Raw genomic sequence first — 115,343 nt, 5'->3', positions numbered from 1 at the left:
ACGGTGGACCTCGTTTTAGACGCGCTTGAAAACGCCGTACAAGTACAACAGCCCGCACCAGGCTTGATTTTGCATACCGATTTAGGGACGCAATATACGAGCGAGGATTTTCGTGAAAAGCTCGAGCAATATGAGATCACGCCTTCTTACAGTCGCAAAGGATGCCCGTATGATAATGCGTGCATCGAATCGTTCCATGCGACGTTGAAAAAAGAAGAGGTGTATCGTACGCGCTATGCCAATTTTGAAGCAGCTCGTATCGCGCTGTTCCGCTATATGGAAGGCTGGTACAATCGCAAGCGAATTCATGGCAGCATCGGTTATTTATCGCCAGAGGCCTTTGAAAAAGTCTGCCGTGCCGCAGCGTAAACATGGGTGATGGAAATCCCCACCCCAACATTTTTGTTTGGCAACATCCGTATCTTTTTCGCTCTACATCCCAAGTAGGCGGTCAAAGGCTCTTTTCACTTTGACGGGCTACTTGGGATGTGGAACAATCCATTCGGGATGTTGCCCCAAGAAAAAACTTAAGCAGAATGTGTCCAAAAACTTGACGTAGATCCAGTAGTTTTATAAAAAAGATTGAACATTTAAAACAAAGATTGATAATTTATAATATAGTTTGATTAAAAACAACCTCCTCGGTATCATATCTGTAAGAGGTTGTTTTTTTATTACTCAGATAAAATAGAAGTGTTTTCAGATAGAGAAGGATTTTAGTAAAAAAGTTGTGAAGCTTTACCCTTTTGGATATGCTTTCTCCAAAGGAGCTTTTTATGGAAAAATAAAATACTCTAGGAGATTCCAAATTATAGAATAAAAATTGGACATCAAAACTTTAGGAGAGTGTAAAGATGAAGGTCAAACGAATTGTTGCAAATGTTGGGACGCAGGACATCTCTAAAGCAAAGTACTTTTACGGGGAAGTGCTTGGACTTGACCAACTGATGGATATGGGATTTATTGCAACTTATGGATCACATGAGAAAATGGACACTCAGATTAGCTTTCTTTCAGAGGGAGGTTCAGGGACACCAGTGCCCGACTTGTCAATTGAAGTTGATGATCTTGACAATGCATTAACTCGCGTAACAGAAGCGGAGATTCCAATTGAGTATGGGCCAATTGAGGAACCATGGGGAGTTCGGCGCTTTTATGTAAGGGATCCATTCGGGAAACTAGTCAATATTCTTACCCATCTATAGATGAATGAGATAACGTTTGCGTTGAATATCTTCGTTAAATGAACCCTTTAATTGATTGAACACAGCACAAAAATGATCAAACTTTTTTAAAAAAATTGTAGAGTACTTCACAAATAATGAACCCATTTTGATCAAACTTTTTTTCAAAGCGGGTTCTTTTTATTTCACGTAAAATTTGGGTTTATGAAGTATTTTTGAGCAAACTTTATTTTAAAGCTACATGTATTGTTGAGTTGCAATAAAGATGTATACTAGACAAAAAAGTTGTATACTGAATACTTAAAAAGTATCTATGAGTGTTTATAGCTAATCTTGTTACAACTTCTAACTATATAATCGTATGTAAATAAGATGATGTAACTAGAGTTTTATAAAAAAGATTGTTTAAAGATCCTGTGTTGATATGCAGGGTCTTTTCTTATTTTACAATTGGGCCATATTGTTGAAGAACACTCTTTAATGAAAAAGATGAAAATTTCCTAGAGCAGATCATTGACAATAAAGAAGGATGGGTTTTTATACTGAAAAGGCTATCTGGAATACAGAGTCGAAGGAATACGAGGAGGACTTGTAAAATGAAAAACAAACCCAGGATTGGATTCCCGGGTTTGTTTTTACTTATTGGCAACTATGACTAATTTACCTGTATCCAGTTCCTTTTCGAATTGAGCAGCTTCCGATTCACTTAATCCGACAGAAGCTAACTCGTTGCGGAGTTCATCTCCACGGGAATTCACCAGGTTCTTCAAAGAAGTCAGGAACCCTTGCTCGCTAATACCAGCTTCTTCTGTCCCGAGTGCTTCGTTAATATCATCTTCACGTTCTTCATAGTGCGCAAAGATGTAAATGTTATCTCGAAGATGCCCTTGCGCTTCTAATTTCTCCACTTCTTGTTTCGCCTGTACTACGTTTTCTACTGTCAATTTGACTGTCATTATTGATCCCTCCTATATATGTTCACATTCAATCTATTCCACTATATTGAATGAATAAAACATCTTTTTAGTTTTTAATTATGTTAGAGTGGCATTAACAACTAATGGAATACTAATGAACAACTCGAAAACATTGTATGTTGTTATTCTATAATTAGGCGTGATTCTGTAACAAGGATCAGCGCTTGTTTTTATTAAAGGGCCAGATTGTGGAATAACATTTTTTTGACAAGTACCAAACGATGCTTTGGGAAAATTTCTTCACCTAACGTTGTAGGTTTGTTTAATAGTGAAACTTAATTCTTTCCGATTCGTACTTAAGATATAAGTGAAAATTAAACCACTTATGTAAAATACAGCTAACTACATATAGGGAGAGAAAATAATGAAGCCAAAAGACTTATCCGATATTTTACTTGGTGGAAACTTTGAGAAAGTGTACAAACAAATGAGCGAATATTTTCAAAATGAAGTATCCTTTAAGCAGTTTCAGGAATTAGGTGAAGAATTTAATAAAGATATTACTAAATTTATATTACAGTCTGAACTCCCTTACGATAACGGAGCAAAACAATATGTATGGACTGATGATAGTGGTACTAAAGGAATGATTGCAGTTTTTGACGAAGATTACGTTATACAGGCATTACAATTGATCCCATTAGCTATTCATCACGAAACAGATGAAATTTTTACTAAAACAAAATTTCATTTACCTTTTCGAGACGAGTGGTTCGTATTTTGGGGAGGTACAAACAAGCTGGTAAATTACCATTATGAATTTGAAAATCAACGCTATGCTTATGATTTTGTAATAATGAAGGAGAATAGGTCCTACGAAAGTGATCCAACCTTAAATGAAAGCTATTTTGCATTTGGCAAGGAATACCTAGCACCTGCTGATGGAGTGGTTGTTAGTATGGAGAACAATGTAGAAGACAATGAACCAGTTGGTATATTTAATGAGGAACAACCTTTAGGTAATTATATTATTCTTGATCATGGAAATGGGGAATTCAGCTATCTTATTCACTTTAAACACCAGTCAATTGTAGTGAAGCAAGGGGATAAAGTAAAGCAGGGTGATTTGCTTGGACTCGTCGGAAATTCAGGGAATTCCAGTGAACCTCATATCCATTTTCATGTAGCTAACTCTCCAGACCCAATGAATTCAAAAAGCATCCGTATCAACTTTAACGGAAAGAGGGGTCTCATTCAGGGGAATTTTGTGAAATAAATCCTTATTGAATTAGAGGGTAATTTTATATCAATAAGGATAAAATATCCAAAGATAGGTGATCCAAGAAATGTTGTTAAACCAATATTTCTTGGATTATCCTTTAAATATTGTCTATACAGCTTTTTATGCAAATATATAAACATGTCTACTATAGTACTTTTCAAAATTATTCAGAGTGTGTTATTTAAATAAAAACCAGTAAATTTGAAGCTGTAAACCTGTATTATTTAATCGTTCCTCTACTTCAATTACAGGGACCTTAGTTGAAAACGATCTTCAACAATCGGGCGCAATTGTGGAATAACACTTCTTTATAAAAAGATCCGCTGATCACTTTACAAATTCTTTAAAAACAATATTTATAGCCATTTCAGCCTAATTACCGATAGCATATTAAATAATTATCCTTTATGGTTAATAGGTCGTAAAAGACACTATCAGGAATATCCTGCAAATATTGAAATGATAGGTGGAAAACAATGAGTTATCAAGTTTTATTATATTACCATTACACGAAGATTGAAGACCCAGCGGCGTTTTCAGCAATGCACTTAGCTATGTGTAAAGAAATCGGTTTAAAAGGTCGTATTTTAGTAGCCAATGAGGGCATTAACGGTACTGTTTCAGGTACGATTGAGCAAACAGAGCAATACATGGCAAACATGCAAGCAGATTCATTATTTGAGGGCATTGTCTTCAAAATTGATGCAGTAGATGGACATGCATTCAAAAAAATGCACGTACGTCCACGTCCTGAGCTAGTAAACTTAGGCTTAGAAGAAGACGTAAACCCACATGAATTAACAGGTCGTTACCTGTCACCAGAACAATTCCTTGCTGAAATGCAAGATGACAATACAGTAGTATTAGATGTGCGTAACACGTATGAATACGATGTCGGCCATTTTCGTGGCGCGATTCGACCAGACGTAAAAAACTTCCGTGATACACCTGAATGGGTACGTGCAAACCGCGAGCTATTCGAAGGGAAAAATGTTTTAACCTATTGCACGGGTGGGATTCGTTGTGAGAAGTTTTCAGGCTGGATGAAACGCGAAGGCTTTGGCGATGTCGGTCAATTACATGGCGGTGTAGCAACATACGGAAAAGACCCTGTTGCGAAAGGTCAATTATGGGACGGTCAAATGTACGTATTTGATGAGCGTTTAACGGTGCCAATCAATCAAGTAGAGCATGTGATAATTGGTCGTGATCACTATGATGGTGAACCTTGTGAACGTTACATTAACTGTGCAAACCCAGAATGTAACAAGCAGATCATCACATCTGAAGAAAATGAAGCAAAGCATTTAGGTGGCTGTACAATCGAATGTACAAAGCATGCGCGCAACCGCTACATCGTGCGTCACAATTTAACAGAAGAGCAAGTAGCTCAAGCAATTGAGGCGTTACAAGCATAAGCATGAAAAGCTGTCTAAACGTACAAAACGTTATTAAATATCTTTCATAACCCACTTTATAGAGGTTCTTAAAACACTCAATGTAAGTGTTCAAACTATCCATTTCAACATTGGACTAGTTTGCTCGCTTCCATAGGGTGTTTTTTCTTTTATAAGGAAAAAGTAAATGTCTAAAAGAGGGTAATAGATCTGAAGCTGTTTAAAGCAAATGATCACAGGGTATTCAAAAAAATGTAACAGGATTTAAATAGTGCAAGCTCGCAAAGTGTTTTTCAATAATTAAACAAATTAGGAGATGATTTTTGATGGGAAACCCATATCTAACCGATCCACGTAAGAAATTTCATACGGAAAAATTCCCGAATCAAGAACAGGACACGCCAGCGCTACAGCATGAAATGATCCCCAAACCTGACTGTGGAGAGGAATCATATAAAGGATACAATCGCCTGAAGGGGCGCAATGCCTTGATTACCGGAGGCGATTCTGGGATTGGCCGTGCCGCTGCTATTGCCTATGCACGTGAAGGCGCCAATGTAGCCATCCAATTCTTCCCTGGTGAAGAGGAAGATGCCAACATAGTCAAAGAATTAATTGAAAAAGCAGGCAGCAAAGCATTACTGCTACCGTATGACCTGAGGGAAGATGGCACAGCAACAGAAATTGTTACAAAAACAGTGGAAGCTTTTGGCGGATTGGACATACTGGTATTAAATGCTGCGCAACAAATCGCACAGCCATCCCTAAGTGACTTAACAATTAAACAAGTGCAGGACACTTTCAAAGTAAACATCATCAGCATGTTTGAGACGGTAAAAGCTGCCGAAGAACATCTGGAACCAGGAAGTGCAATTATTACCACCACATCTGTTCAATCTTTCGATCCATCCTCATCTTTAATGGATTATGCCGCTACAAAAGGTGCAATAAGCAACTTTATGGTATCCCTGTCCTCGTACTTTGCTTCGAAGGGTGTGCGTGTCAATGGTGTTGCACCTGGACCTATTTGGACACCGTTGCAGTTGGATAATGGAAAATTGGCAGGAGAGATTCCTGAGTTTGGTCAAAATACGCCTCTTGGCCGTGCGGGACAGCCAGTAGAGCTTGCACCTGTGTATGTTCTGCTGGCCTCCGATGAAGCAAGTTATATCACCGGTCAGATTTATGGGGTGACAGGTGGCAAGCCGATAGACTTGTAATCTTAAGTTTGTGACAAATATGAAGAGCGATAATGAAAAGGTAATAAATGATAGGCCCCCTACAGTTAGTAGTTTGTCTCTAATTTTAGGGGGCATCTGCTTTTTAATCGTTTTGTGGTGTGCAAGAATCAAGCCATTTTAATCATCGTTTATAAGTATGAGCGCTTAGCTGGTCATGAACCTTGTAGTTTACGAAGCTGGACAATTTGCCCTGTATGATAAGCGTCGTGCAGAAGGATATTTAGATATTGTTGCCAAACTGGAAGAGCTGGACTAGGTTGATCTAATGCCTCTTCTTGAAGGGATGCTAATGAAGATTGTAAGGCATCATGTACGTGAAGTGTTCGTTTCACAGTTTCTTGCCAAGCATCTTCATCATGCGCTCCACCTTGGACAAACGTTTCATCATTATTTTGTGGAGCAACAAATGTCTCATCTTTATGTAAGCGAGAAACTAAGCGCTCTTTAAAGAGGAGTAAATGGTTTACATTTTCCCAAATCGTATTCGCAGCATTTCCTTCTGGTTGCCAACATGCTTGTGCAGCAGTGAGATTTTTTAACGCTTCTGATAATGGTGGGTACCATTCTTCTTCGTAAAAAACTTGATTGACTCCATTTTGCAAAAGTTCTTTTTTACTCATTTGAATAGCCTCCTTTTTTGTAACGCTCAAAACATCACTTACTATTAATTTATCGGACTTTCCGGAAATAGTATATAAAAGTGAAAATATACATGGTCTTTCTATTTTGATAAAAAGATTTTGTTGTCCTTTTCTCGACATTGTTTAGCTTTTAATGAATTTTTGATTCCTTTTGTTATGCCTCCCAGACGACTCTTAATAAGAATTCTTTTTGTTTTAACTAAAAACCAAATTGTAAAGCTTGCTTGACATATATAATAATGTAGAGTAAACTTTACTTATCAATAAATGTACAGTTTACTTTACATTTATAAAGGAGGCTTTATGAAAAACAGAATTCGAGAATTACGAAAATTGAAGAAGATTACGCAGGAAGAGTTGTCGAAACAAGTTGGCGTCTCAAGGCAATCAATCATTGCTATTGAATCAGGGAAATTCAATCCCTCCTTAGAACTTGCCTACAACATTTCCAAAGCGTTCAATAGCACGATTGAAGAAGTGTTTATATTTGAAGAGGGGAGTATATAATTATGGAGCTTAATATTGGGGGTATGATTGGATTATATGGGGGAGTGATATGTGGACTCCTTGGATGGTGGTTCGGGCGAAAGAAGGCTAGAAAAAACAGAGGCTTAGACGAGCTGTACTATCATATTTGGCAAAAGGCGAGATCCTATTCATGGTATGTGTCATTAGGAGCGCTGTATGTTTTATTTACGTTGATCAATTTTGGGATTGAATTAAGCACTGCTATGGTTTTAGGTATCCTTTTTTTAACACACGTAGCGAGTTGGGGAATCATTGGAATTGTTTTGACCATCAATATGTCCAGTACAGCCCCGTTGCAGCCTTCTCGTGTGAAGGTTGGCATAATTGTCTTTGTTACGTCCATTATTGTTTTCACGATAATCTCAATCCTGACGACCAACTGGCTGTTTTTATTATGTAGTATTCCACCTAGTTTAATTGCACTTTTTACTGCACTTACTCCAAAGAGAAAAGATTCCGAGGTCACCTACTAGACTTAATATAATATCGGACCGTTTTTTCCCCTTTAGATATAGTGGTCTATAGGGGTTTTATAATGTAAATAAAAAGAATATCTAAATGGAAAAATTGGTTTGGAACTGTTCAGTGACAATAGGGTTATTCCATTAAAGGGCGCGTTTATTTAGGAACGCGTTTTTTTTAGGATCAAATTGGGAGGAACGCAGTCTAAAGGCATTAAACTATTCGTATAGATTACTTCTATTACCTATAAGAACGAGCTTTTTCAAAAACTTACTTTACAAAGTATATTAATAGTGTAAAATTACACTTAATATAACTTATTTATATATTTACAAAAGTAAACATAAGATAAATGGAGTGGGATTATGAAGAAGACGATTGTTTTAGGTATATTGGTTGTTAGTTTATCGGTAAATTTTTATATGTTCGGGAAATGGCTTTTTTGGGATCTATGGTACGTACCAACTGAGGAAGAACAAATTTTTTTAAATCAAATGGCTCAGTTAACTGTTGAGAGCGAGGATTACCAACATATAGCGAAATATTCGGACGTCATTGCCCTTGCACCTTCTATAAACAAAAGTATGGGAGGTCATTTTCCATTCAATATGCAGATTGAGGTGAAAACAACTAAAAAAACGTTTACTTTTACATGTGAGGATGCTACTTGTTCGAAGATGAGCATTGGTGGGGAATATCTCACTACTTATACAGATGAAGATTTACTGCTGCCTTTTAAAATATCCAATTAAAGGATTCGAGGCAAATTGTATTTATTAAGCTTAAATCCTACAAAAAGAAAATTATTCTATCCAGTCTTCGACATCATTATGAAATGATCAACTTTTTTAAATGAAACTAATATCTGCTGATAAAGCATCCATTTTGATCAACCTTTATTTCAAAGCAACAGTTGTTGTAGATTTGAAATAAAGTCGTACTGTTTTAACCCTCTGGTTTTTTTGTCTTTGATAGTTTTGGGAAAATGCGGATTTACAATGTTAAGGAATTATCAATATTAAAAAGACTAAATTCTCAGTATCAAATTGAGAATTTAGTCTTTTTTCATTTCTGTATGTTTTATTTCCTGTTTGATCGACATATTCAAATTTTAATAACTAATTGTTCACAATTGCTTGTCTGATAAATAAATTTTCTTCATTGATTTGGCTAAATCTTTTATTTCTGTGCAATGTGCCAGCCAATTAGGATTAGAATCACGCATTTATATACTCCTTTGGTTTGTTGTGATAAAAGTATACTACGGAATATCACGGCAAATAGTATAAAAATAGAAATTTCAAAATGAATAAGTGAACTCCACCTTATATATGGAGATGTTTCTTTTGAAAAGGAAGGTACGGGGTTTCTTTTTAGATGAACAGGTGTAAAAATTAAATATACTAAATGTACGAAAGGCGTTGAGTATGCGGATGACTGCAACGTCTTTTATTTTTGCTTATCGTCAAAATAAAGAGAATCAAGGCGTTTTTAGCAAAATCTGCGCCTAATATATAGAATTTTAGCAATTTTTAGAAGAATATGTTGATATAAATTGTAAAATGAAAGTATAATATAAGTGTAGTTACATTTATGGTTATTAATCCCGTATAAATAAGAAAATGTTTATGGTTGATAGAATATAAAACTCAAGTGGTTACTCCAAATAGTGTAACTATAAAAACTAATGAAATGAGGAGATTTTATGATTAACATGATTCAATATTTGGAAAAAGATCCATCGTTACTTACATTGTTAAAAGAAAATAAGGCTTCTCTAATTGGTGTTACAGAGCTTGAGCAAAAGGCAATTATCGCATCGTTTGATGACAATGAGACATGCTTAGAAACGGGACTTTGGCACTAAACTTTTTGAAAAATAATTGGCTTTGGCTTGCTATAAGTACATATCTTATATTGGGAAGCTATTTGATATATGTTACTTATAGCACGCCTTATTTGGGCATTAAACTGAAAGAAGAGAATGGACAATGGTTAATAAGTGAGCCTTATTATAAGGAATGGGCGAATAAGCAAAATCTCTCGGTAGGAGATATTATTTTAGAAGTTGATGGTAATAATATTGATGAATTAAATATTTTTAAATATGATCCTGTAATTAGAGCAGCTAAAGAGTTAACGTTTGTGAACCAAGAAGATGGACAGCTAATTCATTTACAAATAGCACCATTTGATGTTCCTGAACAATTTTTGTATGCGTTTTTTTTACCAGCATGTTATTTTTTATTAAGCTTAATTGTTTCTCTCTATTTATATAAAAAACAAAAGAATTCAAGCTTAATAAAGTTACTTATTTTATTTATTCTGACAGTATCGTTAGCTTATGTTAGTATGGGTGCATCAGGAAGGCTAGATAATATTGGAACAGTTGTAAATCGAAGTAGTATGATACTTTGTCTTGTTCTTTTGATCCACTTTTTAAGAAATTACTTTTTATTTTTGCATTTAAAATGGTTATTTATTTACAACATTAAAATAATATATATACTACCTTTAATTATAGTTTCTTCTTTTAGTATTTTTAGCATCATCTATCCATTTACAAATACTTTATTCTCTATTCTTATCTTGTGGTTATTTTTTATTTTATTAATAATAATTTTTGGTATTTTAGGAATAGGCTATTTAAAATATAAAACACCTCAATTAAAAATTTTTTTATTAAGTATTATTAGCCCTTTCTTTCCATTCCTTTTTTTGTTTGCTATACCGCAAATTATTTTTCATAAATATATACTTTCTGCTGATATAAGCTCCTTATTCTTGATACTTATACCGTATAGCTTTATATTTACACAGCTTACGGAACGTATATTTGATATGGAGTATTATATTACTCGCTTCCGACATTATTTTAATATTTCCTTTGCGTTTACAGCTTGGCTTTTAATTGGTCTCTACTGGATCACGGATCTCTCTATTTCGAGAATAACGGGAATTTTCTTTTTTTTCTTTCTCTCTTTAATAGCCCTGTTCTATATTAAAGAAAAAGTAGATTATCACAAGCGAAAAATCCTATTTTCAACAAAAGGGGATTATATCCATCGAATGTATACAACCATTGATAGTATTGGCAGGGTCGTCAAAATTGAAGACTTATTGAAGAAATTTGTTTTAGAGGCTACTTTACATCTTGAGATTAAACAGATTGATGTATTAACCTATGATCTTCAAATGCAGCAGGTTACTTCATTAAACAAATCAAAAGGCTATTCACAAAATCAAATTGATGAAATATTACTAGAAGAACTACGCTTGGGGGATATAAAGAAAACAGAGCATTTTTATATTGCTTTTATTCACCAAGATATAAATTATAAAAGAATACTAGTCATAGATCATAATAAATCTATTTATCTAAAGGAAGAGGAATTATTATGGCTGGAATTGCTGCTTTTATATTTAAATAATTTTATAGAAAATACGAAAATGGTTGAAGAAATGTTAGAGCAATTAAAGCAGGTGAAGGAAGCAGATAATCACCAGTTCCCATGGCTTCATAAGCTACTTTGGCTCCGATTTGAACAAGAAAAGTATCAATTAGCGCAAGAGCTGCATGATACGATTTTACAGGAGCAACTCCATATTGCTAGGGAATTGCATGGCGCTATTCATGCCAAGAAAATAGCAGATATACAGATGGATCTCTCTAAAGTTCATGACAATATGATCGCATCCTTGACGGATTTAAGAGGGTATTGTGAAAATTTAAAGCCGCCACTATTAGATACATTAGGATTAAATGCAGCCCTTGAGAAACTTATTCAAAAAGTTTGTAAACGTGCTGAATTTGTCTTAAGTTATACCATGGATCGTCTATATTTAGAGGATGAGCGTTTAAACTTGATGATTTATCGGATTTTCCAAGAGTTAATGAACAATGCCTTGAAGCATTCATATGCCAATATTGTTGAAATTCATCTCTTGGAAACAGATGATGGCTTTGAAATCAATTATTCTGACGATGGTGTAGGCTGTAAAATGGATGAAATCATCATTGCTGATTCTATGGGGATTAGAGGTATGCAGGAGAGGGTTCATTCCTTTAATGGCAAATTTTCTATGGATACTGATATAGGAAAGGGTATGTCTATAAGAATTAAGGTAAATGAAGGAGAACAAACACATTCCCAGTCCTACTATACTTATAATGGAAGACCAGCTCATGGTCTATATGAGTTTTGAAAAATCATAAACCCTTACTTTTGAACAGCTCCCTGTCTACTTGATAGGGAGCTGTTCATTTTTTAGAAGGGGAAGTGTATTTAAATTAACGGTCCGTTTAATGGAATGTAAGCGACAAATAATGCCCACCTATTTATTAGATGGGCATTTGGCATATACTTTATTTAGATTTAATAGGAACGCGACATTCTATTGGAATTGTCTTTGACCATGGCAAGATTTGATCAATCGCTGTAACATCGCTTACATCTAGTTGCGGTAATTGTTCGAATAGATATGTTAAGTAGTTCAGTGGGTTTAACTGATTCTCTTTAGCTGATTCGACGATGCTATAGATAATAGCACTTGCTCTTGCACCTTTCATGGATTTGGCAAACAACCACGCCTTCCTTCCCATTACGAAAGGTTTTATTGAGCGTTCCGCTCTATTATTATCTATTTCAAGACGCCCGTCTTTTAGGAATACAATAAGTTTGGGCCATTGATTTAGAGTATATGTAATGGCTTCTCCCAGCTTACTTTTTGGGGGAACTTGTGGACGTTTCGCTTTAAGCCATGTCAAAAAGGCCTCTAACACAGGCTTGCTGTGTTCAAGACGTTTTGTTTTACGTTGTTCAGGGCTACAATTTTCAAATTCTTTAGTAATCTTTTTTTCAATTTGAAATAATTGATTACAGAATTGAAGTCCTTCTGCAGCTATGGTTGATTTTTTATCAATATTAGCTGGTAGTGATCGGAGCGCCTCATCGAATTTTCTTCGAACATGAGCCATACATCCTACCAACTCAACTTTTTCTAACTTATGATAACCTGGATAACCATCGACATGCAGATATCCCTTAAACCCTTCAAGAAATGCTTGAGGATGTTTGCTGTGTCGCGATGTTTGGTAATCATATAAGATATTTGCAGGAACATCTCGACTTGTTCGATACATCCACATATAGGAATTGGAGTCTGCTTTGCGTCCAGGTTCATCTAGGACCTGAAGAGTCGTTTCATCCGCATGAAGAGTATCATGCAAGATTAATAATTCATGCATTCGATTATAAAGTATAGAGAGCCAATTCGAAGCACCATAAATCATCCAGTTAGCTAAAGTTTGACGTGATAAATACACACCTAAACGCTCCAATTGTTTTTCTTGACGATAAAGGGGCATGCCTTCTACATATTTTTGATTCATAATATAAGCCATCGCCGATGGCGATGCGAGACTTTTTGGATAAATAGGTGCTGGCATTTTAGCTGTGACGATGGGCGTTTCAATGCCTTCTCGTTCACACTGACGGCAACTATATACATGTTGAACATGCTCAATGACTTTTACTTGAGCAGGAATGACTTTTAATTCTCGTCTTATGTCTGTGCTCATTTCATGAACCATTTCACCGCAACACAAACACACCTGCTCTTCTTCAGGCAAACGATAATGGATCGTTTCCGTAGGCAAGTTTTCAAGTTTCGCAGCTCGCTGTCCCACATATTTTTTTCTTCGATATGTAATCGTTTCAAGTGTGGGTTCCTCTACTATTGGATTTGCTGTTCGTTCAGCTTCATTAAATAGAAGAAGTTCAAGTTGATCCGGATTTGTTTTTTCACTAGAAGTCCCAAATTTTTTATGTTGGCTTAGTCGGAATTGTTCTTCCAACCATTTGAGTTTTGCCTGTAAGACTTCATTTTGTTTTTCCAGCTCCGCATTTTTTGCTGTAAGTTCTTCAATTGTAGGTGAGTTGACTACTTCGTTTTTATCCATAGAAAAGAATTTCGACAGAAAGTGTCGAATTCCTTTTCTTAAATACTACTTGTTGCGGAAACTTGTTGATGAGCATGTTTTTGCTCGAATGGTAGACCATCTAGTAACCAATTTAATTGGCGATGATGGATAGGTAGTGGACTAGCTGTTCGTTCATCTGGCCATTGGAAAACTCCCTTTTCAAGTCTACGATAATATAACCAGAAACCATTATAATCCCAATGGAGAATTTTCAATTTATCTCGTTTGCGATTACAAAAAACATATAAATTAGAAGAGAAGGGATCCAATTGAAAGCTTAGTTGAACAATTGCAGCTAGTCCATCAACGGACTTACGAAGATCTGTTGAACCACAAGCTAAGTATACTTGCTGAATTGGTGTTTTATTGAACATGAACTTGAAGAATCTGAAGCACTTCTGTAAACAGTACTCGATCGAATCCTTCTGAAATTTCAATTGAAACATCTCCTATTTTTACAATCAACGGAGTTGTAGTTTTATCCAAACCGTTGGATGATGTAAAGGTAACCCATTGTGTAGATGTTGAAGTTGGAGCGACGTGAGTTGCTTCTAGTTGTAATCTTCTCATCCATTGGTACATGCTTTGCAGACCCACTTGATTTAATTGACACCAGGCTTTAACACTTGGCTCACCACTTGATCTATAATCTTCAATTCGTTGTTGCCACATTTGTTTTCGTTCGTCCAGTGACATAAAAAACCCCCTAACAATTGATGTTATTGTGATTATCACAAAACACGACAATTATTAGAAGGTGTGTAGTATTTGACGCTTACAATGGAATAATGATAATCAATAAGCCTGTATCGATGATTCCTTGGTCATCTAAGATACAGGCTTTGTATTTTAGCAATAAATAATTTTTAAAATTGAACCTATTATGATTTGGTAATCGTCTAATAGCAGAATTTGAAGTAGGTTAAAAGGGAGGGTAGTCGATTGGACAGAGAAGAAAAAGATTTTCTATTAGAAAAAATAATGATTGAATATGGTAATGAGTTGGTACGATTAGCATTTTCATATGTGAAAGATACAGAGATTGCAAAGGATATGGTTCAAAATACATTCATTAAATGCTATAAAAACCTTGATTCGTTTCGATTTGATGCACAAATCAAAACATGGCTTTACCGTATAACCATTAACGAATGTAAAGATTACTTAAAAAGCTGGCATCACAAAATGGTACAGGTAAAAAGCTTTATACATGACACAGCAAAATCCATATTACCATCAACAGAAAAGGCCGTTATCGATAAATACAATCATGAAGAAATAAAAGATACAGTTTTTGCTCTTCCAAAGGTGTATCGGGAAGTGGTTTATCTCTACTACTATGATTCATTAAAGACAGAGGAAATTGCCGAGGTTTTGGAGGTTTCGGTGAATACAGTGAAAACTAGATTAAGAAGAGCAAAACAAAGATTAGCGCCAATGATAAAGGAGGAAGAGCTGAATGAAAGATAAACGATTAAGAGACAAATTTGATCGCACATCTACCCAAGAACTAAAATTTTCGAAAGAAGACCGTGATGAAGTATTTGAACAAATTCATAAATTAGGAAAAAATAATAATACGCCCAAAGAATCTTTTATTTCTTCCTCCAAAAAATTCGTGCCACTGACAGTTTCTTTATTCGTGCTAGGCTTGTGTATATTTTTGTTTATGCCATCCATTCTTTCGGGAAACTTTAATGGAGAAAGTGTTGTAAATGAACCAGAAGCTGAATATTTCACTACTTTAATTACGGTGAAGTCGAAAGACATGGATAATCGAATATATCTTAATCTTTTACTTACTTATAGTAAAGATAAGAAAATGATGAAGGTAGTATCGCTTCCTTATGATGCCTATGTACAAGTAGGGGATAAAGATGATGGAACTGCTTTGTACGATAAATTGTTATTTGCTTATCGTTTTGGCGGTGCTGAAAATGTAAGAACCGCTGTTTCCACGCTATTTAATTTACCAATTGATGATTATGCCGTTATTGATTTAGAAACCATTTCAATGTTAATTAATTCTATAAATGGGATAGATTACAACTTGTCAGAGGATATTCGAGCAAGAGCGATATCGCAAGTGGCATTTGAATTCAAAAAGGGCATAAATCATTTGAACGGAGAACAGATTGTGTCATTAATGATAGCTGCTACAGAGGGAAATAGCTTAGATGAAGAAGACCTAATAAATCTAATGAACGCTATTTGGAAGAAAGCAGAAAACAATATTCCACAACCACAATTAAACAAACTATTTACTCAAATAGAAGCCAATGTATCGCTGGATGCATTGTTAAAGAATCAAATAAAAATGAATTCTATAAAATCGATTGCTTTAAGGGATGGAATGATATCAGACTCAATCACATTAAATAGCACTGAAGGTAAACATATATATAGGTTTGAGCAAGACTTTTTACATGCTATTTCGGAGGAGTTAACTACATTTAACTAAATGAAATGCTCCCCTTCAAGTAGACAGTGGAAAGAATAAAACTATTTTATGCGGCTTGATCCCTGAATTCTAAAGGGCTCAAGCTGTTTAACTTTTCTTGGCAACATTTATTGCTGTAAAACAAAACATATGTCTCAATGGCTGTTTCGAGTGCGGTGTACGTATCATATTATTTAAGTAATATTTTACCATTTTAAGTGAACCTCACAAAGCCTCAATTGGTCCGTTATCCATAAATCGACCAACTCGAGACATACTGTGAACCATCTTCGCATCTTCTATCATTCGCTTGAAATAGATGGAGGTATGTTGATAACCTAGGTCACTCTGAATGAAAATTTGATGATCTTCCTTATCTTTTTCGATGAATGACGGACAATACTTTATAATTAAATCCCTTAGAGGCAAGATAAGCTGCTACTAGCTAATTTAATAGAATCCTAAAAATAAGCTTTATCTAACATGTTGACTCAAGAATCAAATAATTAGGATTTTAACTAACAATTAATTATTCTTTATAATATTCAATAGGAGCGGCCATTGAGAGTATAAAACACTTGTGACTTTTTTATTAATCATGATATTCATATTTCTTTCAATTTCAGTAAGATGGAAATAGAGTTATCTTTTAACATTATGCTTAATATTTGGTTGTTTATCAAAGGAATGATATACTTATATGTATGTAAGAAATGATTAATTTCGAGGTGATATTATGAAAAAGTTAATGATGGTTATTGGATATAACTTATTTTTAATAATGTTTTTATACTTATCTTTAAAAGCATTGATTTATAGCGCCATGAGCGACTCATTTATAAATGCACAATTTATTATAACAATATTATTAATTATTATCGTACTGTGGACACTTGGGCTATTATTAAGAAAATCAAGCATCGTCAAAGATTCAAAAGTTTTATTTACGGGTTCTTCTGCTGTTTCATTCTTGATAGTATTGGCTATTTTTTGGAACTTCTAAATAAAAAGCAGTGGAATTTCTTCCACTGCTTTTTATTTATTGAACTACACGAGAATAGTAAAGACGTGAGTCACTATAAGCGTCAAACATTGCTTTACACTCAGCATAAGCAATTGCTGCGCCCACTATAGTTATCAAAGTAGCTACAATTTTAGTCCAAACTGGTTCTGGAACAAGATATAAAGTGGCGATAGTAGTAAGAATTCCAGTCCCAACTTTAGCTACAAGTTGATTCTTTGAAGCCATAAAATTGTCTACTGATCTTTTGAAATCATTAAAGTGTGTTTTGTTATCCCCTTTGTAGAACGTACTTTTCATTTCACCAGTACGTAATTTAATCATCCAAATTTCACCTTGATTAGTGCTATAGATCCAATAACCATAAGCTTCTTGTAAGTTTACAGTTTGTAAAAGTTTATAGTTGGATTGTGCAGCAAGTGGCATGACATTCTCAAAAAGAATATCTTCCTCACTAATTTGAATTTCTTCAAATGGAAGATTGTCTAAGTTATAATCATTTTCTTCTGTAGGGATTTGATTACCATCTAAAACTTCTGTTGATAATAGGTTTCTTTCTAAGTCATAAGTTTCGATTGTAATGTTATTAGTCTGCTTATCGTTTGTAGCAATATAGATATTACTATCATCTTTTGCTTCAACTACTCGTGTACTTGCATTATCAACTAAGATATTAGCTGTAGTGCCATCTTCAAAGGTAATTGTCTGAGTTGATACTTCTTCTGCTGCTTGAACTGTTCCCATAGGTAAAACTACCGTAAAGAAGCAAAGCGCAAAAAATGCTACTAATTTTGTTATGAATTTCATGTAATATATACCATCTTTTCAATTTTTTCTTTCATAGGTAATAATAACACTGAATAATAAAATAATATTTATTTTATTATTCAGAAAAATATGAAAATTATGAAATTAATTATACACTTTACGTATACGACGATTACTATGACATACATGTACTTAAACGATAATCAACACTGTCTATTGCTATATCTTGTGCATTTAACAATGTTAGTCAAATATCGTTCTTATACTAAACTGATCTTTTATGACCATATAACGGAAATAGGCGGGTTTATTTATTCAACAATATGCCCCGTTTGTTGAACAAAAAATCCTACATATCAACATAGGATTTTTAATCAAACTTTATTATGAATGATCAATCTTTTTTATAAAACTACACCTGTCTACTTGATGGGGAGCAGTTTAAAATTGGTTATGCCCCTGCTACAATCAAAAAAATAGAAAGGGAGCGTATAGAAATGCTTAAAAATAGAACAGTAATAATAACGGGTGCGGCTTCTGGAATTGGCAAAGAAATTGTTAAACAATGTTTACATGAAGGCGCTTCAGTAATTGCCTGTGATATTAATGAAAACGCCTTACAGGAATTGAAGCGGTCAATGGATGACCATTATGTACTGCATACATATCAGTTGGATGTAAGTAAATATGAAGAAGTGACCAATTTTTTTGTATATGTTGAAACAGAACATGCTGATGTAGATAGCTTAGTTAATAATGCAGGGATTTATTTGGCGAAGAATATACTGGATTATCAAGCAGATCAAATTGATAAGGTCCTAGATATAAACATTAAGGGCTTTATTTATTTCTCACAAATGTTTGGGAAAAAACTACTCAAGAGCCAAAGAAAAGGAGTAATTGTAAATATGTCTTCAGTGTCAGGGATTGAAGGAAGTTCAGCTGCAATTTATGAGTTATCAAAAGCTGCGATACTAGGTTTAACTAAAAGCAATGCAATGAATTTCTCCCTTACATCCGAGTTAATGCTGTTACGCCTACGATGGTAAACACTCCGATGATGGATACAATACCTGATTGGAGAAAAGAAGAGTATTTCAATCATCAACTCATCGAAACCCCTGTAATGCCTGAGGATGTTGCACATACCGTTATCTTCTTATTATCAGATAGAGCCAAGCATTACACAGGGGCGACATTTGATATAAATAATGGAGGGTATCTAAGATAATTTGAGTTTGATTTTCAAGTGCTAACAGTATCTAAGGTCAATATGGGCTCTTCTTATTTATTGTAAAACGTAGAGTTGGAAGGGGAAGTTTATCAGATATTAAGGATATTGGATTGGGCAAAACAACTTGATTCTTCCATATAGAACGCCATTCAATTATAGGGCGCTATCCTAGAACAAGGATAAGCGTCATTTTCATTTTATGTGCAGGATAATCGAATATCATAACGAATAGTAAAAGCTTATCAAAGTTCTGTTGAGGAGGGGTCTTACTGAAGATGAATGAGCAAAGCATAAAAAATAAAAAGGCTTGGGAATACCGAGCATATGAATTTTGGAACAAAAGTAACGGTACGCCAAAGGATTTGGCTATTCAGATATTAGAAAACCCGAGAGCATGTCTTAAAAAGCACAAACAATACTTTGAACATATTGAAGGAAAGAGGATTGCAAATATTTGTGGTTCAAATGGCAGAAAAGCAGTACCATTAGCATTATTATGTGCTGAGGTAACAGTATTTGATATTTCAGCAGAAAACCAAAAATATGCCTTAGAATTAGCAGAATATGCAAATACCTCGATTCATTATATTGTCACTGATATTTATGAGATTGACTTAACAAAGTATAGAAATCATTTTGACATGATTTATTTAGAGGGTGGTATATTGCACTATTTTCATGATATTGATCAATTCATGTTTATTCTGTTTTCATTACTAAAAGATGGTGGTGAAATGCTTCTAAGCGATTTTCATCCCTTAAGAAGATGTATAGTTAAAGGGCCTAACGCTGAAATCCAATATCAAATCCAACAAGGTTATTTTGATAAGAAATTACAAAATGGAGACTTAGCATATAAGCATTTCTTTGATGAGCATGAACAAGAGGATTTTCCTGATGTGTCTGTAAGATTTTATACACTTAGTGAGATCATCAATTCTGTCATCACATCTGGTTTCAAATTAATGAAATTTGATGAGCATCGTGGTTGGAAAAATGAAAATATACCATGGGAATTTACTATTCTAGCAGTTAAATAGCTAAATCTGTTTTTAATTAAAGGGAGTTAAGGTATGGCACTACCAATTTAAACAAAGAGAGGAATCCATATGGAAGTAGTATATCTGGCAGGTGGATGTTTATGGGGTGTACAGGCTTTTGTAAAAACTTTACCTGGCGTTCAGTTTACAGAAGCAGGAAGAGCGAATGGAACAAGTCATACACTTGAGGGAGATTATGATGGATACGCCGAATGTGTAAAAACAGGATTTGATCCGACAGTTGTAACAATTAGGGAATTAATGGGGTATTTATTTGAAATTATTGATCCTTATAGCTTGAATAAACAAGGGCAGGATGTTGGGGAGAAATACAGAACAGGCGTCTATAGTGAAAAATCTGAACACTTACAAGAGGCAAAAGCGTTTCTTCGTGAGCGAAATGATTATGACTTTATCGCTGTTGAAGTATTACCGCTTACCAACTACATAAGAAGTGCAGAAGAACATCAAGATAGATTAGCTAAATGTCCAAATGATTATTGTCATATTCCAGAAGAACTATTAAATAAGTACAGGTAAGAAGGATTATTCATGCAACGCTTGGGCGTGTTAATTCAATTCTGTCTGCTTTAAAAGCCTTATTACATGTTTAATGTAGTAAGGCTCTTATTTATTATCGATCTACCAAAGCAGTATCTGAAATCGTGTTCAGTATGTGGAGCGAACGAAGTATGGGTCACGACTATCCCGTTTTTTACCAACTAAAAAATAGTATCTTTCAGGCTTTGGGTGAATAAGGACAAATTTATGTATCACGCACTGGGGGGAACTTTTATTATAGTCGGTGATGTTGGTACACGCGTTTGTTACTATCCTCTAATATTACTATTGCTTTTTAGCGTTTTTATAGCGTAAAGCTCACTAAAATGATCAAGCTTATTCCAAACATGTATATAAGCTACTATAAAGAATTTCTCTTTCACTATTTTTATTGTATAACTTTACCTTTTAAGATGATATAATAAAAAGCATTTGTTTTTTGTTTGATAGTGTTTTTTAAATCAGATAAACAATAAAACAGATGGAGTAGAAAATAGACAACATGAGGGAGAATTTATTTTTAAATAGAATTATTTGAATATTTTTATTATTATATTTTCCAGACAATTGTTATTTATTAAGAGTGGAAACTCGTAGGGGGAGAATTCTTAGATAGAAGGGATTTTCCTCATATTCAGACGATAAAATATGTGTTTCTTGTTATACAAAAGTGGAGGTAGTATAAATGTTGTCTTTTTTAGGGTTTTGTATGATTGCAACTTTTCTGCTGTTAGTGCTAACGAAGCGGCTATCAGTGGTAGTAGCTTTCGTTTTGGTTGCCGTAGCTTTTGCCGTAATTGGTGGGTTTAGCGTTGACATGGGGCAGATGATGATGGATGGTATTTTAAAAGTAACACCTACGGCAGTGATGATTGTTTTTGCTATTTTATATTTCGGTCTGATGATTGATGTTGGTTTATTTGATCCTCTAATTGCTAAAATCCTTAATTTTGTAAAAGGAGATCCATTAAAACTGGTTTTAGCTACTGCGGTTATGACAATATTAGTAGGTTTGGATGGAGATGGTTCTTCAACGTTTATGATTACAATTTCAGCATTGCTTCCGATTTACAAAAGACTAGGTTTAAACCTACTTGTCTTAGCATGTGTTGTTTCGTTAGCGGCTGGGGTTATGAATATCATTCCTTGGGGAGGCCCGTTAGTAAGGGCGGCAGCTAGCCTTCAGGTAGAAGTCTATGATTTATTTATTCCGCTTATCCCAGTGATGATTGCGGGTCTCTTATGGACACTTTTTGTTGCCTATATACTAGGGAAGAAGGAACGGGAAAGATTAGGGGTTATGCAACCAGAATCTTTTAGGGCTGTAGCAGAACAAGCCGCTACAGTGGTGGATAGTAAACCAGCTTCGAAATTATTCTGGTTTAACTTGATTTTGACAATTATGCTTATGGTATTGTTAGTTATGGAAGTGTTACCAATTCAGATTTTGTTTGCTGCGGCATTTGCGATTGCCTTGCTTGTCAACTTCCCTAATCCAGTAGAACAACAAAAAATGATTTTAAGCCATGCTAATAGCTTTGTGCTGATTAGTACACTAGTTTTTGCTGCAGGCATATTCACTGGTGTATTTAGTGGCACTGGTATGATGGATGCAATGGCTTCTACAATCGTTTTGGTGATTCCCGAATGGCTTGGTGCACATTTACCTGTAGTGGTGGCATTAACCACTATCCCTCTTAGTTTCGTCTTTTCACCTGATGCCTATTACTTTGGAATTCTTCCGATTATCAGTGAAACAGCCACTAGTTTTGGCATTGATCCTGTTGAAATAGGACGTGCAGCTTTGTTAGGTCATTCAACAGTTGGCTATCCATTGTCTCCTTTGGTTCCTGCGACCTTTATTCTTATCGGGTTAGTTGGGGTAGGTTTTGGAGAGCATCAAAAATTCCTTTTAAAATGGGCATTTGGAGCGAACATCGTCATGACCATTGCAGCAGTCCTACTAGGTGTTATTTCGTTTTAAGTTAGTAGAGAATATCTTTGGTTTGAAATATCTGAATATATGGAAAAGTAACAGTGTACTGTACTTTGTCGATACATAGATTATATTAATTGTATTAGATAATATGCTTTTTGAATTTTTTCCTGAAGACAAAAGGGAAAGTGCTATTTCAGGCACAGTATGTGAAGATTTTTAAACAAACTTTATTCTAAGGTTCCAATGCTTGTTAATAAACTATAAATAGCTAATTAAATTGTATCCTTGTACTTAGAATGCATAAATGAAAAATAAAAAGAGTGCAACAACTAGGTCTATTAGGTATAGTTAAAGCTAATATAAAAGAGGGAAGGAAGATGGAAAATGGATGTCAAATACCCAATTGGTCAATTGCAAGTTCCTGAACATGTTACGCTGGAAGATGTGCAGCAGTGGTTACAGCAAATCGCAACATATACAGAGCGTTTACGTGAAACAGTGGATGGTGTAAGTGATGCTGATCTGAACAAAACGTATCGTGATGGTAGCTGGAATGTGCGTCAGCTTGTCCATCATATTGCCGATTCACAGCTCAATATGTATCAACGCTTGAAGCTTGCGTTAACGGATAATAATCCGACTGTGCCTGCTTTTGATGAGGAAAAATGGGCGATTCAACCAGACACAAAGCTTCCTGTAGAAAGCTCAATTAAAATGCTAGAAGGCATAAATGAGCGTATTGTTGCTTTAGGGAATAGCTTAATGGAGGAACAATTAAGTCGCACCTTTACACATCAGCAAGCGGGTGAAATTAAGGTCGCAACAAAGCTCGCAAAACTTGCTTGGCATGAAGAGCATCACCTAGCCCATATAAAAATCGCCTTAGCAAAATAATATGTCTGATCGTCAAAAGGCTTACACGTTCATTGAAAATTATCTCTCCTCTATTGAGGGGGGATAATTTTTTTGCTGTGCAAGAAAGAAATTACGCTGCTGCCTTTACCTAGATTATTTTTGATGCGAAATTAAGCATTATATTAAATCCTCTCATATATAAAAACTCCTATAATCTTGGCTTCTGTAGGTTTCTGCCTAAAGCACAAGCCTCCATTCATTTTATATGAAATAAAAATTTTTATTTGTCAGTACATGTAAACTTTTCGTTAAGCTGTGCGTTGTATAGGCAGAAGGGAGGGGGACATGGCGAAGCAATCAATGAATGAGTTTTTACAGCAGGTAGGAATCCTGCTATACCGCTATTTAAGAAAGCGGGGATTAGCCCATGAGGATGCGGAAGATATTGTGCAGGATACATGCTATAAATTTTTGTTACATAAGGATGGCATTCAATCAGATAAAGTCATGAGCTGGCTATATCGCGTGGCCACCAATCAATTTTATGATATTAAGAGAAAAGAGCAGCGTCATCCCACAACGGAATTGGATGAAATGCAATTGACCGCATTGACAAATATTCCTGAAATTCAAGCGTTAAAAAATGAAAGATTAAAGGATATAAGAAGCACGCTTGAAACGTTGTCTATCCTACATCAGGAATTATTAGTCCTTAAATATGAGCTAGGATTATCGTATAAAGAGATTTCAGCCTTAATGAGTAAAAATGAAAATACATTAAAAACGCATGTTAGACGGGCAAGGGAAGAATTTACAAAACGCTTTCAGGAGGAGATGGATGATGGATAAGGAGCAGCCTAATTTTTTATTCGATGACAAACAGACGAAAAAAATAATGAGAAAGGCAAAGCTTTGGTCAACAATTAAAATAGTGGGAATAACAATTCTCATTACGCCAATTATTATCGTAGTATTATTATACAGTCTTCGCCATGCATCAATAAATAGTGCCCAAGAGGTAATGGATGATATTCATTTATTTAATGAAATTAGTACCCCAAATGTTCAAATTAGTAATCAGCTATATGATTACAATTTGTTCGGTGGAAAAATAACAACAACAACTTATAAAGTGCTTGGAGAGCAGCATCGTCCTTATATTTGGCAGCCTCTTAACAGTGATTACAGTCTATTTGGCAAACTTACGCAAAATTATATTTCCAGTCCAATCCAATTTGAAGGCTCAGAATCATTAGCAGAAACTTCTCAATTGGAACGGTTTAATGAATATACGGGCGATCGAGAAATGTTCTTTTACCATCCTAAAATTTCATATGATGTTTATAAGGATAGTATAAGTGAGCTTCAACAATTGGAGGAAAATACTTTAGTTGAGTTAGCTATATCCTTTGACACAGCTTATCATTTTGATGAAATAAAAAATAAGCTACCATCTGGAGTACAGGCAGATTGGTGGTGGGTGGATGCCTTTACAAATGACATAATGGCATTTTTGGAGAAAGATCAGAGTACAATTCGAGCTACTTCTCCATTTATTTACGGCTTTCAATCGGAGCAATCAAAGCCAATAGCCCAACGTTCTCTAAACAATGAAGTTGATAGTTTTGTTCAGCATATTGAACTTCTTCGTAAAAGCAAGAACTTTAAGTGGGAAACGAATCAGGTTTATCAGGCTTTAGTAGGGAAGGATGGTAAATTGGAGAGCGATGATATAAAGATTATTGGGGCTGTTGTATCTGGTACACCAGAGCAGCTTATGTTATTAAAGGATCAGCCATATATAAAAGCATCTACGTTTGGGGTAATATCGAATCGGAAATAGGAAGTTTGAGGAGCAATAAATTGGTATTTCTATAAAAGGAATGATTCAATTGTATTTAGAAAGGCTTTTTAAATAATGTAGATTTGTGGTCAAATATTAAAACAAAAACATATTTTCTACGGAAATATAGTATAGGTCAACGTTTTTCGTGTTAATTAAGAGACCATTTATAAAAGGCTTACTGAAGGAGCTATTTGGAAAATAAATTGATTTCCAAATGGCTCTTTTCCATTCGGACCATTAACATTTTTAATTACCTTCATAGTAGTTTATTAGAAGGGGATTAATGAAAATAACTTTTAAATCACTTTTACTTTAATTATAATATATCTAAATCATTTTTTTGTAAAAGACAAAGGAGAGAGTAGCTTAATGAAGAAATTTCGTTTGTCAGAGGATCTAAATGTGGGTTTTGTGGATGGGGTGATTGATGGGTATAAGGATTATTTAAGAGTTAGAAAAGAAGCTGCAAAAAATTTAAAAATACATGGAGCATATGCTTGGGTTAAAGGGAATCATATTGACCATCATGTAGCAGTTCAATGTGAAAAATTAGGCATCGTTAGTAAACTATCTAAAGCTGGTATTACATGGCAGTATCTGCAATTTCAAAATGAAGCCGAAAAAGCTCTATTTTTGGTGAAGAACGCACGTTATTTTGATCCTAATGCGGTAGATAAAGGTGTAGATGCTAACGGTCGTCCAAGGACAAAAAAAGCAACCTATATGGAAAATTTAGTTTATATAAATGAAGATGTAAATTTTCCAGAAGAAGTTGATTCTGCAAATCACAGAAAGTCAATTCAACTGGAATTGATTGAAGACCCACAAAAAATGTTGATTTCTAAGGAAGAGGCAGATGAAGTAGTAAAGCAATTTGAAAAATTTTATATTGTAACATATGAAATTGATGAAGAATTTTTAATTCATTCTATTATGCTTTGGATGCCAAATCCAGTAAATAATAAAGCATATTTGGTTGAGGATTTGTCCATGCTAATTAACACTAAACCATCTCATATCATTGAAATGGAAGAAGAAACGAAAGCGATATTACAAAGCTCAATGGATGCAGAGTATGATGCAAGCTCATATGATATTGCCCTTACAGAGGATGAAATTGACGAAACAACTAGAGAAAGTTAACAGTAATAAAAGAGAGGAGCTACTAATTTGTTTATTGGTAAAAGCTTAACAAATATCCGAATTTTAAATGAGCTAAGTAGATCTCAATTAGCAGAAAAATTGGATATTACAGAACAAGCTGTTTGGCAATATGAAAATGGTTATGTGTCTCCTAAGCTAGAAGTGGTAAATAAAATGAAAGCTTTATTTAATGTCAAATCATCCTATTTTTTTCGAGATGATTTATTAGAGAATAACCAGCCAAGGAATATTTGTATAGAGAGAATTGCATATCGTTCCGAATCAGTGAATTCAGCAATGAAGACTCAAAGTGAGTTAATGCATGTGAAATTTTTAGATGCATTTATAAAAAAAATTGGTAATAAAATAAAATATCCCCCCAATGAAATTTTAACTTTGCGTATAAAGGTATTAGAGTATCTAAATGGAAACCAACATGAAAAGCGTGAATTACAAATTCGTCGTATTGCGCAAATGGCTAGGAAACATTTGAGATTATCTGAAGTAGATAACAAAAATTTATTGTTTTATTTAGAAAAGTCGGGAATATTTATCATTGAAAAATCGATTGGTGATACGATAGATGCGTATAGTTTATGGTCGGAAGATGATATTCCTTACATTGTTTTAGGCAATATAAAAAAATCTGCTGTGCGAAGGAATTTTGATTTGGCACATGAACTTGGTCATTTATTGTTGCATTATAAAACAGAGTTTAATATGTTAGACAAACAAGCATACAAAATTAAAGAAGATGAAGCATATTTATTTGCATCAGAGTTTCTTATGCCTACAGAAGCTTTTACAGAAGATGTTCTTAAACTGGCGAAAATTTCAAATCCCGATGCTTATAAAGAGTTAAAAGAGAAATGGCTAGTATCTTTACAAGCTATGGCGATGAGAGCGAGAAATTTGGATTTAATCACACATCAACAATTCAGATATTTTTATATGTCCATTAATAAAAGAGGCTATAGAACAGAAGAGCCCTTAGATACGAGTATTCCTCTCGAAAGGCCTATGAAAATAAGAAGTATTCTGCAATTGCTTTTCGATAAAAAAATAATCAGTTTAGGGCAATTAATGGAAGAACTAAAAGTGGATATTCGTTTTCTAGCAATTATTACAGGAATTGAAGAGGCATTTTTTGAGAAATATTCTAAAGAGGATTTCAAAAGTTTTTCAATTGATGATTTAAAGGTTTTAAAGTAGACAAGGTGAGATGACTGTTATTCTAAAAATAGAATGCAGTCTTCTTTTTTGTTTTGTATTATACTTGAACTAAACAATAAAAATGGATAGGTGACATAGGATGATTACAGGCGAATTAAAAAATAAAATTGATGGAATTTGGACAACGCTTTGGACAGAGGGGAGTACGAATCCTTTAACAAATATTGAGCAAGTCACGTACTTATTATTTATGAAAGGTTTGGATGAAGCAGAATTAGCGAAAGAGCAAGATGCGGAGCTGTTAGGGCTAGCATATGACGGAATTTTTCCGAAAGAGAAGTCATATCTTCGCTGGAATGTCTTTAAAAACTTAGGCGATGCAGAAGATATGTACAATAAGATGACACAAGAAATTTTTCCATTTATTAAAGGTTTGGGTGGAGAAGATGAATCGGCATTTTCTAAGTATATGAAAGATGCGATTTTCCAAATAAATAAGCCGTCTACTTTACAGCGTGTTGTATCAGCCATTGATAATATTCCAATGGAAGACCGTGATACGCAGGGCGATGTCTATGAATATCTATTATCAAAGCTAGCAACCTCAGGTACAAACGGCCAATTCCGTACACCGCGGCATATCATTAATATGATGGTGGCATTAATGAAGCCAACACCAGAGGATATTATTATTGATCCAGCCATGGGTTCAGCAGGATTTTTAGTAGCAGCAAGTGAGTATTTACGTAAAAATCATAGTGATTTATTTCTGATCCAAGGTTTAAAAGAGCATTTCCATCAAAATATGTTCCATGGCAATGATATGGATACAACAATGCTGCGTATTGGAGCAATGAATATGATGCTGCATGGTGTGGATGCACCAAATATTTCGTATCGCGATTCGCTTTCAGAGGACAATAAGGAAAAAGAAAAATATACATTAGTGTTAGCAAATCCACCATTTAAAGGTTCGTTAGACTATGAAGCGGTTGCTAACGATTTATTAGCTGTAGCGAAAACAAAGAAAACCGAATTATTATTTTTAACGCTATTTTTACGTATTTTAAAGCCAGGTGGTCGTGCAGCAGTAATTGTACCAGATGGTGTATTATTCGGTAGTTCAAATGCCCATAAAGCAATTCGTCAGGAGATTATTGAGAATAATAAATTAGAAGCCATTATTTCAATGCCAAGTGGTGTATTTAAACCATATGCAGGGGTATCAACAGCAATTATGATTTTCACGAAAACAAATGCTGGTGGTACAGATCATGTATGGTTTTACGATATGAAAGCAGATGGTTATTCACTGGACGATAAACGTAATGAAATTGAAGCAAATGATATTCCCGATATACTTGCACGCTATAATAATATAGAAAACGAAAAAGACCGCAAACGCACAGAGCAATCATTCTTTGTGCCATTTGAAGAAATTAAAGAAAATGATTGGGATTTGTCGATTAATAAGTATAAGGAAATTGAACATGAAAATATTGAATATAAAGATCCTGTGGAAATTATAGAAGAAATAGAAAAAATGGAAAGTGAAATATGTAATGAATTAATAAAACTAAAGGAGATACTAAGATGAATTTAATAGATTTAGGGTCTCTAGTTAATATAAAGACAGGAAGATTAGATGCTAATGCTAGTACTATTGACGGTGCTTTTCCCTTCTTTACGTGCTCGATTCAACCTTTAAGAATTTCAACATATTCTTACGATACTGAATGTGTTTTAGTAGCAGGTAATGGTGATTTAAACGTAAAGTATTATAAAGGGAAGTTTGATGCTTATCAAAGAACATATATTATTGAATCTAAAGATAAGAGTATATTAGATGTAAAATACCTATATTGGTTTATGAAGAAATATATTGAGAAATTGAGACAACAGACTATAGGTGGGGTAATTAAATATATTAAATTAGGAAATTTAACATCTGCTAAAATTCCATTATTTGAGATAGATATTCAACGTAAAATAGTAAATGTTTTGGAGAAATCTAATGGAATTATAAAAAAACGCCAATTTCAAATCGTAGCATTAGATGAATTAACGCAAAGTGTGTTTTTAGATATGTTTGGCGATCCTTTTTATAATCCTAAAGGGTGGAAGATTGGTAAAATAGCTGATTTAACTAAATCTACACAGTACGGAACGAGTTCAAAGGCTAATGAAGGGTCAGGAGACTTTCCAATTCTTCGGATGAATAATATTACGTATAATGGAAATTGGGATTTTTCTGCTTTAAAATATATAGACTTAGATGAAAAAGAACAAGAGAAGTATTTAGTTCATAAAGGAGAATTACTATTTAATAGGACAAACAGTAGGGAATTAGTAGGTAAAACAGCAGTATACAGAAATGATATTCCTTATGCTTATGCAGGATATCTAGTAAAATTAATTCCAAATATTGAGGCAAATGCTGAGTTTATTGCAGCATACTTAAATTCGGCATATGGGAAAAGAGTTTTATTAAATAAAGCAAAGAGCATTGTAGGAATGGCTAATATAAACGCTCAAGAACTGAAAGCTATAGATATTTATTTACCACCTAAGAAATTACAAGATGACTATGCTTATAAAATACAATCAATTCTCAAATACCGAGAGCAATTAAAAGGTTCACTGGAAAGTTATAATAATTTATATAACTCCCTCCTCCAAAAAGCCTTCAAAGGAGAGCTTTTCCAAGAATTAGTGTAAAACTTTAGTCACAAAGGTGGTTAGGTGAATGACGAATTTTGGGTTTCTAGTAGAAAAAGAGCAGTTTAAGAACTTTGCGACAGCTTGTGTAGAGGCGGAAAACTCCATGTTGATTAGTCCTGCGACGTGTGCGATTTTGACACGTCGTGCGCTTGAGCTTGCTGTGAAATGGGTGTATCAAGTTGATGATGCTGTAGTTGTACCGTATCGTGATAATTTATCGAGTTTAATTCATGATCGCAATTTCTTAAGTATTATTGATGAAGAGTTATTGCCGATGATGAAATATGTGGTCAAGCTAGGAAATACGGCTGTACATACAAATGCGACAATTAAACATGATGAAGCTGTATTAGCATTGCATCACCTTCATCAATTTATAGCATGGATTGATTACTGCTATGCGGATGACTATACAGCACCAACCTTTAATGAAAATATTTTGCATGCCAATGATGAAAAGCGTGAACGCCCTGAAGAATTGCAAGATTTATATGAGCGTTTAAGTGCGAAAGATAAAGACTTGGAAGAGTTGCGCAAAGAGAATGCAGCTCTGCGTAAACAATATACAGAGAAGCGTGTTGAACATACAAAAGAGGCACACTTTACGGTAGATACATTTAGTGAATTTGATACACGTAGAATGTATATTGACTTAGATTTAAAATTGGCAGGCTGGCAGTTTGATCAAGATATTGAGAAAGAGTATCCAGCCAATGGTATGCCGAATACTGCGGGTGAAGGATTTGTTGATTATGTGCTACGTGGCGATAATGGTAAAATCATTGCGCTTGTAGAGGCAAAGCGTACATCAAAAGATCCGAAAGAAGGACGTCAGCAAGCGAAGCTTTATGCAGATTGTATTGAAAAAGAGCAAGGCTTACGTCCTGTTATTTTTTATACAAATGGTTATGAAACCTATATTTGGCACGATCACTATAGCGCACGTAAAACATCAGGCTTTTACAATAAAGAAGAAATACAATTGCTTATTGATCGGCGAACTTTACGTAAACCTCTGCAAAATATAGTTATCAATGATGCAATTACCAATCGACACTATCAAAAACAAGCGATTCTTGCTGTTTGTGATGCATTTGAGCGTTATCAAAGAAAGGCACTACTTGTTATGGCGACAGGAAGTGGGAAAACTCGTACCGTTATTTCATTGGTTGATGTTTTAACAAAGCATAACTGGGTGAAAAATATTTTATTTTTAGCAGATCGTACAGCTTTAGTGAAGCAGGCAATGCGTAATTTTAATGCATTGATGCCTAATTTATCATTATGTAATTTACTTGAGCGTAAAGCAAATCCAGAAGAAAGTCGTATGATTTTTTCAACGTATGCAACGATGATGAATGCCATTGATGAAACTAAAACAAAAGAAGGCAAACGTTTATTTACAGTTGGGCATTTTGATTTGATTATTATTGATGAATCTCACCGTAGTATTTATCAGAAATATCGTAGTATTTTTGATTATTTTGATGGGATGTTAGTTGGGTTGACGGCAACACCAAAAGATGAGGTTGATAAAAATACGTATTCCATTTTTAATTTAGAAAATGGTGTGCCCACATATGCTTATGAATTATCACAAGCCGTTGAAGATAAATTTTTAGTAGATTACAAAACATTGGAAACAAAAACAAAGTTCCTTGAGGATGGTATCGTTTATGATAGTTTATCAGAAGAGGAAAAGGCTGAGTTTGAAGATGTCTTTGAAGATGAGCCAAATGTGCGTGATATTGATAGTTCAGCGTTAAATAATTGGTTATTTAATGCCAATACTATTGATATGGTTTTAGAAAGTTTAATGACGAACGGTATTCATATTGAAGGTGGCGATAAACTTGGTAAGACCATTATCTTTGCTAAAAATCATCGACATGCGCTAGCAATCAAAGAACGATTTGATTTGAAATTTCCTGAATATGGTGGTAATTTTGCAGAGGTTATTGATTATAGTATAAATTATTACCAATCTTTAATTGATGATTTTTCTACTACTTCAAAAATGCCTCAAATTGCAATTTCTGTAGATATGTTAGATACAGGTATTGATGTTCCTGAAGTAGTAAATTTAGTGTTCTTTAAAAAGGTACGTTCTAAAACAAAGTTCTGGCAAATGATAGGACGAGGTACACGCTTATGTGAGGATTTATTTGGTTTAGGGCTGCATAAGGATAGCTTTTTAATATTTGATTGGTGTAGTAATTTTGAATATTTCCGTGCCAATCAGCATGGTACAGAGGCGAAGTTATCAAAAACATTAACTGAAAAGTTATTTAATTCAAAAGTCGATATTGTCCGTGAATTACAAGATGTTGAATATCAAGTGAGCCCATATCAGGAATTGAGAGAAGAAACTGTTGAGGAATTAGTAACAGATGTCAAGGCATTAAATGATGAAAATTTTCGAGTACGTCAACATATTCAATATGTGCATAAGTACAAGGAGAAAAATAATTGGCATGCATTATCCGTTGTCCAAACAAATGAAATTAAAGAGCATGTATCACCTTTAGTTACCCCTTATGAAGATGATGAACTAGCTAAGCGGTTTGATTTATTAATGTACACGATTGAATTAGCTAAATTAAATTCACACAATGCAACAAAACCTATTAGGCGAGTAATGCGTACAGCAGAGATGTTAGCTAAATTAGGCTCTATTCCACAAGTAGTAGCGCAAAAAGACATGATTCAAAAAGTGCAGGAAGAAGAATTTTGGAGAGATTCATCTATTCAAGATTTAGAGAAGGTGCGTGAAGCGTTACGAGATTTAATTAAATTCATCGAAAGAGGGCAACAAAAAATTTATTATACAGACTTTAAAGATGAAATCATTGAACAAACAGAGAACGATTCTATATTGGATGTGAATGATTTACAAAGCTATCGTTTGAAAGTGGAGCATTATTTAAAAGAGCATCAAGATCAAATCGCTATTTATAAATTACGTCATAATAAGGGACTTACAAAGCAAGATGTTGACACGTTAGAAAATATTCTATGGCATGAATTAGGTTCAAAAGAGCAATATGAAAAAGATTTTGGACAAACACCGATTACAAAGCTGGTTCGTAACATAGTAGGTTTAGATCGACAAGCAGCTTTAGAAGAATTTTCAGAGTTTTTATCTGAAGAACGCTTGAATATGCAACAGGCAAAATTTGTTGAGTTAATTGTGGACTATGTCGTGAAAAATGGCATACTGGATAAACAAGTACTCCAACAAGATCCGTTCCGTACACTAGGTAGTCTGACATCTCTTTTTAAAGAGAATATGGGGGATGTAAGATCAATTATTGCAATCATAGACCAAATCAATGCTAATGCAGAGTTTATTTCTTAACGAATAAAAAGTTAATGACAGGTACCTTATGTTACTTAGTGCCCACTGTTGATTTATTCTAGTGAATTTTCTGCATTAAATAGGGAGCATGTTTTGGTTAACTAATTTTCAAAACATGCTCTTTTAAATTGATTTTAATATTATTAATGTACTCAAATTTTCTTACAAAGTTACTAAATTGCGTATTTACCATTCATTTTTCAAAACTACCTTTCCTAATGCTTTGCCTGACTCTAAGTATTGATGAGCTTCTGCAACCTCATCAAACGTAAAAATAGTTGAATCCACAAGTGGACGTAGCTTTCCTTCCTCCACTACATGTGTGATCCTTTGTAAAATTTCCCCATAATCCTTATGTAGATCGGGATTCAAGATTTTTAATATCATAAAGGTAACATGAAGAGAGAGCCCTTTCGCATGGACAGGAGAGAGGTCATGTGTGGAACGGGCAGCAATAGCAGCTACTGTTCCATGCACTGCTGCTGCTTCGAAAGAACGATCTAAGTTTTCACCACCTACAGTATCAAAAACCACATCAAAGCCTTTTCCAGCTGTATGTTTTTGTACATAGTCTTGCACGCTTTCTTCTCGATAATTAATAGCTACATCGGCACCAAGACGTCTAGCAATCTCTAGCTTTTTCTCGCTAGAAGCGGTTGTATAAACATTTGCGCCTATCCATTTTGCTAGTTGGATGGCAATATGACCTACACCACCCGTAGCACCATGAATTAATATATTTTGACCAGCTATAAGGCGTGCACGATTAAATAATGCTTCCCAAGCAGTAATGGATACTAATGGTAAAGCGGCAGCCTCCACCATCGTTAAGTTTTTCGGTTTATGGGCAAGTAAATCAACATCAGCTAGCATAAACGCGGCAAGTGCCCCACCAGACGTTCCTTTAAATCCACCTGCACAACCATATACCTCATCCCCAATGGTAAACTTCGTAACGCCTTCTCCGACTGCACATACAATACCAGCGACATCTCCATGGAGGATTGCTGGAAATTCGGGAGCGACTGCTGGCACAGCACCAGCACGGACTTTCGTATCAATAGGATTTACACTTGAAGCCTTTACTTCGACAAGTACATGTCCAGGTTTTAGTACAGGTTTAGAAATATCCTCTAATTGAAAAACGGATGGTTCACCAAAAGATCGAATAATTTGGGCTTTCAAATTGGTCACTCCTTTAATTTTAAAATCTTACTTTCATGCTATTGTATTAGAAATAGGTACAATCCAGCTAGCGTGAGTTTGAATTCCTTGGCTCTCTGTACTTATCGATTAGAAGTACGCCGTTTAGCTAATTTGTTTTTGTTAAATAACATCTAGTAAATACAAAGAGAGTGGTAGGCAGTTCAAACTTTGTAATAGTCTCCTCTAAAATCGATCGTAGCGTATAGAAAAATATTTAGTCTCTTTTATAAACTTTATATTACTTTATGTAAAATAAAATTTATAGTACGCATATTTTCGTTGAATAGTATTAATTTTGGAAGTTAATTTGATTCTTAAAAGATTAAAGTGTTACTGTGAAGGAATTTAAAACTGAACAATGTCCTGATAAAACAGCTTGTCCTGTGGTGGTAAATGAAAAGGAATCATAGTGTCAGCAGCAAAAGATCTGAAAGTTACCTTTTAAGACAAAAGGGACTTATACAATGCGTTAGAATTAGAGGTGCTACGGCCTCTTTTTTTATGGGGTTAAAAAGTTAAAGCACCTGCCATCCATCGCTAACTTGTAACAATGATTTATCTGAAATTTCTATGAATTATTTTCATATTTAATTATCTAATATTCATTTGATTTATAGTTAGTGTGCCCTCTATAATAAATTCAATCATGATTTTGAAGGTATGGAGAGGTAAAGCGTTTGGAAGCACCAGTTCACAGGTAAGCTAAAATAATAGGCTTTCTCGCCATAAACCACTTCTAAAAATGCCTTTGCCTCCCATCAAAAAAATTACAAGAATAGAAGGTGTGTTCCTTGATATTAAATGAGGTTATTAGTCGACGACAAACAAATTGTGTTAAATGGGATACTTTAGACACGGTATACAATGTGCAAAGTACAGATAATATGCTAGCGATGTGGATTGCTGATATGGATTTTGCTGCACCTCCTATTATTCAACGAGCTGTAGCAGAACGTCTTACGCATCCGATTTTTGGTTATTCTACTGTGTCCTCTGAAACGATTCAAGCTATTCAAAATTGGTATCAGCACTATCATCAGTGGATAATTCCAGACAAGCAAATGTTATTTCTCCCAGGCGTGATTCCAATTATTGCAAATATTATTGAATGTTTTACGAATGTAGGCGATACGATTGTGGTGACGCCACCTGTCTATCCGCCGTTCTTTCAAATTACACGGCAAAAAAAACGGCATGTAGAGTTTTGCCATCTACAGGAACAAAATGGCTCCTATCAGCTAGACTTAGTACGCCTTGAAGAAGCCTTTCAGCATAGTAAGCTATTTATTTTATGTAATCCTCATAATCCTGGGGGAATTGTTTGGTCACGTTCAACGTTAGAAAAAATTGTAGAGCTAGCCATTGCCTACGATGTAGTGATTTTATCTGATGAAATTCACTGTGATTTGGTGATTCATCCAGCGTTAAAACATACACCCATGTTAACTGTTAAGGATGCTGAAAAAGCAAAGATTTTTGCTGCTATTGCTCCTACAAAAACATTTAATATTGCTGGTATTCAAGCTGCCATGCTTGTTTCTTCTACAGTAGAGAATCATTGTCAAATTGCAGAGCATGCCATGAGCAATGGTATCCATGGCTTAAATGTTTTTGCTGATGCTGTAGTTGCCGCTGTTTATCGAGATGGACGACCTTGGTTAGAGGAGGTTTTAAGCTATATTTCTGAAAATATGGATTATGCCGTTGATGAATTATCAAAAATTCCTGGTATTCGTGTCACTAAATCTGATGCTACTTATTTATTGTGGATTGATTATCGCCCATTAGGGATTGATGAGCAGCAAATGATGGAAAAACTTTTAGCAGCGGGATTAGCCTTAGACCCAGGCTCAAAATATGGTCCACAGGGTGAGGGCTTTGTGCGTATGAATATTGCGACGCCTCGTGCCATTATAGAACAGGCTATACAACGTTTCTCTGCTGCTTTAACGCAACTATAAGATTTAAAAATAAAGCTTGAAAATCAATGAAAAAAATATTGGTTTTCAGGCTTTTTTATTTTTAATACCTTCATATTTCTGATTATTTAAGTTATTTATTTTGAAATTTAATAAAAATAGTTTGACAATTATTAAAAATTAGATTTTAATAATTTTATAAATAATTTTAAAAATTTTAAAAGGAGTTTAAGAATATGACAAATATTTATGGCAATACACCTTGTATGCTAGGTGCTACAAATCTCTCAAAAACAAAAGATTACTCACAGGTGGATGCAGTTATTTATGGTATTCCATGGGAAGGTGCTGTAACTTGGGGTGATTATACAGGGTGTGAACTAGGTCCAAAAGTGATGCGTCTGTGCTCAGGACGCTATTCTGGCTATCTACCAGAATTAAATGATATCGATGTTTTTGAACATGTTCGTTTAGGAGATGTAGGGGATATTGATGTGGTTCCTGCGGATGTAGATGAAACAATGAACCGTATTACAAACTTTGCTTCAGAGCTTTGGGATTCAGAGAAATTTATTATTGGTTTAGGTGGAGATCATGGTGTTACCTATCCGATTGTTCGTGGTCTTACTCAAAAGGGCAAAAAAGTCGGTATTGTTCACCTAGATGCACATTATGATAACCTTCCTTCGCACAATGGCGATCAATTTGCACGTTGCAGTCCATTTGCGCGCTTATATGAAGAGGAAAATGTGCGTAATGAAAGCATTATTCATGCAGGGATTCATGGTCCACGTAACAAGCCTGAAAGCGGGAAAAATGCTAAAAATGCTGGGGCAGTAACAATTACAGTCAATGATATTCGCGAACATCAGGATATTCGTCAGCTTGCAAAGGATATCTATGCACAAGCTTCTAAAGATGTTGATGTTGTGTACCTAAGCATTTGTAGTGATGTATTAGATTTTGCTTTTAATCCAGGTGGTCCAGTGGATGGAAATGGCTTAACGTCCTATGAACTATTAACACTCGTATATGAATTAACAAAACAAGGCATTGTTGGTATGGACTTCGTTGAAATTTACCCTCAGCAAGACCCTACTCAATTATCGGCACACTTTGCTTCAACACTTTTACTCTATGCTTTAGCAGGCGATATCGTTTACAAGCAAAATCAAAATGAAACAACTGCACACGCCACAGTTCGCGCCTAAGTGGTTAGCTCAAGCATATGAGTGGGAAACAAAGCAAGTTGAGGGTTATCTTCCTTCGCATTTACCGATATTAGAGCATTTGCCTTCTCAATATTTTGAAGTTTCTATTGCTTTTTCAGAACAGGATATTTTCAGCAATCGACAATATCCACAATATTTTACGATTCAAAGTATTTCAAAGTTTTTCTCACTGTTTTATGTATTAAAACAACACGGTGTAAATAAGGTGAGGCAAAAAGTAGGGATTACAGCCTCCTCTATTGCTTATAATACAAAATCTGCTACAGCATTTTATGTAAATGGTGCGATTTTAAATCCATTTATTAATGCGGGTGCATTAACGATTACTTCTATGATTGATGGTCATTCAATACCTGAAAAAATTCGAAATATCAAATTATTTATAGCTCAGCAATTTAATGTTGTCACCATAATTGATGAGGATGTCTTATCCTATGAGAGGCAGCATAGCGAGCAAAACAAAGACATTTTACACACACTAAAAATGTTGGATTTACTAGAAGATACGATTGAAAATACCTTAGAAAGCTATCTGGCCTTATGTTCATTAAAAATGTCAACACAGGATTTAGCGAAAATTGGTTATCTATTTCAACAGCTAATTGCTTATGATGCTACTGCTCAATACGCACATAAAGCACTATTAGCAAGTGGTTTATATGGTGATTCACCTCTGTCGGTGAACAATCAACAAATCGCTGCGAAAAGTGGGATTTCAGGAAGTATACTTTCTTATAATGTCTCTTCTTGTAACCAATATCCAACTTTCGATAAGATAGGGATAGGTATTTACAGTCCATTACTAAACAATGAAGGAAATAGTGCAAAAGGTATTCACTTCCTAAAGCAGCTATTTTCTTAAATCTAAAAAAAGAGGTATATTTATGAATCCAACCATCAATCCTATTTTTCTCCCATATTTGCGCATGGCTGATGCAATTTACGCTATATTCGATGAAAGCTGTGAAGTCGTTGTCCATGATTTTTCGAATATGGAAAAGTCATTGATTTATATAAAAGGTAATTTGACAGGTCGCAAATTAGGTGCACCCATTACAGATTATGTTTTACAGCAATTAAAAAAAGACCCTACTAATTTAGAGGATGTTTTAGGCACTTATTCAACAACAAAAGACGGTGTAAAAATTAAATCTTCTATTGTATACATTAAGGATTATAACGGGAAAGTTGTTGGCTTATTCGGTATCAACTACAACATTACACAGTTTGCTCATATGCATCAATTATTAACAAATATTTTAACGCCATTTGATATTAAGTCACAAATTAATGAAAGTTATGCGACGTCAATTACAGAAATGTTTGATCAAATTATTCAAACAACATTATTAGAGCTGAATTTAACCTTACCGATATCAGCAAAGATTGATAAAGTGGCTTTTGTACAGAACTTAGATAAGAAGGGGATATTTTTAGTTCAAGGTTCTACAGATAAAGTTGCTGATATTTTAAATGTTACAAAACAGACCATCTATAATTATTTAGAAAGTGAATAATTGATTCATTTTCTCTGCCAAGCCAACTTGTTTGGTAGAGATTTTTTGAGACGTCCTCGATACTTTCAACTTTCAATCTCAAGGGGATGGTTCTATGACACAAGAGTTAAATGACAACACACTAACTGTAGTAAGTAAACGTACAATGCTACAACGTTTAAAAGTAATCGGTCCTGGGGCAGTTATAGCCGCATCCTTTATCGGTCCAGGAACAGTCACAACAGCTACACGAGCAGGTGCTAGTTTTGGCTTTGCACTTTTATGGGCAGTGGTCTTTTCCATTATTACAACTATTATTTTGCAAGAAATGGCGGCGAGAATCGGTATTATTGCCAAAAAAGACTTAGGGCAAGCAATTGCAGAACAATTTAAACAACCATTATTAAAATTTGCTTCGATTTGGATTATTGCCATTGCCATTGCGGTTGGCTGTTCAGCATATATATCTGGAGATCTGATTGGTACATCTATGGGGTTGTCTACACTATTTGGTGGCATACCAGCAAATGTGATCAGTCCGTTTATCGGAGTTCTTATTCTTATTTTAGGTTTAACAGGTAGTTATAAAATTATTGAACGTGTCATGATTTTTTTAGTAGTTATTATGAGTATTACTTTTTTTACAACGATGTTTGTTGTACAGCCTGATTGGTCAAGCATTTTCAAAAATGCTGTTGTGCCAAATATTCCAACGGGATCGATTGTCACAATTATTGCGTTAATTGGAACAACGGTAGTACCTTATAATTTCTTTATTCACTCATCTATGGTGCAAGAAAATTGGTCAAAACCAAGCGATTTGAAAGATGCACGCCTCGATACAGTGCTCTCTATTGGCGTAGGCGGTCTTATTACAGCAGCGATTTTAATTACTGCGGGTGCAACAATGCTTGGCTCCGATGTACGAAACGTTGCAGATCTATCTATTCAACTTGAGCCGCTATTTGGTCAATGGGCAAAAGTATTTTTATGTATTGGTATTTTTGCTGCTGGCTTTTCTTCCGCTCTTGCCAGTCCTCTTGGTGCAGCTGTGACATTAGCGAGTGTTTTTGGCTGGAAAGATGGTATGAAAAATAAAAAATTCAAGCTAGTCTTTACTATTGTCATGCTGATTGGAATTATTACATCTGCAACAGGCTTTGAACCAATGCAGGTGCTGTTATTAGCGCAAGCATTAAATGGTATTTTATTACCAATTGTTGCGATTTATTTATTAATTGTCATGAATAATAAAGATTTACTTGGCAATTATGTGAATAAAACAGTCAGCAATATTATTGGTATTGCTATTGTAGCTGTTTGTATTTTCTTAGGCGGTTATAGTTTAGTGGATGTTGTGAAAACTTTTTTATAAATACTACACACACATTATATCTCTATAAATTTATTGAAAAAGCTGATTTATCTCTCTATATTTGGGGTAAATTGGCTTTTATTGTGTAATAGAATAGAGAAAATCTGCTAATTTTTAGTGATGAATTTCCGTACCCTCTATTAATAGTTCTTATACTTAATATTTTCCAAAAAATAAGTTCATCCTCTTATCAACCAGCAATATATGCGCATCTACTACGGGCTATTTAATGCTAGCAAATCTATTAATGAAATGACAACCACTACACTCACTAGCCGTTTTTTTACCGATATATTAGCTAGCTAGAACACAGATGAAGTAGAAATCAGCCCTTAGGGTGGTGATAAATCCCCGTCCTACATAATTGCTGGTATTTAGTTTTCTCGTTGATTAAAAGTAGAAAAATAATTGTTTATTGCAACAATCGAAATAATCGAATTATTGTTGCAACGTAAAAAAAATCATGTTAGTATTAGTAAAACGTTTTACTAAATCGTTTTACTTGTAAAGGGGATGAAAAAAATTGAAAAATAAACGGATTGCAACGATTGGAGATGCAATGATCGTTTTTAATCCATCGAAAACAGGTCCTCTACGATTTGTTCCTTCCTTCGAGCGAGCTGTGGGTGGAGCAGAATTAAATTTTGCAATAGGCATTACGCGTTTAGATATGGAAGCAAGATGGATTAGCTGTATTGGAGATGATGAATTTGGCAAGGTGATTTATAACTTTGCTCGTGGTGAGGGTGTTGATGTATCACACGTATCACGTACACCAAATATTCCAACTTCAATTTATTTTAAGGAAATAGGAGAAGATGGGGCAGGTAAATCGTTTTATTATCGCAAGCCATCACCTTTACTTGAATTAACAGCAGATTGCTTAGATGAATCAGTATTAGATGGTGTGGATTTATTGCATATAAGCGGTGTGTATTTAGCAGTATGTGAGCATAATATTGAGGTTGCTTTAAAGTTAGTTCACTTCGCAAAGGTAAAAAATATTCCTGTGTCCTTTGATCCAAATTTACGATTAAAGCTCTGGACAATAGAAGATGCTCGTGCAGCATATGAGAAATTATATTCATCTGTGAATCTTCTTCTTACAGGACAAGATGAGTTTGAACTGTTATTTGAGGGACGTACAGTAAAGGGCGTTCAGCAGCAATATCAAATAGATGAAATCATTATTAAAAAGGGCGAGCAAGGAGCCTCTGTTTATACGGCTACTGAACAATATGATCGTGCAGCCTTTTCTATTCGCGCGATTGATACTGTTGGTGCAGGTGATGCTTTTGATGCTGCCTATGTCTATGGCTACTTAAATGGGGATGATATTCCAGAGCGTCTGCGTTTAGCAAATGGTGCAGGAGCATTAGTTGCCACAATTAAAGGAGATAATGAGGGACTTCCATCATTACAGGAATTAAAGCAATTTATTGGTGATGAAAAACTAATTGAGCGTTAAGGAGCTGTCAGCAATGCAAAAAATGGAAATTTTGAAAGCGTTATCAACAGCAAAGGTGGTAGCGGTTGTACGAGGGAATTCACCTGAAGAGGCAACAGAAATTTCAAAGGGTGCTATTGAAGGTGGCATTCAAGCTATCGAATTAACGTATACAACACCTTTTATAGAGGACACATTTAAAGCGTTACGCAATAGCGATGCATTAATTGGAGCTGGTACAGTGTTGGATGCTGAAACAGCGCGTCATGCAATTTTAAATGGTGCAAAATTTGTTGTAAGTCCAAGCTACAACGGGGACATTGCAATAATTTGTAATCGCTATAGTATCCCGTATTTACCAGGCTGCTTGACGATTAAGGAAATGGTCACAGCGCTTGAGGGTGGCAGTGACATTATTAAACTATTCCCAGCCAGTCAGTTTGAACCAAGCTTTATTAAATCGGTGAAAGGACCTTTACCAAATGTAACGATTATGCCTACAGGTGGTGTTGGTTTAGCCAATATGCATGAATGGCTAGATGCGGGGGCTGTTGCAGTAGGTGTTGGTAGTGATCTTAATAAAGCCTATGCGCAGGATGGTTATGCAGGTGTTGTTGAACGAGCAAAAGCGTATACAAAGAATCTAGCAAACTAGGAGGTAATGCATAATGAATATGACATTTAGATGGTATGGTCGTGGCAATGATACAGTGACGTTGGAGGATGTCAAACAAATTCCAAATGTAAAAGGAATTGTCTGGGCATTACATCAATTACCCGCTGGAGAAGTATGGACGAAGGAAGCAATTCAAGAAGAGGTAGCCTATATTAAATCTTGCGGATTTCATGCAGATGTTGTGGAAAGTGTAAACGTCCATGAAGATATTAAATTGGGTTTACCGTCCCGTGATCAATATATTGAAAACTATAAACAGTCTATTCGTAATCTTGGTGAGGCTGGTGTAAAGGTTATTTGCTATAATTTTATGCCTGTCTTTGACTGGACACGTACAGACCTATTCCATCCTTTAGAAGATGGCTCGACAGCATTATATTTTGATAAATCAAAGGTTATGAATTTAGATCCACAGGAGCTTGTTAATGAAGTAAGTGCTTCTTCTGATTTAACGCTTCCAGGCTGGGAGCCAGAGCGTTTAGCTCGACTTTCTGAATTATTTGAGCAGTACAAGGAAGTGGAAGAAAAACAGCTATGGAGTAACTTGGCTTACTTCTTACAGGCAATTTTACCAGTAGCAGAAGAAGCAGGAATTCAAATGGCGATTCATCCAGATGACCCACCATATTCAATTTTTGGTTTACCACGTATTATTACAGGCGCAGAGAGCTATGAAAAGCTAATTGCTATTTCAGATTCAAAAGCAAATGGATTTACATTCTGCTCAGGCTCAATGGGGGCAAGCCCACAAAATGATATGGTAGCCATTGCTGAGAAATATGCATCTCGCGCACCATTCGCTCATATTCGTAATGTGAAAATTTTAGAGGATGGTAGCTTCTTTGAAACATCTCATTTCACAGCAGATGGCTCAATTGATATTAAAAACATTGTGCGTACATTAAACGAACAAAATTATCAAGGCTATGTACGCCCAGATCATGGCCGCCATATTTGGGGAGAACAATGCCGTCCAGGCTACGGCTTATACGACCGAGCACTTGGCATTATGTATTTACATGGTCTTTGGGATGCTTATGAAAATCTAAAGAAATAGGTGACAGTTATGAAAGCATTACAAGTAATGAAACCTTTTGAAATGGCTTTAATTGATGTAGCAGAACCAATGATTACAAAGTCAACAGATGTTCTTGTGCAAACAGAATATGTAGGTATTTGTGGCTCAGATATGCATATTTATCATGGTTCAAACCCATTAGCGACGTTACCTCGTGTACCAGGTCATGAGGTTGTTGGGCGTGTACTAGAGGTTGGCACAGAGGTACGGGCGTTAAAGGTTGGCGATAAAGTTGTTGTTGAACCAATTCGTTATTGCGGTGAGTGTTATGCCTGCCGCAAAGGCCAACCAAATGTATGTGAAAACTTATCTGTGTTTGGTGTCCATGAGGATGGTGGGATGCGTGAGCGCTTTGTTGTTGCTGACAAGCAATTGCATAAAGTAGCAGACCATACGCCTTTAGAGGAAGCAGTTTTAATCGAGCCGTATACAATTGGTGCGCAGACGGTTCATCGTGGTGAATTACAGGCTGGCGATACGCTGTTAATTCAAGGTGCAGGTCCAATTGGCATTTGCATTTTGAAAATGGCTAAATTAATGGGTGCACAGGTGATGATTTCAGATTTAGATGCTGCTAAGCTTGCCTATGCAAAAGAGCTTGGTGCAGATGAAATTGTTCATGTGAAGGAACAAAATTTATTAGAAGCCGTTGAGCAATGGACAAATGGCGAAGGTGTGAATGTGTCCATTGATGCGGTTTGTCTTCCATTAACGTTTAAGCAATCCATTGATGCAGTTTCAATTGCTGGCACAGTGGTTGTATTAAGCTTTGGAGAAGAGGCGGTTGAGCTTGCCCCATTGCCAATTACAAAAAAAGAATTGACAATTAAAGGCTCGCGCTTGCAAACATTCCAATTTGACAAGGTTGTAAAGCTTGTTGATGCTAGAAAGCTACAGCAACAAGGGCTCATTACACATACTTTTTCATTACAACAAGCACAAGAGGCATTTCAATTTATCGAAAAAAATCCGCATGAGGTACGTAAGGTGATTTTAAAGGTAGGTGGCTCACATGCATAAAGCATTACAGTATAAAGTAGCTGTTGTAACAGGTGGTAGCGGTGTGCTTTGTTCAGAAATGGCAAAAGAGTTAGCACGGCAAGGAATGCGAGTCGTTATTTTAAATCGTACTGCACAAAAAGGAGAGGCAGTTGTTCAAGCCATTCAAGAGAATGGGGGCGAGGCCATGAATTTTTCTGTGGACGTTTTAAATAAGGAATCATTAATCGCAGCACGTGAGGCGATTTTACAGCAATATGGGCAAATCGATATCCTGATTAATGGAGCTGGTGGCAATCATCCAGATGCTATTACAGCAGACGAACTTTATAAAGAAGAAGCAAATACACCAAATTTCTTTGAATTAAAGTCAGATGGTTTTGAAAGCGTATTCTCCAATAATTTCACGGGTACTTTTTTAGCTTCTCAAGTCTTTGGAGAAGCATTGCTTAAAACAAAGGGAACGATTATTAATATCTCATCCATGAGCTCCTATGCACCTATGACAAAGGTACCTGCCTATAGTGCGGCAAAGGCAGCTATTAATAATTTTACGCAATGGATGGCTGTTTACTTTGCGGAAGCAGGCTTACGTGTGAATGCCATTGCGCCGGGATTTTTTATTACAGAACAAAATCATGATCTATTACTGAAGGAAGATGGCTCATTAACAGCACGTTCAGAAAAAATTATTGCGGCAACACCACAAAAACGTTTTGGTAAGCCACAAGATTTATTAGGAGCATTGTTATTTTTAGCTGATGACACCTATTCAGCATTTGTTACGGGTGTGACGATTCCTGTTGATGGTGGATTTATGGCTTACTCGGGTGTCTAACTAGCAAGTTTTATTTCAACTATTAGGGGTGAATTATATGAAGCAACAAGGTATTTTTGGAGATGGCAAAACCGTTGTTATTGTCATGTTGTTTTTAGCTGGTATCATTAACTATTTAGACCGATCAGCACTATCAATTGCGGCACCATTTATTCAAGCAGATATTCATCTAACGTCAACACAATTAGGGATTATTTTTAGTAGTTTCTCTGTTGGTTATGCAGTCTTTAACTTTTTAGGTGGGATGGCATCTGATAGATTTGGTGCAAAGCTAACATTATTTGTAGCGATGATTGTTTGGTCATTATTCAGTGGAGCAATGGTATTGGTTGTTGGGTTTGCTTCGTTAATTTTTGTTCGTATCGTCTTTGGTATGGCAGAGGGTCCGCTATCATCAACCATCAATAAAATGGTCAATAACTGGTTCCCAGCAGATAAACGTGCCTCTGTTGTTGGGCTTACAAATAGTGGTACTCCACTCGGTGGTGCGATTGCTGGTCCAATCGTTGGTTATATCGCATTAGCCTATGGCTGGAAATATTCATTTATCGCTATTATGATTATTGGATTTATTTGGGCAATTGTTTGGTTCAAAATAGTAAAAGAAAAGCCAAAAGATGTGGAAATTGAAGAGCCGATTGCAAACGAGGAAGTTAAAGAAAGTGTAGACGATCAAGGGCGAGGTTTAAGCTACTATTTAAAACAATCAACAGTGCTATTTACAGCCTTCGCATTCTTTGCCTATAACTATATTTTATTCTTCTTCTTAACATGGTTCCCAAGTTATTTAGTAGAGGCACGTGGCATGAATGTAAAAGATATGAGTATTGTAACGGTCATTCCATGGATTTTAGGTTTCCTTGGTTTAGCATTAAGCGGTATTGTTTCAGATTTTATTTACAAACGCTTTATGAGTAAGGGTGTTTTATTCTCACGTAAAGTTGTACTTGTGACATGTTTATTCCTATCAGCTGTATCGATTGGCTGTGCAGGGATCGTTTCAACAACAGTGAGTGCGGTTGCACTTGTTGCGATTTCAGTGTTTTTCTTATATTTAACAGGTGCTATTTATTGGGCAATTATCAATGATGTTGTCGAATCAAAATATGTTGGATCTGTTGGTGGATTTATGCACTTCCTAGCAAACACAGCAGGTATTATTGGCCCAACTTTAACAGGTTATCTTGTTGATAAAACAGGAACTTTCTCTGCAGCTTTCTTACTAGCAGGCGGTTTAGCGGTTATTGCTTCATTAGCAGTTATTAAATTCGTTAGACCAATTACACATCAGAAAACAGCTTAGAAATGGAAAGGATGGATTCAAATGAACAATCAATCAGTTATTCTAATTCATCCGATGGACAATGTTGCCATAGCCTTGAGTGATCTTCCTCAAGGCTTTTTGCTTCCATTGGGTGATACAGAAATTATGCTACAAGAGAATGTACAGCGCGGCCATAAAATAGCGATTACGGCACTTGCTAAAGATACACATATTATGAAATATGGTTTCCCAATCGGTCATGCAACAGAGGCTATTGCTGCAGGGAGTTGGGTACATTCACATAATATGAAAACGAATTTAGCGGGTGAGCTAAGCTATGAATTTACACCAAAAGCACATGCTGTAGCTGCCGCTCGTCATGCCAATCGTACATTTAAAGGCTATCGTCGAACAGATGGACAGGTCGGTGTACGCAATGAAATTTGGATTATTAATACAGTGGGCTGTATTAATAAAGTAGCTGAAAATTTAGCGAAGCTAGGCAATCAATTATTGAGTGCAGACAATTTTGATGGCGTACAGCATTTTGCTCATCCATATGGCTGTTCTCAGCTTGGTGATGATTTAACATATACGCAAAAAATTTTAGCAGATTTCATCCATCATCCAAATGCAGGAGCGGTTATTGTACTGGGGCTTGGCTGTGAAAATAATTATATCGACTTGTTTAAAACGGTTATTGGTAATTATGACGAAAATCGTGTGGCCTTTTTAAATGTTCAAGAAGCGGCAGATGAAATGGAAGAAGGTCAGCAATTGCTTGAACAGGCATTTGCTTATGTCACAACATTTGAACGACAAGAGCTACCAATTTCAGAGCTAAAAATCGGCTTAAAATGTGGGGGCAGTGATGGCTTCTCAGGGATCACTGCGAATCCAATGATTGGTGCATTTTCGGATCAATTGATTGCGGCAGGCGGTGCAACTGTGCTAACAGAGGTACCAGAAATGTTTGGCGCTGAACAAATTTTAATGGAACGTGCAAAGGATCAGACAGTTTTTAAGGATATTGTACAGCTAGTCAATAATTTTAAACAATATTTTATTAAATATAATCAGCCTGTCTATGAAAACCCATCTCCTGGAAATAAAGCAGGCGGTATTACAACTTTAGAGGAAAAATCACTTGGCTGTATTCAAAAGGGTGGATTCCAAGAGGTAAAAGAGGTGCTTGATTATGGTGACCGTATGTCAACAAAGGGGCTGCATTTATTAAATGGGCCAGGGAATGACCTAGTTTCTACCACAGCTCTGGCTTCAACGGGTTGTCAGATCGTGCTATTTTCAACAGGACGTGGCACACCATTTGGAGGGCCAACACCAACCGTAAAAATTTCAACAAATACACCATTATATGAGCGCAAAAAAAATTGGATTGATTTTAATGCAGGACAATTAGTAGATGGCAAATCAATGGATGCTCTAGTTGATGAATTTGTCGATTATATTTTAGCGTTAGCTTCAGGAGAAATACAAACAAATAACGAAAAATTTGGCTATAAAGAAATCGCTATTTTTAAAGATGGCGTTACGATGTAGGAGAGAGCGATGATGAAGCACCCTATTACTATTATGCAAATTGGTGATGGCAATTTTATGAGAGGCTTTTTTGATGTAGCAATTGAAAAATTACAGGCACCCTTTGGTATTGTTTCTGTTGCTGCAACTGCAAGGGGAAAAACGGTCAAACTTTTAGAGCAACAACAATTGCAATTTACTGTAAACGAACGTGGCTTAAAAAATGGCGAAATTGTAGAGCAGGAAATTGCTGTACAGGCTATTCAAGATACCATTAATCCATATGAGGATTGGCAAAAATTCCTGCAATATGCACAATTGGATACATTGGAAATGATTGTTTCAAATACAACAGAGGCAGGCATTTATTATGAAAAAATACCATATCCTACTGTCTGTCCTACAAGCTATGCAGCAAAGTTAACGGTTTTCCTAGAACACTATTACAAGCATTTTCACGGCAATAAGCAACTAGCAATTGTGCCACTTGAGCTAATTGAACAAAATGGCGATACATTAAAAAATATTTGCTTACAGCATGCCACGGACTGGGCGCTAGCTGTGGCCTTTATCGAATGGCTCAAGACACTAGCTTTTTGTAATACATTAGTGGATCGTATTGTAACAGGCTACCCACAGGATTATCGTGGCGATGACGCATTATATACGGTTTGTGAGCCCTATTTTTTATTTGTTATTGATCAGCAAGCACCCTTTAAGCATTGGCCCGCAAGCACAGATTTACCATTTGTCTTTGCGGATTTAGAAATGTATCGCAAGCGTAAAGTTGCCATTTTAAATGGTAGTCACATAATATTGGCGGCATTTGGTAAGATTTACGGCTATAAAACAGTTCGAGAAGCCTTTTCTAAAGTGGGTATACGCGCCTTTATTGAAAAGGTAACGAATGATTTTACCCAGCGCTACAATGTAGAGGAGCAGTATCAGCATAATGTATTTGAGCGATTTTTAAATCCATTTATTGAGCATCAGCTATATGATATTCAATTAAATGAATTATCTAAATGGCAAACACGTATTGCTCCATTTGCGACTACAGAAATTTATTATCAAGCCTTAGCTTTAGGTATTTATGCAATGAATCCAAGACGTTTTTCAATGCGTGAGTCTGAGGACATCGTTGAAAAATTAACAAATATTCATCAGCACTATGAACAAGGCAAGATAGAGCCGATGCAGCAATTTATCGAGCAATATTTCCATTGTGATGCAGCAGCGGTTATTCAACAATTTTCAACTATAGATCATTTACTGGAGGATATAACATGCAACAACTAGTGATTAATGAACCATTTCAAATGATACAGCATGAAGTAGAAAAACCAAGCATTCAAAACAGCCATGATGTGCTATTAAAGATTACACATATCGGTATATGTGGAACGGATACACATGCTTTTGCAGGGGAGCAGCCTTTCTTTAGCTATCCACGTGTTTTAGGTCATGAGCTAGCCGCTATTGTAGAGGAAATTGGAGCAGATGTTACAGGTATTCAAGTAGGGGATCGCGCAACGGTTATTCCGTATATTCATTGCGGTGAATGTGCAGCATGCCGCCGTGGTCAGACAAACTGCTGTAAAACAATAAAAGTGCTAGGTGTGCATACCGATGGTGGGATGGGTGAATATATCGTTGTAGATGATAGCATTGTTCTTGTAGATAATGCAGTATCAGGTGAGCAATTAGCGATTGTTGAGCCTTTAGCAATTGGGGCACATGCAGTACGTCGCTCAACGCTAACGGAAAATGATACAGTGCTTGTGATTGGTGCAGGCCCAATCGGCTTAGGTGCAGCACGCTTTGCGAAATTACGTGGGGCTAAAACGGTTTTAATGGATTTAAACGAGGAGCGCTTGGCATATGGTCAAGCATGGACAGAGGCAGATGATGTTATTGTTGTCAATAATGATGTAATGGCCCAGCTACGTGAAAAATTTAATGGAGAATTACCAACGGTTGTATTTGATGCGACAGGTAATCAAAAATCAATGGAAGCATCGTTTGAATATGTTGAACATAGTGGAACGTTAGTATTTATTGGCTTAATGAAAAAAACCATTACATTTAATGATCCTGATTTTCATTCAAGAGAATTAACGTTGAAAAGTAGCCGCAATGCAACATTAGAAGATTTCCACACAGTGATGAAGCATATGCAAGCAGGAGATATTAAAGAAGGCTATGTAACAAGGGAAATTGCTTTTGAGGATGCGATTGCCTATTTTGAAGCTAAACAATATAACACAAATAAAGTACAAATCTACTTTAAATAATAGGGAGGGGTTCGGATGAATATTTCTGTTCAAGCCTTAAAGGAGCTAGTAGTTAATAAGTTTACAGCTGAGGGCATTCATACAAAGACAGCTGCACAGGTAGCAGATGTGTTGATTTATGCGGATTTACGTGGTGTAAGCTCGCATGGTGTGATGCGTGTACAACATTATATTACGCGTTTAAAAGCGGGTGGTATAACAAAGCAACCTAACTTTTCCTGCGAAAGGCGCGGAACGAACCACCTTCTTTTTAAAGGGAATAATGGCTTTGGGCATGTTATTTGTCAAGAGGCAATGGATGAAACGATTCGCATCGCCAAAGAGCATGGTTCATGTACCACAATTATTCAAGAAAGTAGTCATTGCGGGGCACTTGGCTATTTTCTTGAACAAGCAACAAATGAAAATTTAATTGCCATTATGTGCGCTCAAACAGATTCAGCCGTTGTACCGTTTGGTGGTAAGGAGCCATATTTCGGTACAAATCCAATTGCATTTGGTTTCCCTACAAATGATAAGCCAATTATTTTGGATATGGCAACAAGTAATGTCGCACTTGGGAAAATTTTATATGCACGTGAAAAAGGTGACACGATTCCAGATACGTGGGGTGTTGATGTGCAAGGTGCACCAACAACAGACCCACATCAAGTGAAATCATTAACACCTTTTGGTGGACCAAAAGGATATGGTATGGCACTTGTAGTTGATGTACTTTCTGGCATTTTGGCGAGTGCTGCATTTGGTCCTCATATTTCCAAAATGTATGGAGATTACGAGCAAAAACGCAATCTTGGACAATATATGTATGTAATTGATCCACAAATTTTTGGTGATCTTGAGCAATTTAAAGCAAGCATCTCACAAATGGCTCAAGAGCTGCATGATGTACCACCAGCACCAAACTTTGAGCAGGTGTTTGTGCCTGGGGAGCTTGAACAAAAGCGTAGTGAAGAAACAATGGAAAGGGGTATAGATTTACCGGAACCGGTATATCAATATTTGAATAGTTAATTCAACCAAAAAATATGCTATGCTACATATATACTAAACAGAGTTCTTATATTGATAGGTAGGGGATTGATTGTAGTGAAAAAAACGACAATTGCCGATGTTGCGCGATATGCCAACGTTTCAAATAGTACTGTTTCACAATATTTAAATAAGCGCTATGAGTATATGAGTACAGAGACTCGTAAAAAAATTGAAGAAGCTGTTGAAGCATTGCAATATCGTCCTAATTTAATGGCTCGTAGCTTAAAGCAGAAATCTACCTTTACGATTGGTATTATTGTAGCGAATATTATCCATGACTTTTCTACAAAAATTTTAAATGCGCTGGAAGCGGAGTTTGACAAAAAAGGCTTCCATATGATTGTTTGTAACTCGGCAGATAATCCTAAAAAAGAGAGGGAGCATGTTGAGACATTACTGGAAAAGCAAGTAGATGGCTTGATTGTTTTTCCAACAGGTGAAAATCAAAATCTGTATATACGATTGAATCAACAAAACATGCCTATTGTTTTTATTGACCGTTTTATTGAGGATGTAGCTATACCTGCTGTGCTGTTAGACAATTTTTCTGCAATGGATATGGCTGTTGAGCAATTTCAAAAACAGCCATTAGCCATTGTGACAACCTCTTTAGCATTACCGATTACACCCCGTGTTGAACGTTTAGAAGGGTTTCGCCAAGCATTAAGAAAGCGCGACCTCATAATTGATGAGCGTTATATAAAAAATGGCGACCCATCAGAGATAGAAGAAATCTTTAATGAGTTATTCGCATTGGAGCAACCACCAAGGGGCATTATTGCAGCCAACGATCGCATTGCACAAGAATTGATGGTGTATATAAAAAAGCATAACTTGCACGTACCTGATGATTTGCAAGTAATTGCTGTTGATGATGTGCCCTATGCAAAATTTATCACGCCTTCTATTACAACCTTACAACAGCCTATTTTACCAATGGCTCAAAAGTCAGCCGCACTACTGTTAGCCAAAATCAAAAAAGAGCAGTTACCTCATGAACCACAATTATATCGCTTTACACCAATTTTAATGGAACGAGATTCAACAACCTAAAATAGCCATCTAGTATTGATAGATTATCAATACTGGATGGCTTATTTTGTTTAGCATTAAAAAGCTATTAACATCTCATGCAAATACGAGATTTTTGTATACATAAAAAGATGAACCTTTTTTAGCAGTCATTTGTTTATAAAGTAGAACAAGATAGAAAGGAGTGCCTTGGATTGACAGAGCGTGAATTATTCGACTTGTACAATAAGGATGTGTACCGTACCTGCTATTATATGCTACGGAATGCACAGGATGCGGAAGATCTTTGCCATGATGTATTTGTCACTGTTTTTCGTCAGGATTGGAAAAGTATTGAGCATACACGGGCTTGGATTATGCGCATTGCCATGAACCAATGCTTAAACTTACTGAAAAAGAAGCAAACGCAGTTGAAAAAACAGCATCAGGTGCAATTGCTTCATGAACAAACTGCGGCAACTATTAAATCTGTAGATACTCTTGTCTCAGAAAAAGTGGCTGAGGAGGAATGGCAGGAGCTATTAAAGCAGCTACCTGAAAAGTTAATGGCTGTTGTCACCCTCCGCTATATTGGGGAGCTATCATTAACAGAAATAGCGGCAACCTTGAATATACCTGTAGGCACCGTGAAGTCGAGACTGCATAAAGCATTGAAAATAATGCGTCAAAAATTGCAACAAAATCAAAATTTATGGTTGAAGGGAGAGAATCAATTTGGAACGCATTGAAAAAAAGCTGAAAAATGAGATGAAGACCTCTGATAATATGCCATACCCTGATTTTGATAAAATGTGGAGTAGTATTCAGCAGGATGAGTTAAAAATAACTGAAACAGAACTCCTTGTAGTGCCGCCTCGTAAACGAAAAAAGTATGCCTTAGTAGCAGGGCTGGCCATTGCTTTAATGGCTACCCCAGTCTATGCTGCTTTGAATTACGATTGGTCTGATATTTTGTCTTATCGAGAAGGGATTCAAACGGCACTTGAGGAAGGCTTAGGTCAGAAAATTGAACAATCTATTACAAAGCAGGACATAACATTAACTGTACACACCGCATTTATAGATGATAATAGAACGATTTTACTATATACCTTGAAACCTAGTGCGTCTTGGAAGGGGGATCAGATCGGCTTTGATCGGATCGGCTTGAAAGATGAGGATGGCAATTTTATTGAAGGGGATTATGTACATCAATGGAATAAGGAGCTTGGTGTTTTCCAAGGCTATTTTGAAACGAGCTGGGTAGCACAAGAAAAGATCGCGGATACTCAATTAACAATAGAAAATATTTATTTTATTGGTGATGGTAAACAGTCAATTGATTATGATCCAACTAATAATGAAGCACAAGTTTTTCCAATTCACAAGGATGGAATTGATCATGTAACATTGCAAGCCTTTGAGCAGGGCGAGGGAAGGGTGGTACTTCAATCGGCTGTTACTTTTTCAGATGCTGATACGAAGAACAAATGGGTACGCATTATAGCAAAGAATCCTATGAATAAGCCTATTCAAGAAGCAAAGTCCCCTGTATTTGGTACACCTGAAGATACTGGTGCATATATAAATCAGCAAATTTTTACAACAGATAGTATACGAGCAAAGGATACTAGCTTTGAGCTAAGTTATATGCATAATTTAGGTGTTATCAAAGATACTTGGCATATAGATATGAAGTTATCCAAAAAACAATTAAAAAATAGCTCATTTAGGGATGTATTAAATATTCCTTTAGAGAATGTACCCGGTGGAACAAAAGTCCACGAAATGAGAGTGACACCTACACAAATCCGTTTATTGCTTACATCTGAGGAAAAATACACACATATTCCTTACACAAAGTACCAACTAGCTATTGGGGAAAAACTTTTAGATGGGGGTAGATGGGTGGTAGAAAATAATCCGTATCAAACAGAGCTTCGCTTTGAGGTGGCAGGATTGAGCATGGATACGCTAGCAAGTGAGCCGATAACCTTAATCGCCAAACACCGAGTTGATTTAGTAGACGGAGATGCCCAACCAATTCATCTAACGAATATCTCAGCAAAACCTCAAAGTAAAACATCTACTATTGGAGGCTATCCAATTACATGGACTTATTATACAAAGGATAATAATCTCTATGTAGAATCTTTCAGCCCAGATGCTAAATTTGGTGGTGTGACGCAAACCTATTATGTGCATCGGAAAGAACGAAACTATGGGACGCCACTTATTATTAGTCTGTTGGGTGATGATAATAATATGCAAATAGATGAGTATGAGAACTTTAAAGACAAAGAGCTTGATATTTATATATGGAAGTATACAACGAATGATCCAAATGCAGAACAACATGTACCGTTAACAATTGGCAAGTAATACTGTGAAATCCCATCTGTCTAAAGTAGATGGGATTTTATTATGTATAATAGGAGCAATCAGAAAGGAATGATACAATTTTGATCAAACAGATGGGAGCGGCACGAAAATAGGTGGCTATGCATTTATGGAACTCAATAGCTTTGACGAAAATAATAGCCATGCTGAGCTGCTATTTCAATTAGATATGGAGGGGAATGAACAAAAGACATATGCCATGATAGCAGACTCGGGCACATTGCCGCGAGATGCCCTCATCGCAAAGGATTTTTCTCGACTTTATTAATATCTTTATAGCATGTAAAAATCGTATCAAATGTATACGATTTTTTTGCTTTTGCGAGTATTTTCTTAAATACTGAAATAGATCTTTTTATTATGGATAATTTGTTATTATTTATATAATAGGGAAATTTTTATTATGAATTTATATAGATAGGTGACATATATTGATTAAAATTCTTATTGTTGATGATCATCCCATTGTTTTAGAAGGAACAAAGATGCTGTTCCTAGAGATAAATGATATAGAAGTTGATACAGAGAATGATGTAGCATCTGTATTAGAAAAGGTAAAGACTACTTTCTATGATGTATATTTAATAGATATTCATATGCCCGTACGAAATGGAATTAAATTAGCTAGAGATATAAAAAAAGTAGCCCAAAATGCTATTATAATCCTTTATACAGGGGACGATATTTCAGATTATTATCCACTTGTTTTGGAAAGAAAAATTGAAGGAATACTCGCTAAAACAGCATCTAAGGAACAGATTATTCGGACGATTCGGTCTGCTATGCAGCGAGAAGTTTTGCTAACGCAAAATTTTTTAGATTTTCTAAAAACATATGATAGACCAGAAAATCCTATTGAGCTTAATGCTAAAGAAAAGTTAATTTTGAATTTAATTTCAGAGGGGTATACAAATTTTGAAATTGCAAAACAGTTAAATGTAACGCAAAGGACTGTAGAACGGTATTTGACACAATTATTTAGAATATTAAATGTACAATCACGTAATCAGGCAGTTGATTTTGCAATAGAGAATAATTTGCTTTAATTATGTAAAAATATATTTTATGTATGGATATATACTAATGTCGTATTAAAATAATTCAACATCGTTAATAAAAAGAATTTTCTGTTATTTATTCTATACATAAAAAATCCTTTATTTTGGATTTGGATAGTTACCTATTATCCAACCATTATAAAGGATTTTTTTACGCACAATTTGTTCTTCAAAAATTTAGTTTTACTAATAGCATTGAACTATTTTAATACGATGTTAGTGTTTATAGTCAAATAAAAATAATGTCGGTTACCGACAGAAATATTGACGGTTGAAATGTCGTTTATTGGAATGTTAGTATAAATTAACTCGAGTACAAGTTGCTATAGCAGATTATATTTAGGAAATTAAATAGTAGATACATTTATATTTTTCTATGAATATATCTTTCAACTGGCCAGAATTATTTTAATAAAATAGGGAGGAAAAACTATTTAATCGGATATACAAAATCTACTTTATTATTATTCTACTCATATTTTCAATAGTCTTTGTTGAAAGATACCTAATTGAAACTAACCGTGACAACAATGATTGGGGAATCAGGTTTATAAACGCTGAAACCTTTTGGTCTAAAGGAATTACTGGAAAAGGGATAAAAATAGCTATCCTTGATAGTGGTATTTACACTGACCATTTAGACCTTGGACCAAAAATAAAAAAGGGAGTTAATTTTGTAAATAAGGACCAATTACCAATAGATGATGGTGATCATGGTACACTTATTGCTGGTATTATCTCTGCAAAGCACAATAACATAGGAGTTGACGGCATAGCTCCAGATGCAAATATTTACCCATTAAAGGTGCTTGATAGATGGGGAAACGGCGAAATTGGTCATGTTACCGAAGCTATTTATTGGTGTATAGATAACAACATTGACATCATCAACATGAGTTTTGCTATAGCTGAGAACAGTCTTGAACTAAATAGGGCGGTTAGAAGAGCGCTTGATGAAAATATTATCGTTGTTGCTGCGGCAATGAATTCATACGGTAATGATGTCGGTTATCCTGCAGCATACGATGGGGTTATCTCTGTTACTGCAATTGATTCAAAGAGCAATCTTTCAGAAACTGCGCCTTATGGTAAAGTTGACTTTAGTGCTCCTGGTGTAAAAGTGTTATCAACATCGAATAGTAACGATTATAGATATGCTAGTGGCACGTCAATTGCAACTCCCTACATTTCAGGTATTATAGCACTCCTTCTTCAAAAAGACTCTTCCGCTCGACTAGACATTTATAAAGAATTGCAAACTTATGTTGTTGATCTAGGCATAAGAGGTAAAGACCCCTATTATGGGGAAGGAACTATTTTCCTAACAAAACGCAAAGGAGAAGAATAAGTTGAGAAGAACATTTAAAATAGCTATTTCAATGCTTATGGTATTTACCATAATTTTTTCAGTATTAAATCCTAATGTTTTTGCAAAAGAAAAGTATAAAGATAAAGGAACTAATCAAGAGTTTGATTTTGAATTGGTTCAAAAAGATGATAGTGTGGTAATTGTGAAGGGAACGCATAACAGCGGCGATGAATTGTATGCTACCTTAAATAAAGTCACGGATGAGATTACGATGGAGGCCGTAGAGAAGCCTAAAGGTTTATTGCAACGTGGAGGGGATAAGATAACTAAGTATATTGTAAAGGCAAATACAATTGATCCTACTCTTAACGAGGTAGATGTAACAGTTATCGATGCTGAGACAAACCATCAGTTTCATATTTCGCCAGATCATGTGCAAGCACAACTTCCGGTTTTAGTACCTTTGGTTACATGGGGAGGGCGGGCATTACTTGTATATCTTTTAGAGCATGCTGCAGCGCTCACGATCGCTGGTATAACTGCATATGCTGCTAGTGAATTAGTTAAGGACATTAAGAAAAGTAACAAAAACTATTGGCCTGCATGGATTAGAAACGATGATGTATACATTGGTCAAGATGCTTTTAATACTGACGCTGAAGCTTTTGCATGGCTAAAGACTTCAAATAGTGGTGAAGTCAATGTTTTTGCACGGACAGAAGCAAAAGCACAAGAAGCGGCGAAAAAAACGGCAGGAACATACATAGGACATGGCGCACATGGTGATGCTGGTTACTATAAACACTATCACCCTGCAAAACCGTTAGTAACCCATCCATGGGTTGGGGATCCTTATAAAAATCACTGTTGGTACCCTTTTTAAGGTAATTTAATGAAAAATGTGAAAGCCCTTCTATATCATTTAGATCTTATGAAGAATATATAGAGGGCTTTCTCTCTTAAGGAGGAGGAGTCATGATTTCAACAACACTAATAAAAGGATATGAAGAACATTATAAGATATATTGTTCTTCTTCGAAATTTTTCGAAATTTTCAGAGTCAGCAGAAATATAAACGAAGCGTGGAATATCTTAGAAGGATTTGATATTGGTTTAATTAGGTACAACGTTATTACTTCTAAAGTAAATTTTTATTCATTTAAAAATCCTGCGCACATTGTTCCTATTAATTTTGTTCAAAATACTTATTATTATGGATCGTTGAATTGGAGTGGGTCTATAGCTAAGGTTAGTATCTATAAGATTTTCTATGATCATTCCCATATCATCGAGGATGAAATATATTCATTTGAATTGAAAGATAATAACTATCATGAAATTGAAAATTCAACTTTGTGGGGGATAGAGTTATATATCTTGTCGGAAAGATACATATGTCTGGCTATCCCATCTTCGAGTAAATTAGAAGAACTATCGTCCCGTTTTTCGAAATTTATCTTAGTTGATATTTATAAAAAAAATAGTTATACATTACCTGAATCAATTGGAGACAAGGATACAATATTACGATTAGATACACTCCAAGTTTTTGACATTGGTGATCAAACGTTTATATTACTAAATACAGGTCGGATACTAAACCATGAAAAAGAGGAGCTTTGGAAAAAAAATAATAATACTAATATACACTTCATGCTTCAGAGTGTGGTTATAATGGAATTGGATAAGTTTGTGAATTTAGTTAAATTAAATACTCCAATAAATTCTACGTATATTTACGATACATCTATTTATAATAGTGGTATCGTAAATATCTCTGTTAGTGATAACTTAGTGATTGTGCATAAGCACATTTTTCGCAATAAGACCTCGGAATGTCTATTAATCAATATGCTTACAAATGAACAAAGGATTTTAAACTTAGACGATTTATATACTAGAATAATTTCGTTAGATGGAAAGATAGTTGGCTTTTTAAATTACGATAATATTGTTGAAATATACAATGTTGAAACAGGGTTGTTGGAGATTTCCTTTAATGATACAGATAATTTAATCCATATCGGTAGTCAAGAAACATATATTGTATCAAAGCTAGTAGATGAGAGTTTATATGTGGATAGCATTGGTTCTCAAGGATTAACCAATATACTTAATGAAAAGGTTTTCAATGACCTATGTCTTTTAGTATATAATGAGAAATTTAATAAAATAGTTTGCATTTTATAGGTTAAAAGAGGGTTAGCTTTATGTTGAAAATTATTGCAATGCTTTCAATGTTAATTGACCATGTAGGAGTGATTTTCTTTCCCAATGAAATGACATATTCTATAGTTGGAAGACTAGCATTCCCATTGTTCTGTTGGGGTATTGCCGAAGGTTTTATTAGAACTAGTCACTTTTATAAATACCTAACTCGTTTGATTGTGATTGCAATTATATCACAAATTCCATATAATTATCTATTTAATAACATTTATCTCAACGTATGTTTCACATTGGCGCTCGGTCTACTAGCTATTAAGATATACTCTTGCCAGTTACATTATTCACTTAAAACATTGATAATAATCGTTTTATTATTAATTGCAGATGGGTTTCATTTTGAGTACGGAATTTACGGAGTACTCTCAGTGTTATTTTTACATATATTTAAAAGTAGAATTTATTTATTATTTTTGTGTCAAACTTTGAATACAATTTTTTCAATATATCTTTATAGTTATCAAAGTATACAAATTATTTCAATATTTGCACTGTTTCTTATAATCGGATTAAAAAAATTTGATTTTAAAATTAATCCAATAATAAATTACTCTTTCTATCCACTACATATTACGATACTATACTATCTTTTAATTTTTAATACGAACTGAGATTTGGTCGTACTTTAGTACAGTGTCGGAATATGCATCCAATAACTTTTATAAAAACAAGTTCGAAGGTTAATCGTCAGAGTTAAATCAAATGCTCTTTAATTTATATGATGAATAAATGGCAAAAAATCATGAATGAGTTTACTTTGTTATTGGTTCAGGTCAGCTCTTAGTCTAGTCGATAAAGATGAGCCAATTGTTTTTGGTGGTCCTTATGCATTTAAGGCGACACTACAAGAGGAGTTGGTTCCGTATACAGACCCTCGTTCCGTTCATTATAACTTACCAATGGAAGACCTCGCATACTCCAAGTATTTTGATCAAACAGATGGGAGTGGCACGAAAATAGGTGGCTATGCATTTATGGAGACAAATAGCTTTGATGAACATAATAGAAATGCTGAGCTGCTATTTCAATTAGATATGGAGGGCAATGCTCAAAAGACATATGCCATGATAGCAGACTCTGGCACATTGCAATTTTTTATAGAGAGAGATGCTCTGATCGCAAAGGATTTTTCTAGGCTTTATTATTATCTTTATAGCATGTAACAAAATCGTATCGAATGTATACGATTTTTTGCTTTCATAAATGACATAATGGAAGGGGTAAACAATAAAATTAAACTCATCAAAAGACGCAGATTTAGTTATCAAAATGATACTCATCTTTTCCCTCAATTGTGATAGGAAACAGGCTATTTATTTTGTCTTCCCCGTTTTTGGGATTATGAATAAAGCGATTTAATAATCAGAAATGGAGGTATGACATGGATTTATTGAAATTAAATATGAAGCAGAGTATTTTTACAAGTATTATAGTCATAATTTCTCTGATCAAAGCTTTAGCAATATTACCCTTTGATGAAAATATAGTATTATACACGTCAATGATTTCTGTTATAGTAGCCCTTTATGGAGGACTTTTATCGAAAATCCTTTTTACTGAATCGAAGTAATAAATATATCCTAAATTGTTAATATTTTATATTATAAAATAAAACAGCCGGTGGTGGAAACCAGCTGTTTTAACGTTTAAAAGTAATTTTCCAGAGCAATAGATTGATAATAAGGAGCATAATGCAATACAAGAGAGAACCAAAAGCAATCTGAGTAATTAAATAGTGAAGGACTACGAACATGCCTATAGGAATGAAGAGCAGCATTACCTTCCACCCTTGTGCATCACCGATTTCATCATATGGTTTGGTGAAGGGGATTTTATTGCTTATTGTCATATAACAAATCAACGTATACATACAGCTTGTGACGAGTATCGCTAATAAATCTGGGAGAATGCGAATACCATACATATAGCAAAAAATAATACTAAGTACGCTATATAGTGGCAGATAGAGTTTCACTAAAAAGGCCTTTAAGCTACCTTTCTGTAAAGCCGTATAATTTTTGAGTGGCAAGGTTTTATAAATCCAAGCCGCCTTATATTTAGCAGAGTGACCAAGCAAAAGTACAGCGGAGGGAATAATCATCATACTAAAATAAATATTGAGGTAGCTCATGCTGGAGGCATAATCAATCCCACCTGACCTGCTAAACGTAAAGATAAAAAGAAATGGCATAATAAACGAAAAGCCTAACGATGGGTAGACCTTTAGCTTAAATTCTCGCTCCTGCTTCATCATAAGCGTAGCGAAGCGGTAAAAGGCACGCTCTTCATGTGTGCTACAGATAAGTGTTAATAAAAATGCTCGAAGTCTATTGTTTTTCTCTTTTTTCGATTTACTTGTATTGAGCAATTTTTGTAGATTGCGTTCAAAGGTTGGAATCAGCTTAATATAAAGTGCTATAGAGATAATCGGTATTATTACAGCAAGGATTGTGTAGATAATGGTGAATAAAGAGCTATTACCATTTAGTAATAATTCATAGGGAGCGGCGAACCACATTGGAATGAGAAACACATTCCACCAATGAAAAGATACGACTATATCCAAATTAACAAATTCAAAGGAACGAATCAGCACTTGATAGCCAATCATCAACACTAAGGACAAACCAATTTGTACATAATTAATAATATCCTTCAGCTTTTCACCATCAAAAAATCGTAGAATGACAATATATAAGATGGCTGTAAACGCAACAATGAATAAGTTGATTAAAATAATTTCAAAGACTGTTAAAAGGAAAAAAATAATTCCTTGGGTAAACAGGCTAACAACAAGAGGGATTGCTGTTAAGGCCATCGTTAAATAGGATAAATAAATAAAAATATGCATAAATTTTGCTGCATTAATGGTTTTAGCTGAGATGGGCTTTGTGGAAAGTATACTTTTATCTCGTACATCTAAGAGTACAGAGGAAAAGTCAGAGATTAAGGATGTCATAATTAAAAAGATGATCATGGCATAGGAGATACTCATTTGAAAAAGAAAATTTTGCCCAAAGCCCATCAATGGAATAAGTACAAGCCCAAATAATACATAAATCCAGAGCGATTTAATATAGCCATATTTTTGATCGCCCTTCTTTTTGTTCTGATTAAAGAGTGTGGGTACTTTTCGTTCATCCATCGTCAACTTGATATGGAGGATTTTTCGCATCATGTCATAATCAATGCCTGTTTTTACAAACAGCAAGCGGAATTTATCAAGCAATTGTAAAGTTTTAAAATCTGTCATGCTTGTCCTCCTTGAACGATGGACACAAATTTCTCGCCAATTTCCTGATGCTCATGGAAGCCTGTTAATTGGTTAAAAATTCTTTCTAACGTGCCTTCCGTATTATTTGCTTGTAGCTGGGCAAATGTCCCATCAGCCGCAATTTTTCCATCGTATAGCAGGATAATGCGACTACTGATTTTTTCAACTACATCCATAATATGCGAAGAATAGAAGATCGTTTTTCCTTGGGCAGCCAATTGTGTGAGTATTTCTTTAAAAATCATCACACTGTTGGCATCTAAGCCATTGATTGGCTCATCCAAAAATAGCAGGTCAGGATTATGTAGTAGGCTTGCAATAATCAATAGCTTTTGTCGCATACCCTTTGAATAAGAGGAGATGCGAGAATGATAGGCCTCACCCACGCCAAATAAAGCCATTAAGGATTGGGATTTATCAGCAGCCTCCTCTAGCTCCAGCCCATAAAGTTGCCCGATAAAGGTTAAATACTCGTAGCCTGTTAAATTATCATAGACATCTGCAATTTCTGGCACATAGCCAATTTTTCGCTTATAGTCGATGGCATTGTGCTTAATATTTTCCCCAAAAAGCTTAATTTCTCCGCCGTAGTCACCTTCAAGCCCTAAAATAATTTTAACGGTCGTGCTTTTTCCAGCACCATTGGGTCCAATATAGCCAATAATTTCCCCTCGCGATGCATGGATATCAATGCCTTTTAAAATCTCATGGCTTCCATAGCTCTTTGTTAAATTTGTAATCGTTAAAATTTCTTCCATATTGCAGCACCTTTCTTATTGTATCTATTATGAATGCTTCAACTTGAATATTGGAGTAAGAGTTAGATGAACCAACTTACCATGTGCCCGCCATTTCTATTTTAATAACAAACCAATAGTGGAGTGGTAAAGCTGTCCCTGTAGATTAAAAACCTTTTTCTGTGGGTCCTTCACGTTCAGCTAGTGCATCCTGCATCCTTTGGAATAGGAAAATTATAAAGTTCCTCAGAAGCTGTATGTGTATTATCTCGTTTATCTAAAAGTAGCGAGCAATGTATAAACCATTTAAACCTAAAATAACCATAAATACACTATAACATATAAAAGAAAGTAGAGCTCCTTTAGTAAAATGAAACCAGTTGATTTCCAGCCTTGTCTAATTGTATAAGAGAGGAGGGGTGTGTGTTGCCACAGAATGAGAAAGATAGCCTATTGCAAGCTGCAATGGATCAGCATGGGGATTATATAAAACGATTAATCTATACATATGTGAAGGATTTACCAAAAACAGAAGACCTTGCTCAGGAGGTTTTTATTAAATTTTATAAAAGCTTGGATGCCTTTGAGGGGCGTTCCTCCATCAAAACCTATTTATATCGAATAGCTGTGAATGAATGTCAAAATTATTTAAAAAGCTGGCATTATAAAAAATTCGAAGTAACAGAGAAGGTAAAAAATTGGCTAAAACGAGATTCCTTCGAGGTGGATTTCTTACAGCAGGAGCAAAATCAATCGATTGGAGCATTAGTCAATTCTTTACCTATTAAATATCGGGAAGTAATATGGCTCTATTACTATGTTGAATTATCCATCGCCGATATAGCTGAGGTGTTAAAATGCTCTCCTAATACAGTGAAAACCAGATTAGCGAGAGGAAGAAAATTAGCAAAAATCACAATAGAGGAGGGAGATTTTGATTATGAGTATTAAAAATGAATTGGAAAAATCCTTGCCGACATCGATCAAACTATCAGAGAATGAAAAAGCAATGATTCAAGCTAAAGTCCAACAAGCTCCGCCATCTCGCTATTATTGGAAGCCTTTATTGATATCAATCCTTGCCGTTATGCTGATAGGGATTAGCTTATTATCAACGATGCAAAGCAGCTCTCCTGCCGATTCTGCCGCAGTAATCATGGAATCAGAGCCAGAGGAAAAGCCTGTTAGAGCCCCATTACCGCCACTAACGGATGAAGTGAAAAAGCAATACTATCAAGAGTATGTAAAAATTATCGATGAGGTAATGGCAGCAAAACCAGGTATGAATATTAGTGTTGTACCAATCGAACAATTTGAGGATGACTTTTGGGTAACACCTGAGGATTTTAGAAAAGATATTCAATCATGGGTAGACCACCACTTAGCTACAGAGCGGGAAAAAATCGATGAGATGTTAAGAGGAAATCCAGCACCTGTTATAACGAATGAGAACGGTCATGTGACTAAAAAAACGTATATGTATTTCTCCGATATATTAATAGCAATTGAGGTGACAGGGAATTTTAAGACTGCCTATCATGCCTCTCGAAATCGTCAAATATTTTCTTCTGTGCAAGATATCTCTACGAAATTAACAGAAATAACAAGAGGTGCTTGGAAGCAAACATCTTCGAAAGCCACTTTGCTAGATGGTGGGCGAACAATTGAAATTCAAATCGAAGGAATTTTTGAGTACAATACGATTCGCTATGAAAAAAGATTTACAATTGAATTTTATTGTGATGAAAATGGAGAAATACATTAAATTAGATATTGGGCTCATTATAGCTATAAAATAAACAGAAGCTATCCAAAGTATTTCTGGATAGCTTCTTATATAGGGGAAGAGATTATTTAGAAAGCTCTACGACTGTATCATAAAAGATAGCTGTTGCGATCACAATGTCTTCGGCTGAGCTATACTCTAATGGGTTATGGCTAATACCGTCTTTGGAACGTACAAATAGCATGGCAATTGGTGCGATTTCAGCGATATTCATGGCATCATGTCCAGCGCCACTTACAAGGAAATAGGGCTGTATTCCTTGTTTTTCAATGCTTGTCGCTAATTGCTGCTGTAACACTGCATCAGTTTTTGCTGGCTTCACACGCTGTAAAATCTTAGAAGATAGCGTTACATGTCTACGTGTAGCAATCTGTTGGAGCTGCTGTAAAATGGTAGCTTCCAATACATTGATCTTGCTTTCATCAATATCTCGCAGGTCAATAGTGAATGTAACTTTACCTGGAATAACATTTGTACCATTAGGAGATACATTGAGCTTTCCAACAGTTGCAACTGAGCCTGTTGTGTTATTTAATAGCTGTTCAATAGCTAAAATCATTTCACTTGCAGCCGTAAGCGCATCCTGACGAATTGGCATTGGTGTTGCCCCTGCATGCTCACTAACGCCTGTTACAGTGATCTCTAACCATACTGGGGCTGCGATGCCTGTGACAACGCCAACAGGTAGTCCCTCATTTTCTAATACTTTTCCTTGCTCAATATGCATTTCTAAGTAAGCTTTAATATCATCACGTGGTGGTTGCTCGAAAGGATACGGTGCCAATTGAAATGCCTTCATAGCTTCTTCAATAGAAATACCATTCTTGTCTGTGAACTGTAGTTGACCCTCTGTTAAAAGACCAGCCATTGCTCTACTACCAATTAGTCCAAAATCAAATCTTGTGCCTTCTTCATCTTTAAACGCAACAACTTGAATTTTTTTAGATGGGATTAATTGTTGCTCGTGCATTGTGTGGACAACCTCAATGGCAGCTAGTACACCTAATGCGCCATCATATTTACCGCCTTCTGGTACTGTATCGATATGTGAGCCTAGCATAATCGTTTCGTTTCCTTCACCATACGTACCAATAAGATTTCCTATAGCATCGATTGTCACAACCATTCCCGCTTCTTCCATATAAGTCGTTACTAACTCAATCGCTTGCTTTTCCTCTGATGTAAAAGAGAAACGGTTAACACCGCCTGTTGCTTCATTGCGGCCAATCTGACTTAAATCTTCAAGATGCTGTAAAAGTCTTTCTCTATTAATCATAGCTATCACTCTTTCATTTGGAATTGGAAGTGGCATTGACCCTCACGTAGGACAAACTCATCATGTACCACCTCAAAGTTTTTATTGTAGCCTTTTGCAATTGAAGGGTCGATCACTTTACAATACAAAATACCGTATTTACCCATTCCGTCATCCGCCCATTGCTGTCCAAGTGGGCAATGTGTGAATGTTTGTTCAACCTCATCTTCTTTATAAACCGTTTCAATTTCAAATAAATCGCTGCGCCCCATATCATAGTTTGTTAAATAGTTTTTCAACGAATTTTCTAAGCCATTTGTACGTGCACGTTGAGCAATACCTGCACCACGCTTATTGCCAAAGCGTTCTACGGCACGCATAATCACCTGTTCACCTTCTTCACCGTACGTATCAACCACTGGCTTCGCAATATGTGCAAACATTTTTGAGAAGCGAGCAAATGTTGTTAAATCTGTATATTGCCCTTGACCTTCAACAATTTGTGGTAAATATTCAAAGAATGTATGATTTTCGCCTTCTGCTGTTGCCTTTTTCGCCATTGCTTCAGCATCCTTTAAACCAAATGCCTGCAAGCCTTGTTGAATTAATTCACGACCATGCTCTCCGTATTGCTCCGTGATGGAGAGATGTAATTCAGTAAACATTTTTGCTGTAATAATATCCATGGATAAAGCTTTCATCATTAATTTTTCCTCTGCCATTTTGATGCCCCCTTAGCGCAAACCTTATTGATTTACTTGGATTTTATTTTTATTATAGAGGAGAGGAGTAAAATAAATCAAATGAATATTTGAACAATCAAATATGAAAAAAAATCATAAAAGGAGTTGGAGTAATAATGGCAACATTAGCGCAATATATGGCTTTTTATACATTGATTGATACGGGTAATTTTACAGAAACGGGGCTAAAGCTAAATCTTACACAGTCGTCAATTAGCCATACAATTAGTAATTTAGAGGCAGAATTAGGGCTATCGTTAATTATTCGAAATCGCAATAATATTGCTTTAACAAGTGAGGGGAAAGTTATTTATGAGCATATTTCAAAAATTTTGCAGCAACAGCAACAGCTTGAAACCTCTGTGGCTAATTTAAAAAATCTGATTGGTGGTACATTATCTGTTGGCATTCTCCCAAGTGTTTCACTAGTTTTATTGCCAAAAGTGCTAGCGTATTTTGAGCAGCATCATCCAGACCTACAAATTCGCTTGATGGAGGGAGATTACGATCAAATTGAGGGGTGGCTTTATAATGGCATAGTAGATATCGGCTTTTTAGTGCAGCCAAATTCTAAAAACCTTATATTTGATGCTATTTTTGATGATGAGCTTGTTTGTATTATGGCGAAGGAGCATCCATTGGCAAAGGAGGATAAGCTTTACCTTGAGCAATTACAACATGAACGCTGGATTATGCCAAAGCGTACAATTGATCGTGATGTTTCCAAGCTTTTAGCTAAGCATAAAATTCATCCAAATGTGGTTTATGAATTATCAGTGGATCAGGTTATTTTAACAATGGTCAATGAAAACCTAGGTATATCCATTGTTCCAAATTCTCTTTTATTGCATACACCAAATAATCTTGTAAGAAAAAAATTTTACCAGGCTTATGTTCGGCAGGTTGGAATTGCCCATAAACATAGTATTCACCTTTCTCCAGGTGCTTTAAAGTTTGTAGAAATATCGAAACACTTTGCTTCTCTTTTACAAATTTAGTGATTGGCAATTAATATAAACAACCATTCTGTCAGCAGTTTCATGACGACTATTAGTGAGGGTATTTTTCATAAAACATTCATACATCTTTCTCGTTTTATTGCGGTGATGAGTGAGTTTGTTGAATTATTATTCTAATTAAATGAGGTTTGGTTATTTATAATAGTGTGTCCTTTTGCTCTTTTGGGGGAAGCGTGTGTCAGGTGTTGGAATTATAGTTTCCTGCTAGAGAGGTGGTACAGACTGGTAGGGGATAGTTAAAAATATACTGGAATAATTATAAGAGAGAAAAGGAAACATCTGTTTTGATAAAATATTACTCAAAATAGAGTTTCCTTTTTATGCTTATTCCATTATTGAAATAGGATAGAAATAAGAGCAACCACCGTAACAGCAAATTACATAATGGGTGGATCTTTTAGGTGAGCAAAGGCTGTGTAAAAATGAAGCAAGGGGGCTAGGAAATGTTTAATGATTTTAAGCTTAAGGATGATAGTCCGGTTTATGTGCAGTTGAAGGATTATATAAAAGACATGATTGTCAATGGGCATCTACTGGCGCATCAAAAGCTTCCATCTACCCGTGAACTTAGTAAGCTATTAGCAGTTAGTAGAAATACAGTGCTGAATGCATATGCTGAGTTGGAGCAAAACGGCATGATCTATGCAGTAAAAGGAAAAGGGAACTTTGTAGGAAATGTTACTACATTGAAAACAGCAGCCATTGAATTTGATTGGAAGGCAAAACTGAATAAAGAGACTTTGCTTGCAGATGAGCTTGATTTAATACGTCAAGATCTGCATTGGCAAAGAGGAATGATCTCCTTTACTAGTATTGCGCCAGAAGAAAAGCTTTTTGATGTTGAAAATTTTAAAAGAGCGTTTCTCACAAGGATGTCCATTGAAGGCGATATTGTCTTGAATTATGGCTATGCAAAGGGTTATAAACCTTTAATTGACTATCTTCTTCGCTATATGGAAGTAAAAGGTGTGGATATTTCCAATAAAGACATTTTAATTACCAATGGTTTTACGGAGGGGCTAGATATTTTTTTATCCTCCATAGCTAAAAAAACAGGACGTGTGCTATGTGAAAATCCTACACATCATGCAGCCTTAAAGCTTTTTCGATTACATGGGCTAGATATACATGGTTTCGATATGATGGATCACGGCATTGATATAGATCAAGTGGAGCAAAGCTTAGCAGAATTGGCGTATGATTTTGCTTATCTTATTCCGTCCTATCATAATCCAACTGGTATTGTCACTTCTTCTGAAAAAAGAAATGCTATTATTCAACTTTTTTCCAAGCACCAAATCCCTATTGTAGAGGACGGTTTTAATGAGGAATTACGATATTCCAGCGCCCATTTAGCGCCACTGATAGCTTTTAGTGGGGCAGGTAATAATGTGGTGTATATTAGCAGCTTTTCAAAAATCCTTTTCCCTGGGCTGCGTGTTGGCTGGATATTAGCGGACAAGGAGCTCATTGCTTGCTTAGAGAGCATGAAAAGAGCGCGAACTATTCATACCTCAACATTAGATCAGGCTGTGCTCTATCAATATTTGCAGGATAGCTATTTTGAAAAATATTTAAAAAAAGCAAGAGCTGTCTATAAGAAAAAATATGAGCTAGCTCGACAGGCTTGTAATCAATACATTCCCTTTAGCAGAATGACAGGAGATGGGGGGCTTCATCTTTTTATAGAGCTAGAGGAGGGCGTGGATGCACGTAGGTTGTTGAAGAAGTGCTATACCAAGGGTGTTGTATTTTATCCAGGAGATGTTTTTTTCACAAATGGGCTAGGCAGCAATACACTGCGATTAGGCTTTTCTCGTTTATCAGATGAGGATATTGTGCGCGGTATTCAAATTATCGGTGATACATTGAAAAATGACATGGGGAGTTGAAAAAATGAAGGTTGGCGTGATTATGGGTGGCACTTCCTCTGAGAAGCAGGTTTCGATGATGACAGGAAAGGAAATGGTTGCCCATTTAGATAAGAAGAAATATGATGTTGTAGCGATTAAATTAGATCATCATAAAGAGCTAATTGACAAAATCCATGATATTGATGTGGCTTTATTAGCCCTACATGGTAAATTTGGTGAGGATGGTACGATTCAGGGTGTCCTAGAAACAATAGGCATTCCCTATACAGGAAGTGGCATTCTCGCAAGCAGTCTATGTATGGACAAAAATATAGCGAAAAAAATGCTACGCTATGAAGGTATTGCAACACCTGATTGGCTACATCATGTAAGGGGCGAAGAGCTTCCTTTGCATGAGATAGAAGGCATGGGCTACCCGCTAGTTGTCAAACCGAATGCTGGTGGCTCTAGTGTAGGTGTCCAAATCGTAGAGGATAAAAAATCCCTATTAGCTGCTATAACGGAGATACTCAAATGGGATACAGAAATTATTATTGAGCAGTACATGGAGGGGGATGAAATTACATGTGCTATATTGAATGGCGAGCTTTTACCAATTCTAGCTATTAAACATACGGCAGTATTTTTTGATTACAAGGCGAAATATAACGATGACTCGACAATAGAAGAGCCTATAGAGCTTCCATCAGCTATTCATCAACGTGTGGCAAATGCGGCAATGACGAGTTATAAAACATTAAAGTGTAGTGTATATGCAAGAGTGGATATGTTGATAAAAGATGGCATTCCTTACGTTTTAGAGGTTAATACGCTACCTGGCATGACCCAAAATAGCTTGCTACCAAAAAGTGCACATGCTGCAGGCATCAGCTACTCAGAGCTGCTAAATAAAATTATTGAAACCTCCTTGCAGATTAGAAGAAATGGATAAATAAAAAACATCTTTTGTTTAAATAATATTAAGACCTAAATTAAAGGACATAACATATTTTATATGACTAATATGTTATGTCCTTTGTTATTCAAATAATGCACCCCGTTAGTTCAACAAGACGGAATAGTCAAAGCATAATAAACAAAGCTTAACTTCTGACCCTTCATTTCGAATTCTTCACTACTAGTAGCTATTATCTCAAAACCATTTTTCTCTAAAACTCTTTGAGAAGCTATATTATTAGTTGTTGTTTTCGCTTTGATCTGTTTTATATCTTCATCAGTTACTTTTTCTATTAATAATTTCAATGCTTTATTGGCAATACCTTTTCCAGTATATGCTTGTCCTACCCTATAACCAAGATGACCGATTTTATGAAATTCATCAATATCCACTAAATTTATTCTTCCTAGAATAGAACTATCTTTATCTTTAATTAAATAGAAATATGAACCTCCTTGAACTTGCTCTTCAAGTAAAGCTTCGTGTCTTCTTTTAAAAATCTCAGGATTATAGTAGTCATCTCCACGAGTAGGTACCATTTCTTCAAAAAATGCTCTGTTTTCAAGTTCAAAGTTATACAAACCTTCGACATCTGTAACTTGTAATCTTTCAATAGATATATCCATGTAATATCACCTCCATTATCACCTATTAAACGCTAATGGCACTGCCTTCTCCAAAAAATAATAGTAACGCTTGTTCTTATAGCTGATTATATCTAGCTATTGGATATGTTTATCAATTCAGTAAACATACGTTTTTTGTATTTTATATATTGTACCAATAGTTCGATATGTAATGAATCAATCTGATATGTATGAAAAAAGAGGATATATGCCCTTGTATTGAACATATTATCCTCTTATTAATTTCGTCTATTTAAGAAGGGAACAAAAGGCGCTTTTGCTTGTCTTAAGATTTTGCTAGTTCAATAAAGCCTTCTCCAAAGACATCCCTTACATCATGAATGGCAATAAAGGCATCTTTATCGATTTCTTTAACAATCTTTTTAAGCTTTACAACCTCTTGCTTACTAATCACAATATACAGGACCTCCTTTTGCTCCTTTGTATAATAGCCATGACCAGCAAGCACCGTCACACCACGATTCATAAAAGCTGTAACACGTTCAGCAATAGCTTCTGGCTTTTTAGAAATAATGGTAACAGCCTTTTTAGGATTTACTCCTTCAATAACAAATTCCATGATCTTTGTAGCCACATATAGCATAATAATCGTTAGCATTAATGCTTCTGCACCAATAACGAAATAAGATGCAAACGCAACAATTAAGTCAAAGAATAGTAGGCCATAGCTAATACTCCAGCCTAAATATTTGTTTGTCATTCTTGCTAAAATTGTGGAGCCTGCTGTTGTACCGCCTACTCTAATAATAAGACCAATACCAACACCAGCAAAGACGCCGCCAAAAATCGTATTGACAATAATTTCATTTGAGGAAATTGACCACGATTCTGTTAAATGTAAGAATAGGGAATGGAAGGAGACCGCAATAATTGTATAAATTGTTGTTTGTCTGCTTAAAAATTTATAACCAGCAACAAGTAATGCTGCATTTAAGACAAAGCTGACAATACTAGGTGACCAGCCAAACAGATAGTAAGCAATAATCGTTAAACCTGTTACACCACCTTCACCTAAATCATTTGGAATAACAAATAAGTTAACAGCTAGTGCAAAAAGCAACGCTCCAAGCATAATTACTAACATATCAATGACATACTTTTTCATTTATAAAACACCACCATTTCCTATTTGATTTTTTTCTTAAGTCCATACTATAGCAGGTTTTTCACAATTGATACACCCTTTAAGTCAATATTGAAAGTCAATTTTCTAATCTTGACTTACTGAAAAAAGTATTTATAATAATTGTAATACTTAAAGGAGGATGATTAAAAAATGACACATTCTATGAAGCTTCGTTTTCCGACTTTGGCCCAATAACTAAATATGGTCAAAAGCTCTGTTTGTGAAACTAGAGTAAACGGGATAGGTCTGTCCTTTTTTAATCATCTTCATAAGGCTGTAGAGTCATCTTTTTTGTGAGGATAAAATAGTATATCTTTGTTACGTTTATCACAGGCAGATTGTCTGTGATTTTTTTTAGGAGGAGAAGTGCCATGCATATGTTATTGTTCTTTTGATACGAGCTGTTAAAAAAGCTCGTATCGATGCTATTGCTATCGATACGAAATCAATTTATTTCGGGAGGTAGCAATATGGAAAAAGTATGCTTTGAATTAGAACATATAGAAGTTGTTTATTTAGATAAAGAGATATTAACAATTGAAAAATTAGCGGTGCATCAATTTGATCGCATTGGAATTGTTGGAAAAAATGGTGTAGGTAAAAGTACGTTAATGAAGTTGCTTGCGGGTAAGGTTCAGCCAACAAGAGGAAAAGTAAAGCGTTATGTGGACTTTGGCTATTTTGAGCAAATGGACGCACCAACATTAGCCGAGGCAGATGCCGCATTATTAGGAAAGCTAGCGGTTCCTAAATCTTCTCCCCAGCTAAGTGGTGGCGAACAAACAAGGTTAAAGCTAGCCCAATTGTTTTCTACTTATCAGGAAACTCTTCTTATGGATGAACCAACAACGCATTTAGATCAGGCAGGTATTGCATTTTTACTGGATGAATTACGTTACTATTATGGAGCATTGCTAGTTATTAGTCATGATCGAGCTGTACTGGATGAACTGGTTACAACAATTTGGGAAGTTGATGAAGGTAAGGTGTATGTCTATTCTGGCAATTACAGTGATTATGCTGCACAAAAACAACTACAGCGTGAGCAACAAAGCCAAGCACATAGCCAGTATATAAAAGAAAAAAATCGGCTTGAAAAAGCTGCGGATGAAAAAATGAAAAGAGCTGAAAAAATTACGCAGGCGGGGAGCATGTCAAAAAGAGAAGCAAATGCACCAGCCAATCGTATGTTTATGACAAAGTCAAAAGGCACAAGTCAAAAGGCTATGCAGCGTGCAGCGAAGGCCATTGAGCATCGACTGGAAAAGCTTCATGCGGTAGAGGCTGTACAGCAAGAGCAAAAAATCGTTTTTCGACAATCCAAAGCATTAACCATGCATAATAAATTTCCGATTATGGCGGATAGACTAAGTTTACAGGTTCAGAATAAGGTACTATTGGAGGAAGCGAGCTTTCAAATACCATTAGGTAAAAAAATAGCACTTACGGGTAGCAATGGCAGTGGGAAAAGTACATTGCTCCGTTATATTTTTCATAAAGGTGAAGGGCTAATTATTTCACCAAAGGCAAAAATAGGCTATTTCCAGCAAATGAGTTATCAGTTTACTAGTGAGGAAACGGTATTGCAGTTTTTAAAAAACCGTTCAGATTATGAGGAAGGTTTATTGCGTAGTGTTCTCCATGCTATGCAATTTGATGGCACAGATTTACAAAAAAGTGTGATGTCCTTAAGTGGTGGAGAAGCTATACGTCTTCAGCTCTGCCAGCTATTTCTGGGAGAGTATAATATTTTATTGTTGGATGAACCGACAAATTTTTTAGATATTCTCGCACTTGAAGCACTTGAGCAATTCATAATTGCCTATGAGGGAACCGTTATTTTTGTCACACATGATAAAAGCTTTATAGAGAATGTAGCTGAATTACAGTTCACGATTTGTGATAAAAAAATAAAGTAAGCAAAAAGGTGCGATTCTATATTTAGGAGAATCGCACCTTTTTCTTGAAAATCTATAAACAAGAAGGTGATCGGAAAATATTGGCGAAAATGTAGGGTAGACAAAATAAAAGGATGATGAATATGCTTGTGACGACAAAATTAAAAATTAATAAGCCAGCCCATCAAATATTTGAAGCCATTGTTTCTCCTACAGAAATCGGTAATTTTTGGTTCTCTAGCAGCTCAGAAAGATGGGACACGGGTAAGAGAATTATATTGAAATATAAGGAGTACCATGCAGAGGGCGTAATAACTGTACTAGAAATAGAACCCGAAAAGAAAATCGTATTTTCATGGGGAGAAGAGCACGATGAGATTACGATGGTAACAATTTCTTTGCAACAACAGCAAAGTGAAACGATTATTGAGGTAGTAGAATCAGGATTTGATGTGCATGACCCAGAAATTGTCGCAAAAATGATGGCGCAAAAAGAGGGCTGGGTTTATACATTAACATGCCTTAAGGGGTATATAGAAAATGGCATTAGCAATTTAAGAGCTTCGTTAATCCATTAAGGGGGCAACTGGGATGGCGGAAACACAAGAAATAGAAGAATTAGCAAATAAAATAGCATATGCAGCAAGAAAATCATTTTTGGAGCTTTTTAAAAATGGTGAACGGTTTTATTACTGTACATTCTTTACCACTGGGGAAGGGCATGCACCGAGCATTTCTGCTTGGTCATGGGAGGCATTGACACGTGAAGCGAATAAACAAGCCATCCACAGTGATAGGCCAGCCCCTGAAATGGCTGATCTTATTAAATGGTCGTATGCAGACTCTCCATATTACTGTTTTGGTGAAGAAAATTTTGCTGATGTATATGAATCCTTTGCAAAGAGACCGTTTATTTGGACACTGGAAAATGAAGAATGGCACAAAGAATTAATGCTACGCTTACAGGCAATGGAGATAGCCCTAAAAATGCTTGATGAAGAGGGGCTATTTTCCTTAAATCAACCAAGGGATGCTATATGTATTACTGTTGAAATAATGCCCCCAGAAGAAATCAATAGCCAAATAGCGCTACGATTAAATAATCCGTCATCACCAGCTCTACAGCAATGGTTGGCCGAAGCGGCAGAATGAATGGGAGGTATTAGATGACAAGATTGTATTGGATTATTGGTGGAATTTGCATGAGTGTGGGATTAGTCGGAGGCATTGTTTTTTGGAAGGTACAAAAGGATATGAATCAGGCTGACCCTGCTTATATTGTACAATTTATAAAGGAGAATATTGGGGATGAGGATCTCTCCGTAGCGATTCAATATAATCAGCAGCCATGGATAGAGGTAAATACAAAAAAGCCTCTTCCTTTAGCAAGCACGATGAAAATAATTGTGGCGATTGCCTATGCTCAACAGGCGGCGGATGGGCGTATTGATCCGCAGCAGCAAGTTTCTTTAAAGGATTTAGAAACATTTTATCTGCCTAAAACAGATGGTGGTGCGCATGAGGCATGGCTAGAGCAACTAAATCTTAATGGCAGGAATGGTATACCTTTAAGTGAGGTAGCAAAAGGGATGATTGCCTATAGTTCAAATGCCAATACAGAATATTTGATGCATGTGCTATGATTTGAGCGGATTCATGATGTGCTACAACAATTAAAAGTGATAGATCATGAGCCTCTATATCCAATCGTAAGTGCGCTCTATATCCCCACACAATTGATAGAAGAAAAAGACTTAACGCCAAAGAAGCTTTAACGGCTATACGCAATATGGCTATGACTGAATACCGGGGGAGAGCTTTGGCTATCCACGCTACTTGGGTAGAGCATCCTTTGACAAAGCAGGAGAAAATAAAAATATTGAAAACACTGAATATGGATGTTCAAAAAATTTGGTCTGATCGTTTAATAAAGGCTACCACGAGCGATTATATTGCTATTTTAGAAAAACTAAATCGTAAAAATTACTTTAGTGAGGATGTGCATAAGCATTTAGATCCCGTGATGGAACAACTAATGGAGAATCCGGCAAATCAACAATGGTTAACACATGCAGGGCAAAAAGGAGGATCGACTGCCTTTGTCTTGACAATAGCGGCTTATGCGGAAGATAAAGAAGGGAATCAAACGGAAATAGCCTTTTTTGCTAATAATTTAACGGCAAAGGAACAAATCAAGCTTTCTAAAAGTATGAATAGTTTTCAATTGAAGTTTCTTAAAGATGATGTATTTCGTATGCGTCTAACACAGGAATTATCCTAATAATAGAAGGTGAAAATTCGTATAAACTCTTGTGATATAGGGTTTGCGCGAAGAAAATAAAGCGGATTTTTACCATCAAGTTTATGAACGTTCATCAATTAAACTTTCCAGAAAACCTGAGAAGGTAGGAGCATATACATAGATCATATCATTCATTAAGTCATAACACAGCACTGGAAATTCTCCATGCTTATCTTTAGACGAGGTATCAAAGAAATACAGCTCATCTGCATCTGGGACGAATATATCTAACCTATTCGGAAGTCGTCTACACCAGTCCTCGTCAGCCAAGTTTAGACGGTGAATATCGGTATCATTGATGTCTCGATAAGCTAGCAGAGATAAAGTGAGAACGTTTCCTCCATTCATTTGTGCATTGCCATAAAATTTTAGCCATCAGCAATAACAGGGTGATAAGTTAAATCCTAGTTCTGCTTCAGCCTCTACAATCCAATTTTCTTCAACACCATGTCCAGGAAACCATTTAATGGCTGTTGTACTGGCAAGCTTTTCTGCTAATCTATCATCCATGGTAACTACTCCCAATCTTTTTATCAATAATATCTAATCTATATCTAATGTTCAAAGAGTAACCCTGTACGTAAAAGCACAAGAAGTACCTTTTCTCATTCAATTGCATAATATGAATTGATCATAGAAGAAAGGATTGAGGTACATGAATCACCCTTATTATGGTAATTACTCAATGTACCAGTATGGTTATCAGCCTACTTATTGGGCTTATCCAAATCAGGTGGAGCAAGGGACTAGACATCATATGCGGCAGGATTATGGAGGTGAGCCATTTGTTATAGATATTGAAGAGGCTACCAAGCGAAACAATCATTATCGTACAGCACTATGGACAGGGGCAAACTTACAAGTAACGGTGATGAGCCTTGAAGTAGGGGAAGATATTGGTTTAGAGGTGCATCCGCATGTCGATCAATTTATTTGCATTGAAGAGGGGCGTGGTGTGACTCAAATGGGACCTAGAAGAGATTATTTAAACGTTCAAAAAAACGTTTCAGAAGATACAGCGATAATGGTACCCGCAGGAACTTGGCATAACGTGACAAATACAGGAAATAAACCACTAAAGCTTTACACAATTTATGCACCACCGAATCATCCATTTGGAACGATTCATAGAACAAAGGCGGATGCAATTGCTGCAGAAGCAGGCTATGGACAGAGAGAATAAATGATCAAAGAAAGCGTGTTTTGATACAAACATGCTTTTTCTTGATATATTGTAGAGGATAACGGTCTTTAATAAAGGGTGATAGAGAAATGAAATACTCAAAGGCAACAAACTATGCTTTACATACAATGGTTATTTTGGCGCTGACTTCTCAAGAAAAATCAATAAGTGTGGAGTCTTTAGCAGAAATGCAAAGCTTATCGTCAACCTATCTTTCAAAAATTCTTACAAAGCTTGTGAAGGCAGGCTTAATTGTGTCGAATCCAGGTGTGAATGGCGGCTATCGTATTTCCAAGCATCCTCAGGAAATTTCCTTTTTAGATGTAATCTATGCGATTGAAGGACAGACCTCATTATTTAGCTGTTCCTCTGAACATAAAGATTCTCTTCATAAGGAAGGCTGTCTGATCGAGCAAGTGATGATAGAGGCTGAGAATAATATGAAAAAGGAACTTGGTAATAGGTATATTATGGATATAGCTAAGCAAGTTAAAGAAAAAGGGGAGTAGACGGATAGAATTCTTAAAGTGATGAATAAGGTAGTATGCAAAAATAAGTTCTCCATATATTAGAGGGGCACCCTTTTTAGATGACTTCAAGGGTGTCTTCATACAGTATATTTCTATTACACAAACATAGTATGAATTTATAATTCCTTACAAGCTCACAACCTTTAGGATAGGAGCAGTAAGTGCGACAACAAGCATGAATGTCATATATGGAAGAGGGACTCCCCAAAAAATCTCTGATTACTTTTAACGTTTAGGAATAGCCATATCTCCTACCAAATAAAATACGAGCTTTACAGTATCTTGCATCGCTATATTGGCATTTTCTAAATTTCTTTGCCTATTTTGAGTTTGAATCTCTCATCAAAATAGCATAAAATAACATCTGGTAAATATTCTATATAAATACCATTATAAAAGAACTTACAAATTGGATATGCTGGTCTAAAAGGTTATAATAGATTTATAGAATATAGGCTAATACGCTGATAAAGCTTTCACAAGGATAAAAAATTGACTTTTTAATTTACTAAAACATACAATTCACTTTACCCCCTTAGTTTTTCTACAAATAATTCTAAAAAAATACGAATGTCGTCTTATCTTATAGATAGATGGCTATACTGCATAAGAGGAAATTTTTACATAAGAATGATGCGTATTGTTGTAAATCCATTTTGATCGCGTAACCCTAGGCAGCGAGGCCGTTTTATAGAAGGAGTGAATCAATGAGTAAATTCTTTCAAAGCCATGGATTTAAACGTTTTATGCTTTTAGTCGGCATTGCGATTGCATTATATTTAATGCGTAGCATGATTAATATTATTCTACTTACGTTTATTATTACCTATTTGATGAATAAGCTTGCAACGAAAACAACAGAGGGTACGAGAAAATATGTACCACTGAATGAAAAAGCGGTGACGGTAACCTTGTATTTGTTACTTGCCGGTGCAATTGTAGCAGTGATTTATAAATATTTGCCGATTGTCACGCAGCAAATCACACAGCTTTTTGACCTTATAGCAAGCTTTAATGTTAATCCAGATGATAATGAGATTGCCAGATACTTAGCCCCAACCTTTGAGAAAATCGAACTTGATAAATATTTAGAGCAGGGTGTAGATATAACTCTTAAAAATATTACGAATATTGGTAAAATCATTATGCAAATCTTGATTTCATTAATATTAAGCTTATTTATCCTGTTAGAAAAGAAGCGAATTATTGAGTTTACCGCAAAATTTAAGGATAGTAAGATTGCACCTTTGTATGATGAGCTGCATTATTTTTCGAGAGTATTTATCCGTTCATTTGGAAAAGTAATTGAGGCACAGTTTATTATCGCTGCGGTTAACTGTGTACTATCAGTTATTATGCTTTATCTGATGGGCTTCCCACATTTAATTGCCCTTGGGATTATGATTTTTATTTTAGGTTTAGTGCCAGTTGCAGGTGTTATTATTTCATTAATACCAATGAGTATTATTGCCTATAGTATTGGTGGGCTAATGTATATTGTTTATATTTTAGTAATGGTGACAGTATTGCATGCGATTGAAGCCTATTTCTTAAATCCAAAGCTTATGTCTGCAAAGACGGATTTACCGATTTTCTATACATTTATGGTCATTATCTTCTCAGAGCATTTCTTTGGTGTATGGGGGTTAATCATTGGTATTCCGTTGTTTATTTTCTTACTGGATGTTCTAGGTGTTACCTCATCAGAAACGCCTAAACAAAAACCTATAAGACGAAGCAAAAAGCAAATAGAATAGCATTATAAAAGGAATCATCTCTTGCTATGCAGATGATTCCTTTTATTTTACACATTCTCTATAGAGGAAGAAGCAATGGTTTGTGGTCTTTTCTTAATGTACGTGTAAATAAGCAAAGCCGTAATACCCTCGACTACAGGGAAGGCCCACCAAATTGCTTGAGCACCAAATAATTTTGGGAGGATCAGAAGAGTCGGAATAAATAGAATTAAACTACGTAATAGCATAATCATTGTAGCCAGACGAATTCTTTCAATGGATTGGAAAAATTCCGCGAACACCATATTGAAGCCTAAAAATATATAGCCAATCGCAAAATAAGCAAAGCCCTGTGCTGCCATGTTGCGAATTGCAAATGTGCTATCACCAAATAGCGCCATTAACTGAGAAGGAACGAGCATCGCAATAATAGATGTGAGTAGTCCTAAAATAAGGGCAGTGGCTAAACCGATTTTTAATAAGGCTGTTAATCGCTCCATTAATTTAGCACCATGATGGTAGCTAACTAGTGGTTGAAGCGCCATACCAATCCCAAGGAAAATCATTAATAGCACGGTATGAATATAATTGACCATCGCATAAGCTGTGACACCATTTGCACCTAAATAATGCAAAAAGGTTATATTATATAAAATAACAATTACAGCTACAGAAGCTTCAACGATAAAGCTCGGTAGCCCAATAGCAAAAATTTTCTTGAGGTCTGTTAGATTAAAAAATGAAGTAACAAACTTAAGCTCAGATTGTGGAAGGAAAAAATGAAGGCAGAGCACAAACATACCAATAATTGTAGCAATGGCTGTTGCTAGGGCACAACCTGTTACACCATAATCGAGCATAAAAATAAAGACATAGTTTAAGATAATATTTAAGACAGATGTTGTTATTAAGCCAAGCATCGCCAGCTTTGGATTACCATCATTTCGGATAAAAATGCTTAAAAGATTTTCGATTGTATAAAACACACCAAATAGCAAAATAACATATAAATAGTCTTGCACATATGGATACGTATCATCACTTGCGCCAAATATATAAGAAATATCCCTTAGATTGAATAACAGCAGCCCGATAATAGTGAGCACAATAACAAGCATTGTTAGAAATGCTAGTGTAAAGAGCTGGTGTGCTCGCTGTTTATTGCCCTCGCCAAGAGCAATTGAGAAAAGTGTAGCGCCGCCCATACCAATCCACAGGGAGATAGAAAGTAAAATAGAGAAAATGGGAACAGCAATATTAACCCCTGCTAATGCTGTAGGTCCCACGCCATGACTAACAAAAATACCATCGACTAAAATATTAACGGACATTAAGAGCATACCGACCAGTGCTGGGAATAAATACGATAAAAATAATGGTTTCAATGGTCTTGTTTCAATTGGATTAATGGTTGTCATGTCTACACACCTCCAACACCATTACTTTTTCCCCTTTATCATCTCGTTCCCCGTTAAAGGTAAATCCAAATTGCTGATAGAGTCGAATGGCTACAGCGTTGTTATCATAAACGCTTAAATAGATATGAGCGCAGTTAAACTTTACAGTTAAATAATGAATAAGCTGCTGTAAAAAATATTTACCTAAACCTTGCTTTTGATAACGTTCATCAATTAAATAGCGATCAAGCCAAATACGCTGACTTTGATCATCATGGGGGAATACACCATACATAGCAAAGCCTATAGCGCTATTATCCTTGTACAAGCCTAAGGGTGTGAAATGACGATCCCTCTCTGCCTCTGCTAAGCATTGCCTAGTTGTTTCAATAAAATGTTGCTGATTGTCAGCAATGCGTAAAGCTAAAATTTCCTGTTTGCTGAAAGCTGTAATGTCACGTATTTCCGTGAACATAAATGTCAAAACCTTTCTATTTTTAATGTGAATAGGTACAATCTAAAGTATATAGTTACTATATAGTCAAGGGAGGAAACTTAAAATGCTTAATAAAAATGTGAAATTTTTTACAACAGGTGAGTTTGCTAAAATATGTAAAGTTAATAAGCAAACATTAATTTATTATGATCAAATTGGTTTATTGTCGCCTGCTATAAAGGACGGTAAAGGTTATCGTTATTATTCCCTTGCACAATATGATTTTTTTAGTGTCATTGAATTATTAAAAGCAGTAGGTATGTCCTTAAAAGACATTCAACAGTATATGGCAGAAAAATCACCTGAAAATTTTTTAGAATTAATGCAGCAGCAAAAGGAGATTGTTGCACAGAAGCGCCGAGAGTTAGAAATCATTGAAGGCATTATTGATGTCAAAATGAAAACAACAGAGGAAGCATTGCATCTTCACTTTGATGACATCACCATTGAATATTTTCCAGAGGCAACATTATATTTAAGTAAAAATATCGAAAATTCTACGGAGGAGCAATTTGTGAAGGCTGTAGCCGACTTTATTGAGGAGCTAGACCGCTCCCAATTAGATACAGGCTATCCAATAGGGGGCATTACAACAAGAGAGCAAGTGCTAGCGGGTAATTATGATAATTATAGTTACTTATATATAGAACAGCCACATCCAAGAGAGGGGCATCCTTATTTTAAAGCAATAGAGGGGCAGGTTATTATTGGCTATCATATAGGCCCCTCTAAAATGCTTGGCGAAACATATAGCCGATTATTTAAGGTGATGCATGAGCAAGGCTATCAATTAGGTCAGTATGTTTATGAGGAGTATATTTATGATGCTGTCATGAAAGATCGTGAAGAAGAGTATGTCACCAAAATTATGATGGAGGTAGAAAAAATTCAATAAGCTATAAGGAATGCTTATAGGTGAGCCCTTTATCGTATGTTGTCTTTTAGATATCAGTAAAATCTTCATATTTTTCTATTTCCTCTAATTAGGAAGGCGTTTTTTGACGATATAGAAGTAAATTTATAAGGGGGGTGAAGTTTTATGTGGATGGAGCGTTGGCATAGCTTAATCGAACAGTTAAAGCAGCAAGGAGCCTCTGTACATCCTATTGATGTTCAGCCTGGGGCGACAGAGCAGGAACTCCAGCAGGCTGAGGAGCAGCTTGACATCCCAATTCCTACTGAGTTTCGTCAAATATTACAAAATTATGCTCAACAAGTGAATCTCTATTGGTCTCTACCAGATACAGCGATTCTTCCAGAACAATTGACAGATAGACCTTCAGGTGATTTTGGATGGAGCTTGGTGGATTTATTTTTTCCTGACTTTGGTGGTGAGGAGGAGCTAGATAAGCAGCAATACCTACAATTTTACACAGCGCATAATGGAGATGCTGTTCTGATTAAGTTGGCAGATGAATCGATTTGGTATTGGAGCCATGAGGAGGATGAGTTTGATTTCCTTGCATCTAGCTTCCAGGCTTACGTTGATCATGTAACAGCTTTAGGCTGTATTGGGGTAGATTGCGGGCAGCATCGTCAGTTCTGTGATGCAGCTGGCTTAAATCCTTATTCAGCTAGCTCGCAAATTTGGCTACAGTGGTTTGAACAATATAGAACATCAGACTTACAGCAAGCTAAATCCAGCTTAGAGTCCTTGCTTTTCTATGTTTCTATGCATGGTATGAAAAATACTGAGGTGCAGGGGTTATTTTCATTATTCGATAAAGAACAAGTATATCAAGCATTGCGTCAGAAGATTGAGCAAGATTCATCCTTATGGCATCAACAAGTATGGAGCGATGTGCTAGTAAAGATATGTGCAGATAAGGCTGAGCAGTGGGTGAGAGGGCTATGGCAAGAGACTAACGAAATAGCAGAGACCTTGCGCGATTATTTAACAGCCTGTTGCTTACCAATGGAAGAGGGACTGACTTTAGTTCTTCAGGATATTGAAAAGGATAGGATTACTAGCTATACAGCCTTACATCGTCTGCGCCATTTCCATCATCCAAGTGTTATCCATTGGATGAAGGACTATCTTGCCTTTCCAATCGATGGATGGGCTACACTGTTAGCGCAATCACAGCCAAGTGCAGCGCTATTATTTGAATGGTTAAACGGTCATGAAGTAGAGAGGCTTACTGCCATCCGAGCCATTGATTATATGATGCGTCAGGGAATTGCGCCCACCACCGTTGTAGAAACGGAAAAGTGGCAGCCATTATTAATATTTTGGGCAGAGCATGAGGTATTACGAAAAAATAAACAACTCTTTAGCCATGCTTTAAATAGTTTGGATAGTTGGGTATGAAAGCCATAGGAGGAGATAGCTTGAATCACTTTACAATATGCGCTTCTAAGAACGATACACATGATATTGAAGAGGGAATTTTAGATACATTGGCACAGGGCTTTGTAGTTGAAAAAAATGATAGTAGCTATTTATTGAAATCGAAGGGGCTATTTAAAAAGCATCAAGGGGCTATTCATGTGATTGCTGATGATACAAACCCTGATTATTTTGCCAAAAATATTCCTGGCATGATGGGCTTTTATCATAATATCCCATTTAAAGATGAACAGCTAAAGGAACTTGTGATGATTCAAATATCAGTTTTCAACACAGTGATTGCAGTTGAGATGGACAAAGAAATAACGGACGAGCAAATGCAGCTATTAATAAAATTATTATCAAGTATAGGTGGTGTTGGCTTTTTACCAGATGGTACTTTGCTTGATCAACAAGGCTTAGTGATTGTTTATCCGAATGGAGAATCAGGACCATCGAACTTTAGACCTCATGCCTGTACAAAAATGATCAATGTCCAAGAGGCAACATCAGCACAAGGGGAAGCACGTAAAAATAACACGATTGCATTCTTAGTAGAGAAAGGAATACCTTATGTAGCATCATTGCCACAGCTGCCGTCGGTAGAGGACTGTGCTTTTAAAAGGCAGGAGGATATTGCGAAAAGAGCAGTAGCTTTATTAATTGCTATTCAATTTGCCTGTGATGTAGCACAAAGCGGAAATATTGAGGATTCAAGGGAGTTCTTTCTAAATATGCTGCATAAGTATAATGTACAGCAATTTTTAACGGACAATGAAAAGAGCTTTCTTCAGGCACAATATCCAGATGCACAAGAGGCAGTGAGCATTGCCTGGCAATATGAAGCATACTGGACGCTGATTTGGGCATTGGGTTTTGTGGAAACATTAGAGTTTCCAGATGATGTATGTGATTGTGACTATGCGATTCAGGTAGTCTCTAGCTGTGAAACATTTGAGCAATTTTATGCCCAAATAGCCATGCGTAGTAAGGAAGAAATTTTGGATGAGGCTGATAAAATTTATCGATTGCATTGGGCTTGTGTAAATAGTCGTATCAATGGGCAAGCCGCGCCATTAGCATTAAATGAAAGTGTTGTAATGGAAAGGCGTAGGGGCTTATTTTGGATGATTGACTATCACAATGAACAATGGGATACAATGTCAATGGATACATAGATAGAAAAGCATCTCCATTCTATACAACTGGAGATGCTCTTCCATTATTTATAATGATAGGTGTTTGCTCTAGTGTTGCGTTGAATTTGATTGAACCATGCACGATCTTTTTCTTCCTGCTGCAATGTTCCAGTAATGGAGGAGGAACAGCTCACACAAATTTTTGCTTGCGTTAACTGCCCACATCTTTCACACGGAGCACCTAAATTAGGAAATATAGATTTCTTTAATTTTCCGGTTTTCACCCATTTATAAAGTAGCTCAGATGATATGCCTGTTAAGGCGACAACCTCATCATTTGTTAAGTAGCGATTATTTTTTCTTAGTAAAAAATGATGTAACTCTGAAAATATATCCTCTTCTCTGACATCAATTCTTTTTTGAAATAGCAACATAATCAGTCCTCTCTCCCTCACATTCATTAACTGTTGTAGACTGTTCATCATATCTGTAATTTTCCCAACGCGTACGTGCAAGCTTTCGATATTTTGGCGATACATGTTTATCAGCAATTAAACGTGAGAACCCTCTTTTGGCTTCAGTAATATCACCGAGGCGGAGGCTTAGTTCTGCGTGTAAAAACTGAATTCTTTCCCCACCCTCCTGATTGGATGCAAAGGATTTACTATAAAAGTCTCTAGCTGCAAAAAGATAACGCTTTTCGGATTCCTGCTCATTTTTCAAACGATAGAGCCAGGCAATTTTTAAGGCGAAATTAGCCATTAACAGCGATTCCTCCATAGCTGCACGGGCTACTAAATAGGCGAGCTTAAAGCTAGTGATAGCATCGTCAATAGTGCGTTCCTGACAGATGTTCATTGGTTTTTGAAGCTCTTTAATATATAATTCCTCAATTAGCAACATAAAGGGCCCATATGTTCGAGACATTGATTTGTGGTAGGCATAGCCGCAATGTGGACATACAGCGACCTCGTACAGCAAAGGATTTAGGCCTTCATAAACAGGCATAAAATCAGATTGCTCCTCGATAATTTTATATCGATTAGGGCGTACTTTATATGTTGTAAAATGCTTTTTGCAACATTTACACTCCACATTACTTTCATAGTAGTAAATATTAAATGCCATAAGAATCAACTCCTTCTGTATGCCTTAGAATTTTATTTCTTTTGTCCTATTTATACGAATAAAATTATCGTTCAATGTATTTAATTTCTTATCTTTTATTTTAACAATTCTGTGTGCTTTGGTATACTCCTTTAGAATTATTAAAATAAAAATAATGTTTGTTTTATTAGTTAAATATCATTAAAAATACGGTTATAACAGTGTTTATCATTGTAATTAACATACGTTATATCGTCTGTAAAAAGTTTGTCGAAATACGTACAAAAATTTCATTGCAAATTTTTAAGGGATGTATATTTTATGATACAAAAGTATGGCTTCAGAGATAATTTAAGATGAAGGATAAAATAGATTTTTTGAGGTAGATAGCTATGTAGCAGAAAGCATGAAGTATGCAAATTTTATAAGAACAAGGATTTCAACTTCTAGCTACTACAGGAAGACCTTTGTCCATATGTCATGAGTTAAAAGAATTAGGATGTGGAACCTTTATTACAGCAAATGGATCATTTGTAAAGCGTCAAGATCGTGTTACCCATAACTGTTCAAAATGTACAAGCTATTGTACAGAAACAATAGCATAACCTCGCATGTCGATGAATAGTGTACAAAGCCCAATAGATCTATATGCGATGTGGGAAATATTATCTTCTGATTATGAATAAAAGTATTGTGGATGAAGGGGTGTTTCTTATGTGCCTATTTGGGACAGGTAGGCTGAAAAAGATATGTCGCTCAATTTCTGAATATATATAACAGCGATGACATCCTTATATTGCGAAGTATGACAGCAGGATGTTTCCAGGGCAATAGCTGTTAAGGTTGTACTGGATTACTTTAATATGAACGCAGAGGATGCAATAAGCCTTTAGTGATGGTAATAATGATATACTGGAGCAGGTAGGATTGGGGTTGAAGACGGGGAACGGTAGCTTACTTAAAAAAATGCTACAAAATTTGTTACCAAGGTAGTATAGAGTTTACCCTGTGTCAGCTTTGAATTATTTAAAGTAGTAGATATTTCAAATTATAATGAAACCTATTGATCATTTGTTTAAAAATTTTTAGGTGGGATAGATTTATGGTGCATCATATACAATCTCTAATTGAACATTATGGGTATTTGGGTATTATCGTGATACTAATTGGCGGTATTGTCGGACTGCCGCTTCCAGATGAGGTATTTTTGACATATATAGGCTATAGTGTTTATCGAAAAAATCTTGCACATATTCCTGCATTAATCAGTGCCATGATTGGTGCAGTTGGAGGCATTACCTTAAGCTACTATATCGGTTATCGCTTTGGCTTACCATTATTGCAGAAATATGGTCCTAAGGTTTATATTACTGAACAAAAAATAGCTTTTACTAAAAAAATGTTTGTCAAAATTGGCCCTCTCTTATTAGTAATAGGCTATTTTATTCCAGGTGTCCGCCACCTAACGGCTTATATTGCAGCTATTAATAATTATCCCTATAAAAAGTTTGCACTTTTCGCTTATATAGGGGCATTTATCTGGACTTTCACATTTATATCGTTAGGAAAGACGCTTGGAGAGAAGTGGCGATTTGTTGGATACTATTTATCCCATTATAGTATCTATCTCATCCTATTGTTTATTGTGGGGATGCTCATTGCTTATTATCTATTCAAAAAAAGAAATGTACAAAAATAAAAGTCGGTATACGCTATACCGACTTTTATATTATGGTAAAATAGCAAATGACCGCACAGGGAAGCCCGATGCTTTTTCTGGCTTAGGTACAATATTGAAGATGATAGCGCCCTTCGTAGGCAGCTTGTCCAAATTAGTCATTAACTCAATCTGATAGGTGTCTTGCTCAAGCACGAAATATTCACCATTTAACTTACCATTTTTACGAAAATCTGCAGCAGAATCGGTATCGAAGGTTTCATGTCCAATCGCACTGATTTTGCGTTCCTTGAATAAAAATTGCAGGGCCTCTAAGCCCCAGCCTGGAATATGATTATGTCCAAGCTCATCTGTATTATTGAAGGCCTCCTTATCTGACCAACGTTTACTCCAATCTGTACGAAGTGCTACAAAGGTACCTGCTTCAATCTCTCCATGCTGGGTTTCAAAATCGAGAATATTCTGAACCGTTAGCGTAAAATCATGATTGCTCGCTGCCTCCTGTGATTTATCAATGACGATAAGAGGAAGAACAAGTTCTTTTAGCTCTAATTCTTCTAGGTAACGTCTGTCTCGCACAAAATGAATGGGTGGATCGATATGTGTACCATATTGACCTGGGAACGTGAATTGTTGGGCAAAGAAGCCATCATCATGAGAGAATAATGTTTCAAATTTTGCATCTTCAAACATAAAAAAATGTGGTGAGTTAGGGCCGAATGTATGTGTTAAATCAACCCATTGTTTTGATTTTAATAATTGCAATGCTTGTAAAAGTTCGTTTGCCATTTAGCTCCCTGCTTTCTGTTGATAGTAGTAAATAAAAAGGAATCCCCTTATATAGAAGAGGACTCCTGTATAAAACATATAGAAGTTCGTCTTCTCATCTGTAAGGACAAAACCTTGCCCTTTGGAATTAGCACCATACTGTTAAGCTGGTTGCTGAGACTTCATCGGGCCACTCTCTCTGTCTCTCTCGATAAGAAAAAATATAAGAATATTCAAAAATAATAATTATTACTACTCTACCATACATTTTTATTGTTTACAACTTCAATAGGAATACAAGGTTAATGTTTTTCACCAATTCATATTCAAGGTGATACCACAACAGCCACTATCAATAAGACGTATTTGGAAACCATCTGGCGTATAGTTTGTTTCGAATTTCATGGTGATACCAGCAGATGAAATTAATTGCTCAACTTGTGTTTTGTTTGAAAGCTGCGCTGCATTCATTAAATCATGGGCAAATTGCTGGGAGCTATCAATTTTATCCGTTAGTAATTGTGCTTGCCGTATCATCGTCTTGATCCGTGTAGCTGAGGCTTTGAATTTATGTGTATCGATGGGTGGAAAGGGGCCATTATTGGTTGGCATTGCCAAAGGTCTAATGGCAAGCTGCTGGGGTGGATACTGGTAGGGATGAATAAAATATGGATAAGGATTGTAATACAATGTAATTCCTCCTATCCTATAACTGATATCTTATCTTATGTATGACAAGAGTTTTAGGTGTTATTTTCAAAGGAGGAGAGCTGGCTGAAATAATGGTAACAGATATTGGTTCTGTTTAGAAATAGATGTCCTTTCACATGACGAGGTAAGTATTCCAGAGCTGGAAGAAGCGTTTGGTGTGATCTGTCCACCAGCTTTTTCCTCATTATCAATAAAAGCATCCTATAAGATATTTTTTTAAGTGTCTATCTTATAGGATACAGTTTCGCCCTTTAAGATAATTTATTTTAATAAACTGAATTTTTTTGTTAACCTTCTGATTTCTTCGTCCTCACCAGCCACTATTACGCCAACAGGCTCTGTTTCTTCTATACTACTATTAGAAATTTTTTCTTTATATACCTCAAATTCGTTGTTTAAGGTTTGCCCTGTTTTAGAAAAAACGACACATTCAACTGAGCTTTTATCACTTAAAAGACTTTTACTAAAGTTTATTATTTGATTTTTACCCCCTTTAAGGATAAGCGTACTATATTTAATACCAGCATGTTGTACATTGCCCGTATCTACAACAGGTTGGTCAGAATAAAGGCTAGGGTTATTGATAACTAGCTGTCCCATTAGTAAAGCTGTTACGTTTGCGGCCGCTCCGATTTCCAAGTTTTTATCTACAATAATAGCTACTCTTTTCATCTTATCTTTACCCCTCTAATTCTTTTTTTGTGAAACAAACCCAAGGCATATCAATACCTTTTCTTAAAAAGTAATTTTCATTGCCTGTCATATCTACATAATTACTATTTTGAAAAATTGCTAAAAATTTATATATTATGATATTGTTACAAGATGGTATTGTCAATACGTTCCTATGAGTACTTACAAATAAATAGAATTTCTAAATGTTTAGTATATAGGAATGAAGGAATTTTATGAAAGCTGTATTTTTTAGAATCTGATTCTTACGTTCATTAAATCATGGGTAAATTGTTGGGAGCTATCAATTTTATCTGGCAGTAATTGTGCTAGCTGGATTAATGTCTTGATCCGTGTAGCTGAGGTTTTGAATATGGCCATTGCTACAGCTTTAATGGCAAGCTGATGGGGGATAAGGAGGGTAATACAATATAATTCCTTCTATTTATAATGGATAACTTATATATCATAAGGGCTTTAGATGTTATTACCAAAGGAGGAGGGCAATATAATAAATATTCGTCTATATATTAAAAATGGCTTTCGAGCTTATTATGACCGCTATTATCACATTTCTGATGAAGGCTTTTGTAGATGGATGCGTCCAGATGTTCCTGATGAAATGAAGGTAATGGATATTGATGGGGAATGGTCTGTTTGGAAATTGATTCCCTCTCAAGTGACCGAGCAAGATATTCAAGGCTTAGAAAAAGAATTTGGCTTGAAATTTCCACAATGGTATAAAGTATTTATTTCAACATACGCTCATTATTTTGATCATATCCCTGAACAAGATTTACATAATCCTTTAGACAATATTCGAGATATGTACAATCCTTCCCTATGCCATTTAGGCTACCTACCATTTTGTTGGGACGCAGAGTATGGTCATATTTTTTGTATAGATGTCAACCATTTAGAGGATGAAGAAAGCTGTGCCATTTATGCTATTGATCACGATATTTTATTTAATGAGGGGGTGGATATCCAAGCATCGTTAGAATATCTTTATCCTAATTTTAATGCTTATTTTGACCATACCTTTTTAGAAATCAAGTAGAGGGAAAATTTATTTTCCCTCTACTTGATTTAGCCAAGAACATTTAAGACATCATCAATTTTTTTATTATGTGATAGAATGCCATAATTCATCCATGTTAAAAAGTCTACTTCATAGACACAGTTGGTTTTAACTGCGGCTAGGTTTTTCCAAGTGGAAGTTTTTAAAATAGCACGTTCCTCATTTTCATAAATAGAATGTTGTTTATCAAATGTAATAAACAAGTGATCTGCGTCTAATTGCAGCAATTGATCAAATGTCAGTTGTGCTTTACGTTGATTGTGCGGAATACTCCATACCAGTGAATGTGGCATTAAACCTAAGTCACGATATAAAATGGGGCCGGTATAGCCACATTCAGGGCCCGCGTATAGAGTAATGCCAATGGCTGAAATACGGAGAAATGCTACACTTTGCCCATAAACGGATTTGCTCAGAATTTCTCTAGCTTGCTGTACCTTATCCTCATATTGTAGGATCACGTCTTGCATCAAGGAGGTTTTTCCTGTTAAATCAGCAATTTTAAATAAAGTAGATTGCCAATTCTCGCCAGGGTGTGAGAGATGGCAGACAGGGGCTACTTCATTTAAATGATGAAAGGATTCCCAACGATCTACACCAGAATCTAGCATTATTAAGGTTGGTTTATAGTGGAGAAGGCGATCCATTTCTCTATTTTGTACATCAATATCTGGCACTTCTTGTAGACCTAAATAATCTTGTTTTCCCCATTTTGAATGACTGAATTGAGCAATTGGCGTAATCCCAAGGGCAACAAAGAAATCTTCTAGGAATGGTGCAAATACACGTAGATGGCTGCTTTGATTTCTTCGATATTGCCCTGGAGAGATACCGACATGCTCTTTAAAGCGACGATTGAAATAATACTCATTATTAAATCCGACAGACTGACTAATTTCAAATACTCGATCATTTGTCGTCATTAATAATTGCTTGGCTTTTTCAATACGAATGTTATTTAAATAATGAAGAGGGATTTGTCCCGTAATATTTTTAAAAATGCGCGTATAATTCCACCTTGGCACATCGGCTAACTCTGCCAACTGCTCGACAGTCCACTCTTTGTCAAAATGTTTATGTAAATAGTTAATGGACTGCTCAACAGCTTGGCGATCATTTTTTTGCACCAGCTTAGGTATGGTTTGATGTAAGAGCAATAGCATTAGCTCTTGAAAGTGAACATGCTGCTCAAAAATCGTGTGTTCATCCACCGCCAGACGATTCTGATAAATGGCTTCTAGCAGTCTACGATATTGCGAAAAGGGGAGGAGACGTTGTTCTTTGATATGTGTAAAATGGCTATAAGTAGTCTGTTTATTACTGAGATGGACAATGTTGAATTGTAATTGATAAAAGCAAAGGTGCTTGTTTTGGATGTGTATACTAATCGTGTTATTGGGCGGTACCAATATGCACTTCTCTTCACTAAGATGAATGGTGTTATGATCTATTTCTAGTTTTCCGCTGCCACTCATCACGATGAAAAGTGTATAGAAATCACTACTAAACTGCTGCTTTTTCGATGATTGAAGCGCATAAGAAATATTTTGCAACGTATAGACATGTGTTAGGTTACCCATTGATGATTCACCTCTTTGGCATGTTTGAATTTGGAGAACAACACAAAGAAAGCCCTCTTAAGAGCCTTCTTTTGAAAATTATTTCACGAACCATTTCTCAAGGTCATCATATTTCAGCAAGTTAGCTGTGATTGCGCCTGATTGCCAATATGTTCGATCGGCAATATAGACTTGTCCATTTTTTACAGCAGGTAGTGTTTTCCATAGGGTACTATCTAACCATTTAATGGATTCTTGGTTTTCTGCAGACTCCCAAGTGCCGTTTGAAGGGAAAAGGATGATATGATCCGCATCTAACTCTGGAATAGCCTCTTCTGATAAGACCTCATGAAACTCTGTCATGTCACGGGCCCATGGATGTGGTGTTAAGCCTGTCTCTGTATAAATATAGCCAGAGTAGCGATTTTTAACGCCAAATAATGCTAATGTATTATCTGTAACATTTAGTCGTACAACAGCAACTGTTTCATCTCCAACAGATTCATCTAATTTTGCTTTTAAATTGGAAACACATTGCTCATATTGATCAACGATTTCGTTTGCTTTCTCAGGAATATTTAAAACATCAGCTATTGTTTTCACAATCTCACGTGGATCTTGTAGAATATCTTCTTTTAAGCGGTAAGTAGGGGCTACCTTTGAGTATTCCTCATACTTTGCCTTATCCGCGGCACCATCTACAATGATTAAGTCAGGCTTAGCTTGTAATAATGACTCCATACTACCAGTAATATCAAAATTAGGAACATCTAATCCTAAATAATCTTGTTTACCCCAAGAAGGGTGATACCATTGCACAACAGGCTTTACCTCTAAGGCAGTTAAATAATCTTCCAAATAGATGGCAGCTACACGCTGTGGATTTGTAGGGATTTCTACTTTTCCAAACTCATCTTCTACAATTCTTGTATCTTTATTTGATTGTTCCTCTTTCACTGTATCTTCTTGTGCTTCTTTTGAGCTACAAGCACTTAATACGAACATTAGTACAAGTAAAAGTACAAATGAAAAATATCGACTTATACGCATTACAATTCACTCCTATATTTTTACTAGAACAGTAAGAATGGCACCTTAATTCATAATGATAATCATTCTCGTTTGATTCAAGTAAATTATAGGATACAATATATCAACAAACAATACACATTCTCTACTTCTTTTTTATACAAAACGAAATTCAGAGAATTATTATTTTTTATTATCGAAAAGCAACCATAAAAGTGTAACAATTGCCGCTAGCATAACCATTAAGAATCCATACAAAGGAGTATGTGCTAACGATTGATGGCGAATAAGAAAGCCTCCGATAGATGAGCCTAAAAAAGTGCCAATGTTGAACGTGGCAATCTCTGCTGTGGCATTGTTTTCTACTTGAAAAATGCCTAGACATTTGCAGGTTATGATTTAATGTATTTATTTCTTATATATGTGTAATTACTTGATAGCTTTTTTATAATACATGCCATAATCAAGCAAAAAAGTATACACTTTTTCGTGTTATAGAAACGTCAAGATAACTTTTGTGTATTATCAATGATTAGCGTAAGAAATCTTTGCATATAAGGGAAAGGGTTTTTTGAGTTGGAAGCGAATGTTAGCGTAGTAATTCTTTATAAAGGGGAGTAGAAAATGAATCGTTTAAATTTGATTACATTGGGTGTGAAGGATATAGTGGAGTCTTTAGCTTTTTATCGAGAGGGGCTTGGCTTTGATGTTGTTGTATATGGCAAGGACACAGATCCAGATGTTATATTTTTTAATAATAAAGGGACTAAGGTTTCCTTATTTCCTATTGAACGTTTAGTAAAGGATATCGATGAAGCGAATCCTCCAGAAATTCATACAGGCTTTGGAGGGATTACACTTGCTTATAATGGAAAATCAAAAGAAGAAGTTGATCAGGTGTTTGAGCTTGCTAAAAAAGCTGGTGCAAAGATTGTCAAAGCACCAGAAATTGCATTTTGGGGAGGTTATAGTGGCTACTTCCAAGATCCAAGTGGATATTATTGGGAAGTGGCATATGGTGAGATGTGGCAGTTTGATGAAAACGATATGCTAATTATTAAATAAAGGTTTGATCTATGTAAGCTAAAATTAGCAATCACCATCAAATAATCTATTTTCTCCTCCGTTATGATAAAGATGAGGTGAGTGATATGGAGTATAGTCAAGCAACACAGCGAACTATTGCCTATATTGAGGAGCAATTATTGGAGGAAATTTCATTTGACTGTCTGCCAAGCAATGCGGGCTATTCAAAGTACCATCTAAGTCGTATTTTTAAGCAAGAAACGGGGCTGACGATTGGTGAATATATTCGAATACGTCGACTCGCTATGGCTGCAAGTTATTTATTGTACTCCAATGCATCAATCATAACGATTGCTGTTACACTTCAATTTCAATCACAAGAAGCATTTACAAGAGCTTTTAAAGAGGTGTATGCCTTGCCACCAGGGAAATATCGAAAATTGATGCAATCATTAAATATGACGGAGGAGGAAAATTTTATGGAATCAAGTGGACAGGTTAAGGGTTGGATGTTGAGTGGTGCGAATCCAGAGTTATATCAATTCCATACAGATGATCAAGTATTTCATTCAGGGAAGCGTTCAGGTGTGTTATATTCCACAACGGCAAATGCAAATAACGGGCAATTTGCTACGATGATGCAAGGTTTTCTTGCAGCGGGCTATAAAGGAAAGCGACTGAAAATGTCTTGCTACTTAAAGACAGCAGATGCAGCTAAATGTGGCGCATGGATGCGGATTGATAACAGTATGGGGGATACGATTCAATTTGATAATATGGATCAACGTGCGATTACAGGGACTAGTGACTGGAATCATTATTCAATCGTGTTAGATGTGCCTGAAGAAAGTGACTCCATTTATTTTGGTGTGTTGTTAATTGGCTCTGGGAAAGTATGGGCAGATGGCTTCCGTTTGGAGGAAGTTGACGATAAAGTACCATCGACAAATATGTTGACACAAACATCTTTGCCGAAACATCCAGCTAATTTAGACTTTCAGATGGAATAAAGTCTTGTTGTTGATAGCATCGTAAAGAATAAATAATAATATGCAATATTTTTACTTAATATTTCTTTATCAATATAATACAATTCCAATTTTTATACCAACACATCACCCTAACGATTTTTATAATAAATAAAACAGAAAATACAAATTGAATTATCTCTAGCTGTTCTACTATTTACTAGGTTCAACACTAAAGTTTGTGCTTGCCATTTGATAGCCTGTATTGGCGATCCTAGTGGCTGTTTTTATAACAGACATTTGAAATCCATTTATAGAGGGAGGTGTGATGAGTATTTCTATAACTGTTAAACGAATATTCGTTTCTGCTATTTCCGCAATCATCATTTCGATGTTTACAGTTGGAGGAAGCGCTATAGCAACTTTTTTGTTCTATAAATTAGATCTGGAGTCATTTGGGGATGTCATCTCACTATCACGAATAATATGGTTTTTAATGATATTTATCTTATCTTTTTTCTTTATATTTTATGAATTGGATAAGGAACATCAATCATAATTGCAGAATGGATACTGCAAAAGCTCCTGTATAGGAAAGCAGAGATATTGTTGAAATTCATTAAGTGGATAACTATTAAAGTATGTATTTTCTATTTATAAAATACATAATTTTCCATATAAAAGCATTACAAAGAGAAAGAAAACATTTATTCTGACTAGGAAATATTCGTAAATCAAAAGAACAGATAGAACGTATTGATTGCCGCTAATTTGTTAAAGCTAACAAAGAGGAGGTGTGAAACGATGACACAAAAAATTCTTTGTGAGGTCAATAACTGCACATTTTGGGATGCTGGAAATAAATGTACAGCAGAAAAAATTTATGTTGTTAGCCAAAAGGGAAAACAAGCTTCCAACAGTGAGGAAACAGACTGTAAAACATTTGAACCTGAAACGCATTAATTAATGCATAAAAGGGTAGCCAATTATATGGTTACCCTTTTTCCTTGTCCTTATGAATAAATATCTACCTTTTCTTTACTAAATAAAAATGCGTGGGCATTTTTCACTTTTTCCTCTACATAATCTAATGAGTATTGTCCAGTAGAATCTGTTAAATCGCCAATGGCTCGGGCTAAATTATCAATGATTGGAATAAATTTGTGCAATTCCAGCTGATTTTTTTCTTTATGCATTTCATCCATAATTTCATACGCAAGACGCTGAATTTTTCTTAGCCGCAATTTTTCAGATTGCATTAAATCCTCCTTATTCATTCAATTGATGATGTCCTACTATATGCATTGCAATATGGTTTCATGAATGTTACTTTTGAGAAATGACTAGTTAAATGGAGTAGGAATAGTATCATTAAAGGGTAAAAGGAGGAATGATAATGGAAATGATTTTAAAGCAAATCCTAAAGTGGCTCAAGTCAATGGATAAAAGAATTATTATTGGCATTTCAGGTCATGGAGCTGCTGGAAAAACAACATTTGCTGGTAAGCTTATAAATAGTTTGAATCAAGATAAAGTGAATTATATAAATACTGATCCGTATATTGTTAGCTCCGATATACGTAAACAGACTTTCATTGATTATACATATCAAAATGAAGAGCATCATTATAAAATAACGGCCTGCCATCCAGCTGCACATCATCTGCCATCATTGGAAAGAGATGTGCAGATGATAAGAGCAGGACTGGATTTATTAACAATCGAAACACATTATATGAAAAGCTCTGTTATTTCTTCCAAAAAACAGCTTACGATTGTAGAAGGTATGAGTGTAGCATTTATTGATCCACTGTTATTTGATTTAAAAATTTATTTTTATACGGACGGGGCTATGGAACTAAAGAGAAGATCCAGTCGTGATGTAAGGGAAAGAGGAACAGCTATTGATTATTTAAGGCAGTCACATAATGAACGACGTATTCAATATGAATTGTTTATGCATCCATATTGCAAGCATTTTGATATCGTTATGAAGACAGAGGCTGATAAAATCTATATTGAAAAAAATACACTGATAAATTAGTGGTAAAAACCTTCTGTCTTTAGTATTGAAATTTTACGCGAACAGTAGCATGGATAGTGATTTGTCCCTGCTCTATTGGGGTAGCTCCTGAGAAATCAGCCATAGAGCGATAAAGGACAGGCGTGTTAGCTGGTTCTTCTATAATTTCAATGGGTAGCGGTGGCAAAGCTATACGCATCGTTTCCGCAATGGTTGTCGCTTTTCTTTGGGCATTATGAAGAGCTAAGCTTAATGCCTGCTGATAGTAATCATCTGTATGGTCCACATTAAACTGGATATTGGTAATACGGTTGGCACCATTTTCTATGGCAGTATCAATGATTAATCCAATATTATCGATATTTGTGATATTAACAATAATTGCATTAGTCACCTCATAGCCAGTAAAAATTTGTTTGTTATCCTCAAAATTATACAACGGTGTAATAGTATAGGTAGCTGTTTGGATTTTTTCTTTTGGTATATCGAGAGCCATGAGTGCCTGAATAACTTGATTCATTATTACAGCATTGTCCTGTTGAGGGATTTGAACATTTTTTCCTTGAGTTTGGACTTCAACTTGTAGCTGAGCAGAAGTTGGAACAGCCATTACATGTCCATTACCACTAACAGTAATCGTACGTGATGGCTGGTGTGCTTGCTGATGAACCTGTGCATAGTACATATAATTCCTCCTCTCGTAAGATTTATATTACTAATGCTATGCAAAAAAGATTTTTAGTTGTGCAGCCTTTTCAATAATTTATCATGGAGCTTTGTTAATAAAAGCAAAGCAAAAACTGTTCCGAGTAAGGCTAAAAACATGTCCCATTGTGCGTCCCAACGATCTCCCTGCATACCTAAAAAATCTTTTGCGCCTTTACTGCCCTTTGAAATTCGTGTGCTTAACCATTCGATAATTTCATAAAAAGCAGCAATAGCGAGTATAATACTGATTGTTATCCCTGTTAACCAAGCTCCTTTTGTAAGGGAGGTCTTACGAATTACTATTTCCCTTATGACAATAGCTAATAAACCTTTTAGAAAATGGCCAAAGCGATCATAATGATTGCGCTGTAAATGAAATTCATCTTTTATCCAATTAAAAAGAGGAACTTCCGAATACGTATAATGCCCACCTATAAAAGTAAGGATGGCTAATAAAGCAATAATACAATAAGAAAGTGTTGTGAAGCGGAATTTACGATAGAGGGCGGTAACTACAAGAATAGCAACAATTCCAGGACTAACTTCAGCAAGCCAATCGAGGTAGGAGGATGGTTTAATAACAGACCAAATAAAGACTATTGAGACGATAGCAAGTAGAGTTATATGTATTTTCGACTGCATCATGACACGCTCCCTTTATACCTCAGTATGGGAAAGGGGTAAAAGACTTATTCAGTAACGAAAAGAAAAGCGTCTAGTCTGTACTGACGCTTTTGTTACCATCCCTCTTAAATCATTTTTAACAATGCCTCTACACCAGTCATTCCTTCTGTAATGCCAAGCTGCTCCGCTTCGTAAGTAACCGACTCTAATGGGGCTGTTAATAGCTCATCAATTGTTTTCACACCTACTGCACGACCAGCCACAATTTTTCGATCTGCTAAATGGCTATTTAATAGACCAACATCAAGGGCTCCACACATAATGTAGCCTGTATTATTGGAAACGGTTAGTAATGTTGTTTTAGGTAATTGAACGACTACTGCCGTGAAAAAATGACCTTTAATCATAATCGGTTCAATAATCACCATTGAAATCACATCCTTTCCCTCTATACATATGGCAGTGATAAGAAAGGTGTTCAACATTTTCTTAAAAAAATTAAAGAGTTACTCTCGATGCTGAATGAATGTCCATATATAAGCAATACCGCTAGCTGTAAATAATAGCGCAACAATGTCCAGCCATTGAAAAAAATAGCATTTGAAAAGGTGTTTAGTAGGGGGATTTCAGCAATCTCCGTAACAGAATGATTATTTTGAAAAATAAATAATCGTAAAGCTTGAGTTTCTTTAAGCATGAGCCAGTAAATCACACTTGAAAAAATAACAAAAAAATCATCATTATATAAAATTGCTTAGTCTTTAGCATTTTTCTGACTAACATGGTAGCAAGCTTAAAGGTTCCTATTGTTGAAATTATCAAAAAGCGTGTTAAAAATATAAGAGGGAAAAGCCCTAGATTACCATTGCTAATATAAGAATTAATTGTAAAAAAAAGGTTATGTAAAAACGTTAATTAAAGCAAAAACTATAGCGGTTATGCTAATACTAATGAAATAAAGAATTACTAATAATATATTCATGCCATTCCCTCCTGAAATCATTATACAATAGCAAGGTGACCAAACCTTCACAAGTATAATTCACTGCAATTCGCAAATAGTAAGTTGACGGAGTTTTGTGAATTTGAACTTGGGAGGTGATGCTATGACACGTTTATATGTATTGGTGTTGACGGTTTGCTTGTTAATCATCTCGGGAGTTTTTATAGGGCAAAAGGGTCATGCTGATAAGGGTCGCCGTTATTATGAAGAAACAGGCGAGGTGGTATGGGATATCCACACACAGGATAAAATTGTTGCACTTACCTTTGATGATGGACCACATCCTGAATATACTGCAGCAGTGCTAGATTTACTGGAAAAATATGATGCAAAAGCGACCTTTTTTATAATTGGCAAAAATGCAGAAAAATATCCATATCTTGTTTTACGTTCTTATACAGAGGGGCATGAATTAGCAAATCATACGTATACACATCCATTTAAGGTTTCCATCAAGGCATTGCGAGAAGAGCTTCGACAAACAAATAACACGATTTATAGTATTACTGGTTTTTCCCCAGTTTTATTCCGTCCTGTTGGTGGAAATTATACGGATGCGATGATTAATGCTGCTGTAAAGGATGGCTATCAGGTTGTTATGTGGTCTTGGCATCAGGATACGCAGGATTGGAAACAGCCAGGTGTAAAGAAAATCATTCAAAAGGTGATGAAGGGCACAAAGCCTGGCGATGTTATTTTATTTCATGATGGTGGTGGAAATCGTACACAAACGATTAAGGCACTCGAAGAAATAATCCCTGCTTTAAAAAAGCAAGGCTATACCTTTGTTACAGTATCCGAGCTGATTGACAGCAAGCAGCAAGAGCAGGTTCAGTAATAAAAGAGACTGTTGGAAAAAGACCTCTATTTTCCAACAGTCCTAATTTTTCTATTAAATATTTGCTAAAACTTGCTGTACCTATAGCTAACGCTATGCTTTCGGTACAATTTGCAATGGCTACCTCACAGTGTTAGCATCCTCAGCACAAAGGGGTATCTTAAAATAGCTTTTCAGAGCCAGCCCTCTTCCTATTCATCGGATTGGCTGCGTTAGAAGAAAATAATGGGTGCAAGAGCAATACCTAAAATGGCTCCTAGTGCAATGCCATAGCCAAAGCCCGATCCCCCAAATCCCCAAAAACCTAAGCCATAACCACGATATCTTCTATCAGGCAGAATCCATACCTGTCTTCTATCTACCTTTGTAATTTCTCCAACATGTACTTTACCAGATGAATCCGTAATTTTAACACGTTTACCATGATATTGACAGCAAAGATTATAAGCATCAGCTGGATTCACAAATCTCCCTCCTTTCACCTTCATTACAAGCTAATATATGCAAATTAATGCATTTATCCTTAGCCGATTGTCTAATAAGACATAAGCTATAAAGGGGGAGAAGAGAATGACTGTTCAACCAACAGATATATGGCTGCATAACTTTGTCATACAACAGCAGGCAAACGGATTGGCTAATGGGGAAGTGCTACAGCGCACCCTACTGTGTCGTCATTTACTAGAAATTTTTTATAATGGCTCATTAGAGGAAATACAATTTGAGTTACTACAGCAGGGCTTATTCCATTCTGACGAAACCATTAATATACAAAACTTACAAGAACAAAATAGTTGGGAAGTTGTACAAAAGGAATATATCAAACTAAAAGAGACATGGAATGGGCCGAGTATACCCATTTATATTTTTCCTTTAACAACAAAACAAACAATGACAAATAAAAACGGCATTGCTTACCCTAATGCCTTATTTTTATTGATAGATAAGCTTGAAAGGCAAGAGCTTCAGGCATTATTTGCACATGAGTATCATCATATTTGTCGTATGCACTATTTGAATAAGTCTTTACAGGACATGACATTATTGGACTCACTGATTTTGGAGGGTTTAGCAGAGAGTGCAGTGAAGGAGCTATATGGTGATCAATGGCTAGCACCGTGGTTAAATAATTATACATTTGATCATATGCTTGCCCTATGGAAGAAAGATTTTTTAGCGAATATTCACCTTGAAGGGCTAGAAAACCATGTTGAATTTTTATATGGTGGTAGGCTTCCTCCATGGGGTGGTTACTGTATTGGCTATGCCATTGTTCAATCGTATATCAAAAATCATTCCTCACAAAATCTTTTGATAACGCCTTCACAAAGTATACTTGTAGGCTCAGAGTTTCCATTATAAAACCCAGCTATCGTCGTGACAGCTGGGTTTTATTCATCATTAGATAGCAATAATACCTAGCGCTACAGCAGTGAATAATAGAACGATACTTAATCCCCACATCCAGAAGAAGGAGTATTTTAAGTGTTTTCCCATTTCCAAGCCCGATAAACCTAACGCTAGCCATACTGCTGGTGCAAGTGGCGATACAAATGTCCCAACAATATTACCAATAATCATGGCATAGCCAGTTGAAAGAGAATCAATATCAAACGATAATCCAATTTGTTCAACTACAGGGAATAATGCAAAGTAATAGGCATCTGTACTTAATAGCAAGTCAAATGGTACACCAAGTACGCCAATAATAATATGCAAATAGGATGATAAAAACGCTGGCAAAATATTGACAGCATCATTAGCAATAGCTACTAGCATACCTGTACCATTCAGTATTCCTAAAAAAAGTCCTGCCGAAATAATAATAGATGCCATTGTTAAAGCATTTGGAGCATGTGCTTGTACACGTGTCATTTGCTCCTTAGGCGTACGATAGTTCACGGGTAGCGCAATGGCTACACCAAGTAAAAAGGCTAGTCCTGCTGGTAAAATACCTGCTACTAAGATACCAATAACGACAATAGCAATAATGGCATTCACCCATATTAATTTTGGTCGTTGTAAGCTTGTATCTACTTCTGATGTAATCATACCTTGACCTACTACTTGGTCATCAGCAGCAATTTCAAGTGTACCGTATTGCTTAAGAATACGTTTTTTCTCTCTAAAGCCAAGAAAGACAGCTAAAATTAGCATTAACACAATTCCAATCACTTGAATAATAATTAATGGATACCATAGTTCAGTAACATCTGTTTCTAGTACAGAGGCAACACGGCCTAATGGACCTCCCCAAGGAACCATATTGACTACCGCGGCAGATCCTGCAATTAATAGCAGCAATAAATATGGATTCATACGTAGTCGTAAATATAAAGGTAATAGTGCTGGAATTGTAATTAAAAATGTAGAAGCTCCAGAACCATCAAGCTGTGCAACAACAGCAATAAGCACTGTAATAACTGCAACAACAATAATATTTCCCCTTGAAAGCGCAATCATTTTATTGATTAATGGTTCAAATAAACCTGTATCCTGCATAATACCAAAGAAAATAATCGCAAAGATAAACATCACTGCAACACTCATGACAGAGTTTAATCCAGAAGTAAAGAATTCCCCTAAATCATTGAAACTAAAGCCAGCAATTAATGCAGCAATAATAGGCGGAATAACCATTGCAACAAGTGGTGATACACGACCACTAATAAGTAGTGCAACAATAATAACAATGGTTAAAAAACCAATTATACTTAAACTCAAAATAACTCCTCCCTTTGTTAGCAACCATTTCAGATTATTTAAAAAAATAACATAGTGTAAAAGAGAGGAGAATAATATAGTCATATGTTAAATAAAGAACATATAATTAATTTTGTTCATAAGTTTCACGGTATACATATTTTCGTTCAGGTCTTCCAACAGAACCATAAAGCAATTTTGTCTGTAAAAACTGCTCACTCACTAAATATTCTAAGTAGCGGCGCGCTGTTGAACGACTAGAGCCAATCAGCTCGCTTAATTGTGAGGCTGTAAGCTCCTGTGTTTTTGATTCTTCAAAAATGCTTTTGACAGCCTGCAATGTACGTAAATCAATCCCTTTAACAAATGTATCTTCAGGTTCCAATTTAGTTGTTGATTCGTGATAAAGGAGCGCATCAAGGTCATTTTGAGTAACATTTGTGCTTTTTTGAAATACAGAAAACTCTTGTAAATATTTATTGAATGCTTGCTGAAGTCGCTGCTGTTCAAAGGGCTTGATTAAATAATCTAAAATGCCTAAATCAATCACTTCTTTGACCAGCTTTATTTCGGTTGCTGCTGATATAACGATAATTTTAATTGAAGGGTAGAGATGACGTATATGGGCGATTAATGAGCTGCCTTCAACATCAGGAATATATAAATCGGATAATACAATTGCTGGTAGGTGAGAAGTAATCTTTAGCTTATCAATAGTTTCTTGACCTGTACGTAAATTCTCAGTAACGCTAAATCCTTTAATAGTATGGACATAGTCTGCATGAATTTTAGCAACTCTAAAATCATCCTCAACAATCCATACGTGTTTTAATGGTGTCATACTCATTGCCCTCCTTTCGGAATGAAAATTAGAAAGCATGCTCCAGGTAAATCACCTGTATCTAATATAATATCTCCATCGATTTCTTGAAGGGCTTGTTTACTAATAGCAAGTCCATGTCCACGATCCATTCCCTCTTTCGTAGAAGCACCCTTTATAAAGATTTGGTCGTAAACATCATTGTCAATGCCTGGTCCATTATCTTGGATTTCAAATAAGTAATGATTTTTATAAGCATTAATAGATAGCTGAATGCGTTTATCAGGAAGTGTGACATTTTTTAAAGCTTCAATCGCATTTTGTAGCACATTGCCAAGTGCCGTTAAGAGAGCATTTTCTTGTTGCTTCGCTAATTGAATTGTTGAAGGAATATCTTGAAGCTCCAGTTTAATGCCAAGTTCAGTGGCCTCCGCCATTTTTCCTTGTATTAAAGCTAATAAAAGCGGTGATGTAATATTACTATTTAAAAAGGCTTGATTTTTGAGTTGGATATTTTGCTCTTCTTTAATAAACTCAATGGCCTCCTTGTAATGCTTATGAACAAGTAAGCCCAAAATAATATGCAGCTTATTGGCAAATTCATGTGTATATGCTCGTTGAACATTTGCGTATTGCTTAATTTGTTTTAATTCATCAATAATTTTTTGAATATCTACTTTTTTTCTAAAGGTATATAATGAGCCGATTTTCCTTTTTTTATCAACTAAAGGAGCCTTATTTAAAATAATAATATGCGTATCGAGAGGAAGCTCTAAATTATGAATAACTTCCTCTTCAACAATTTTGGGTGTAAAAATATGCTCAATTTTTGTACCCATCCACTCAGGTAATGATTTATGATGCGTTGAATCAAGTATTTCGTAGGCACTTTTATTAATGGTTGTAATTTGATGCGATGGATCGACAGCAATTATTCCTTCTTCAGTTGTTTCCAATATTACCTTGTTTTGCTGATATAATTTGGCGATTTGATTAGGCTCCATATTAAATAATAATCTTCGAATATAAATAGATATAGTGATAGCACCGAAAATACCTACTAAAAAGATGATGATAATATATTTTATCCAATGATGCATATAGCGATCAATGGTTATGCTAATATTGTCTGTTAAAAAACCGACAGATACAACACCGATCACTTGATTATTTTGAATGATCGGAGCTTTCCCTCTAATCGATTCACCCAAGGATCCTGTTGTTTTCGATACATATGCCTGTCTATCAATTAATACAGCATCATTATCACCCCCAACCATTGTACTGCCAATTTTATTCGTGATGGGATGGGAGTAACGAATTCCCTCAGCATTACCTACAACAATAAAAGCTGCATTAATATCAGTTCGAATAGGTTCTACAATTGGTTGAATCGTGTCACTTGGATTCTCTTCGCCAAAAGCTGCAATGATTTCCTCCATAGAAGCAATCGTTTTGGCAATATGTAAAGCTTCCATACCCATCTGCTCTTCTGTTGTAGCACGAATATGCTCCTGCAAAAGATAGATAAATATTCCACATATGAAAAGAATCAGACCACTTATTAAAAAAATCATTTTAGCTGTAAGAGATTGGAGCCAATTTTTCATATATCACCTCTGCAAATAAAATATGGTGGAAGTACCCATAATGTAGTTAGTTAAGCGAGACATGTATGAATAATAATCTATCCAATATGGTGAGCTATTAAGCCACACCAATAGCTGTCCCTCTTGAGCCATATTTTTAATTCATAATAGTAGCCTTTACCCGTTTCTATGTAGGGTGAGATTTTATCATATCATTTAATGATAGTTTTTTCTTTATTAGAGACAGTAGAGCAAATAGAAAATGCGCCTTCAATCATCGAGGGTTTTCGCATATTCTTTATTGATCGGTACAAAAGAACACAAGCTAAGAACAGTTATTAATACACATAAGGAATTGCTGTACTTACATCCACTACCGTATACAGGGAGAAAGGAACGGACTGCTGCAAAGCTACTATGGTATCTGAACGTTCCAACTTTAAGGCAAAGCTACTTGAAGCAGACCAAATTATGCAAGAGCCAGCAATGGATGACTGCTGTCTTTTAAGTAAATTGTCTGTCCTTTAAAAATCTTATGTCATAGCGGGTAATAAAGAAAATAGAAGGGAATTAAAAAAGTGGCATAAACGAGCACTGGAGAGAATTTCTATCGGTATCCCTTTTATATTGTCTACTCATTATTTAACAATAATATAGCAAACATATGGCAAGTAGATGCGTAGATTTTAGTTAGAAAGATTGAGACAAAATATCCTGAAAACTTCACGAACAGTGAAATTTTCAGGATGCTATGTTTTTAGTTACTACCAAAAGATTCAACTATATTAAAAGTCTTAAGGCTAAGTTGTTTACAATAGACGAGCTAGTTAATAGTTAAGAGCTTCACTATTCTTTTTGTTCTAAGCTTTCAGTAATGGTTTTGGCTGCTAATTCAATAGCTAATGGGCTACCTGTATTTAAGGATATATCTAAAAAATAAATATTTCCATTTTTCACCGCGTTTATATTTTGCCATACAGTATCATTTTTCACGTTCTCAATAGCTTTGTCTACAGCTTCTTTATTATCTTGAAAGAAAATATAATCGGGATTTAAGCTAACTAATCCCTCTAAAGAGATATTAGCCCATTCTGTTGGATACTCTTCTGGTGTCTTCAATCCAAAGCCATTTTCATGGTAATGACCAAACGCTTTAGATCCTACAATACCAAAATCCCCCTTAGAGCTTGGGCGTAAAAATACAAATGTCTGATCGCTATATTTGGCTAAAGCTTTATTTGTATCTTGAATAATTTGCTCTGTTTTTTGAATATATTCTTCAGCCTTTGCTTCTTCTCCTAAGATATCACCATAGTATGTAATTGTATCTTGCCAGCTCATGGTTGGATCATTACCACGTTTATCAATAATCACAGGAGCAATCTTTCTTAGACCTTCCAATATATCACTGTGAAAAGAGCCTGCAATAATCAAATCAGGCTTAAGCTCGGCTAATTTTTCCAAGCTAGGAGAACTAGTTTCACCTAAATCCTTCATCTGATCGAAATCACTTTGAAAAGGTTGCAACGTTGCAAAAGTGTGCGCAATATCTTTATTAGTTGTAGCAATTGGTGTAATACCAAGAGCTAATAAATACTCTGAATACCCAAAATGTAACACAGCTATTTTTTCAGGTTTTTTCTCTAATACAACGGTTGTCCCATCATCATTTTGGATAGAACGTGGCCAAGAGCTTGTTGATGCTTCTGGCTCTTCTTTAGGGATAGTTGCCCCCTCATTTTTACTATCAGTAGAATTACAACCTGTAACTACTACTAATAAAATCGCCATTAAAAATAAGGCCATTCCCTGTCCTAAGATTTTTTTATGTAGCTGCATAATAAACTCCTCCTTGTAATTAATGATAATGATTTTCATTATCATTTGGATTATAGCAAAATGCCTAATAGGTTATCAACAAACTTTTTAATGCACATGCTACTTTTTAGCCTTGTAATAGTCTGAAAACTAGAGTCATGTTAAATAACCTTGAAAAAGGACTCTCTTTTACAGATAGGATATATTTAACTGCATTACGTTAAAAAATTATAATAAAAGCTTAAAAATGGTAAGCACCAAAGTATTTATCTACAATAAAAGAGGAAGAGGTGATGGTGATGTCACAAGCAATAAAAAATGTCTTATTGCCAGTTGTAGATGCATCGACAAAGGTATTAATTGTTGGCTCCATGCCTGGAAAGCAATCATTGGAAAAACAGCAATACTACGGTAATCCACGCAATCACTTTTGGCCTATCATGGGTGAACTATTAGAGATAGCTATCCCTGAGGAGTATGACAAGAGAATCACATTATTAAAAAACAATGCGATTGGACTTTGGGATACTATTGAAACGTGTGAGCGGAAAGGAAGCTTAGATGCAGCTATTCGTAACGAAAAGCCAAATGATTTTTACACGCTTTTTGAAAATTATCCCAATATTCAATTGGTGCTTTTTAATGGAGCAAAAGCATTTGAGGTTTTTAAAAAGCATCTTGGCTTAGGGCTTTTAGAGGGGCGAGCCTATAAAAAAATGTCATCAACGAGTCCAATACCTGGAAAAAACATTAAATCCTTTGCTGAGAAATTAGAGGATTGGCGAATTATCCAATCCTATCTATCTGACTAAACAGGAATGCGGTTTAGTCGGATAGATTTTCTTGTGCTTTTAAACCATTGATGAAAGAGAAGAAAAACAAGGATGATTTCAATTGCGTCACCACCGTAATACATAATCATAGCACCTAGCTCCGCCTGTTCAGCGGGTACATGTTGAGGGGGAAACGCATAAATATATTTTGATAAGATAGAATGGGCTGCTAATGCTATTAATAATATAAGTGAACGAAAAATATATGAGTCTGGATGTGGAGTTGGATCAATATAAATAAAGGCAATCGTAAACACGTAGCCAGCTAGAAAAATATGAATATGAATCAATACATATAAAAATAAGCTGCTATGCATAAGGTCAAAGAGTGGTGTTGTATAAAGCAGCCATAAGCCACCTACATTTAATATTGATGCAATAATTGGATGACGAATAAAATGAACATAACGATTTTTCATTGTGAGAGAAAGTACACGTGCCATATTGACTGGTAAAGTCCTTAATAGGAGTGTAATGGGTGCTGCTAGTGCCATAAGAAGTGGTGCAAGCATTCCAAACAGTAGATGCCCTATCATATGTGCTCCAAAATGATGATGCATCAGCGAGGCTAATGGACCAATAACAGTGATGATGGCACATAAATTGCCGGAAATCCAGTATATGGTACGAAAATGAGACCACTGTTTTTTATGCTGATTGGAAAGAATAACAGCTATAATATAGGCAATAAGGGCAATAAGAAATGGCACAGCCAATAGGAGTTGCACAATAATTGGGAAATTTTGAGTGTGAGTATCGTGAGAATGCATGAGTAACTACCTCCTATTGTCCTTTCTGATTAGTTTGGCATAATAAAATAATACCAATAACGATTAAAATAGCAGCTACTATATTCCAAACGACATCATAGGGAAGAATATTGACATTATAGCGAATTTGATGTAGCCTCATCAGCTTATGCTGAATAATCCCGTCATATAGCTGAAATACACCAGCTCCCAGAAAAATCCCACCAAGCCATCTTTTCAGCCAAAATCCGTGCTTCCGATGAAGATCCGCCAGTAAAAAGGCTGAGCCAATCGTAGCAAAAAAGCTAAATACATGAAATAAACCATCTGATACTAAGCCCATATTTGTTGTAGATTTATCATAGAAATGATGCCAATGCAATAATTGATGAAAAAGAGCTTCATCGATAAAAGCTACTACGCCAAGTCCAAATAATATGCCTGTCCACATATTGCGTTGCTTGTAGTGAGTGCGGTTTTTATAATAATCATTTTTTTCTTCAACTACTTTTGATACGGTCAAGCTAATCACCTCAAATAAAATTTCTTCTAGTCTACCCATGAGGTAAGGTTGGATATTCAATGTCAAAACACCTTTAAGCTAGGATAAAAACCCCCCCCGAATAGGTATTTAGGCAATAGCTCAACGGTTAAGCGCCCTTTTACATATATTGATTAATGTAAAAGGAGGGTTTGTGTGTATAATAATCCATTTAGAGAGGGTAATTTTATCAGACCTGGCTGGGATGATTATGATGACTTTGAAACAACATCCTTCGGACCATCACATTTTGGATCATCGCCAGTAGGACAAATGCCAATGAATACACCGCCAGGCTTTTCACCGCCAATTCCTGCATGGCGAGTAGGATCAAGTGGGATTAGAGCCTGTTTATTTAGAAATACGTATATTTGGATGAATAATGGTAGAAGCTTTTGGTTTTATCCAACTGCTATAGGTAGAGAGTTTATAGTGGGGTTCCGTTGGAGTCGTAGATATGGCTGGCATTTCCGTACGATTATAAGGAATCAAATTCGTTCCTATGAATGTTTCCAATAAAGTGCTAGCATTGATTTTTCCAAAAATGGTGTTATAATGACGGTAACGAAAGATGAAGGGACGATGGGTGGCTAATGGATAACTAATCTTATTTTTTGCACATGAAATTTTATATTTCACGAACAACAAAAATAGGATTAGTCCGCCCATTTTCTATATATAGTAGCTTCAATACCTAATATCTGTCTGTTTTCTTTTTGATATACAAAGTAGAAAGCACAGTATTTTTCGTATTGGAGACAGAAATTACGTATGATATTGTAGCGACTAATCCTTCCAAAACACTTGGAGGGATTTTTTTATTCCTCCAACTTGAGAGGATGGATATGATGAAAGAACTTTTAAAATTACAGAATGTTCGTTATGACATAAAGGATACATTATTATTTGAGCATGTGACAGGTACGGTGAAGCAGGGAGAGATTATTGGCATTATTGGTAGAAATGGTGCCGGAAAATCTACATTATTGCAGTTGATTCAAGGAGCATTAATGCCAACAGCAGGAGAAATACAAGGGCTGCAAGCGGTAAAAATCGCGTATGTTGAGCAGGAGCTAGCTCATTTTGACAGGCTGGATATTTCAGCAGAGGAAGCGGATTTGCTAGCGAAATGGCAGGTTCCAAATATAACATTTTCAGCATTGAGTGGTGGGGAAAAGTTGAAAATGCGCCTTGCAGAGGGTTTTTCACATAATGCTCAACTGCTATTGCTAGATGAACCAACGAACCATTTAGATGAACTCAGTACCACTTTTTTGATTGAACAAATACAGCACTATAAGGGAACGATCATTCTTGTGTCACATGATCGCTATTTTTTAGATAAGATTGCCACAAAAATTTGGTCGATTGAGGATAAAACGTTAATTGAACATAGTGGTAACTATACAAGCTATATGGCTGAACGGGAGCATCGAAGATTAACACAGCAGCGTGCCTATGATAAGCAACAGAAAAATATTGCACGCATTGAGGCTCAAATGCAGGAGCTAACAGCTTGGTCCCAAAAGGGTCATGCTGAATCTACAAAGCAAGAAGGTCCTAAAATGGGTTTGAAGGAATATCATCGTGTAAAAGCAAAGCGCCTTGATTCACAAGTAAAATCCAAGAGAAAACGATTGGAGGCAGAGCTTGCAAAGGCCAAGGTTGAAGCCATAGCACCTGAAGCAGAGGTTCACTTTTCTTTGGGCACTAATCATCGTGTTGGCAAGCGCCTATTGGAAACAAAGCATCTGTCCTTGAGCTTTGGTGAACGCACACTATTTAAAGATGTTAATATTACAGCTCAATATGGTGATAAAGTTGCGATTACAGGTAAGAATGGCAGTGGAAAAACAAGCTTTTTAAAGGTTATTTTAGGTCAGCTAGAAGCTAATGGGGAAATATGGCTTTCTCCTGCTGCAAAGATTGGCTATTTGACACAGGAGGTCTTTGATTTACCACTTGACCAAACACCAGCGCAATATTTCTATAAAGAAACATTTGAGGAGCAGGGTAAGGTTCGGACTCTTATGAAAAATCTAGGATTTACAGCTACGCATTGGACATCTGCTATTGGTGATATGAGTATGGGAGAGCGTATAAAATGTAAACTAATGGCTTATATTTTAGAAGATAAAAATGTTCTTATTTTAGATGAGCCAACTAATCATCTTGACCTCCCATCACGTGAACAGTTAGAGCATACACTTGCTCAATATAATGGAACCTTGCTTGTAGTCTCACATGATCGTTATTTTTTAGAGAAAGTAACGAATAGCGTATGGGAGCTTCATCATCAACAAATCGAGAAGAAATGGAGAGACAATGCTCCACCAAAGCAAGTTGATGATCAAGAAGCTCTACGTTTAAAGCTTGAAACAGAACGACAAGAAATACTTGGTAAACTAAGCTTTTTGACAGCAAAGGATAAGGATTACGCGATGCTTGATCAAAAATTTAATGAACTAACAAAGCAAATCAATACACTAAAATAGCCTGACGTTTAAGTTAACCTTCACGAGGGAAAAATGCTAAGAAGAAGGTGGAGGTTAACATAATGACAAGAACAATAGTAATCATTTTCATATTGAGTATTAGTATCATAGGTGCTTGTTCTGATAAGGGAAAAGATCAGGAGCATACATCGGTAGCCCAATCTAGTAAGGAAAGCAATGTAACATCTACTGAAGCACTTCAACATATAAAGGATGAGTTAAATTCGACTATCCCTATTAAAATGCCCACAATGTTACCAGTTGCAGAGGATGCATTTTTAACAGCAACTACAAGAGCTGAGGAAAATCAGATTGAAATTATTTTTTATGAAAGCAAAGAGGATTTACCCATTAATGATCTTCGATTAAAAGATTCAGCAACGGTAATTGGACGGTTATTAGTCAAGCAATATCAAAGTGCAGAAGGTGCTAGTGCCCAGATAGCTTATAATGATTTTAGTCAAAACGGTGGGCAAGAAGTAGACCTTGGCTATAGTATAAAAGGTTATCAAGATGCAGGAGCCGGATCATTATGGACAGGCTGGAACGAGGGACGCTGGGCACTTGCTACGCATACGCGGACAGATAACCCAGAGGCAGGGGTACAGCTTGCAAAGCAGGTAGTTGAATATTTAGAAAGCCATATGCTCCCTATTCCAAAGCAGTATGGTATGGCACAACTGGATGTTTATCAATCAGGTAATTTAATTGTTTGGCAGGATGAAAAGCTTGTTTACACACTTGATAGCATTAAAGATCCTTTACAAGCATTGGAAATAGCTACGGCGTTTTATCAATAATAAAAATCCTAGAGTGACGAAGCTCTAGGATTTTATTATGAACATCTGCGACGTGCGTACAGGACCGCTATCTTACCCTTTTATGGTACTGACTTAAGAGAATTTCTCCACTGTATCTATCCGTTTTTGGTATTCGTTGAAGCATTGTTGCCAATTCTCCATTGGGAAATCTGTATGTTCGATGCCGTTCAATAAATCGGCTAATAGATCAAGACATACGTGCCAGCCTGCAAGATCCTTTGGTGTATGCGCTGTTAGCTCTCGCATTGTCTCCACTAACAGTAATAATGAGCCATTTTCTGTAGAGGATAGCTCAAACCTTACTGTATCTGCAGCCCAATCAAATTCTAGGATCTCTTGTTCAGCATAATCTGTAATGGCTATTTCCTCATAGGCATCTGTTCCATCATTCATATTAAAATGAATTTTTCTGTTTTTTCCCAGTTCTATAATCTCTAAATTGCCCATCCATTTTTGAAGGTTTTCATTTTTAGTAACGGCTGCCCAAACCGTGTCAACTGGATGAGGTAATGGACGTTTGAATTTTGCCACATGATGATTGGATTGCTTTTCAATAATAGCGAACATAACGTACCCTCCTAGTTATTAATTGCTTGAAATAGTCTAGTCACACCTTGCTCTATTTCATTCTTGTG

General features: G+C 35.7%; 112 protein-coding genes, 2 pseudogenes and 1 riboswitch (2 of these 115 running past the window's edge). Of the genes and pseudogenes, 77 read left to right on the top strand and 37 right to left on the bottom strand.

All coding sequences use genetic code 11. The features are described from left to right. Together MHB44_RS22015 and MHB44_RS22010 are read left to right on the top strand one after the other, a co-directional pair. Positions 1-369: pseudogene (locus MHB44_RS22015) on the top strand (IS3 family transposase) (it extends 767 nt beyond the left edge of the window). A 485-nt stretch (positions 370-854) separates the two neighbouring features. Next, positions 855-1,205, top strand: coding sequence for a VOC family protein (locus tag MHB44_RS22010; RefSeq protein ID WP_341300901.1), 351 nt, complete (start codon positions 855-857; stop codon positions 1,203-1,205). 614 nt (positions 1,206-1,819) lie between these two features. Here MHB44_RS22010 and MHB44_RS22005 read toward each other — a convergent pair. Next, entirely contained in the window at positions 1,820-2,140 is a 321-nt protein-coding gene (locus MHB44_RS22005) for a general stress protein (protein WP_341300900.1), read from the bottom strand. A 385-nt stretch (positions 2,141-2,525) separates the two neighbouring features. Between MHB44_RS22005 and MHB44_RS22000 the strand changes: the two genes are divergently transcribed. The 3 genes from MHB44_RS22000 (at position 2,526) to MHB44_RS21990 (ending at position 6,000) form a co-directional block, all read left to right on the top strand. After that, positions 2,526-3,377, top strand: coding sequence for a M23 family metallopeptidase (locus MHB44_RS22000; protein ID WP_341300899.1), 852 nt, complete (start codon positions 2,526-2,528; stop codon positions 3,375-3,377). 482 nt (positions 3,378-3,859) lie between these two features. Continuing rightward, complete coding sequence (locus MHB44_RS21995) at positions 3,860-4,801, top strand: rhodanese-related sulfurtransferase (protein WP_341300898.1); 942 nt, start codon at positions 3,860-3,862, stop codon at positions 4,799-4,801. A 305-nt stretch (positions 4,802-5,106) separates the two neighbouring features. Continuing rightward, a complete protein-coding gene (locus tag MHB44_RS21990) occupies positions 5,107-6,000 on the top strand; it encodes an SDR family oxidoreductase (RefSeq protein ID WP_341300897.1) in 894 nt (297 codons plus the stop codon). 173 nt (positions 6,001-6,173) lie between these two features. Here the strand turns inward: MHB44_RS21990 and MHB44_RS21985 are convergent, their stop codons facing one another. Next, positions 6,174-6,641 (bottom strand): DinB family protein, encoded by a 468-nt coding sequence (locus MHB44_RS21985; RefSeq protein ID WP_341300896.1) that lies wholly within the window; start codon positions 6,639-6,641, stop codon positions 6,174-6,176. Between the two features lie 324 nt (positions 6,642-6,965). Between MHB44_RS21985 and MHB44_RS21980 the strand changes: the two genes are divergently transcribed. From MHB44_RS21980 to MHB44_RS21960, 5 genes are all read left to right on the top strand, one after another. After that, a complete protein-coding gene (locus MHB44_RS21980) occupies positions 6,966-7,169 on the top strand; it encodes a helix-turn-helix transcriptional regulator (protein ID WP_341300895.1) in 204 nt (67 codons plus the stop codon). 2 nt (positions 7,170-7,171) lie between these two features. After that, the gene (locus MHB44_RS21975) at positions 7,172-7,663 is read left to right on the top strand and encodes a hypothetical protein (protein ID WP_053996976.1); all 492 of its coding nucleotides are present in this window, start codon (positions 7,172-7,174) and stop codon (positions 7,661-7,663) included. Positions 7,664-8,017: 354 nt separating this feature from the next. Then, positions 8,018-8,404, top strand: coding sequence for a hypothetical protein (locus tag MHB44_RS21970; protein ID WP_341300894.1), 387 nt, complete (start codon positions 8,018-8,020; stop codon positions 8,402-8,404). A 953-nt stretch (positions 8,405-9,357) separates the two neighbouring features. Then, positions 9,358-9,519, top strand: coding sequence for a competence pheromone ComX (gene comX / locus MHB44_RS21965; protein ID WP_341300893.1), 162 nt, complete (start codon positions 9,358-9,360; stop codon positions 9,517-9,519). Further along, complete coding sequence (locus tag MHB44_RS21960) at positions 9,492-11,858, top strand: ATP-binding protein (RefSeq protein ID WP_341300892.1); 2,367 nt, start codon at positions 9,492-9,494, stop codon at positions 11,856-11,858. Before comX ends, MHB44_RS21960 begins: the two co-directional genes overlap by 28 nt. Positions 11,859-12,018: 160 nt before the next feature. On the opposite strand, the gene MHB44_RS21955 is transcribed toward MHB44_RS21960, so the two are convergent. From MHB44_RS21955 to MHB44_RS21945, 3 genes are read right to left on the bottom strand one after another with little or no spacing between them, the layout of a single operon-like run. Further along, on the bottom strand, positions 12,019-13,614 hold the full coding sequence (locus MHB44_RS21955; RefSeq protein WP_341300891.1) for an IS66 family transposase: 1,596 nt from the start codon (positions 13,612-13,614) through the stop codon (positions 12,019-12,021). A gap of 38 nt (positions 13,615-13,652) precedes the next feature. Further along, the gene (gene tnpB / locus MHB44_RS21950) at positions 13,653-14,009 is read right to left on the bottom strand and encodes an IS66 family insertion sequence element accessory protein TnpB (protein WP_341300286.1); all 357 of its coding nucleotides are present in this window, start codon (positions 14,007-14,009) and stop codon (positions 13,653-13,655) included. Further along, positions 13,999-14,331, bottom strand: a complete 333-nt coding sequence (locus MHB44_RS21945; protein WP_341300287.1) for a hypothetical protein — start codon at positions 14,329-14,331, stop codon at positions 13,999-14,001. The genes tnpB and MHB44_RS21945 overlap by 11 nt, the downstream gene beginning before the upstream one ends. A 246-nt stretch (positions 14,332-14,577) precedes the next feature. On the opposite strand from MHB44_RS21945, the gene MHB44_RS21940 reads away from it, so the two are divergent. The 3 genes from MHB44_RS21940 to MHB44_RS21930 all read left to right on the top strand — a co-directional run bounded on the left by MHB44_RS21940 (position 14,578) and on the right by MHB44_RS21930 (position 17,078). Next, positions 14,578-15,105 carry a sigma-70 family RNA polymerase sigma factor gene (locus MHB44_RS21940; protein WP_341300890.1) on the top strand — a complete coding sequence of 176 codons (528 nt, stop codon included), beginning with the start codon at positions 14,578-14,580 and terminating at the stop codon, positions 15,103-15,105. Continuing rightward, a complete protein-coding gene (locus MHB44_RS21935; RefSeq protein ID WP_341300889.1) occupies positions 15,095-16,096 on the top strand; it encodes an LCP family protein in 1,002 nt (333 codons plus the stop codon). Before MHB44_RS21940 ends, MHB44_RS21935 begins: the two co-directional genes overlap by 11 nt. A 715-nt stretch (positions 16,097-16,811) precedes the next feature. Next, positions 16,812-17,078 (top strand): hypothetical protein, encoded by a 267-nt coding sequence (locus tag MHB44_RS21930; RefSeq protein ID WP_053996762.1) that lies wholly within the window; start codon positions 16,812-16,814, stop codon positions 17,076-17,078. A 36-nt stretch (positions 17,079-17,114) separates the two neighbouring features. On the opposite strand, the gene MHB44_RS21925 is transcribed toward MHB44_RS21930, so the two are convergent. After that, on the bottom strand, positions 17,115-17,903 hold the full coding sequence (locus tag MHB44_RS21925) for a geobacillin-26 family protein (protein ID WP_341300888.1): 789 nt from the start codon (positions 17,901-17,903) through the stop codon (positions 17,115-17,117). Positions 17,904-18,361: 458 nt separating this feature from the next. On the opposite strand from MHB44_RS21925, the pseudogene MHB44_RS21920 reads away from it, so the two are divergent. From MHB44_RS21920 to MHB44_RS21865, 12 genes and pseudogenes are all read left to right on the top strand, one after another. Further along, positions 18,362-19,095, top strand: a pseudogene (locus MHB44_RS21920) (SDR family oxidoreductase). Positions 19,096-19,373: 278 nt separating this feature from the next. After that, complete coding sequence (locus MHB44_RS21915; protein ID WP_053996764.1) at positions 19,374-20,138, top strand: class I SAM-dependent methyltransferase; 765 nt, start codon at positions 19,374-19,376, stop codon at positions 20,136-20,138. Positions 20,139-20,207: 69 nt separating this feature from the next. After that, entirely contained in the window at positions 20,208-20,678 is a 471-nt protein-coding gene (locus MHB44_RS21910) for a peptide-methionine (S)-S-oxide reductase (RefSeq protein ID WP_053996765.1), read from the top strand. Positions 20,679-21,384: 706 nt separating this feature from the next. Further along, positions 21,385-22,683, top strand: a complete 1,299-nt coding sequence (locus MHB44_RS21905) for a citrate:proton symporter (RefSeq protein WP_341300887.1) — start codon at positions 21,385-21,387, stop codon at positions 22,681-22,683. Between the two features lie 339 nt (positions 22,684-23,022). Then, positions 23,023-23,532: a YfiT family bacillithiol transferase gene (locus MHB44_RS21900; RefSeq protein ID WP_341300886.1), complete on the top strand. Its 510-nt coding sequence runs from the start codon at positions 23,023-23,025 to the stop codon at positions 23,530-23,532. A gap of 306 nt (positions 23,533-23,838) precedes the next feature. After that, on the top strand, positions 23,839-24,342 hold the full coding sequence (locus MHB44_RS21895) for an RNA polymerase sigma factor (protein WP_341300885.1): 504 nt from the start codon (positions 23,839-23,841) through the stop codon (positions 24,340-24,342). Next, positions 24,332-25,336, top strand: coding sequence for an anti sigma factor C-terminal domain-containing protein (locus MHB44_RS21890; protein WP_341300884.1), 1,005 nt, complete (start codon positions 24,332-24,334; stop codon positions 25,334-25,336). Before MHB44_RS21895 ends, MHB44_RS21890 begins: the two co-directional genes overlap by 11 nt. Before the next feature lie 372 nt (positions 25,337-25,708). Further along, positions 25,709-26,482, top strand: a complete 774-nt coding sequence (locus MHB44_RS21885; protein WP_341300883.1) for a hypothetical protein — start codon at positions 25,709-25,711, stop codon at positions 26,480-26,482. Between the two features lie 27 nt (positions 26,483-26,509). After that, on the top strand, positions 26,510-27,694 hold the full coding sequence (locus MHB44_RS21880; RefSeq protein WP_341300882.1) for an XRE family transcriptional regulator: 1,185 nt from the start codon (positions 26,510-26,512) through the stop codon (positions 27,692-27,694). Positions 27,695-27,794: 100 nt separating this feature from the next. After that, positions 27,795-29,252: a class I SAM-dependent DNA methyltransferase gene (locus tag MHB44_RS21875; protein WP_053996772.1), complete on the top strand. Its 1,458-nt coding sequence runs from the start codon at positions 27,795-27,797 to the stop codon at positions 29,250-29,252. Beyond that, positions 29,249-30,373 (top strand): restriction endonuclease subunit S, encoded by a 1,125-nt coding sequence (locus MHB44_RS21870; protein ID WP_341300881.1) that lies wholly within the window; start codon positions 29,249-29,251, stop codon positions 30,371-30,373. Before MHB44_RS21875 ends, MHB44_RS21870 begins: the two co-directional genes overlap by 4 nt. A gap of 28 nt (positions 30,374-30,401) precedes the next feature. Beyond that, the gene (locus tag MHB44_RS21865; protein WP_341300880.1) at positions 30,402-33,734 is read left to right on the top strand and encodes a DEAD/DEAH box helicase family protein; all 3,333 of its coding nucleotides are present in this window, start codon (positions 30,402-30,404) and stop codon (positions 33,732-33,734) included. A gap of 186 nt (positions 33,735-33,920) precedes the next feature. On the opposite strand, the gene MHB44_RS21860 is transcribed toward MHB44_RS21865, so the two are convergent. After that, the gene (locus MHB44_RS21860) at positions 33,921-34,919 is read right to left on the bottom strand and encodes a zinc-dependent alcohol dehydrogenase family protein (protein ID WP_341300879.1); all 999 of its coding nucleotides are present in this window, start codon (positions 34,917-34,919) and stop codon (positions 33,921-33,923) included. A gap of 812 nt (positions 34,920-35,731) precedes the next feature. On the opposite strand from MHB44_RS21860, the gene MHB44_RS21855 reads away from it, so the two are divergent. From MHB44_RS21855 to MHB44_RS21740, 24 genes are all read left to right on the top strand, one after another. Next, positions 35,732-36,901 (top strand): PatB family C-S lyase, encoded by a 1,170-nt coding sequence (locus MHB44_RS21855; RefSeq protein ID WP_341300878.1) that lies wholly within the window; start codon positions 35,732-35,734, stop codon positions 36,899-36,901. Positions 36,902-37,095: 194 nt separating this feature from the next. Continuing rightward, positions 37,096-38,070, top strand: coding sequence for an agmatinase family protein (locus MHB44_RS21850; protein ID WP_341300877.1), 975 nt, complete (start codon positions 37,096-37,098; stop codon positions 38,068-38,070). After that, positions 38,036-38,953, top strand: a complete 918-nt coding sequence (locus MHB44_RS21845; protein WP_341300876.1) for a glutaminase — start codon at positions 38,036-38,038, stop codon at positions 38,951-38,953. The genes MHB44_RS21850 and MHB44_RS21845 overlap by 35 nt, the downstream gene beginning before the upstream one ends. Positions 38,954-38,975: 22 nt before the next feature. After that, positions 38,976-39,608: a PAS domain-containing protein gene (locus tag MHB44_RS21840; protein WP_053996779.1), complete on the top strand. Its 633-nt coding sequence runs from the start codon at positions 38,976-38,978 to the stop codon at positions 39,606-39,608. Positions 39,609-39,702: 94 nt separating this feature from the next. Next, the gene (locus MHB44_RS21835; RefSeq protein WP_341300875.1) at positions 39,703-40,962 is read left to right on the top strand and encodes an Nramp family divalent metal transporter; all 1,260 of its coding nucleotides are present in this window, start codon (positions 39,703-39,705) and stop codon (positions 40,960-40,962) included. Between the two features lie 523 nt (positions 40,963-41,485). After that, complete coding sequence (locus MHB44_RS21830) at positions 41,486-42,430, top strand: sugar kinase (protein ID WP_083448647.1); 945 nt, start codon at positions 41,486-41,488, stop codon at positions 42,428-42,430. Positions 42,431-42,443: 13 nt separating this feature from the next. Next, complete coding sequence (locus MHB44_RS21825; protein ID WP_341300874.1) at positions 42,444-43,064, top strand: bifunctional 2-keto-4-hydroxyglutarate aldolase/2-keto-3-deoxy-6-phosphogluconate aldolase; 621 nt, start codon at positions 42,444-42,446, stop codon at positions 43,062-43,064. 13 nt (positions 43,065-43,077) lie between these two features. After that, positions 43,078-44,142, top strand: coding sequence for a mannonate dehydratase (gene uxuA / locus MHB44_RS21820; RefSeq protein ID WP_341300873.1), 1,065 nt, complete (start codon positions 43,078-43,080; stop codon positions 44,140-44,142). 9 nt (positions 44,143-44,151) lie between these two features. Further along, positions 44,152-45,183: a zinc-binding alcohol dehydrogenase family protein gene (locus MHB44_RS21815; RefSeq protein ID WP_341300872.1), complete on the top strand. Its 1,032-nt coding sequence runs from the start codon at positions 44,152-44,154 to the stop codon at positions 45,181-45,183. Further along, entirely contained in the window at positions 45,167-46,000 is an 834-nt protein-coding gene (locus tag MHB44_RS21810) for an SDR family oxidoreductase (protein ID WP_341300871.1), read from the top strand. The genes MHB44_RS21815 and MHB44_RS21810 overlap by 17 nt, the downstream gene beginning before the upstream one ends. Positions 46,001-46,037: 37 nt before the next feature. Further along, positions 46,038-47,303 (top strand): MFS transporter, encoded by a 1,266-nt coding sequence (locus tag MHB44_RS21805; protein ID WP_341300870.1) that lies wholly within the window; start codon positions 46,038-46,040, stop codon positions 47,301-47,303. A 21-nt stretch (positions 47,304-47,324) separates the two neighbouring features. Continuing rightward, complete coding sequence (locus tag MHB44_RS21800; protein ID WP_341300869.1) at positions 47,325-48,824, top strand: altronate dehydratase family protein; 1,500 nt, start codon at positions 47,325-47,327, stop codon at positions 48,822-48,824. Positions 48,825-48,833: 9 nt separating this feature from the next. Beyond that, on the top strand, positions 48,834-50,102 hold the full coding sequence (locus tag MHB44_RS21795) for a hypothetical protein (protein ID WP_341300868.1): 1,269 nt from the start codon (positions 48,834-48,836) through the stop codon (positions 50,100-50,102). Further along, the gene (locus tag MHB44_RS21790; protein ID WP_341300867.1) at positions 50,090-51,097 is read left to right on the top strand and encodes a zinc-binding alcohol dehydrogenase family protein; all 1,008 of its coding nucleotides are present in this window, start codon (positions 50,090-50,092) and stop codon (positions 51,095-51,097) included. The genes MHB44_RS21795 and MHB44_RS21790 overlap by 13 nt, the downstream gene beginning before the upstream one ends. 15 nt (positions 51,098-51,112) lie before the next feature. After that, on the top strand, positions 51,113-52,111 hold the full coding sequence (gene allD, locus MHB44_RS21785; protein ID WP_341300866.1) for an ureidoglycolate dehydrogenase: 999 nt from the start codon (positions 51,113-51,115) through the stop codon (positions 52,109-52,111). Positions 52,112-52,186: 75 nt separating this feature from the next. Continuing rightward, positions 52,187-53,185, top strand: a complete 999-nt coding sequence (locus MHB44_RS21780; RefSeq protein WP_341300865.1) for a LacI family DNA-binding transcriptional regulator — start codon at positions 52,187-52,189, stop codon at positions 53,183-53,185. Between the two features lie 173 nt (positions 53,186-53,358). Then, entirely contained in the window at positions 53,359-53,892 is a 534-nt protein-coding gene (locus MHB44_RS21775; protein ID WP_341300864.1) for an RNA polymerase sigma factor, read from the top strand. Next, positions 53,879-55,525, top strand: a complete 1,647-nt coding sequence (locus MHB44_RS21770; protein ID WP_341300863.1) for a DUF4179 domain-containing protein — start codon at positions 53,879-53,881, stop codon at positions 55,523-55,525. The genes MHB44_RS21775 and MHB44_RS21770 overlap by 14 nt, the downstream gene beginning before the upstream one ends. Before the next feature lie 127 nt (positions 55,526-55,652). Continuing rightward, entirely contained in the window at positions 55,653-55,811 is a 159-nt protein-coding gene (locus MHB44_RS21765; RefSeq protein WP_341300862.1) for a hypothetical protein, read from the top strand. 163 nt (positions 55,812-55,974) lie between these two features. After that, on the top strand, positions 55,975-56,589 hold the full coding sequence (locus tag MHB44_RS21760) for a response regulator transcription factor (protein ID WP_341300861.1): 615 nt from the start codon (positions 55,975-55,977) through the stop codon (positions 56,587-56,589). Positions 56,590-57,043: 454 nt separating this feature from the next. Continuing rightward, on the top strand, positions 57,044-57,949 hold the full coding sequence (locus MHB44_RS21755) for a S8 family peptidase (protein ID WP_341303026.1): 906 nt from the start codon (positions 57,044-57,046) through the stop codon (positions 57,947-57,949). Between the two features lies 1 nt (position 57,950). Then, positions 57,951-58,793, top strand: coding sequence for a hypothetical protein (locus MHB44_RS21750; protein ID WP_341300860.1), 843 nt, complete (start codon positions 57,951-57,953; stop codon positions 58,791-58,793). Positions 58,794-58,885: 92 nt separating this feature from the next. Then, complete coding sequence (locus MHB44_RS21745) at positions 58,886-60,100, top strand: hypothetical protein (RefSeq protein WP_341300859.1); 1,215 nt, start codon at positions 58,886-58,888, stop codon at positions 60,098-60,100. 782 nt (positions 60,101-60,882) lie between these two features. Next, positions 60,883-61,299: a DUF1963 domain-containing protein gene (locus tag MHB44_RS21740; RefSeq protein WP_341300858.1), complete on the top strand. Its 417-nt coding sequence runs from the start codon at positions 60,883-60,885 to the stop codon at positions 61,297-61,299. Between the two features lie 476 nt (positions 61,300-61,775). On the opposite strand, the gene MHB44_RS21735 is transcribed toward MHB44_RS21740, so the two are convergent. Both MHB44_RS21735 and MHB44_RS21730 read right to left on the bottom strand, forming a co-directional pair. Beyond that, positions 61,776-63,389, bottom strand: coding sequence for a hypothetical protein (locus tag MHB44_RS21735; RefSeq protein WP_341300857.1), 1,614 nt, complete (start codon positions 63,387-63,389; stop codon positions 61,776-61,778). Continuing rightward, positions 63,386-64,168, bottom strand: a complete 783-nt coding sequence (locus tag MHB44_RS21730) for an ABC transporter ATP-binding protein (protein ID WP_341300856.1) — start codon at positions 64,166-64,168, stop codon at positions 63,386-63,388. The genes MHB44_RS21735 and MHB44_RS21730 overlap by 4 nt, the downstream gene beginning before the upstream one ends. Positions 64,169-64,570: 402 nt before the next feature. Here MHB44_RS21730 and MHB44_RS21725 point away from each other — a divergent pair, with 402 nt between their 5' ends. Together MHB44_RS21725 and MHB44_RS21720 are read left to right on the top strand one after the other, a co-directional pair. Next, complete coding sequence (locus MHB44_RS21725) at positions 64,571-65,098, top strand: sigma-70 family RNA polymerase sigma factor (RefSeq protein WP_341300855.1); 528 nt, start codon at positions 64,571-64,573, stop codon at positions 65,096-65,098. After that, on the top strand, positions 65,088-65,912 hold the full coding sequence (locus tag MHB44_RS21720; RefSeq protein ID WP_341300854.1) for a hypothetical protein: 825 nt from the start codon (positions 65,088-65,090) through the stop codon (positions 65,910-65,912). The genes MHB44_RS21725 and MHB44_RS21720 overlap by 11 nt, the downstream gene beginning before the upstream one ends. An 85-nt stretch (positions 65,913-65,997) precedes the next feature. Here the strand turns inward: MHB44_RS21720 and MHB44_RS21715 are convergent, their stop codons facing one another. Then, positions 65,998-67,209 carry a Zn-dependent hydrolase gene (locus tag MHB44_RS21715; RefSeq protein ID WP_341300853.1) on the bottom strand — a complete coding sequence of 404 codons (1,212 nt, stop codon included), beginning with the start codon at positions 67,207-67,209 and terminating at the stop codon, positions 65,998-66,000. 5 nt (positions 67,210-67,214) lie between these two features. After that, a complete protein-coding gene (locus MHB44_RS21710; protein WP_341300852.1) occupies positions 67,215-67,910 on the bottom strand; it encodes an L-2-amino-thiazoline-4-carboxylic acid hydrolase in 696 nt (231 codons plus the stop codon). Positions 67,911-68,047: 137 nt separating this feature from the next. On the opposite strand from MHB44_RS21710, the gene MHB44_RS21705 reads away from it, so the two are divergent. The 3 genes from MHB44_RS21705 (at position 68,048) to MHB44_RS21695 (ending at position 71,755) form a co-directional block, all read left to right on the top strand. Further along, the gene (locus MHB44_RS21705) at positions 68,048-68,929 is read left to right on the top strand and encodes a LysR family transcriptional regulator (protein WP_341300851.1); all 882 of its coding nucleotides are present in this window, start codon (positions 68,048-68,050) and stop codon (positions 68,927-68,929) included. Between the two features lie 464 nt (positions 68,930-69,393). Next, the gene (locus MHB44_RS21700; protein WP_341300850.1) at positions 69,394-70,842 is read left to right on the top strand and encodes a PLP-dependent aminotransferase family protein; all 1,449 of its coding nucleotides are present in this window, start codon (positions 69,394-69,396) and stop codon (positions 70,840-70,842) included. A 4-nt stretch (positions 70,843-70,846) separates the two neighbouring features. Continuing rightward, positions 70,847-71,755 carry a D-alanine--D-alanine ligase gene (locus MHB44_RS21695; protein ID WP_341300849.1) on the top strand — a complete coding sequence of 303 codons (909 nt, stop codon included), beginning with the start codon at positions 70,847-70,849 and terminating at the stop codon, positions 71,753-71,755. 113 nt (positions 71,756-71,868) lie between these two features. Here MHB44_RS21695 and MHB44_RS21690 read toward each other — a convergent pair whose 3' ends face one another. Together MHB44_RS21690 and MHB44_RS21685 are read right to left on the bottom strand one after the other, a co-directional pair. After that, on the bottom strand, positions 71,869-72,387 hold the full coding sequence (locus tag MHB44_RS21690; RefSeq protein ID WP_341300848.1) for a GNAT family N-acetyltransferase: 519 nt from the start codon (positions 72,385-72,387) through the stop codon (positions 71,869-71,871). 286 nt (positions 72,388-72,673) lie between these two features. Then, positions 72,674-73,513: a YitT family protein gene (locus tag MHB44_RS21685; RefSeq protein ID WP_053996799.1), complete on the bottom strand. Its 840-nt coding sequence runs from the start codon at positions 73,511-73,513 to the stop codon at positions 72,674-72,676. A 491-nt stretch (positions 73,514-74,004) separates the two neighbouring features. Between MHB44_RS21685 and abc-f (MHB44_RS21680) the strand changes: the two genes are divergently transcribed. The 5 genes from abc-f (MHB44_RS21680) to MHB44_RS21660 all read left to right on the top strand — a co-directional run bounded on the left by abc-f (MHB44_RS21680) (position 74,005) and on the right by MHB44_RS21660 (position 77,713). Continuing rightward, complete coding sequence (gene abc-f / locus MHB44_RS21680) at positions 74,005-75,453, top strand: ABC-F type ribosomal protection protein (protein WP_341300847.1); 1,449 nt, start codon at positions 74,005-74,007, stop codon at positions 75,451-75,453. Positions 75,454-75,566: 113 nt separating this feature from the next. After that, positions 75,567-76,010, top strand: coding sequence for an SRPBCC domain-containing protein (locus MHB44_RS21675; protein ID WP_341300846.1), 444 nt, complete (start codon positions 75,567-75,569; stop codon positions 76,008-76,010). A gap of 13 nt (positions 76,011-76,023) precedes the next feature. Next, complete coding sequence (locus MHB44_RS21670; RefSeq protein WP_341300845.1) at positions 76,024-76,584, top strand: DUF4303 domain-containing protein; 561 nt, start codon at positions 76,024-76,026, stop codon at positions 76,582-76,584. 14 nt (positions 76,585-76,598) lie between these two features. Continuing rightward, positions 76,599-77,075: a serine hydrolase gene (locus tag MHB44_RS21665; protein WP_341300844.1), complete on the top strand. Its 477-nt coding sequence runs from the start codon at positions 76,599-76,601 to the stop codon at positions 77,073-77,075. A 236-nt stretch (positions 77,076-77,311) separates the two neighbouring features. Beyond that, positions 77,312-77,713 carry a hypothetical protein gene (locus tag MHB44_RS21660; protein ID WP_341300843.1) on the top strand — a complete coding sequence of 134 codons (402 nt, stop codon included), beginning with the start codon at positions 77,312-77,314 and terminating at the stop codon, positions 77,711-77,713. Between the two features lie 396 nt (positions 77,714-78,109). Here MHB44_RS21660 and MHB44_RS21655 read toward each other — a convergent pair whose 3' ends face one another. Beyond that, positions 78,110-78,244 carry a sugar kinase gene (locus MHB44_RS21655; RefSeq protein ID WP_341300842.1) on the bottom strand — a complete coding sequence of 45 codons (135 nt, stop codon included), beginning with the start codon at positions 78,242-78,244 and terminating at the stop codon, positions 78,110-78,112. A gap of 145 nt (positions 78,245-78,389) precedes the next feature. Here MHB44_RS21655 and MHB44_RS21650 point away from each other — a divergent pair, with 145 nt between their 5' ends. From MHB44_RS21650 to MHB44_RS21640, 3 genes are all read left to right on the top strand, one after another. Beyond that, positions 78,390-78,917, top strand: a complete 528-nt coding sequence (locus MHB44_RS21650; protein ID WP_341300841.1) for a cupin domain-containing protein — start codon at positions 78,390-78,392, stop codon at positions 78,915-78,917. 89 nt (positions 78,918-79,006) lie between these two features. Beyond that, positions 79,007-79,426: an Rrf2 family transcriptional regulator gene (locus MHB44_RS21645; protein ID WP_341300840.1), complete on the top strand. Its 420-nt coding sequence runs from the start codon at positions 79,007-79,009 to the stop codon at positions 79,424-79,426. A gap of 728 nt (positions 79,427-80,154) precedes the next feature. Beyond that, positions 80,155-81,204, top strand: coding sequence for an AI-2E family transporter (locus MHB44_RS21640; RefSeq protein WP_053996806.1), 1,050 nt, complete (start codon positions 80,155-80,157; stop codon positions 81,202-81,204). Between the two features lie 47 nt (positions 81,205-81,251). On the opposite strand, the gene MHB44_RS21635 is transcribed toward MHB44_RS21640, so the two are convergent. Next, complete coding sequence (locus MHB44_RS21635) at positions 81,252-82,601, bottom strand: MATE family efflux transporter (RefSeq protein ID WP_341300839.1); 1,350 nt, start codon at positions 82,599-82,601, stop codon at positions 81,252-81,254. Beyond that, positions 82,588-83,055 carry a GNAT family N-acetyltransferase gene (locus MHB44_RS21630; RefSeq protein WP_341300838.1) on the bottom strand — a complete coding sequence of 156 codons (468 nt, stop codon included), beginning with the start codon at positions 83,053-83,055 and terminating at the stop codon, positions 82,588-82,590. The genes MHB44_RS21635 and MHB44_RS21630 overlap by 14 nt, the downstream gene beginning before the upstream one ends. A gap of 85 nt (positions 83,056-83,140) precedes the next feature. Between MHB44_RS21630 and MHB44_RS21625 the strand changes: the two genes are divergently transcribed. The 3 genes from MHB44_RS21625 (at position 83,141) to MHB44_RS21615 (ending at position 86,583) form a co-directional block, all read left to right on the top strand. Continuing rightward, a complete protein-coding gene (locus MHB44_RS21625; protein ID WP_341300837.1) occupies positions 83,141-83,971 on the top strand; it encodes a MerR family transcriptional regulator in 831 nt (276 codons plus the stop codon). Positions 83,972-84,115: 144 nt separating this feature from the next. Further along, positions 84,116-85,387 (top strand): SMI1/KNR4 family protein, encoded by a 1,272-nt coding sequence (locus MHB44_RS21620; protein WP_341300836.1) that lies wholly within the window; start codon positions 84,116-84,118, stop codon positions 85,385-85,387. 20 nt (positions 85,388-85,407) lie between these two features. Beyond that, entirely contained in the window at positions 85,408-86,583 is a 1,176-nt protein-coding gene (locus MHB44_RS21615) for a DUF4272 domain-containing protein (protein ID WP_341300835.1), read from the top strand. A 44-nt stretch (positions 86,584-86,627) separates the two neighbouring features. Here MHB44_RS21615 and MHB44_RS21610 read toward each other — a convergent pair whose 3' ends face one another. Together MHB44_RS21610 and MHB44_RS21605 are read right to left on the bottom strand one after the other, a co-directional pair. After that, positions 86,628-86,978, bottom strand: a complete 351-nt coding sequence (locus tag MHB44_RS21610; RefSeq protein ID WP_053996812.1) for a hypothetical protein — start codon at positions 86,976-86,978, stop codon at positions 86,628-86,630. After that, positions 86,953-87,672 (bottom strand): DUF2225 domain-containing protein, encoded by a 720-nt coding sequence (locus MHB44_RS21605; RefSeq protein ID WP_053996813.1) that lies wholly within the window; start codon positions 87,670-87,672, stop codon positions 86,953-86,955. Before MHB44_RS21605 ends, MHB44_RS21610 begins: the two co-directional genes overlap by 26 nt. 1,081 nt (positions 87,673-88,753) lie before the next feature. Between MHB44_RS21605 and MHB44_RS21600 the strand changes: the two genes are divergently transcribed. Further along, positions 88,754-89,350, top strand: a complete 597-nt coding sequence (locus tag MHB44_RS21600) for a DedA family protein (RefSeq protein WP_341300834.1) — start codon at positions 88,754-88,756, stop codon at positions 89,348-89,350. A gap of 30 nt (positions 89,351-89,380) precedes the next feature. On the opposite strand, the gene MHB44_RS21595 is transcribed toward MHB44_RS21600, so the two are convergent. From MHB44_RS21595 to MHB44_RS21585, 3 genes are all read right to left on the bottom strand, one after another. After that, the gene (locus tag MHB44_RS21595) at positions 89,381-90,118 is read right to left on the bottom strand and encodes a cyclase family protein (protein ID WP_341300833.1); all 738 of its coding nucleotides are present in this window, start codon (positions 90,116-90,118) and stop codon (positions 89,381-89,383) included. A gap of 91 nt (positions 90,119-90,209) precedes the next feature. Further along, positions 90,210-90,315: riboswitch (SAM riboswitch) on the bottom strand. 94 nt (positions 90,316-90,409) lie between these two features. Beyond that, positions 90,410-90,787 (bottom strand): hypothetical protein, encoded by a 378-nt coding sequence (locus MHB44_RS21590; RefSeq protein ID WP_053996816.1) that lies wholly within the window; start codon positions 90,785-90,787, stop codon positions 90,410-90,412. Between the two features lie 282 nt (positions 90,788-91,069). Then, entirely contained in the window at positions 91,070-91,480 is a 411-nt protein-coding gene (locus tag MHB44_RS21585; protein WP_341300832.1) for a DUF2000 family protein, read from the bottom strand. A gap of 481 nt (positions 91,481-91,961) precedes the next feature. On the opposite strand from MHB44_RS21585, the gene MHB44_RS21580 reads away from it, so the two are divergent. Further along, positions 91,962-92,540, top strand: a complete 579-nt coding sequence (locus tag MHB44_RS21580; protein WP_341300831.1) for an SMI1/KNR4 family protein — start codon at positions 91,962-91,964, stop codon at positions 92,538-92,540. A 29-nt stretch (positions 92,541-92,569) separates the two neighbouring features. Here the strand turns inward: MHB44_RS21580 and MHB44_RS21575 are convergent, their stop codons facing one another. Continuing rightward, positions 92,570-94,141, bottom strand: a complete 1,572-nt coding sequence (locus MHB44_RS21575; RefSeq protein WP_341300830.1) for a helix-turn-helix domain-containing protein — start codon at positions 94,139-94,141, stop codon at positions 92,570-92,572. A gap of 78 nt (positions 94,142-94,219) precedes the next feature. After that, positions 94,220-95,170 carry an ABC transporter substrate-binding protein gene (locus MHB44_RS21570; protein WP_341300829.1) on the bottom strand — a complete coding sequence of 317 codons (951 nt, stop codon included), beginning with the start codon at positions 95,168-95,170 and terminating at the stop codon, positions 94,220-94,222. 603 nt (positions 95,171-95,773) lie between these two features. Between MHB44_RS21570 and MHB44_RS21565 the strand changes: the two genes are divergently transcribed. Both MHB44_RS21565 and MHB44_RS21560 read left to right on the top strand, forming a co-directional pair. Next, the gene (locus MHB44_RS21565; protein WP_341300828.1) at positions 95,774-96,214 is read left to right on the top strand and encodes a VOC family protein; all 441 of its coding nucleotides are present in this window, start codon (positions 95,774-95,776) and stop codon (positions 96,212-96,214) included. An 86-nt stretch (positions 96,215-96,300) separates the two neighbouring features. After that, entirely contained in the window at positions 96,301-97,185 is an 885-nt protein-coding gene (locus MHB44_RS21560) for an AraC family transcriptional regulator (protein WP_341300827.1), read from the top strand. A 171-nt stretch (positions 97,186-97,356) separates the two neighbouring features. On the opposite strand, the gene MHB44_RS21555 is transcribed toward MHB44_RS21560, so the two are convergent. After that, positions 97,357-97,530: a hypothetical protein gene (locus tag MHB44_RS21555; RefSeq protein ID WP_341300826.1), complete on the bottom strand. Its 174-nt coding sequence runs from the start codon at positions 97,528-97,530 to the stop codon at positions 97,357-97,359. Between the two features lie 417 nt (positions 97,531-97,947). Here MHB44_RS21555 and MHB44_RS21550 point away from each other — a divergent pair, with 417 nt between their 5' ends. Beyond that, positions 97,948-98,106: a DUF1540 domain-containing protein gene (locus tag MHB44_RS21550; protein ID WP_083448649.1), complete on the top strand. Its 159-nt coding sequence runs from the start codon at positions 97,948-97,950 to the stop codon at positions 98,104-98,106. A gap of 50 nt (positions 98,107-98,156) precedes the next feature. Here the strand turns inward: MHB44_RS21550 and MHB44_RS21545 are convergent, their stop codons facing one another. Continuing rightward, positions 98,157-98,402, bottom strand: a complete 246-nt coding sequence (locus MHB44_RS21545; RefSeq protein WP_341300825.1) for a group-specific protein — start codon at positions 98,400-98,402, stop codon at positions 98,157-98,159. A 137-nt stretch (positions 98,403-98,539) separates the two neighbouring features. On the opposite strand from MHB44_RS21545, the gene MHB44_RS21540 reads away from it, so the two are divergent. Further along, complete coding sequence (locus tag MHB44_RS21540; RefSeq protein WP_341300824.1) at positions 98,540-99,187, top strand: phosphoribulokinase; 648 nt, start codon at positions 98,540-98,542, stop codon at positions 99,185-99,187. 19 nt (positions 99,188-99,206) lie between these two features. On the opposite strand, the gene MHB44_RS21535 is transcribed toward MHB44_RS21540, so the two are convergent. The 3 genes from MHB44_RS21535 to MHB44_RS21525 form a co-directional block, all read right to left on the bottom strand. Next, positions 99,207-99,851 carry an SIMPL domain-containing protein gene (locus tag MHB44_RS21535; protein ID WP_341300823.1) on the bottom strand — a complete coding sequence of 215 codons (645 nt, stop codon included), beginning with the start codon at positions 99,849-99,851 and terminating at the stop codon, positions 99,207-99,209. A gap of 53 nt (positions 99,852-99,904) precedes the next feature. Beyond that, entirely contained in the window at positions 99,905-100,519 is a 615-nt protein-coding gene (locus MHB44_RS21530) for a DUF2238 domain-containing protein (RefSeq protein ID WP_341300822.1), read from the bottom strand. A 104-nt stretch (positions 100,520-100,623) separates the two neighbouring features. Continuing rightward, entirely contained in the window at positions 100,624-100,926 is a 303-nt protein-coding gene (locus MHB44_RS21525) for a DUF1805 domain-containing protein (RefSeq protein ID WP_053996826.1), read from the bottom strand. A gap of 678 nt (positions 100,927-101,604) precedes the next feature. Between MHB44_RS21525 and MHB44_RS21520 the strand changes: the two genes are divergently transcribed. Beyond that, entirely contained in the window at positions 101,605-102,339 is a 735-nt protein-coding gene (locus MHB44_RS21520; protein WP_341300821.1) for a polysaccharide deacetylase family protein, read from the top strand. A gap of 212 nt (positions 102,340-102,551) precedes the next feature. Here MHB44_RS21520 and MHB44_RS21515 read toward each other — a convergent pair whose 3' ends face one another. Next, entirely contained in the window at positions 102,552-102,803 is a 252-nt protein-coding gene (locus MHB44_RS21515) for a hypothetical protein (protein WP_341300820.1), read from the bottom strand. 106 nt (positions 102,804-102,909) lie between these two features. On the opposite strand from MHB44_RS21515, the gene MHB44_RS21510 reads away from it, so the two are divergent. Next, positions 102,910-103,701: a DUF2268 domain-containing putative Zn-dependent protease gene (locus tag MHB44_RS21510; RefSeq protein WP_341300819.1), complete on the top strand. Its 792-nt coding sequence runs from the start codon at positions 102,910-102,912 to the stop codon at positions 103,699-103,701. Positions 103,702-103,740: 39 nt separating this feature from the next. On the opposite strand, the gene MHB44_RS21505 is transcribed toward MHB44_RS21510, so the two are convergent. From MHB44_RS21505 to MHB44_RS21490, 4 genes are all read right to left on the bottom strand, one after another. After that, positions 103,741-105,063 (bottom strand): citrate:proton symporter, encoded by a 1,323-nt coding sequence (locus tag MHB44_RS21505; protein ID WP_341300818.1) that lies wholly within the window; start codon positions 105,061-105,063, stop codon positions 103,741-103,743. Positions 105,064-105,169: 106 nt separating this feature from the next. Next, on the bottom strand, positions 105,170-105,883 hold the full coding sequence (locus MHB44_RS21500) for a response regulator (protein WP_341300817.1): 714 nt from the start codon (positions 105,881-105,883) through the stop codon (positions 105,170-105,172). 2 nt (positions 105,884-105,885) lie between these two features. Continuing rightward, positions 105,886-107,472 (bottom strand): sensor histidine kinase, encoded by a 1,587-nt coding sequence (locus MHB44_RS21495; RefSeq protein WP_341300816.1) that lies wholly within the window; start codon positions 107,470-107,472, stop codon positions 105,886-105,888. An 825-nt stretch (positions 107,473-108,297) separates the two neighbouring features. Beyond that, entirely contained in the window at positions 108,298-109,290 is a 993-nt protein-coding gene (locus MHB44_RS21490) for an ABC transporter substrate-binding protein (protein WP_341300815.1), read from the bottom strand. Between the two features lie 278 nt (positions 109,291-109,568). On the opposite strand from MHB44_RS21490, the gene MHB44_RS21485 reads away from it, so the two are divergent. Further along, entirely contained in the window at positions 109,569-110,081 is a 513-nt protein-coding gene (locus MHB44_RS21485) for a DNA-deoxyinosine glycosylase (RefSeq protein ID WP_341300814.1), read from the top strand. Here the strand turns inward: MHB44_RS21485 and MHB44_RS21480 are convergent. Both MHB44_RS21480 and MHB44_RS21475 read right to left on the bottom strand, forming a co-directional pair. Then, entirely contained in the window at positions 110,078-110,872 is a 795-nt protein-coding gene (locus MHB44_RS21480) for a cytochrome c oxidase assembly protein (protein ID WP_341300813.1), read from the bottom strand. The two genes, MHB44_RS21485 and MHB44_RS21480, sit on opposite strands and share 4 nt — an antisense overlap. Before the next feature lie 13 nt (positions 110,873-110,885). Beyond that, a complete protein-coding gene (locus MHB44_RS21475; protein ID WP_341303025.1) occupies positions 110,886-111,302 on the bottom strand; it encodes a DUF2243 domain-containing protein in 417 nt (138 codons plus the stop codon). Between the two features lie 246 nt (positions 111,303-111,548). Between MHB44_RS21475 and MHB44_RS21470 the strand changes: the two genes are divergently transcribed. The 3 genes from MHB44_RS21470 to MHB44_RS21460 all read left to right on the top strand — a co-directional run bounded on the left by MHB44_RS21470 (position 111,549) and on the right by MHB44_RS21460 (position 114,687). Then, positions 111,549-111,911: a hypothetical protein gene (locus MHB44_RS21470; RefSeq protein ID WP_341300812.1), complete on the top strand. Its 363-nt coding sequence runs from the start codon at positions 111,549-111,551 to the stop codon at positions 111,909-111,911. Between the two features lie 329 nt (positions 111,912-112,240). Continuing rightward, complete coding sequence (gene abc-f, locus MHB44_RS21465) at positions 112,241-113,887, top strand: ABC-F type ribosomal protection protein (protein WP_341303024.1); 1,647 nt, start codon at positions 112,241-112,243, stop codon at positions 113,885-113,887. 62 nt (positions 113,888-113,949) lie between these two features. Continuing rightward, positions 113,950-114,687 (top strand): hypothetical protein, encoded by a 738-nt coding sequence (locus MHB44_RS21460; protein WP_341300811.1) that lies wholly within the window; start codon positions 113,950-113,952, stop codon positions 114,685-114,687. Positions 114,688-114,780: 93 nt separating this feature from the next. Here the strand turns inward: MHB44_RS21460 and MHB44_RS21455 are convergent, their stop codons facing one another. Both MHB44_RS21455 and MHB44_RS21450 read right to left on the bottom strand, forming a co-directional pair. Continuing rightward, positions 114,781-115,275, bottom strand: a complete 495-nt coding sequence (locus MHB44_RS21455; RefSeq protein WP_341300810.1) for an SRPBCC family protein — start codon at positions 115,273-115,275, stop codon at positions 114,781-114,783. 11 nt (positions 115,276-115,286) lie between these two features. Next, on the bottom strand, positions 115,287-115,343 hold the final stretch of the coding sequence (locus tag MHB44_RS21450) for a PLP-dependent aminotransferase family protein (protein ID WP_341300809.1). 1,335 nt of this gene lie beyond the right edge of the window; 57 of the gene's 1,392 nt are visible here — the last part of the coding sequence; its start codon lies off the right edge, out of view — the gene reads right to left on this strand; its stop codon occupies positions 115,287-115,289.

The sequence above is a fragment of the Lysinibacillus sp. FSL H8-0500 genome (assembly GCF_038051955.1).
Classification (GTDB): Bacteria; Bacillota; Bacilli; order Bacillales_A; family Planococcaceae; genus Lysinibacillus; species Lysinibacillus macroides.
This window is presented reverse-complemented; position numbering and strand designations above follow the sequence as displayed.

Excerpts from the sequence above, each read along its gene's own strand:
- MHB44_RS21560 (WP_341300827.1), top strand. The coding sequence starts at position 96,301 with ATGGAGTATAGTCAAGCAACACAGCGAACTATTGCCTATATTGAGGAG.
- MHB44_RS21795 (WP_341300868.1), top strand. The coding sequence starts at position 48,834 with ATGATGAAGCACCCTATTACTATTATGCAAATTGGTGATGGCAATTTT.
- MHB44_RS21970 (WP_341300894.1), top strand. The coding sequence starts at position 8,018 with ATGAAGAAGACGATTGTTTTAGGTATATTGGTTGTTAGTTTATCGGTA.
- MHB44_RS21545 (WP_341300825.1), bottom strand. The coding sequence starts at position 98,402 with ATGCAATCTGAAAAATTGCGGCTAAGAAAAATTCAGCGTCTTGCGTAT.
- MHB44_RS21845 (WP_341300876.1), top strand. The coding sequence starts at position 38,036 with ATGAAACAACTGCACACGCCACAGTTCGCGCCTAAGTGGTTAGCTCAA.
- MHB44_RS21475 (WP_341303025.1), bottom strand. The coding sequence starts at position 111,302 with ATGTGGACAGGCATATTATTTGGACTTGGCGTAGTAGCTTTTATCGAT.
- MHB44_RS21670 (WP_341300845.1), top strand. The coding sequence starts at position 76,024 with ATGGCGGAAACACAAGAAATAGAAGAATTAGCAAATAAAATAGCATAT.
- MHB44_RS21605 (WP_053996813.1), bottom strand. The coding sequence starts at position 87,672 with ATGGCATTTAATATTTACTACTATGAAAGTAATGTGGAGTGTAAATGT.
- MHB44_RS21705 (WP_341300851.1), top strand. The coding sequence starts at position 68,048 with ATGGCAACATTAGCGCAATATATGGCTTTTTATACATTGATTGATACG.
- tnpB (WP_341300286.1), bottom strand. The coding sequence starts at position 14,009 with ATGTTCAATAAAACACCAATTCAGCAAGTATACTTAGCTTGTGGTTCA.
- MHB44_RS21630 (WP_341300838.1), bottom strand. The coding sequence starts at position 83,055 with ATGTTCACGGAAATACGTGACATTACAGCTTTCAGCAAACAGGAAATT.
- MHB44_RS21800 (WP_341300869.1), top strand. The coding sequence starts at position 47,325 with ATGAACAATCAATCAGTTATTCTAATTCATCCGATGGACAATGTTGCC.
- MHB44_RS21870 (WP_341300881.1), top strand. The coding sequence starts at position 29,249 with ATGAATTTAATAGATTTAGGGTCTCTAGTTAATATAAAGACAGGAAGA.
- MHB44_RS21985 (WP_341300896.1), bottom strand. The coding sequence starts at position 6,641 with ATGAGTAAAAAAGAACTTTTGCAAAATGGAGTCAATCAAGTTTTTTAC.
- MHB44_RS21925 (WP_341300888.1), bottom strand. The coding sequence starts at position 17,903 with ATGAAATTCATAACAAAATTAGTAGCATTTTTTGCGCTTTGCTTCTTT.
- MHB44_RS21495 (WP_341300816.1), bottom strand. The coding sequence starts at position 107,472 with ATGAAAAATTGGCTCCAATCTCTTACAGCTAAAATGATTTTTTTAATA.
- MHB44_RS21730 (WP_341300856.1), bottom strand. The coding sequence starts at position 64,168 with ATGGAAGAAATTTTAACGATTACAAATTTAACAAAGAGCTATGGAAGC.
- MHB44_RS21535 (WP_341300823.1), bottom strand. The coding sequence starts at position 99,851 with ATGTACTATGCACAGGTTCATCAGCAAGCACACCAGCCATCACGTACG.
- MHB44_RS21645 (WP_341300840.1), top strand. The coding sequence starts at position 79,007 with ATGAAATACTCAAAGGCAACAAACTATGCTTTACATACAATGGTTATT.
- MHB44_RS21910 (WP_053996765.1), top strand. The coding sequence starts at position 20,208 with ATGGAAGTAGTATATCTGGCAGGTGGATGTTTATGGGGTGTACAGGCT.
- MHB44_RS21695 (WP_341300849.1), top strand. The coding sequence starts at position 70,847 with ATGAAGGTTGGCGTGATTATGGGTGGCACTTCCTCTGAGAAGCAGGTT.
- MHB44_RS21530 (WP_341300822.1), bottom strand. The coding sequence starts at position 100,519 with ATGATGCAGTCGAAAATACATATAACTCTACTTGCTATCGTCTCAATA.
- MHB44_RS21935 (WP_341300889.1), top strand. The coding sequence starts at position 15,095 with ATGAAAGATAAACGATTAAGAGACAAATTTGATCGCACATCTACCCAA.
- MHB44_RS21565 (WP_341300828.1), top strand. The coding sequence starts at position 95,774 with ATGAATCGTTTAAATTTGATTACATTGGGTGTGAAGGATATAGTGGAG.
- MHB44_RS21790 (WP_341300867.1), top strand. The coding sequence starts at position 50,090 with ATGCAACAACTAGTGATTAATGAACCATTTCAAATGATACAGCATGAA.
- MHB44_RS21835 (WP_341300875.1), top strand. The coding sequence starts at position 39,703 with ATGACACAAGAGTTAAATGACAACACACTAACTGTAGTAAGTAAACGT.
- MHB44_RS21895 (WP_341300885.1), top strand. The coding sequence starts at position 23,839 with ATGGCGAAGCAATCAATGAATGAGTTTTTACAGCAGGTAGGAATCCTG.
- MHB44_RS21840 (WP_053996779.1), top strand. The coding sequence starts at position 38,976 with ATGAATCCAACCATCAATCCTATTTTTCTCCCATATTTGCGCATGGCT.
- MHB44_RS21675 (WP_341300846.1), top strand. The coding sequence starts at position 75,567 with ATGATGAATATGCTTGTGACGACAAAATTAAAAATTAATAAGCCAGCC.
- MHB44_RS21625 (WP_341300837.1), top strand. The coding sequence starts at position 83,141 with ATGCTTAATAAAAATGTGAAATTTTTTACAACAGGTGAGTTTGCTAAA.
- MHB44_RS21540 (WP_341300824.1), top strand. The coding sequence starts at position 98,540 with ATGGAAATGATTTTAAAGCAAATCCTAAAGTGGCTCAAGTCAATGGAT.
- MHB44_RS21685 (WP_053996799.1), bottom strand. The coding sequence starts at position 73,513 with ATGAAAAAGTATGTCATTGATATGTTAGTAATTATGCTTGGAGCGTTG.
- allD (WP_341300866.1), top strand. The coding sequence starts at position 51,113 with ATGAATATTTCTGTTCAAGCCTTAAAGGAGCTAGTAGTTAATAAGTTT.
- MHB44_RS21580 (WP_341300831.1), top strand. The coding sequence starts at position 91,962 with ATGTTATTACCAAAGGAGGAGGGCAATATAATAAATATTCGTCTATAT.
- MHB44_RS21635 (WP_341300839.1), bottom strand. The coding sequence starts at position 82,601 with ATGACAACCATTAATCCAATTGAAACAAGACCATTGAAACCATTATTT.
- MHB44_RS21980 (WP_341300895.1), top strand. The coding sequence starts at position 6,966 with ATGAAAAACAGAATTCGAGAATTACGAAAATTGAAGAAGATTACGCAG.
- MHB44_RS21585 (WP_341300832.1), bottom strand. The coding sequence starts at position 91,480 with ATGAAAAGAGTAGCTATTATTGTAGATAAAAACTTGGAAATCGGAGCG.
- MHB44_RS21865 (WP_341300880.1), top strand. The coding sequence starts at position 30,402 with ATGACGAATTTTGGGTTTCTAGTAGAAAAAGAGCAGTTTAAGAACTTT.
- MHB44_RS21720 (WP_341300854.1), top strand. The coding sequence starts at position 65,088 with ATGAGTATTAAAAATGAATTGGAAAAATCCTTGCCGACATCGATCAAA.
- MHB44_RS21640 (WP_053996806.1), top strand. The coding sequence starts at position 80,155 with ATGAGTAAATTCTTTCAAAGCCATGGATTTAAACGTTTTATGCTTTTA.
- MHB44_RS21900 (WP_341300886.1), top strand. The coding sequence starts at position 23,023 with ATGGATGTCAAATACCCAATTGGTCAATTGCAAGTTCCTGAACATGTT.
- MHB44_RS21460 (WP_341300811.1), top strand. The coding sequence starts at position 113,950 with ATGACAAGAACAATAGTAATCATTTTCATATTGAGTATTAGTATCATA.
- MHB44_RS21890 (WP_341300884.1), top strand. The coding sequence starts at position 24,332 with ATGATGGATAAGGAGCAGCCTAATTTTTTATTCGATGACAAACAGACG.
- MHB44_RS21990 (WP_341300897.1), top strand. The coding sequence starts at position 5,107 with ATGGGAAACCCATATCTAACCGATCCACGTAAGAAATTTCATACGGAA.
- MHB44_RS21875 (WP_053996772.1), top strand. The coding sequence starts at position 27,795 with ATGATTACAGGCGAATTAAAAAATAAAATTGATGGAATTTGGACAACG.
- MHB44_RS21735 (WP_341300857.1), bottom strand. The coding sequence starts at position 63,389 with ATGACAGATTTTAAAACTTTACAATTGCTTGATAAATTCCGCTTGCTG.
- MHB44_RS21650 (WP_341300841.1), top strand. The coding sequence starts at position 78,390 with ATGAATCACCCTTATTATGGTAATTACTCAATGTACCAGTATGGTTAT.
- MHB44_RS21930 (WP_053996762.1), top strand. The coding sequence starts at position 16,812 with ATGAAAAAGTTAATGATGGTTATTGGATATAACTTATTTTTAATAATG.
- MHB44_RS21655 (WP_341300842.1), bottom strand. The coding sequence starts at position 78,244 with ATGGATGATAGATTAGCAGAAAAGCTTGCCAGTACAACAGCCATTAAA.
- MHB44_RS21620 (WP_341300836.1), top strand. The coding sequence starts at position 84,116 with ATGTGGATGGAGCGTTGGCATAGCTTAATCGAACAGTTAAAGCAGCAA.
- MHB44_RS21525 (WP_053996826.1), bottom strand. The coding sequence starts at position 100,926 with ATGGTGATTATTGAACCGATTATGATTAAAGGTCATTTTTTCACGGCA.
- MHB44_RS21975 (WP_053996976.1), top strand. The coding sequence starts at position 7,172 with ATGGAGCTTAATATTGGGGGTATGATTGGATTATATGGGGGAGTGATA.
- MHB44_RS21815 (WP_341300872.1), top strand. The coding sequence starts at position 44,152 with ATGAAAGCATTACAAGTAATGAAACCTTTTGAAATGGCTTTAATTGAT.
- MHB44_RS21700 (WP_341300850.1), top strand. The coding sequence starts at position 69,394 with ATGTTTAATGATTTTAAGCTTAAGGATGATAGTCCGGTTTATGTGCAG.
- MHB44_RS21995 (WP_341300898.1), top strand. The coding sequence starts at position 3,860 with ATGAGTTATCAAGTTTTATTATATTACCATTACACGAAGATTGAAGAC.
- MHB44_RS22010 (WP_341300901.1), top strand. The coding sequence starts at position 855 with ATGAAGGTCAAACGAATTGTTGCAAATGTTGGGACGCAGGACATCTCT.
- MHB44_RS21510 (WP_341300819.1), top strand. The coding sequence starts at position 102,910 with ATGACTGTTCAACCAACAGATATATGGCTGCATAACTTTGTCATACAA.
- MHB44_RS21715 (WP_341300853.1), bottom strand. The coding sequence starts at position 67,209 with ATGATTAATAGAGAAAGACTTTTACAGCATCTTGAAGATTTAAGTCAG.
- MHB44_RS21960 (WP_341300892.1), top strand. The coding sequence starts at position 9,492 with ATGCTTAGAAACGGGACTTTGGCACTAAACTTTTTGAAAAATAATTGG.
- MHB44_RS22000 (WP_341300899.1), top strand. The coding sequence starts at position 2,526 with ATGAAGCCAAAAGACTTATCCGATATTTTACTTGGTGGAAACTTTGAG.
- MHB44_RS21825 (WP_341300874.1), top strand. The coding sequence starts at position 42,444 with ATGCAAAAAATGGAAATTTTGAAAGCGTTATCAACAGCAAAGGTGGTA.
- MHB44_RS21555 (WP_341300826.1), bottom strand. The coding sequence starts at position 97,530 with ATGATGATTGCGGAAATAGCAGAAACGAATATTCGTTTAACAGTTATA.
- MHB44_RS21500 (WP_341300817.1), bottom strand. The coding sequence starts at position 105,883 with ATGACACCATTAAAACACGTATGGATTGTTGAGGATGATTTTAGAGTT.
- MHB44_RS21490 (WP_341300815.1), bottom strand. The coding sequence starts at position 109,290 with ATGCAGCTACATAAAAAAATCTTAGGACAGGGAATGGCCTTATTTTTA.
- MHB44_RS21665 (WP_341300844.1), top strand. The coding sequence starts at position 76,599 with ATGACAAGATTGTATTGGATTATTGGTGGAATTTGCATGAGTGTGGGA.
- MHB44_RS21710 (WP_341300852.1), bottom strand. The coding sequence starts at position 67,910 with ATGGCAGAGGAAAAATTAATGATGAAAGCTTTATCCATGGATATTATT.
- MHB44_RS21905 (WP_341300887.1), top strand. The coding sequence starts at position 21,385 with ATGTTGTCTTTTTTAGGGTTTTGTATGATTGCAACTTTTCTGCTGTTA.
- MHB44_RS21575 (WP_341300830.1), bottom strand. The coding sequence starts at position 94,141 with ATGGGTAACCTAACACATGTCTATACGTTGCAAAATATTTCTTATGCG.
- MHB44_RS21945 (WP_341300287.1), bottom strand. The coding sequence starts at position 14,331 with ATGTCACTGGACGAACGAAAACAAATGTGGCAACAACGAATTGAAGAT.
- MHB44_RS21600 (WP_341300834.1), top strand. The coding sequence starts at position 88,754 with ATGGTGCATCATATACAATCTCTAATTGAACATTATGGGTATTTGGGT.
- MHB44_RS21915 (WP_053996764.1), top strand. The coding sequence starts at position 19,374 with ATGAATGAGCAAAGCATAAAAAATAAAAAGGCTTGGGAATACCGAGCA.
- MHB44_RS21570 (WP_341300829.1), bottom strand. The coding sequence starts at position 95,170 with ATGCGTATAAGTCGATATTTTTCATTTGTACTTTTACTTGTACTAATG.
- abc-f (WP_341303024.1), top strand. The coding sequence starts at position 112,241 with ATGAAAGAACTTTTAAAATTACAGAATGTTCGTTATGACATAAAGGAT.
- MHB44_RS21765 (WP_341300862.1), top strand. The coding sequence starts at position 55,653 with ATGGAACTCAATAGCTTTGACGAAAATAATAGCCATGCTGAGCTGCTA.
- MHB44_RS21850 (WP_341300877.1), top strand. The coding sequence starts at position 37,096 with ATGACAAATATTTATGGCAATACACCTTGTATGCTAGGTGCTACAAAT.
- MHB44_RS21610 (WP_053996812.1), bottom strand. The coding sequence starts at position 86,978 with ATGTTGCTATTTCAAAAAAGAATTGATGTCAGAGAAGAGGATATATTT.
- MHB44_RS21745 (WP_341300859.1), top strand. The coding sequence starts at position 58,886 with ATGATTTCAACAACACTAATAAAAGGATATGAAGAACATTATAAGATA.
- MHB44_RS21480 (WP_341300813.1), bottom strand. The coding sequence starts at position 110,872 with ATGCATTCTCACGATACTCACACTCAAAATTTCCCAATTATTGTGCAA.
- MHB44_RS21885 (WP_341300883.1), top strand. The coding sequence starts at position 25,709 with ATGAAGAAATTTCGTTTGTCAGAGGATCTAAATGTGGGTTTTGTGGAT.
- MHB44_RS21805 (WP_341300870.1), top strand. The coding sequence starts at position 46,038 with ATGAAGCAACAAGGTATTTTTGGAGATGGCAAAACCGTTGTTATTGTC.
- MHB44_RS21740 (WP_341300858.1), top strand. The coding sequence starts at position 60,883 with ATGAGTTTACTTTGTTATTGGTTCAGGTCAGCTCTTAGTCTAGTCGAT.
- MHB44_RS21595 (WP_341300833.1), bottom strand. The coding sequence starts at position 90,118 with ATGGCAAACGAACTTTTACAAGCATTGCAATTATTAAAATCAAAACAA.
- comX (WP_341300893.1), top strand. The coding sequence starts at position 9,358 with ATGATTAACATGATTCAATATTTGGAAAAAGATCCATCGTTACTTACA.
- MHB44_RS21955 (WP_341300891.1), bottom strand. The coding sequence starts at position 13,614 with ATGGATAAAAACGAAGTAGTCAACTCACCTACAATTGAAGAACTTACA.
- uxuA (WP_341300873.1), top strand. The coding sequence starts at position 43,078 with ATGAATATGACATTTAGATGGTATGGTCGTGGCAATGATACAGTGACG.
- MHB44_RS21455 (WP_341300810.1), bottom strand. The coding sequence starts at position 115,275 with ATGTTCGCTATTATTGAAAAGCAATCCAATCATCATGTGGCAAAATTC.
- MHB44_RS21520 (WP_341300821.1), top strand. The coding sequence starts at position 101,605 with ATGACACGTTTATATGTATTGGTGTTGACGGTTTGCTTGTTAATCATC.
- MHB44_RS21550 (WP_083448649.1), top strand. The coding sequence starts at position 97,948 with ATGACACAAAAAATTCTTTGTGAGGTCAATAACTGCACATTTTGGGAT.
- MHB44_RS21485 (WP_341300814.1), top strand. The coding sequence starts at position 109,569 with ATGTCACAAGCAATAAAAAATGTCTTATTGCCAGTTGTAGATGCATCG.
- abc-f (WP_341300847.1), top strand. The coding sequence starts at position 74,005 with ATGGAAAAAGTATGCTTTGAATTAGAACATATAGAAGTTGTTTATTTA.
- MHB44_RS22005 (WP_341300900.1), bottom strand. The coding sequence starts at position 2,140 with ATGACAGTCAAATTGACAGTAGAAAACGTAGTACAGGCGAAACAAGAA.
- MHB44_RS21690 (WP_341300848.1), bottom strand. The coding sequence starts at position 72,387 with ATGGATATATCTATTGAAAGATTACAAGTTACAGATGTCGAAGGTTTG.